We start from the raw sequence: 103,602 nt of genomic DNA on the forward strand, positions 1-103,602 counted from the left end.
CCTGCCTTGCGCTGGACGCGCAATGCCGAAAGCTTCTGCCCCAAGCTTGCAGCTTCCTCATTGCTCATCTGGGCATTTGCTGCAGTCAGCGGCGCGCCGAAGCTCGGATAGCCGTCCGGATAGTGGGAAAGGCTGCTTTGTGCCGGCTCCTCGCCCTTGGTCGGGGTCATGACGACGGCCGTGGGAGGCGCGCGCCGCGCCGCGGCGGCTGCCTTCTGCTCGGGCGTGTATGAGCATCCAGCAAGCATCATCGCTGCGGCCGCGGCAGCGAGTGCCGTGCGGGTTGCGAGTGCGATGCCTAAGATGCCGTTCGTCGTCATGCCAGATCTTCCAAATCCTGAAGCCTCAGCGACTGTTAAATTTGTCGCAGCAACAAAGCAATAGCACGAGTTCACTCGTGTTGAACTTGTTTTATCGATCCGGGACGATGTACAACTTGATTTGCAAGAGGATTGCTGCCGCCGGAGGAGACGCGTGACCGACAGCAAGCAGGAAAATGGCGGGAAGGCGAAAATCCCCGGTTTCGAACCGAATCTCGATCCTTACCTGTTGAAGGATCCAGAGGCGATGGCGGTGAACATTGCCCGCGCGCTGGAAAATCTCGGCAAGGCGGCCTCCGTCTGGCTTGCGCCGCGCAAGAGCGGGGAAACCAACGACCGGCTCGCCGCGCCGATGACCGACATGGTCAAGACGCTCTCCAAGGTCACCGAGTACTGGATGTCGGATCCGCGCCGGACTTTCGAGGCGCAAACACAGCTGATGAGCAGCTATTTCGGCGTCTGGATGCGCTCGATGCAACGCTTGCAGGGCGAGGCTGGCGAACCTGAGCCCGATCGCAAGGACAAGCGCTTTTCCGACGCCGACTGGCAGAAGAACCCCTTCTTCGATTTCCTGCGTCAGGTCTATTTCATCACCGCCGACTGGGCAGAGAAGATCGTCGCCCAGACAGAAGGACTCGACGAGCATACGAGGCATAAGGCGAGCTTCTACGTGAAGCAGATCACTGCTGCCCTTTCGCCGAGCAATTTTGTCGCCACCAATCCGCAGCTCTACCGCGAAACGATCGCGACCAACGGCGAAAACCTCGTGCGCGGCATGAAGATGCTCGCGGAGGACATTGCGGCCGGTCGCGGCGACCTGAAGCTGCGCCAAACCGACATGACAAAATTCGCCGTTGGTCGGGACATGGCGCTGACCCCGGGCAAAGTGATCGCGCAAAACGACATCTGCCAGATTATCCAGTATGATTCGTCCACGGATACGGTGCTGAAACGCCCTCTTCTCATCTGCCCGCCGTGGATCAACAAATTCTATATCCTCGACCTCAACCCGCAGAAATCCTTCATCAAATGGTGCGTCGACCAGGGCCATACGGTCTTCGTCATTTCATGGGTGAACCCTGATGCCCGCCATGCCGGGAAGGATTGGACGGCCTACGCCCGCGAGGGCATCGATTTCGCGCTTGAAACGATCGAGAAGGCCACCGATGAAAAGGATGTGAATAGCGTCGGCTATTGCGTGGGCGGAACGCTGCTTGCGGCAACACTGGCACTGCACGCCAAGGAGAAAAACAAGCGCATCAAGACGGCGACCCTGTTCACCACCCAGGTCGATTTCACCCATGCGGGCGACCTCAAGGTCTTTGTCGACGAGGAGCAGCTGGAAGCACTCGAGGCCCATATGCAGGCGACCGGATATCTCGACGGCTCGAAAATGGCGACCGCCTTCAACATGCTGCGCGCCTCCGAGCTGATCTGGCCCTATTTCGTCAACAACTACCTGAAGGGCGAAATGCCGATGCCCTTCGACCTGCTCTTCTGGAATGCCGACTCCACCCGCATGGCGGCCGCCAACCACGCCTTCTACCTGCGCAACTGCTATCTAAAGAATGCGCTCACTGCCGGCGAAATGATGCTTGGCGGCAAGACCGTATCGCTGAAGGACGTGAAGATCCCGGTCTACAATCTGGCGACCCGCGAAGACCATATCGCTCCTGCGAATTCCGTCTTCCTCGGCAGCCGGTTCTTCGGCGGAAAAGTCGATTTCGTGCTGGCCGGCTCCGGCCATATCGCCGGCGTCGTCAACCCGCCCGACAAAAAGAAATACCAGTTCTGGACCGGCGGTCCGCCAAAGGGCGATTACGACACCTGGCTCGCCAAGGCCGAGGAAAACCCCGGCTCCTGGTGGCCGCACTGGCACACCTGGATCGAAGCCAGGGATGCTGAACGCGTGCCCGCGCGCAAACCCGGCGGCACGGCGCTCAACGCCATCGAGGAAGCACCGGGCAGCTACGTCATGGAGCGCGCATGACAGCGCGCCTCGCAAGGCAAACGCCTTCATGAAAGGCGATGAGGCTCGTAGTCGACGGCCGCAGTTCCTTGGTGACCGCATCGCAAAAACCGGCAAGATAATCCCGTAAAGGAATTCGTTACCATACTGCGTCATGCTTCCAGGTAGTCGGCAAGTCGCATCGGGGCCTCATTTTGGCCCTCTTGCTTCATTACCGGCTCCGGCAAGGGCGTTCCGCGTAAACCGCCGGTAATGTGACGCGTTGGGAAACCGAGTAGTATGGCGTTTGCTGTTGAGACGCGTGAAGGCGTCAACCCTTTCGGCTGGGCTTTTTTTCGCTCAACCAGACCCCTCCGGCTCATTTCCGGAACTGCTGCAATTGGTATCGCGGTCGCTCTGTCCGCCTGGACGATCGCCTCTATCGCAGCCATGCACACCTCCGCAATGCCGCAACCGACCGCAGTTGCGACGATCGCCGATGTCGCGATCGCCCGGACGCCGGTTCCGCACGTTCCTGCGCATCAGGTGATCCGCATCAAAAAGTTCTCGCGCCTTCCGGGCCAGACAACGGTTTCCGACCGCATGGTTGGCGAACTCTCGCCGAAATCCTCCAAGGATATAGTCGCTCTCATGCAGCGTCGCGGGCTGTCGCTGCTTGCGATGCGCAACAACAGCGCGGCGATGGCTGCAGCGCTGAAGCAGCAGGCGCAGGTGCTTGCAAGCGCCGCACCTGTTTCGCCGGTCACCGCGCCTGCGGCACTTCCGGCACCTGATTATCCGCTCCAGACCGCCTTGGCCAAGCCGGTTGCACCGGCCTTGGGCCTCGCGCTTGCTGCAAGCTTTCCTTCTGCAAAGCCGATACCCACTGCCGCTCCTGTCGAACTCGCCTCCGCCGAAACGACAACGTCCGACGAGCCTTTCGGGCTCGTTCTGGCGCCTGGTACCGATATTCCGCTGCCGATGGCACGTCCCGGAAAGCCGAAGATCGACGCGCCCGAAGCCGGACCGGCTCTTGCCTATGCGCGAACGGAAGATGACGACGAGGAGATGCCGGCATTCGCCAAGCCGGCCCTGATGCCCAGCGCCCGCAATGGCGTGGCGATCTACGATATCGAGGCCAGCATCGTCTATTTGCCGAACGGCGAAAGGCTCGAAGCCCATTCCGGCCTCGGTGCCATGCGCGACAAGCCGCGCTTCGCCGACAAGAAGATGCGCGGTCCCACTCCGCCGCACACCTATGACCTCGCCATGCGCGAAGCACTTTTCCATGGCGTCGAGGCGATCCGCCTCCATCCCATCGGCGGCCCGCAGAAGATCCACGGTCGTGTCGGTCTGCTCGCCCATACCTACATGCTCGGCAAACGAGGCGATTCCAACGGATGCATCTCGTTCAAGGACTACCGGCGCTTCCTTGCCGCCTTCAAGCGCGGCGAAGTCAAACGTCTCGTGGTCGTGCCGCGCCTGAAAAACCCGCCCTCTCCACGTCCAAGTCTCGCATCGCTATTTTCGAAGCGAAGCTAAGCACCGCCTCGCGGGATGGCGATCGGTCCAGACGCCGCAGGGCCGGAAACTGGCACCGGACATAATCACGAATGCCGAAGGCATCGGCGGTTTGTTCACGACGAAGTCTCCAGCATCGCAGCTCGGTTCTTTGGTTCCGTTGTCTGAAGTCGTCTCCGCCGCCTCTTTCGCTCATTAGCTTGAAGCGTACCCGAGGCCCGACATCGTCTCGAGCCAAATCACGGTATGGTGGGTCATTGCCAAAGTGTGGCGGGAATCATCCGGTAGCTCTGCCAATTCCGACAGCCGATGAATACTGGTGAGGATCGCGATACGGCGCCGGTCGAGCGTCCGGCCCGACGCCTTTTCATAAGCCGCAGCGATCCTCTCCGTGAGATCCGGCGATATGAAGTTCGAGTAGATGAACTCCTGGTGGACCGGACCAAAGCCGGAATCAGCAAAATCGTAGATGCCATTGAGGCGGCCCCGCACAGGGTCGAAAGCCATGTTCCATCCATGGCCGTCGAAAAAGCCATAGGTCTGCCCATGGGGATCGGGCGCAAGCCGCTCGAATTCTGCGATGATAGCCTCGGCCACGCCGCGCAGTTCGGCCGGAAGGGCCGGCACGGCTTTGCCGCGAAGCGTTGCAGGGCTTTGCCATGCACCGATCGGCGCGGCGCCGGCATCCGCCATTTGCTCCTTATCGAGCCCGTGAAGTTCGATGTAAAACTGCCCCAATGCATCGCCAAGGCGCTGGCGCGAATCTTCCGGCAGCCTGTCATAATCGGCCGTGAGCAGATGTTCGCCCATCAGCTTCTCATGGAGAGAAAACAGGTGCTGACCTCACTCGAAAATGCGCAGCTCCGGGACGGCCATTGTGACCCTGGGTCGCACGACAGCAAGCAGTGCGGCCTCCCTCACAAGCGCCTTTTGTGCGACCTCATTGCGGGGAAACTTGAAGATCAGCCGGTCATCGACGTCAACGGCGATCGAATCCCAGCCTACCGGGGCGAGCTCGAAAGTCGATGTGGCCAAGTCCGGATACGCGCTGAGAATGATGTCCCGGAACTGATCTAACTTTTCCGTTGTCATGATGTCTTTCGTCGATCATCGAGCAGCGTGGCAAGATACGCAACTCGCAACACTGGCAACGCCGCCTCATAGTCACGGCCAAATGCACTCTTTAAGTCAGTTTCGCATCACCCATCGAACGCCGGCAGCGGCTGCTAGGCCTAGAACTGGCCATATCGCCCAGAATATCCCGTGCCACGATAAAAGGTTGATCGCGATCATGCCGAGCCCGGCGACGCCGAGGACGGCAATGGCCCGATCGACGCGGTTCTGATGCCGCACCCATATCATTGCCGTCAGGACAGCAAAGGCAAGAAGCGGCCATGCCGCCCAGAAGACGCCCCGCCAGGAGAAAAGATTGATGACGACCAGCACAGCGCTCAACAAGGCGATCAGACCAAACAACTTGCGAGCCTTTGCGCCAAGCGGCCAATTGGTCGTTGCCGGAGCGTCCGGGCGGTTCGCTGGAGCCTCCGGCTGCAGTGCGCTCTTTATGCCTTCGCCGATGCGCACGGCATAACTCGGCACGGGTTCCGTGACATTCTTCACCACCAGAGGCCCGAGAAAATCGAAACCGACGGCCACCTTGTTGCGGACCTGATCGTAGACGGTATTCGATATCACGATCCCGCCGGCGTTGGCAGACGCCTGCAGCCGAGCGGCAATATTGACGCCGTCACCATAGAGATCGTCGCCTTCGACGATCACATCGCCGAGGTTGATGCCGATCCGAAACAGCATGCGACCATCCGCCGGCCGCGTAGCGTTCATGCCCGCAAGCTCGTTCTGAACGTCGACTGCCGCACGAACCGCCTCGACGACGCTCGGAAAATCGGCGATCAATCCATCGCCCCAGGTATTGATCACCCGCCCTCCGTGCAACGCGATGAGCCGCGACATCGCATCGCGATACCGCTTCAGCATCGCCAGCGTGCCCTCCTCATCCGCACCCATCAGGCGCGTGTAGTCTTGCACGTCGGCGGAGAAGATGGTGGTCAGCTTGCGTCGCGTTTCGCTCATGATGTCTCGCCGCGTTTTGCTTGTGTCCAATCAGAAAAGCTAGGGCAAGTCCTCGATAAATCCGGTTCTGTAAGCATGGCGCCGGGAAGCGCCATATATTTCACTTCAACGCGGCAGTTTCCAGCGCGCCGTTCCAAGTTCAGCGCAAGACGCAAAACCCGGGTGAACCGACCGCGTGGCTGGAAAGGCATACCGATGGACAGTATCGAAGTGGTACAAATCTCTTGGCAGCAGTTGATCGCGATGGACGAACGCGGCATAGCTGCATTATGTACGATAAGGACAATCTCCGCTAAGGCCCTGCAATGGTGAATTATATCGAAGCCTCCTCCGCGCCGCCGAAGAATACCGGCGCCATCCGGCTCTATGGTCCCGAGGCCTTCGAGAGCATGCGCAAGGCGTGCCAGTTGACCGCCCGCTGCCTCGACGAACTCGCGGCGATCGTCAGGCCGGGGCTTGCGACCGACGCGATCGACCGGTTCGTCTTCGAATTCGGCATGGACAACGGCGCCCAGCCCGCGACGCTCAATTATCGCGGCTATACGAAATCCACCTGCACCTCGATCAACCACGTCGTCTGCCACGGCATTCCGGACGCAAAACCGCTTCGCGAAGGCGACATCGTCAATATCGACGTCACCTTCGTCCTCGATGGCTGGCACGGCGATTCCAGCCGCATGTATCCGGTCGGGCAGATCAAGCGTGCCGCCGAGCGTCTCCTCGAAGTCACGCATGAAGCGCTGATGCGCGGCATAGCCGCCGTCCGCCCCGGCGCGCGCACGGGCGCGATCGGCGAGGCGATACAGACCTACGCAGAAAACGAGCGCTGCTCGGTCGTCCGCGATTTCTGCGGCCATGGGGTTGGCCGCCTCTTCCACGATTCGCCAAACATCCTGCACTACGGTCGGGCCAACGAGGGTCCGGAGTTGCGTGAAGGCATGATCTTCACGATCGAGCCGATGATCAATCTCGGCCGTCCACATGTGAAGGTGCTTGCCGATGGCTGGACGGCGGTCACGCGCGACCGGTCGCTTTCGGCGCAATACGAACATACCGTCGGTGTCACGGCCGGCGGCTGCGAGATATTCACCCTTTCGCCCGGCGGCCTCGACCGTCCAGGCCTGCTGCCGCTTGGCAGTTGAAATGCAGTGCTTCCGCCAGAACCATGAATTGCCTGTCGACTCAGGGCAACCATTGGCCGGTTGACGAGCGCCAATCCCTTGCCGAACAGCCGGCTAAGCCCGCTGAAATCCGCAAACATACCGCGTGTCCGGCTCACTCCAAGGAAGAACTATCACGGCCATCGTGAGCGGCTGCGGCCTGCTTCCGCGACCTCGGCGGTGCCGCACTTGCCGTTGCGAGAACCTCGATTGCCGCGGTTCAGGCTGATCCCGTGGCGCGTCGCCGGCCAAAAACGCAGATCGCCGAAGCCGACTGTTTCCGACCGCGCTTCGGCCACGCCCGCCGCCAGGTCCTCTGGGCGATCAAATGCATTTCGCGACCAGCCTTAGCGCCAGGGACGTGATGTTCACAATCATGACCGCCCACGCCCGACCCTCGCGGTTTGCCGCCAAAAAGGACTGCGCAGGCGCGGCACCTATATTCCTGACCTGCATCGGAACACGATTAAGGTGAAGACGCTGTATCTCCGCCCCTGTCGTAAAATTCAGACTGCTTTGACGACTGCCCCTACCAAACCGCCCCTGCATCCACTAAATTTAAACTTCGCCTTACGGGCGGCCTTACCTTCAGCCGCGACAGCGGCCAGAGCCAATGGGAATGTTGATGGTCACGAACTTCGCAAAAAGTGTCGCATGAACAAGCCCCTGAGCCAGGACGAGACACCGTTAACCAGGCCCCGCAACGAGGCGCAACGACAATCCGCAGCCTTCGCAATCCAAGCGAACGTGGCGCTCGAGCACATCCTTCAGGCTCTACCGGAAGCCGTCTATACGACCGATGCATTGGGCCTGATAACCTTCTACAACGACGCGGCCGCCGAGCTGTGGGGAGTGAAGCCGGAGCTCGGGAAGAGCGAATTCTGCGGCTCCTGGAAGCTATATTGGCCGGACGGCACGCCCCTGCCACATGACGAATGTCCTATGGCCATGGCCCTGCGCGAAAGGCGCCCGGTGCGAGGGCTCGAAGCAGTTGCCGAGCGACCGGACGGCCGCCGGGTCCTGTTCCGGGCCTTTCCGACCCCGATCTTCGACGCCGAGGGCACGCTGGTCGGTGCGGTCAACATGCTCGTCGATCAATCGGACGCTGCTGTCGCCGACGAAGCCGTGCAGCGGGTCGCAGCTATAGTCGAATCATCCGATGATGCCATCCTGGCAAAGGATCTCAACGGTACGATCACCGACTGGAACCGCGGAGCCGAGCAGCTTTTCGGCTATACTGCCGAAGAAGCCATCGGCCGCTCGGTCACCATGCTCATACCAATGGATCGAGCCGATGAGGAGCCGAACATCCTCGCCCGGCTTCGACGGGGTGAGAAGATCGACCACTACGAGACCGTCCGCCGGCGCAAGGACGGGAGCCTTGTCGAGATATCCTTGTCGGTGTCGCCAATCCGAAATCGCGCTGGCCAGGTGATCGGGGCCTCCAAGATCGCGCGTGACATAACCGAGCGCAGGCGCGCGGAAGAGCAGCAGCACCTTCTCCTTCGAGAAATGGATCATCGCATCAAGAACCTCTTCGCGCTGGCCAGCAGCGTCGTGTCGCTGAGCGCGAAAAGGGCGACGACACCGGCTGAGCTCGCCACGGCAGTGTCTCAGAGGCTGGTAGCGCTCGCCCGGGCTCATGCCTTGACGGTGCCGCGGACGTCCCAGGCGTCGGACCGCATCGAGCAGGCGACCACTCTCCATACCCTGTTGCAGACGATCCTTGCGCCGTACGATCGCGGCGCAGACGCAAGCACACCCCATGCGGTCGTAAGCGGCCCCGACGCGACCATCTCCGGGGGCGCCCTCACGAGCTTTGCGCTGCTGCTGCACGAGTTTGCGACCAATGCCGCAAAATACGGGGCACTGTCGACCGACAAGGGCTGCGTCGAGATCGCGTGCGAAGAGGACGGTGACACCTTCATCCTCACCTGGACGGAGCGAGACGGCCCGCCCGTAATGCAGGGCGCTGACGGGGACGGCTTCGGCACGATTCTCGGTCGCGCCACGGTCCGTAGCCAGCTCGGCGGCGAAATCCATCGAGACTGGAAAGCGGGTGGCCTCGTCATTCGACTGTCGGTCGCGCGCGATCGGCTGCAAGCCTGACGCAGACCGCGTAGCGGTCCTATCCCTTGCCCTTCGCCAGAAAGCTCATCTGCAAAGATGTTGAGGCCCTCTGTACCGCTTGATCTTTCTCGGCCATGCCTCGAGACGGCAAAGCGTCTCGGCAGCCTCAAGGGCATGTGGCCAATCCAGAAGAAGGATGCTCAATAGCGCCACCATTCAGGTGTCTGTCAGCTTCGGGTCGCAATGAGCGCATGCTGCCTCGCAGGTAGCGTTCCGAGGCAGAGGCATTCGATGACGATAAAATTCTTCCCACGCTACCGGAAGGCGGCGCTAAGGCTCTTCGGCCTATTCCTGCTCACCGCGGGCGGTTATTTTCTTTATCTGCAAGCAACGGACAATTTCGCAACGGTCGTTGCCGGCGAAGTCTACCGTTCGTCGCAGCCGTCTGCCCAATCAATCACAGAGCTTGAAAAACAGTATGGCATCAGGACGATCCTCAATCTCAGGGGCAAAGCCGACAGCTCCAAATGGTACGCCGACGAGGTTGAGCAGGCGAAAGCATTGAACATCGTCCATATCAACTTCAAAATGTCTGCGGGACGGGAACTGAGCCCGCAACGGGCCAAGGAACTCATTGCCATCATGCGGGACGCGCCGAAACCGCTGCTCATTCATTGCCGCGCCGGTGCCGATCGCACCGGGCTTGCCTCAGCACTCTATCTGGCCGCCGTCGCCGGCAAGGACGAGGAGGCCGCCGAGGGCCAGTTGTCGCTTCTCTACGGGCACTTGCCCTTTTCGTTCAGCCGCGCTTTTGCGATGGATCGCACGTTCGAGAAAATGGAGCCCTTCGTTTTCGGCAATTCCTGACAGCAGCCGTAAAACAATCCGTGACATTGACCAGCTACCCGTGGATGAGCGACATTTTGCGCTGCAAAATATGATTCCAAATTCCAATTCCGGGGCTGCGCCATGTTTCAATACGATCTTGTTGTTGTGGGTAGCGGTCCGGCGGGACGCCGAGGCGCCATCCAGGCCGCGAAGCTCGGCAAGAAGGTCCTGGTCATCGAACAGGGCAAGCGTGTCGGCGGCGTTTCGGTTCATACGGGCACAATTCCTTCCAAGACGCTGCGGGAGACGGCCCTCAATCTCTCCGGCTGGCGCGAGCGCGGCTTCTACGGCCGTGCTTACCGCGTCAAGGAAGAGATCAGCGCCGAGGATCTGCGCCGCCGCCTCTTGATCACGCTCGACCACGAGGTCGAAGTGCTCGAGCATCAGTTCGCCCGCAACCGTGTCCAGCATATCCGCGGCAGGGCAAGCTTTGTCGATCCTTCGAGGCTGCAGGTGATCAAGGATGACGGGGAGACCATGCAGGTGAGCTGCGCCAGCGTCCTGCTTGCCGTCGGCACCAAGCCTTTCCGCCCGGACTACATTCCTTTCGACGGCAAGACCGTGATCGACAGCGACGAACTGCTCGATATCGAGGAACTGCCGCGTTCGATGGTCGTCATCGGCGCAGGCGTCATCGGCATCGAATATGCGACAATCTTCAGCGCCCTCGATACGGCCGTGACCCTGCTCGATCCCAAGTCGACCATGCTCGATTTCATCGACAAGGAGATCGTCGAGGATTTCACCTACCAGCTCCGCGACCGCAACATGAAATTGCTGCTCGGCCAGAAGGCGGACAAGGTAGAGACGCTGGACAACGGCAAAGTCGCGCTGACGCTCGACAACGGTCGCCACCTGACGACTGACATGGTGCTATTTGCCGCCGGACGCATGGGGGCGACGGATGCGCTCAACCTTGCTGCCGCCGGCCTCGACGCCGACAGCCGCGGTCGGCTGAAGGTCAATCCGGAAACCTTCCAGACTTCGGTGCCCAACATCTATGCCGCCGGCGACGTCGTCGGCTTTCCGAGCCTTGCCTCGACATCGATGGAGCAGGGCCGTATCGCCGCTCGCGTCGCAATCGGCGCCATCGCCAAGGAGCCCCCCAAATACTTCCCATACGGCATCTACGCCGTGCCCGAGATTTCGACCTGCGGCCTATCGGAAGAAGAGGTCAAGGAGCGCGGCATTCCATATGAATGCGGCATCGCCCGGTTCCGCGAGACCTCGCGCGGCCACATCATGGGCCTCGAAACCGGTCTCCTGAAGATGATCTTTTCACTGAAGACCCGCCGTCTGCTCGGCGTTCACATCGTCGGCGAAGGAGCGACCGAACTCGTGCATATCGGCCAGGCCGTGCTCAACCTCAAGGGCACCGTCGAATATTTCGTCGAGAATACCTTCAATTATCCGACGCTTGCTGAAGCCTACAAGATCGCCGGTCTCGACGCCTGGAACCGCATGGGCGACATAAAGTCGGAACTCTGATCCGCTCCGCCTCATTCGGCAATCGCTGCCCAGCACAGCGCTCGCATTGGCGCCAAAAGAAAAGGCCCTGCCGCCTGGCAGGGCCTTACATTCTCGACTTTGAAGAACCGATTACTCTGCGTCGCCTTCTGAGGCCTTTTTCTTCGCAGCGGCCTTCTTTTTGGGAGCAGCGGCCTCTTCGCCTTCGGAATCTTCAACCTTCGCGGCTGCCTTCTTCTTCGGCGCGGCCTTCTTGGTTTCCTTCAGCGAACCTTCGCCGTCTTCGTCGGCAAGCAGCTCTTCCTTGGTGACCTTCTTGTCCGTGACCTCGATCTCGGTCAGCAGGTGGTCGATGACCTTTTCCTCGAAGATCGGCGCGCGGATCGAAGCAGCAGCGCCCGGCTGGCTGCGGAAAAACTCGAGGATCTGCTTCTCCTGGCCCGGATACTGGCGCAGTTGCTCGTAGATCGCGCGCTGCATTTCGTCTTCGCTCACTTCGACGCCGGCCTTTTCGCCGATTTCGGAGAGGACAAGGCCGAGGCGGACGCGGCGTTCGGCGAGTGTCTTGTATTCTTCCTTGGCCTTCTCTTCGGTCGTGTCTTCGTCTTCGAACGTCTTGCCGGACTGGGCGAGATCGTTGTTCACCTGGCTCCAGATGCCGTTATACTCGGCTTCAACGAGCGACTTCGGGGTCTCGAACTTGTACATCTCGTCGAGCTGGTCGAGGATCTGGCGCTTGACCTTCTGGCGGGTCAGCGAGCCGTACTGCGACTCGATCTGGCCGCGGACAATTTCCTTCAGGCGATCGGCGGATTCGAGACCGAGCTTCTTTGCCAGCTCGTCATTGATTTCCACGTCGACCGGAGCAGCAACGTCTTTGACGACGACGTCGAAGGTGGCTTGCTTGCCGGCGAGATTCTTTGCCGGATAGTCGGCCGGGAAGGTCACGGTGATGGTCTTCTCATCGCCAGCCTTGACGCCGACCAGCTGGTCTTCGAAGCCCGGGATGAAGCGGCCGGAGCCGAGGACGAGTTCAGCACCCTGATCGGTGCCGCCTTCGAAGGCTTCCCCGTCGACCTTGCCAACATAATCCATCGTGACGCGGTCGTCATTGGCGGCCTTGCCCTTCTTGGTTTCGTAAGAACGGGCGCTTTCGGCAACCTTGAGAACCTGCTCGTTGACTTCTTCGTCAGAAATATCAACAACTTCGCGAGTGATCTTGATGCCCTCGACGGACTTCAGTTCGATCGGTGGCAAGACTTCGTAGGAGAGCGTGAACTCGAAGTCCTGCTCTGCGGCGAGGATCTTGTCAGCTTCGTCCTTGTCTTCCGTCATTGCAATTTCCGGCTGGGTAGCGGACTTCTCGCCACGGCTGGAAAGGATCTGGGTAGGCTGCTCGCGAACGATCTCGTTGACGAGATCGGCCATGATCGACTTGCCGTAGACCTTCTTAAGGTGGGCGACGGGAACCTTGCCGGGACGGAAGCCATTGATGCGCACCTTGTCCTTTACGTCGGCAAGGCGCTCGTTCATCTTGTTTTCCATGTCCTTGGCCGGGATAACGACCTTGATTTCGCGCTTCAGCCCTTCAGCGAGCGTTTCAATAACCTGCATGTCTTCCTACCTTCATTTCGTGGCGGCCGTGCCCAGACGCCGTTCGTTTCGATGAGCACGACGCCGGAAAAATTGCCGCGCGTGGCTTTTGTCAGATTCCAATGCATCCCACCCAAGGGGGGACGGCGCCATCCTGCCGGGTAATTGGGGCGACCAATCCGGTCATCCCACCTGCAAGCCAGCTTTGGTGCGGGTAGAGAGACTTGAACTCCCACGCCTTGCGGCACCAGAACCTAAATCTGGCGTGTCTACCAATTTCACCATACCCGCGTTCGCAAAACCGCAATGCACTTGCCTGCACATGAGGCCTTCCGGAGCGCGGCGTCTCTATATCACCCGATTTGGTGGAGGCAAAGGAAAAATGAAGGCCAAATGACAGCGATTTTTTGGGCTGCATGGGCCCTCTCCTGGCATTTCGTCAATGTCAGTAAAGTGGCTCCTCATAGGCGGGCTTGCCGTCTACGAGCAGGCTGCGGATCTGGGCCATGCCATCGCCTGAAACGCGCGCAGCAATCGAAACGTTCCCGTCCTGCCGGGCCTCCTCCAGCGGCTTGCCCTGGCCCTCCGGTACATAATAGCGTTCGATCCCGTATTCGACGCGGATCGTGTCGGGCGTGCGCACACCGTAGCTGTAAAATGGACGGCTCTTGAGCAGGACGCTTTCGGCCGCCTCAGGGAGCGGCTGGAACGACGATTCGCCAATTGCCCAAAAGCCGTCCGGCTGCTTTTTCAAGCGAACCCAGAGCGTCTGCTCGCCCGGTAGGTTGGGAAGTTCGCCGACCACTGTTTGTGCCGGAACCGAGGAGATCTCGTAATTCAGAACGACGTAGTCGCCACGCAGGAAATCACGTGGATCGACAGGTGTCGTCTTCAGCAGGACTTCGGTGCCGCTGCGCAGGATCGCCGCGCGGCTCTCGATTATGTATCCCAAAATGGCGGTCTGGAGGGCGGCAGCAATGACAGCGGCTATCAGATAACCCCTGCCCGATTGACGTCTTGAAGCCTGCACATTCATTCCGTCACCTCCGTCGCCCTTGCGCCGAACCGTCTCTCCAGGCGGATCACCACCCAGGCAACGACTGCCACCAGCAGACCGGACAGAAGAAAGAGGCTCGATGTTCCGAGGATCGAACCCACTGTGACGGAAGCAAGGTAAAAAACCTCAGCGGCAAAGGTGGCATAGGCAAGATAGCGCACGGCGCCGTTGTCCCGGCCCTGCAGCGCGATCGCCAGCACGGCCGTTGCGAGCGTTGCCATGCCGACCACAACAAGCGGCCAGCTTTCATCGTGCACCATGTTGAGCAGCAGCAAGCCGACTGCCGCCACCAGGAATGCATAAAAGGCCGGCGCAGCACCCGCAGTCCTTATGAATGCAAGGCCACGCAAGGGCGGCAGGCTGACGGCCACGAATACGGCCATGCCGCAAAGCACGAAGGCGAATGCCATCCGGATATCTTCATGCAAGGTGTAGAGCCAGGCAAGCCAGCCGACGGCAAGCAGATAGGCAAGGTGCCGTGCGCGATCGGCGCCGGTAAAACGCACCAGTGCGACGATGACCACGGCCATGACGGGCGGCGCCCAGGGATCGAAACCCACCCAACGCGCGCCGTGGTCCGTCAGATAGACAGCAAATGAAGCCCAGGACAGAAAGCCGGCGATCGCAGTCACCGCACTCGAGCGGAAGAGCGCGGCAGACACGGCCGCAACCGCGAACCAGAGATACATGACCGTCTGCTCGTCGCCCGACAGATGATACATCTGGCCGATCAGAGAGATCGCGCCACCGAAGCTCAGGGCACCGATGACGAGCAGGCCACTGGCAACCGCCGAAGCCCCTCGGGCAAACAGCAGTGCGGCGCCGAGATAAACAGCCCAGATAAGGGCAAGAATCGCGCCGACACGCACCAGCCGCGGGATCGCCTCCCAATTTGAGGCGACGAGCAAGAGGACAGCCGCGGCAAGCAGGATCGCGGCAAACACCATCAGCACATTGCCGAGACTGAAACTTGCCGGCCGGCTGTCGTATTCGACAAGCAGCAATTCCGCCATCGCTTCCGGCAGCAGACCCTTTTCCACCCAGAGCGAGAGATCCCGCTCCAACCGTCCCCGATACATCCCTGCCTCCGTGCCGATTCCAGCGGCTTTCCCCGTCAATCTTATAGACGGAGCAGCGTCTTTCGCAATCTCCCGGATCGATGCCTTTCAAGATACTTCACTGTGTGAACGTGGCACAGAATTAACCGAGCATTAACAGTGGCGAGCTACCATAGGAGCATTGCAGAGGAGCCATGCATCAAGCGCATGGCGACCATAATGATATTGCACTGCAAAATACTCATTAGTCATGTATCTTGACGGTCAAGAAGCACGGGCGTGGCCGCCCGGCCCGGTGTACCGGATGCCTGCGGATATGATGTCCGTAACAGATTCGGAGCAGCGCACTCCTCCTCCCAGCGCGCTCCGATAGACTGACGACACTCCTCCTCCCAGTTGTCAGTCACCAACATGACGCCCACCGGATCCTCCCCCGGTGGGCGTTTTGTTTGGTGGGCACTTGAGACGATGAGCAAAGCTGGTTTGCAGTGGCCGACAGTCATGAAACGCCTGCCCCGAAGGTTCGCAAGTGCGCCGCACTATTACCAACGACAGGGCGGTATCGGAGGACGGCAGTCCGGCCCTGATCCGGCTGCCATATCGGCGGCGATGAGGGCTGACGGCGATTTCAGCAATCGAGTCGAAAGTCCTGCACGCAAAAAACACTTCTGCCTATTCGTTGACCAAAAACGGTGAAATCGCAGGTAACGCCCTGCCACAGACTTGCGTCGAATGCATAGGTGGAATGAAATCTTGTCTCTGTTACTTCTTCGCGGTGCAACATATATTCCGGTCATCAGACGAAAGCCAGCGCTGATGGGCAGCAGCTGGCAGATGACAAGCCCTCGGAAAGGGGATTAAGATGAACCTGACACGCTCTTTCAACAACTGGCGCAAGTATCGTCAGACCGTTACTGAACTCGGCCGCATGACCAACCGCGAATTGCACGACCTCGGCATCGACCGCTCGGACATCCATCGCGTCGCTCGCGAGGCTACTGGCCGCTAATTCAAGGCGATCAGCGTTCCTCCCAAGCTGACCTCCTCCTCCAAAACGCCCATCGCCTTCGGCAATGGGCGTTTTCTTTTGTTGTGCACTTTCGCATGAGTTGCGGCTGAAAACACCTTCTTCCCGCCCGCTCAAAAAATGGCTTCTGCGTATTTATCGGGCATCACATTGCACAAACGCATAGCAGATGCCTTTTCTTTGCACTGCACAATACGACGGGGAACCACTATATGAATGTCAACCGCAGAGACGGCGATGGCGCCGCTCGCGAGGCAACGTTCTGAGGAAGATGACAATGAACCCGATCCGCATTGCTAAGAGCTGGATTAGCTACCGCCGCACGCTCAACGAGCTGGGCAACCTTTCGAACCAGACGCTCTCCGACATCGGTATCAGCCGCTACGAGATCCGCAATATCGCATCCCGCTCGTTCCGTTGATTTCGGACAGGCGTGATACACCAAAAACGGCGCCGCATTGGCGCCGTTTTCGTTTTCGGGCCCTCAGGGCTGCCTGAGCGAGACGGACAGCCTCGACGCTCATCATTGCGGAATGTCGGCGGGCGGTGGGAATTTCCCAAGCGCTAACTTTGCCACCATCTAATCACCCGCATCGCCCGCAGGGTCACCCACCGCGAGGGCTCGCCCTGCCCGTCGTCGACCTCGAACCACACCCGCCCTGAAAGACTCCAGTCAAGAGGCCAGGTGCCGTTCTCAAGGCGTCTCGACCGGATGTGGCAGATAGCTTCGCCAAGTCGCGGATCGGGATCTGCGCCGGTCAACATCGCAGAGAAGCGGAAATAGTCTAGTGCACGCAGGATGTCGTAGCGCCAACGGTTCGGGTGCAGAAAGCGCAAAAACCGCTCGTCTGCCGGCTCACGCGTGCCGAGACGGCAAAAGAGGTTTCGCTTCAGGAGATACTCTTCGCCCGACCTGCGAGCCTCTTGAGATTGAGGCGTACCTCCCGTGGCTTTCTCGTACTCAAGGAGGCCTTCCAGCACGTTGATGGTGCTGGCGAATGACGAGCGGACCGAACCGTTGATCCTCTCGCAGTTCCAGCCGCCGTCGGCGAGACGCTCGCCTACCAGCCTGTCGACAATGGACGAGACGTCAACCCCAAAATAGGCGCCATCGGCAACGGTCCGGCCATTAATGCACTCCTCGACTTCGCCCTCCCAGTATGGCTGGCCGCCCTCGTCCCAACGTGCGTTAGCGCCGATCAATTCGACAGTGCGTTTGGCCCGATCCGATGACGGATCGAGACCAAACTCCCGGAGCTGCGACAAGGAAAAGGTCGTGGCCGTCCACGGCTGACCGTGCTCCTTCCATTCGCGAGGATCAAAATCGGCCGGGACGAAGGAACCGCCTGCCCATTGCCCGTCCTCGTCCTGGCAGGAGAGTAGTCTGGCTCCCCAGCCCTCTGTCTCCACCTTGACCCGCTCCGCCGCCCACTCCGACTCCGGGGCGTCAATCAGGTCGCGCATCACCTGCCATCGGATCGATGGGTCGGAGTGGAGAAGCCAGTCGATCACCGAGCCGGAGTGTGTCATGTCGGGCGTGCCTATCAGCAGATCGGGGCGATGGCTCGCTTATAATCCAGTTCTCCTGGCCCGCGCCAGCCCGACGCCATGATGAGAGCCGTGCCAGACACTGCTCTTGGTCGATGACGGTTAGTTTGTCTCGTCGCCCTTGATGACCCTCCAATTGGGGCGGCCGAGATTGAAGGGCCAGGCATGGACGTCACGGTCGTTGAAATAGACGACTTCTTCCAGTTTCGGAAAATCGCTGTGCTTCAAGGTGACAGTGTCGATCCACGGCCTCATGTAGGCGTCTTTCCCTTCATAGCCCAGTTCGGCTACCCAGATGGGCTTGCCGTATCCCACGACCCGCCGATAGCCGTCCGTCAGCGCTTGGCGGAAGTCGCGCGGACCACCGTAAGCAAGCGTGTCGTAGGGCTCCAGGCCGAAGACGGAGAGACCGACGAGATCGACATAATTGTCACCCGGATAGTAAGCGTCGAGGCCGTCAAGTCCTTTCGGAGACCACATCACTTCCACCCCAGGTGCCTCAGCACGCACGATGTCCATCATACGCCGGTATGCGGTGACATAGTCGCGCGGGTTCCAGCCCGCCCAGGAGAACCGGCTGCTCTGGTCTTCCATTTCCTGCCCCCAGCGGACGATGACCGGGCTCTTGAGCTCGGTGATCATACGAGCGATCGCACGCATGTTGACGTCGTAGTCGCCGCGCAAGACCTTCTGGCGCAGCTCATCGGAACTCAGTCGCCAGTCAACGTCCCATGACCAGGGTTCGACGGAAATCAGCAGGTTGCGTCCCCTCGCCTGCGCATAGGCGTCCGCCGCCTTCAGCGTTTCGAGGTCGACGTCTTCCCACGGCAGGAACAGGTGCTCGGTCGAGACACCCTGCTGCGAGGTGAAATCGCCGTGCGGATCATAGGCCCCGAATTTGATGCCGTCCGCGTGCAGGACGGGGCGCTTGTCAACGATTGTCTGGCCCAGGGACGCTGGAACTCCAGCGGTTTCCTGCGCCAGGCTCGGCGTCAGGGGGGCAGCTGCGACGGACAGCAGCAGTGCGATCGCGGTAGCCGAGACTATTCTTTCCCTCAGCTTCTTCATGACTTTCTCCTTTTACCTTCGAGCCATCAGCTTCTGCCTGTAGGCATCAGCATTGGCACTGACGGTGTCTGCCGGCACGAGCTTCAGATATTCGTCTCCGGCGCGCGCCGAGGCGTGGCGGAAGATGTACCAATTGCCGTCGGGCTGGCGCTTCTGGTAAATGACCCTGCCGATCTTGCGGTGACCGAAGCAGGTGCTGACCCGGTTCGGGCCTTCTTCGTTCGTCCAGGTGGCGCGCATGCACATCTGCCCGAGATCGTCGACGGCCCACCGGCCCTCGGCCACCCATTGCTTGCCACCATCATTGGTCCAGGCGACGAAGCGGCGGCTTTCGTCCATGAAGCGGCCGCCACCGGCACCCCAGGTCCAGGTCTTGTTGCGATAGAGCTGATAGAGTTCGTAGGCGCTGAGCGGCACCGGCGCTTTCTTCGCTTCGGCCGCCGCTGCCGAACCCGGCAGGCAAAGTACCAGGCTGAGGACGACAGCCGACGCGCCATATGTTCTTGTTCCTATTCTCATTGCACCCTCCTTCACCCGAAACGCACCACCGACATGGCTTTGACTCTACGCGCTCGGCTCCACTCTCTTTGATCGTGCTGCAACCTGCTGCCCGAACCCATTCCACTTGAACCGGAATTTGACGATCCGCGTCTTGCCGCCGCCGAAACCAGCACCTGCGACTGCGAATTTTGCTTCCGTGAAACTGACGATTCTCTGGCCGTGCGACAGCGCTTCGAGACTGCTCAGGCCGTGCAGGCGGAGTTCGCCTCCGCCGGCGACAAGAAGCGTCAGCGCGCAGGCCGCCACGAGCCTTAGACCGCGTGAGCGGGGCATAAGCGGCGAGCCGCTCTCGCGTGCGTGGCGCGCAACGATCAACATGGTCAGCGCGGCATAGATCATGGCGTTGATGCCGGCGAAGATATAAAAGCCGCGGGCAGCGCCTTCGACAGGTGCCAGCACCATCGCGGCAAGGGAAATACCGGCCAGCAGCAGATAGGGAAGAAGAACCACCGGTGGCAGTGTCCTTTGCGCTTGCGTGCCCTTCGGCGTGATGCGGAAATCGACAAAGGAGCCGGAGACGTGATCGCGCAGCGCAGCCAGGCTTCCGGCAAGCGACCAGGGCCAGCGTAGAAGAACGAAGGCAATGCCTTCCCAGCCAAAGAGCTTGGCGTCATAAGGCCGGAAAGTTGCGCTGCGCCTCCAGAAGAGGGCAAGCGCAATCAGCAGCAGAGACAAAGGCGCGAAATGCAGCAGGAATTCCGGATAGGTGACGCCAACGAAGACGTGACCTGTCAACAACGCAAAGACCGGAAGGGCGAACATGAGCGCCATGAACGCCGAAAACAGCGGATACCAAACCTGCGAAAACAGGAACTGGAATTTCAGCTTCAGCGGCAGCTTCGGAACATAGATGCGCGAGTATTGTAGGAGGATCGTCACCAGGCTCCGCGACCACTGGAATTCCTGGACGACGAGATCGGCAAACGTCGCCGGGCCGTCACCGTGGGCGATCGCATCGAGCGCGTGCACGCCGCGCCATCCGCCGGCATTCATCATCAGCGTCGTCGAGTGATCTTCCGCAAGTTCCGGCCCTAGGCCGCCGATCTGGCGCAACGCTGCGGTGCGCACGGCATAATGCGAGCCGATGCAGAGCGGCGCCCAGCCGCTGTTGTAACCCGCCTGAAGCGAACCATGGAGGCTTGCCTCGGCATAGAGCCTGCCTCTTGCGGCCCAACTGTCGGTGGCATTCGCATCGCATATGCTGGGGGCCGAGACATAACCGACGCTCGGATCGGCGAAGGGTTTCATGACCTCCTGCAGATAGGTCGGATCCGGTACGTGGTCGGCATCGAACTGCGCCACGAAGTCATAGCGGTCATAACCGTAGCGATCGTAAAAATAAGCAAGGTTGCCTTCCTTGCAGCGCGTCCGGCGCGGCCACTTGGTCTGGTGATAGGCAGCGATGCCCTTGCGCGTCGAAATAAAGATGCCATGTCGGGCGCACCACCGCTTCGTCTCTTCGGCCGGATCCTCGTCGGCGAGCCAGATGTCGAACTCGACGCCTTTCTGATCCAGCATGGCAAGCAATGTCTTGCGCACCACCTCGAAAGGCTCGGACGGCGCCTTGGTGACCACCATGGCGATGCGGCCAGCGGGGACGGCAGCCGAAGGCTTCATCCGCTTGGCATTGACGAAGATGAAGATGAAATAGGCCGGGATCAGCGTGACCCAGGCTACGATCGCCGTCGTCATGATGAATGCCGGCGTTGAGATCACATGGGCGGGCTGCAGCCACCATGTCCAGAAATAGGCAAGCGCGGAAAGCCAGCAGGCGACGCCGAACCAGTAGAAAGCGCGGCCCCAGCCTGCAAAGACGGGCTCGAGCGCGTGCTGTCTGGCAGCAGGAGCCGCCGTCGCCCTTCTCTGTCTGGTCACGAATGGCGCCACGTTCATGCGCGTACCTCCAGACCGAAGGTCGGGCTCGCCGTGCGGATGATTGTATCGATATCGGAGAACTGCGGGGTGAAGCCGAGAACCGCCCGGGCCCGCGCGGTATCGGCAAAAAGCACGGGCGGGTCGCCTGCACGGCGCATATCGTAGTGAACGGGAACCTCGTGCCCGGTGATGCGATGGATGGCGCTCAGGATCTCGCCGACCGAGGTGCCATGGCCGGAGCCGAGATTGACTCGCAGCGTTTCGCCACCGCTTGCAAGGTAGTCGACGGCGGCAAGGTGGGCCTGCGCGAGATCGCTGACATGGATGTAATCGCGAACACAGGTGCCATCCTCGGTCTCGTAGTCATTGCCGAAGACCTCCAGGCACGGCAGACGGTGTGCAGCCGCAAGCAAGGCGCGCGGGATGAGATGCGTTTCAGGTTCATGGCGCTCGGCAAGATCGCCCTGCGGATCGGCACCTGCGGCATTGAAGTAACGCAGCGACACGAAACGAAGGCCATAGGCGGCGGCATAATCCTCCAGCGCCATTTCGAAGATGAGTTTCGTTCGTCCGTAGGGATTGACCGGCAACTGGACCATCTCCTCGCGGATCGGCAATGCCGCCGGAATGCCATAGGTCGCGCAGCTGCTCGAAAAGACGATGCGGTCGACGTGCTGGTCGAGGCATGCTTCCAAAAGCGCAAGGCTGCCGGAAACATTGTTGCGATAGTACTTGCGCGGATCGGTGACGGACTCGCCGACATAGGCATTCGCCGCGCAATGGATGACGCATATTGGCTGGAACCGGCCGAGGGCCTTTTTCAGGGAGCCGACATCGGCGATGTCGGCATCGACCAACGGCCCCCAGCGAACGGCATCCTGATGGCCGGTCGAGAGATTGTCATACGCGACCGGCGTGAACCCCGCCCCCGCTAGCGCCTTGCAGATGTGGCTGCCGATGTAGCCGGCGCCACCAGTGACGATGATGTAGGGAGACATCTCATACTGCCTCCGCTACCTTTGCCGCGGAAAGACGTGCCTCGAAATATTTGATCGTCTTTCCAAGGCCTATGTCCAGTGCGACACGCGGCTGCCAGCCGAGTTTTGCCTGTGCTCGCGAGATATCCGGCCGCCGCTGCTTCGGGTCATCTGTGACCCGGGGCAGATGAACGATGCGCGAGCGCGAGTTCGTCATCTCGCGGATCATCTCGGCGAGCTGGCGGACCGGGATTTCGGCCGGATTGCCGAGATTGATCGGCCCGGTGCATTTCTTGCCGGCGTTCGAGAAGCGAATGAACCCTTCGATCAGGTCGTCGACATAGCAGAAGGAACGGGTCTGCGAACCGTCGCCGTAAATGGTGATGTTCTTGTTCTGCAGTGCCTGGACGATGAAATTCGAGACCACGCGGCCGTCATCGGGACGCATGCGCGGCCCATAGGTGTTGAAAATCCGCCCGACCCGAATATCGACGCCGTAGGTTCGATGGTAGTCGAAAAACAGCGTCTCGGCACTGCGCTTGCCTTCGTCATAGCAGGCACGCGGACCGACCGGGTTGACATTGCCGCAATAGCTCTCCCGCTGCGGGCTGTGCTCGGGATCGCCATAGACCTCTGAGGTCGAGGACTGCACGATCGTCGCCCCGTTCCGCCGTGCCAGATCAAGCGCATTGACGGCGCCGAGCACATTGGTGAGCAAGGTACCAACCGGATCGCGCTGATAGTCCGGCGGAGATGCCGGAGACGCGAAGTTGAAAATCAGCGCCGCATCCACGTCAAACGGATTGCGAACATCGTGCTCGATGATCCGAAAACGTGAAAATGGCCGGAGATGGTGGACGTTGGATCGGCGGCCGGTCGAGAAATTGTCCAGACAGATGACTTCGTGGCCGCTCTTGAGAAGCCGCTCGCACAAGTGGGAGCCTAGGAATCCCGCGCCTCCGTTGACGAGCACTTTCTTCGGTGTCCGGCCCGATAGATCATCATAACCGGAACATATTTCGTTGGGAACGAAACTACGCATTACAAACCCCTTCCCAATAGGACCAAGAACACTGATCCGTAAATTTCAATAAATCTCCTTCAGCCTCCAGATATTCTCCGAAGCAACATAGATAGATACTTGGATATTCATAGTAGATTTACGTCCACCACGCTATTTCAAGTCTATCTGTGGTTGATGATATTAGGCTTTGATGTTCCGTCAACATGAAAAGCGTGGGCTATGTCGAATTGATTACTCTTATAGTACTGTTGATATAGGCAGGTTTAATCCTGCTTAACCATGTTGGATTTGGTTGCAGAATCGACAATGCAAGCTTTTCTCAACCAATACGTTCTAGACATGGGAGCGGAAGGCAGGCAAAAGGCTGCCTTGTTCAGGGGAACGAGCGATGCGGAACTTCGATTTCACCGGAATGCGAACGTCGGACGCTGTCCGCAGGACTGCGCTAGCTTTTGGGCTGATGCTCATCGCTGCAGGACCGATTTCATGCGCTGCCGTCGATGACGACCTGGCCGCTGCCTCCAATGCAAAGCCGGCAAAGGCCGTGGTTGCCAATGTGGCGCGCACCAGCAAGGTCTACAGCTATGCGGTAGCGAGCAACAAGGCCGCAGCGCCGGTGAGCGCCGGGTTCAAGGTCTATTATGGGTCTGCGCCCTGGATCTGCACGCCGAGCGGGTTCGGCCAGAAGTCGCGCTGCTTTGCGCGACCGGCCACCTGACGACCCTGAGGACTAGTTCCGCCACCTGCCCGATGTGTTGCCGGCTTCATTGTTGAAGAAGCGTGACGCGGCCTCAGTGCGGTTGCGGACATTCATCTTCTTATAGATGTTCCGGACATGAACCTTCACCGTGTTTTCGGAAAGGTGCAGCTCATCGGCGATGATCTTGTTCTGCGTACCCTTGCAGATGAGGTCCAGGATCTGGACTTCGCGGGTGGTGAGCGCGGAAAGGTCGCCTTGGCGAAGCCTCAGAGCGCCGGGACCAGCCGCAGTAGCCGACTTCGTTTCGTAGAGCGATTTGTCCGGCTGGGCAGCCGTGAGCCGGTTGAGCAGCGCCGACGGGAAATGCTCACCGCCCTTCATCAGAAGGTCGACCGCCGCCATGAACACGTCGAGGCGGAGATTGAGCGGCAGCACGCCATCGATGACCCGCGCTTCGACCAGCCGGTTTATATAGGGCTCCAGCATGTCGATCGCCTCGACGACGAGACCGATCGACGTCGACGGGTGGTTTTCCCGCACGACCTGGAGCGCTTCGTTCAGTTCAGGCCCTGCTATATGATAGAAGAGGACTAGCTTGGCATCGTTTGCGTCGTTTTCCAGCATGGCCTTTGAATAGCCCTTGCTGACCACTTCGCAGCCTGCGAATTTCTTCGCCAAAGCCTCTGCCAGGCATTCGGAGAACAAATCCGCATTTGCAATGACCAGTATTGTATCTCCGGCCGGGCCGAATTTTCGGCTTTCACCGGCATCCCCCGTCTTCGATGCCGTCATGAACATTTACGCCTCCCCATAGCGTTACACGTTACAGATGCTTTGGGCGATACTGTGAAAACACCCAAAGAGGTGTGCCCCTGAAAATTTCTGTCTAAGTTAGTTAGCCATTTCTTAATTATCGTAATATGAACAGATGCGAAAATAAATGGCCCAAATGGGTTAGTTTTGGTAGATTTAAAGTGATATTTCCTATTGTTCTGGTTGTATCGGTGCAAGTACAGCTAACTTCTGGGCTATATGTTTCAATATTTTTGCCTCAAAATGGTATTTGTGTGCCAATATAGAAGACCGACTATTTTTGGTATTTTACTGTGGCGGCAGCGAACTAAGAAGTTACTTATGAAAACTCTCTTGCCCCGAATCCGCCAAGCTGAACCTGCGCGATGCCAGCCAACGGCCTTGCAACATCAGTTTGCGAGGGGTGACTGGATGCCCGAAGTGTCTCGCTAGTTTATTTTCCATGATTACCTCCGGTAACTCCCAGTAACTCCTGATCCGCTAGCCCGAATTGGTATCTATCAACAAGATATTTTCTCGGCCACAGTCGCATGGTTGCCAAATGGCGACATGGGAGGCGTCGAATATCACCTAGTGCCTGCGGTATCGCGGCGCCTTAGCTGGGGTAACTCAAATAAACCAGTGCATAAAATCTGCAATGTTACAGTTGCGGATCAGAATACCTGCGCCTTTGTACCTAGTAACGCGCAGTTCAACGAGGGTTTGGTCTACAAACCGGAACATCAAATGCAGGTGACAAGGTAGTGCTTACATCTGCCGATCTGTAACAGTATCGGAGCAAGCGCGAGCAAAATCCCGTTGAGATGAAAGGGATTTCGAAAGCTGCTCCGAATTTTTTTGGAGAAATGCGAATGAGCTACAACTATCCGAATGGCGGCGACGAAACGAATGTCGGCGCACTCGCCGACGGCTTCGCCAATACTGCAATCAACGATACTGACGTAGACGACGGCTCCACAGGCTATGTCGGCGGCGTGGCAAACGGCGACAACCGCAACAACAGCGACAGCAGCGTCGATGTCGACGTGGACTCCAAGATCGATGTCGATGCCAACAACGGCGACAACCGCGACAACTCATATGACTGGAGCTACGACAGCAAGTCCTACAGCGACAACGACAACATCACCAACACCAAGACGACCACTATCACCGATACGGACGTCAAGACCGACTATGACTGGAGCTACGACAGCAAGTCCTACAGCGACGAAGACACCTTCACCAGCACCAAGACCGAGACCGACATCAAGACCATAACCGATACCGATATCAAAACGATCACGGACACGGATACGGATATCAAGACGATTACCGACACCAACAGCCACAATACGACGACAACCGACAGCTTCAACAAGACGGACACAGACTTCGCCGTTCTTGAAGACGTCAAGGATTTCGACAACCTCGGGATCGCCGGCGGCAACCTCAATATCGGTGACAACTTCTCGTTCACGCTTGATGTCGACAACATCCTCAACGGCTCGCTCGGTGCTGGCGGCAACGGCTTCAGCGCTGTCCAGGCAAATCATCTTGCCGATCAGGACAATGCCTGGAACATCAAGATGGATAACGAAGGGGCGCGCAATCATCTCGAAGCGGACGCCGGCAAGGCCTTTGGCTCGGAAGGCATCGACATCGGCGATTGCGGCTGGGAAGGCGGCGCAGGCGACGATGTCAACGGCACGAGCACGACCGACGCTTCGGCCATCATCGCCAACTCCGGCTTCCATCTGGAAGTCGTACAGGGCGCCAACCTGCTCAGCAACACCTTTGACAGCAGCGTCGTAGGCGGCAACCTTGCGGGCGACGACGCCGACTCTGGAGCCTGACGTCCAACCAGTGCGGAAACAAACTGCACCGGCATTGCGCCGGTGCAGTTTGACGGCTTGAGAAGCGGCTGAAAAGAATAGCTCGTCATCGATGAGTTTGCTGCCTTCCGGGCCGATCACCGTGTTGAACGGGAGGAGCCGTTATGCATGCAGAGAAGATTTCGGAAATCGTTGCCCATTTCATCGGCTTGTTCGGCGCGGCAACCGAAGAAGCGCGGATGCGAAGCAATTACCTCGACGGCGCCCGTCCGCGCGAAGCAGATCCTTCGCTTTCAGAAGACGAGGCTTCCAGCGCGGCCTTCGCTTCGAACCTTCAACTGAAGGATTACGACCCGGGCGTCGAATACCGCTCTGTTAGCTACGATATTAATTACGCAAATTCGCACTCTTTCGGCGGCGTATTCGAAGAGACCCTGAAGAAGCTGGCCGAGATTGCATCGCGCGATCTGAGCGCTCCACACTTCGGCGCCAATGTCTACCTTCCCGGCGAAAAGGAGGAAGAACTCGAAGTCTTCCAGGGACCGGGGTCGGTCATTGGCCATGTCGCCCAGGCGAACATGCTGATCGACGACGACCAGCTGAATATGACCGGTGAGCAGCCGGAGCTGCGCGACACGAGCTTCGTCACGCAGCGCCTCACCGAATACAGCGAGACGGCGGAGGTCTTTACGCCATTCTCTAACTATGACCGCGTCGACACGCAGGAGGGCCTGCGGGCGATTGCCGACGATATGCACGAGTACATCCAGGCAGCGCGCGCAAACGGCGCCACGACGATGGAAAGCGGCCAGCCGCAAATCTTCGTACTCACGGACAACCAGCTCGATGTCATTGGTACTTACACCTACGTGAATGGCCAGCTCGTCGAGGAAGCGCCGAAGATCGACGACTTCATGCCCGAGCGCGGCATTGCAAAGCCGCCCACTAAGCCTGAGAAAAGCGACGCACCCGTGGAACAGGACGGCGGCAGCGGCAACAGCCTCGATGTTGCCGCAGGCGCGAATGTGCTTGCAAACGTGGTGCAGGTCACCGAGACGGCGATCATCTGTCCGGTTACAGCCGTGATGGGCAACTACCATCAGATCGATGCGATCTCGCAGTTCTACGTCTACAGCGACCGCGACGAGATCGCTTCCGTCTTCGATCGTGACGACAGCGCGACATCCGTTGCCAACAACATTGCGATTTTCGAGCGCAGCACGTACGACGACGGAAACATCAAGACCACGGAGCCGGCGGCTGAGGCGATCTTTCCGACCGCATGGCGCGTCAGCGTGATCGAAGGCGATGTTTCCTTCGTTAACTGGGTCGAGCAGTATCACTTCATCAGCGACAACGACACGATGACCGTGACGACGACCGGTTCGCAGGCAACCGTTCTGACGGGCGGCAATGCCGCCGTCAATCTTGCCTCCTTCCTCGGAATAGGAATGCAGTACGACCTGATCATCGTCGGTGGCGACATTCTCGACATGAATGTCATTTCGCAGATCGCCCTTCTCTACGACAACGACTGGATACGCGCCGAGGATGATGCCCCGGGAGCCACGGTACAATCCGGCAGCAATCTGATCTGGAACCTCGCATCCATTCATAACGTCGGCGCAAACGACCGCTTCGAAGCGATGCCCGACCACATGATACAGACGCAAAAGGCAATCGAGGACCGCGATGCGGCGATGCCGTCGGGGCTATCGCACGACGGCAATTTCGAAGGTTATATCGGCCTTAACGTCCTCTACATCACCGGCAATCTCTACGATGTGAACATCATCAAGCAGGTGAGCATACTTGGCGATTCAGACGACGTGACGCAGGCCGTTTCGAACATTCTCGAGCACAACCAGAACGTCGATATCAAGATCGATACGGGCAGCAACGCGGTCGTCAACATCGCGCAGATTACCGATTACGACACCTTCGGCCAGACGACCTACCTTGCCGGCCAGCTCTATTCGGACGCCATCCTGATCCAGGGCGGCCTGGTGGACCACGACACATCGCAGCCACAGCCGAACAGCATTCGTCTCGCCAATGAAGTGATCGCATTCCTCGGGGAGGACGAGCCGCTTGGCGCATCCGAGGACGTCGTCATCAACGCAGGTCATGACCTTTCATGGACGCTGGCTCAACCGGCCGACGTAATGCAAACCGTCGTCGCCTAACCGGAGCCAGAGGGAGACGTTGCATGAATCACATTTCTAAACAGACGCTTGCCTCCAACAGCTCGCTCAGATTGGGCAGTACCGGCCGCGTCGACGAAATACTGACCGGCGCCTGCATGTCGGCGATCGATGAAGCCGTGGCGAGCCTGCGGAAGCTCACGGAGAACCCCACGGCGCCAGCACCGTCCATTGACGAGACGAAGGTCGAAAAGATCCCTGAGCCGATCGAAAATCCAGCCGAGGAGACGGTCCCGCTGATCCCGTTGCGCTCGCGAGCCGTCCCAGGTCCAGAGCGGTCTACGCAACAGGCCAAGGCCGCCGAAACCGTTGCCAAGACGGCGCCTGACACCCCCCTCGTGCCGCTCAAGACGCCGGGTGATCAGAGCGAGGCAAAGACCAATCCGGCAATTCCCTTCGGCAAGACGATCGACGGCAATCGTGGGCCAATCAAGGAGAACGAGCGCCATCAGCGCAACGACGGCGGCAACAACGGCAAGACGCCTGATTTCGGCGGTGGCGGCGGTGGCGGCGGTGGTGGGGCCAGCTTTCACAAGCGCAGCGAACCGGTGAACTTTGCCGTTAGCCTGGCAAGGGGTATCGCAGCTGTCCGGCGCAACATGGTCATCGTCATGGCCTTCACGATCGCCATCAACGTGTTGCTGCTTGCGATCCCTCTCTACCTGTTCCAGATTTCCGACCGCGTGCTGACAAGCCGTTCGATCGATACGCTGGTCATGTTGACGGTTGCCGTTCTGGGCGCGGTCATCCTGCAGGCCTTCATGGATTCGATCCGGCGCTTCATTCTGATGCGCACGGCCGTCGAGCTCGAAGTGCAACTCGGGGCGCCGATCCTGAGCGCCGCCGCTCGCGCATCGCTGCACGGCAACGGCAGGGACTATCAGACGCTACAGGATCTGCAGCAACTTCGCTCTTTCTTGACCTCGGGCACGCTCATCGCCTTTCTCGATGCGCCGCTGATGCCGCTCTTCGTCGTCGTGGTCTATTTGGTGCATCCACATCTCGGCCTCATCATCATGACCTGCTGCGCAGTGCTCTTCGTCATCGCCTACTTGAACCAGAAGTTCACGGCACGGCAGTTTGCGGAGGCAAACGGTTATCTCAGCCGCGCGAACTTCCACCTCGATTCCATGTCGCGCAACTCCCAGATCATCAATGCGCTTGCCATGATCCCCGAGGCAGTGAAGATGTGGGGTCGCGAGACCGCCGGCTCGCTGAAATCGCATGTCTCGGCGCAGGACCGGAATATCGTCTTTTCCGGGATTTCCAAGGCCTGCCGCATGATCACCCAGGTCGCGCTGCTCGGCTGGGGCGCGCATCTGTCGCTATCGGGCGAGATGACGGGCGGCATGGTCATTGCGGCCTCGATCGTTTCGGGCCGGGCGCTGGCGCCGATCGAAGGTGCAATCGAGGGCTGGCAGCAGTTCAACAAGTCGGCGTCTGCCTTCGCCAGGATCAAGCAACTGCTGGTCAACTCGCCGCTGAACTTTCCGCGGCTGCGGTTACCCAATCCGGAAGGCCGGCTGGATGTCGAGCGTATCCTCTTCGTACCGCCGCCGCAGAAGAAGGTGATCCTGAACGGCATCTCCTTCTCCTTGAAGAAGGGCGAGTCGCTGGCGATCATCGGCAATTCCGGCTCCGGCAAGACGACGCTCGGCAAGATGCTCGTCGGCTCGATCCTGCCGACCTCCGGCAACGTGCGCCTTGACCTCATGGATCTTCGCAACTGGGACCAACGGCAGTTCGGCGAAAGCATCGGCTATCTGCCACAGGACGTCCAGCTCTTTCCCGGTACGATCAAGGCCAATATATCGCGCATGCGCGACGACGTGGAAGACCAGCAGATCTTCGAGGCGGCCGTGCTTGCCGATGTACATGAGCTTATCGCGAGCTTTCCACAAGGCTACGAGACGACCGTTGCCGCCGATGGTGCTCCGCTTTCCGGCGGCCAGAAGCAGCGTATCGCGCTTGCCCGCGCCTTCTTCGGCGATCCGAGGTTCGTCGTTCTCGACGAGCCGAACTCCAATCTCGACGCCCAGGGCGAGGCAGCGCTTGCACGCGCCCTTATCCATGCGAAGAAGAAGGGCATCACGACGGTAACGATCACGCAGCGCCCCGCCCTGCTTCAATGCGTCGACAAGATCCTGCTTCTGAAGGAGGGTTCCGTGGCCATGTTCGGCGAGCGCATCGAAGTCCTGGAAGCGCTTTCCAAGAGCAACGGGCGGCAGGCGCCGCCTATCGAAGGCAACGACAATGGTGAGTAGGAAACCGCAACCGGCCGGCAATCCGATCGAATGGTACAGCGAGGTGCCTCGCTCCATTCGCTACCACAGCATCATCGGGCTCGGCGTCCTTTTCGCCTCCTTCGGCGGCTTCGGCTTCTGGGCGGCCACCGCACCGCTTGCCTCCGCAATCATCGCACAAGGCAGCTTCGTCGCAACCGGCAACAACAAGATCGTGCAGCATCTCGAAGGCGGCATCATCAAGGAAATGAGTGTCAGCGAAGGCGATGTCGTCAAGGAAGGCGACGTTCTGGTGACGCTCGACCCGACGGCTGCGCTCTCCAACGAGCGGATGCTGAAGCTGCGGCGCCTGCGCCTTGAAGCGGTTGTGGCTCGGCTGCGCGCCGAGGCCCAAGGAGCCCCTCAGTTCAAGATACCCGACATCGTCATGGCAGAGGCCAGCGATCCGGACGTCAATGCGATCATCCAGAGCCAGAACGTGGTCTTCCACAGCAAGCAGATCAAGCTGGAAGAACAGCTCAACCTCATCGAGAAAAATATCAAGTCGCTGGAATACCGCTTCAAGGGATACAACGGCCAGAAGGAGGCCTTCGAGCGCCAGCTCGCCCTTCTGACCGAAGAGCGCGATTCCAAGGCGCGTCTCGTCAAGGTCGGCTATATGCGCAAGACGGATCTTCTGGCGATCGAACGTGCCATGGCCGATGCGCTGGGCGATATATCGCGCCTGACCGGCGAGCTCAATGAAAGCGAGGCGGAAGTCGCCAAATTCCGTCAGGAAGCGGTGATCGCCGTCAACTCCAACAAGCAGGCCGCCCTCGACGCGCTGGAAACCGCCGAGTCCGAACTCGACAGCGTACGAGAGCAGGTTCGCGAAGCAGCAGGCGTCCTCGAGCGCACGGTCATCCGCTCGCCGGTAAACGGCACCGTCGTGCGCACCTATTATCACACCGCAGGCGGCGTCATCACCACCGGCAAACCGATCATGGAAATCCTGCCCGCGCATGTGCCCCTCATCATCGAAGCACAGGTGCTGCGCACGTCAATCGACCAGTTGCATGAGGGCCAGACGGCAGCCATCCGCCTGTCCGCGCTCAACCGGCGCACGACGCCGGTGCTGAACGGCAACGTCTTCTACGTTTCCGCGGACTCGATCGAGGAGAATGCCGGCCAGCAGGTGAAGGATGTCTATATCGTGCGTATCCAAATACCCGACGAAGAGATCAGCCGGGTTCACGGCTTCCATCCGGTGCCCGGCATGCCAGCCGACGTGCTGATCCAGACGTCCGAACGCACCTTCTTCGAATATCTGACGAAACCGATCACCGACAGCATGTCGCGTGCATTCAAGGAACGCTGATGCAAGCAGGCAGCAAAACAAGGAAAGCCTCCCACCGCGATATGAAATATCGTTTCAGTGGAGGATCGACGGAAGGGGGCTTTCATGGCGGCAATGTCTGACGTGCTGCTGCGGGTCGGCCGCCTGAACTATGTCTGGACCAACACGGAAAGCCTGCTGATCTACATCATTGCCCACCTTCTCAAGATCCAGAAGGACGCGGCAATCGTCGTGTTCCTGACGCTCAACACGACACGGGCGAGGATCGATCTGGTCGAGCGCCTCGCCAAGCTGCATTCCACGCCCGCAGCCGATCGCAAGACCGTTCTTCACGCCATGTCGCGCATGAAGAAGGAATCCAAGATGCGCAACAAGTATAACCACTGCATCTATTCCTTCGACGACAAGGGCCAGATCTCCAGCACACAACTGATGCGCTTCGTCGAGGATGACAAGGAAATCAGCTACGGCAAGGTCGAGCAACTCGATGAAAAGGAGATTGCGGCGCTGGAGAAATCGATTGCCGAGATCGTCTCGATCAGCCAATCGCTCTGGAGCTTCATCAACGCAAGCTCGCATGTTTCCGGCGAACTTTAGCTCCTGGTCCTAACCCCCGGCGGCTAATCATATTTGATAAAACCGTTTCATCCGAACGCCATATTTGAAGCCCTTCATTTGCCCTTAGAATGAAGCTCCCGAATGTGTTATGGGTATTGGGAGGGGACCATGCGCATTGACGTGATCGACACCGAGGCTGGCCTCGAGGCCGTCCGCGAAGATTGGGATCGGGTCTATGTGGACGATCCGCATGCGCAACACTTCCTGTCCTGGATATGGCTGAAGTCCTATCTTTCTCATCGCAAACGCTGGTTCATCCTTGCGCTGCGTGAACGCGAGGATCGTTCTCCCCACGTCGCCTTCTTTCCGCTGCGTCTCACCACCCAGCATGACAGGAAGACCGGCGTCTTTTTCGACGAAATCATCATGGCCGGCAATTTTTCGGCCGACTACACAGGTTTCATCGCGCAGCCGGACTATGAACAGCACGCGATCGCCGGATTTGCCGCCTATCTGAAACGGCAGAATTGGACGCATCTGAAGCTCGATTATTTCGCCGGCCCTGCGCAACGGCGCGAAGCACTGGTTCGCGCGCTTCAGGGACCGGAGGTGATGTTTCGCGACAGCTCTCCGCGAAATCCCGAGAACATAGACAACTGCATCTGCCCGGTCGTCGCGCTCTCACCGAGCTTTGACGACTATCTTGAACAGAAGATGAGCAGCCAGACGCGCCAGAAACTGCGGCGCTTCCTGCGCAAGGTCGAGAGCGACGACGACTATCGAATCACCATGGCAACGCCGCAAACCATCGAGCGCGACCTTGATATTCTCTTCCAGCTGTGGCGCACGAAGTGGATCGGACGGAAGGGCAAGGAACGCACCGAACGGCTGATCGGAGCGACGCGCCAGTTGCTGATGGATAGTTTCAAGGACGGCAATCTCGATGTCCCGGTGATGTGGTACGGCGAGCGGCCCCTCGGCGCACTGGCCAACATCATCGACCGGCAGAAGAAGTCGATCCTCTTTTACATCACCGGCCGCGACGAGACCTGGAAGACACCACCGCCAGGTCTCATCCTGCATGGCTACTGCATTCGCAGGGCGATAGCGGACGGGTACAAGACATACGACTTCCTGCGCGGCAACGAGCCCTATAAATACATGTTCGGGCCCGACGAACGCCAGATCAGTTGCACATTGTTCCGCACGCGCAGCGGCCGCAATCTCGGCGACGTGATCCATCCCCGCAGCATCCGTTTCGTCTACGAGCAGGCGCTGCAGATGTACCGCGACGGCGCCAAGGCTTTTGCCGAAGCCGCGTTCAGGCAGCTTCTCGAAACCGTCCCCAGCCATTTGGGCGCGCAATTCGGCTTGGCGAGCCTGATGTTCGAGAAGGGCAAGCTGCACGAGGCTGAAGCCGGCTTCACGGCGCTTATCGGCCGCCTCGACGACCCAAATCCGCTCTATCTGCGCCTTGGAGACACGCAACTTGCTCTCGGTAGCTACGAAGAGGCAGCGAGGACGTTCGGCCGCATCATCGAACGCTCTCCGTTCGACGCGCAGGCGCACTACAAGCAAGGCGTGGCACTGGTGGCGGCGGGCCGCCTGTCGGAAGCTGCGCGCGTCTTTGCCGTGGTCGAGCAATATAACTACGACAATCCAGTGCAGCGGAATTTCGCTGAAAAGGCGCGCGAGGCTCTGCGGCGGATCGTCAGCAAAGCCGAACAAGCCGCGGCCATGCCGGTTGCTGCGCCCAAGCGACAGAAGAACCAGGCCGGCACTGCTTCGGCAATAGTCGAGCGGGCAGCGACGGAACTGGTGCCGGCATGAAGCCATGCTTTTTTACCGATCGCCGCACCGATTGAGACTGGACCGCGCTACTCGACGCAACAGACGAGTTTATCGACCGACATCTCGTGGCATTTGCCACCTGCTTGCGCTTTTTTACGCCGGGAGTTCCCTGTTCGCGCCGGGCGTGATATCAGCCGCGCATGAACAAGACCTCTTCCTATTGCCCTATCCACGTCGTCGGCGGCGGCCTCGCCGGCTCGGAGGCCGCATGGCAGATTGCCAATGCCGGCGTGCCGGTCATCTTGCATGAAATGCGTGGGGTGCGCGGCACGGATGCGCATAAAACCGACGGCCTAGCAGAGCTCGTCTGCTCCAATTCCTTCCGCTCCGACGACGCCATAAGCAATGCCGTCGGCGTGATCCATGCTGAAATGCGCATGGCAGGCTCGCTGATCATGGCCTGCGCCGACAAGCATCAGGTTCCAGCGGGCGGGGCACTCGCCGTCGATCGCGAAGCCTTTTCCGACGCCGTGACGAAGGTGATCACCGACCATCCGCTCGTCAGCGTCGTTCGCGAGGAAGTGACCGGACTGCCGCCAAAGGAGTGGGATCAGGCGATCATCGCCACCGGACCGCTGACGGCACCGTCACTGGCTGCGGCAATCCAGGAGGAAACGGGTGCGGATGCGCTTGCCTTCTTCGATGCGATCGCACCGATCGTCTATCGCGATAGCATCGACATGGAAATCTGCTGGTATCAGTCCCGCTACGACAAGATCGGTCCCGGCGGTACCGGCAAGGACTATATCAACTGCCCGATGGACGAGGAGCAATATAATGCCTTCGTCGACGCGCTGACTGCTGGCGACACGGTCGGCTTCAAGGAATGGGAAGGAACGCCGTATTTCGACGGCTGCCTGCCGATCGAAGTGATGGCCGAGCGTGGCCGCGAGACGCTTCGCCACGGGCCGATGAAGCCGATGGGGCTGACCAATGCGCATAATCCATCGGTTAAAGCCTACGCCGTCGTGCAGCTTCGTCAGGACAATGCGCTCGGTACACTCTACAACATGGTCGGTTTCCAGACGAAACTGAAATACGGCGCGCAGGCGGAAATCTTCCGGATGATCCCCGGCCTGCAGAATGCCGAATTCGCCCGCCTCGGCGGACTGCATCGCAACACCTACATCAATTCGCCGACGCTGCTCGATTCGTCGCTGAGCTTGAAGTCGCGGCCGGGCCTGCGGTTTGCCGGCCAGATCACCGGCTGCGAAGGTTATGTCGAAAGCGCCAGCGTCGGGCTGCTGGCCGGACGTTTCGCCGCCGCCGAACGCAAGGGCGAAGCGGTTTTTCTGCCGCCGGCGACCACGGCTCTGGGTGCGCTGCTTGGCCATATCACCGGCGGCCATCTCGTTGCCGACGAGGAACCGGGCAAGCGCTCCTTCCAGCCGATGAACATCAATTTCGGCCTGTTTCCGGAGTTGCAGCCCGGCTCTATCGTCAAACCGGAGGGCGTCAAGCGCTTCCGCGGCAAGGACAAGACCATCTTGAAGCGGCAGCTGATCGCCAAGCGCGCGCTTGCCGATTGCGCCGAATGGCTTGGCAAGAGCGCGCCCTTTGCAGCGAGCGCCTGACTCTTACCGATTGTTGGCTGCCGGTCTTTCGGTCGGCGGCAGCGCAAGGTCTGCGTCGGCGACGTAATTGCCGAGCAGCCACAGCGAAACTTCGGCTGCCTCCCTGGCGGAGGCGAATTCGAAGGCACCATTATGATGCGGGTGGTCGAGAAAATCGATGGCCAGGCCCCTTCCCGTTTGCGAACTGACGACGCGTACCCTGCCCGGCTCCAGCACATGGCAGGAGAAGTGGCGGTGCATATTGCGCATGAAACCCGCCTTGTTGTCGTGCAGACGCACGAAAACCACTTGTCCATCGGCCGTCGCCTGAAGCTGGCGGATCGCCTCGTGCGGGAAGGCACGATTGAATTCCAGGATCGCAAGACCGGTATCGTGAAAGCCCTCCTCGTCCTTGTACTGCGCGGCCATGCGGGTCGCGACGAAGGCCAGGAAGACGACAAGGGCAAAAATGACGGACCAGACGATCATGCTCAACGCCGTTTTCTCCGATTTGAGGTAAGCGGTTGTCCCCTTATAGTGTCCGAGCCTTGCGCGAGTTTGAACAGCTTCATATTTTCTTGCGCATCAGCGCCAGCGTCATGACGAGTTGGCGGCGCCATTGCGGCTGTTGCAGCGATTGGTCAAACAGGGCAGCACCGGCGTTCTGCGCCTTCATCAGCATTGGCTCGGCAAGCGTCACAGGCAGGAAGGCTGGGAAAATGGCTGGCGGGAGCACGATCGCACGGGCCTTTGCGAGATGATCGCGGCCAAGGCCGACGAAGGCTTCGATAGCAGCGGAAATGCGCGCCTTGTCCTTGCCCGCCAGGAAGCTGTCGCGGTCGAGCCCGGTGGCGCTGAGAATTTCGAGCGGAATATAGAGCTGGCCGCGATGGCGGTGCAATGGCATCAGCAGCAGCATGCCGGCAATTGCCTGTGCGACGCCGGCATGGCCTGCGGCCTCCGCGGATTTCGCCGCCTCTTCCGGCGACAAGACCAGGCTTGCCAGCTGGATCAGCGCAGAGGCCGTCTCCCCGGCATAGCCTTCGAGTGAGGTGCGCGTTTCCATCGGATCGTCGTAGAGATCGAAGATGCGGGCATCGATCATATCGATGAGCGTCTGGCGCGGCAGGCGGTGGGCTTCGACCGCGCTCAGCAAGGATGCGGCAACAGGATTTGCCTCGGTCGAGCCATGGGCGCTGCCTTCCAGAAGATCGCGCCAGTATTGCATCCGCACCTCGCCGGGCAGCGGCTCGTGCACGAGATCGCGGATGCGGGCGAGTTCGGCATTGAAGGCGTAAAGGGCGGCGAGTGCGCCGCGCTTGTCCTGCGGAGACAGCAGGCAGGCGAGATAGCGATCGCGGTCGCTGTCACGCAACATCGCCAGGCATATCTCCTGGTTGCTCATCGGTTTGTCCGTCATTGTCAGACCGCAATCAGAGCCGCCGCGACGGCGCGGGATTCTGCGAGCATGATGTTGAAGGTGCGCACGGCAGCACCCGTGCTCATCGGGTCGGAAGAAATGCCGCGGGCCTTCAGAGCATCCTTCAGCTCCGGTGGCAAGCGGCGAAGCTCGGTGCCTGTCCCGACCAGCAGAACCTCGATGTCATCTGCCTCGTCCAGCACTCTCTTGAAGCTTGCGACGCAGAGCCCTTTCGACATGTCCATGTCCCACCCGTAGATACCGGACGGCAGACAAAGGATGGAGCCGCGATGAGACATATCGGCAAAGCGGAAGCCGCCGTTTCCGTATGTGTCGACGGGAGCACGGCCGGGAAAATGGGCTTCGCGGATTTCGATGCCTTTAGCCATGGCTTGCTGTGGCCTTTCCGGATTTTTCATCGGTGGCCCCATCCTCTTTCTCGTCGATGGTTTTCGGGCGAAGCCTGAAGAGGATCAGTACCGGCGCTGCAATATAAATGGAGGAGAAGGTGCCGACGGCAACGCCGAAAAGCATGACGAGCGCGAACGAGCGCATGTCCTCGCCGCCGAACAGGTAGAGCGCAGCCAGCGCAAGCAGCGTCGTTGCCGAGGTCAGGATGGTGCGCGACAGCGTCTGGTTGATCGAGGCGTCGATCAGGATCGGCAGCGGCATCCTCCTGAAGTGCTTCAGGTTTTCGCGCATGCGATCGTAAACGACCACGGTGTCGTTCAAAGAGTAGCCGACGATCACGAGCAATGCGGCGATGCTCGTCAGATTGAACTCGATCCCGGTGACGACGAAGGAACCGAGTGTCAGAATGACGTCGTGCAGCGTGGCGATGATGGCGCCGACGGCGAACTGCCACTCGAAGCGCAGCCAGATATAGACGAGGATCGCTCCAAGCGAAGCAAGAACGCCGAGCGAGGCCGTCTTCGTCAGCTCGCCCGAAACGGCGGGGCCGACGACTTCGACGCGACGGAAATCATATTGATCGGCAAGCTCGCTGCGCACGAGTGTGATTGCCGACTGCTCGGCATTTTCGCCGCCGCCCTGCGCTTCAATGCGGATGATGGCGTTTGTGGCATCGCGCAGGCGCCTGGCCTGGATATCGCCCAAGTTCAGTTGGCTCAGCCGCGTACGGATATCCTCAAGATCGGCCGGTCCCTGCTTCGACCTCACTTCGATGACGGAGCCGCCTGTGAAATCGATGCCGAGATTCATGCCGATGGTCACTACGGCCAGCATGGAAACGAGCGAAAGGGCAGCAAGCGCAGTGAAGCTGTAGCGGCGGATGCCCATGAAGCGGATGTTCGTGCCGTCGAAGAGATCGGTGTGGACGCTCTTCGGCAGATGCTTGAGGCGACGGTGGCGCACCCAGGCAACGACCAGCGGGCGCGTGAACACGAAAGCAGTGAACGCCGTCGTGAGAATGCCGATCGCAAGTGTAACCGCAAAGCCGCGTATGGCATCGCTTCCGAGATAGAAGAGAATAGCAGCGGCAATCAAGGTCGTGATATTGGCATCGACGACGGTCATGAACGCTCTGGAATAGGCTATGCCGATTGCCTGGTCGAGATGCGTTCCGCCCTTGACCTCTTCGCGGATACGTTCGTAGATCAGAACGGTGGCGTCGACCGCAATGCCGATCGTCAGCACGATGCCCGCAACACCCGGCAAGGTCAGCGGCGCGCCCGACAGGCTGAGAACGGCAAGGATCATCATGACGTTGACCACAAGCGCCGCCCCGGCAATCACGCCGAGGATGCCAAAGAAGGCCACCATCAGACCGATCACGAGAACGGCGCCGACAAACCCTGCCACGAGGCCCGAAAGGATGGATCCTGCGCCGAAACCGGGATCGATCGTCCGCTCCTCGACGATCGTCAGCGTTACGGGAAGCGCCCCGGAGCGCAAGATTGCAGCGAGGTCTTCCGTCTCCTCCTGCGAATAGTCGAGCGGTATCTCGCCCCTGTTGCCGGCGACCGGTTCGCGGATATCAGGCGCAGCAATGACCTGGTCGTCGAGCAGGATTGCGACGGACCGCCCCACGTTGTTCTGCGTCAGCTCGGCAAATCGCCTGAAACTCTCGGGATTGAAGCGAAAGGTCAGGATGGAACTGTCTTCGTCGTTGCCGGGCTCGACCTGGAAATCGCTCAGATCGGCCGACGACAGTATTTCCGTGCGCTCTACAAGATAGGCGTCCGGCGGATCGTCCTGTGAATAGACGATCCGCGAACGCGCCGGCACGGTGCCGCTCATCGCATCCTGCGGCGACATGCTGCTGTCGATCAGGTGGAAGGAGAGCCGGCCATCCTGGCTCAAAAGATCCTTGAACCGCTGCGGGTCGGCGAGACCCGGCACCTGGACGGACAATCGATCCGGGCCGCCGGTTTCGATGACGGGATCGATCCCGCCCACCTCGACGGCACGACGGCCAACGATATCGACCGACTGAGTGAGCGCCGCCGACAGGCTGCGGGCGATCGCCTTGCCGGTGATGTGCAGCGTCAGCTGGCCGTCATTGCCTTTCACGAGCGTGACGTCCGGATCCGGGGCGCCGGCTTCTGGAACTGTCAGCGGCCTTAAGACGCTGACGGCCCGCTCGATCTGGCTCGGATCGGTGATGCGGACCTGAATGGTCTGGCCATTGCCGGCGAGGCCTGTATAGCGAATTCCGGCTTCGCGCAGCCTGGCGCGCACGCTCGCAACGGTGTTTTCGAGCCGCTTCCTGACGATATCGGAGCGCTCCGCCTTCAGCACGATATGCGAGCCGCCCTGAAGATCGAGGCCGAGTGCTACCCGCTTCTGCGGCATCCAACCCGGCAGCGAGACGTCCGTGAAAAGATTTGGGGCGGCGCCGAGCGCCGCCACCAAGACAATGAGCCAGATCAGAACTGTTTTCCAACGGGAAAAATGGAGCATTTCAGTCTTCGACACCTCTGATCCGGCTGATCTGCCCGCCGGAATTACGCAGCGTCTGCCTTTACAGGCTCGCCTTTTACCCGAACGTCGGCGATACCGCTGCGAACCACGCGAACGCGCACGCCTTCTGCGATCTCGACTTCCAGTTCCTTGTCGTCGACGACCTTCGTCACCTTGCCCACCAGGCCACCGGCCGTGACGACCTGGTCGCCGCGGCGGATCGCGCTCAGGGTTTCTGCACGCTTCTTGGCCTGGGCGCGCTGCGGGCGGATCAGCAGGAAGTACCAGACGACCATCAGCGGCACGAACAGGATGATCATTTCGAAGCCGGAGCCGAAGGGCGACGCAGCGGCATCCGGTGCGGCCTGGGCAAATGCCGGGGTGATGAACATTGATAAGCTCCTCAACTACGGGCGGGCGTATATCCGCCTCTCTTTTTCGGGTGGCCGGACTATAGTTGCGGCAAGAATGAATGCAACAAAAACAGCCTGCGGGCGTACCGATTCCGCTGTCTCATAACCTTTCCGCTGTGGAAAGGCCATGCTACTGCGCGTCGAAAACCGATGCGCTTATGGCGCGGCAGGAAATTCAGGAGGACATGCAATGGCCGAAGAATTGAACAGCGTCATTTTGCAGGAACTGAGGCGGCTTGCCAATGCGATCGAGCGGCTGGCCGGTCCAGCGCCCGGCGTCAACGACTGGGACGCCGCCGACTGTTTCGTCTGGTCGCCTGCCCGCACTCATCTGCAGCCAGTCGCGCGCCCCAACCGTGTTGCCTTGAAGCTCATCCGCGGCGTCGATCATGTGCGTGACATCCTGCATGAAAACACGGTGCGCTTTGCCGAAGGATTTGCCGCCAACAACGTGCTGCTCTGGGGCGCGCGCGGCATGGGCAAGTCGTCGCTGGTCAAAGCCGTGCATGAGGACGTGCGGCGACAAAGCGGCGTTTCGCTGAAGCTTGTAGAAGTGCATCGCGAGGACATTGCGAGCCTTCCGACCCTGCTTGATATTCTGAAGGTAGTGCCGCATCGCGTCATCGTTTTCTGCGACGACCTTTCCTTCGACCATGACGATACCGCCTACAAGTCGCTGAAGGCAGCGCTTGACGGCGGCATAGAGGGCCGACCGGACAACGTGCTTTTCTACGCAACTTCCAACCGTCGCCACCTGCTGCCGCGGCATATGATGGAGAACGAGCAGTCGACCGCGATCAACCCATCCGAGGCCGTCGAAGAGAAGGTCTCGCTTTCCGACCGTTTCGGCCTCTGGCTCGGCTTCCACAAATGCAGCCAGGAAGACTATCTTACGATGATCGACGGCTATGCTGAGTATTTCAAGCTGACGCAAGATCGCGAGAAGATGCATGCGGAAGCGCTGGAATGGGCAACCACGCGCGGTGCGCGCTCCGGCCGTGTCGCATGGCAGTACATCCAGGATCTCGCAGGGCGCATGCGCGTTGCGCTCGTCCGCGACTGAGCCGAGCTACGGCTGCTGTAAAGCGACAAAAGCCCGGCGATCAGCCGGGCTTTTGCACGTCCTCGAAACGCTTTACCTACTCGAGGAAGGTGATCGGATTGACCGGCGAGGCGTCCTTGCGGACTTCGAAATGGACCTGCGGTTGCTTGACGCTGCCGCTCATGCCTGAAACGGCGACGGTCTGGCCGCGCTGGATCTTCTGGCCACGGGCCACGCTCAGCGTGTCGGCATTGCCGTAGACGGTCACCGTGCCGTCGTCGTGACGGATGAGGACGGTGTTGCCGAGTTCCTTCAAACCGTTACCTGCATAGATGACCACACCGTTTTCGGCGGCCTTGATCGGCGTGCCCTGCGGCACGGAGATGTCGATACCGTCGTTGCGGCTGCCGTTGACGTTCGCGCCGTAAGCGGCAATGACGGCACCGCGAACCGGCCAGCGATACTTGCCGATGCCGGTCGATTCCGGGGCTGCTGAGGCGACGTCGGACTTCTTCTCGACTTCGTCGACGGTCTGCGTGGCAACCGGCGCCTGGTAGGAGGCCGGCTGAGCGGACGCCGTTTCAACTGCGGCCGGAGCAGCAGGCTTCGCTTCGGCCTTGGCCGGAATGGACGCAGTCTTCGTCTGATCGGCAGAACTGGAACCTTTCGGGATCGTCAGCGTCTGGCCGATGCGGATCGAGCTTGCGGAAAGGTTGTTCGCAGCCTTGAGATCATCGATCTTCGTGCCGGTCGCCTTGGCGATCTTGGCGAGGGAATCGCCAGGCTTGACCGTGTAAGTGCCGCCGCCGGTATTCGGATCCTTTCCGGCACCGGCTGCAACCTTGCCCGTGGAAGCATCCGCGCCTGCCTGCGACTTGTCGCGAGCAGCGTTGGCGCCCGGCAACACCGCGAGGTTCTGGTCGGGGATCTTCGACGGCTGCGGGATTTTACCGGACTTGGAAAGGTCGGTGGCCTGCGCGGAAGCCTTGGCAGCATTCCTGCCGCCGTTGAAGGTCGGAATGAGGATCGTTTCGCCTGGCTTGATGGCAGCAGCCGACTTCATGTTGTTGACGCGCAGAATTTCCTTTTCGGGAACGCCGTAGCGGTTGGCGAGCGTCGCCAGATTTTCGCCCGGACGCACCAGGATGGAGGGCGCGTTGGCCGCGGACCATCCCGACACCTTCGGCGTCGTGCCTGTCGTCATCGGATCGGGCGCGGCCAGCTTCGGAGCAGCCGGCATCTGGCGGGAGGCCCGTGAGCCGGAAGGAGCTGCCGGGAACGGCTGGGCCATGGCGACCTGATTGTCGCGCGAGGGCGCCGGGGATGCGCCCGTCGGCGCGGCAAGTTCGGTGCGCTGGACAGAAACTGGAGCCGAGGCAAGGCGCGCGCTCGAGCTTGCCGTACCGTTCGTCGCCGGATAAGGCTGATTGAGTGCGTCATTGCCGCCATTGTAGGAGGGCTGCGCCATCCCGGACTGAAGATCGGCGCTCGGGACCGGATCACTCTGCGAACCACTCATGTTCCGCCTCGGTACAGAACCGGTCGTCATCTGATCCTGGCCGGTCCCGGCAAAGAGGCCGCCGAAGCGGGTCACATCCGAACTGCAGCCCGTTGCGGTGCTTGCCAGCAAGGCCATAAACAAGAGATTGCCGGCAGGCTTTCCGAACATTGGCGAAACGCTAAAACGCATGACTCGACCCACTCATAACTCAACCATTCGTGGGTATATTAAAGCGCGTTAGTGTTACCACCCGGTTAAAGCGCTGGAATCAGTGCGATTTTTTTGAGGAATTGATAACCATAGTTCTGCAGGTGAGAAATCACAGCCGTCGGACACACTGGAAATGCTCGCCAAATTGGCCTCAGAGCTGGAAAGCCAATCTCGGCACAATGGGCAAATAGGGTACGTCGAAAAGCTCTTCGCGCTCGAAGCGGCTGCCGGTCTTCGTCAGCCGGACCATGCGGCACTGGTCCTCGGAGATCATCAGCGGCGCGATCATGGAACCGCCGGAGACGAGCTGGTCGGCATAAAAGCGAGGCATGGTATTGAAAGCGGCCGTGACCAGGATGCGGTCGAAAGTCCCCTCGCCCTGCAGACCGTTGCTGCCATCGGCCTGCCGCACGACGATGCTGCGAAGGCCGAGCTGATCCATGCGGCGCTGCGCGTTGGCCGTCAGCGTCTTGTAGCGGTCGATCGTCAGCACGCGCTCGGCGATGCGGCCGATGACGGCTGCGGTGAAGCCGCTGCCGGTGCCCACTTCGAGCACACGCTGGCCCGGCTTGACCTTCAGAAGGTGCAGAATGCGGACGGCAAGATCAACGCCTTCCAGGAACGAGCCGCACTCGATCGGGATCGTCCGGGTGGAATAGGCGTCGTCGGAAAATTGCGGCGGCACGAAAAGCGAGCGCGGCGTCTGCTCGACGGCAGTCAAAAGATCGATGTCTGAGATGCCCTCCGCCCGCAGCCTGAGGACGACCGCTGCAAACCCTTCCTTCTCGACCAGCCGTGCCGTCAAAACGTCCTACTCCGTGCCTGAAAGCGCCCGCGCCACGCGGTCCTTCACGGAATAATCGGTCAGATCCAGTTTCAAAGGTGTTACCGAGATCTTATTATGCTTCAGTGCGTGAATATCCGTGCCCTCTGCAAAGGCGCCGGCACGCTCGCCGAACTTCAGCCAATAATAGGGCAAGCCGCGACCGTCGGAGCGTGCATCGACCTGCAGGTTGAAGGCAAGTTTGCCCTGGGCCGTGACTTCGGCACCCTGCACATCTTGCGGTCGGCAGTTCGGGAAGTTGAGGTTGAGGAAGGTGCCTTCCGGCAGGCCGACCGTCATCAGCCTGTCGAGCAGCGCCGGCGCATGGGCCTCGGCGACCTCCCACGGCACGATGCGCGCGCCATCGGAATAGCTGTAGGCCTGGCTCAGCGCAAAGGAGCGCACCCCCTGCATCGTGCCTTCGATTGCCCCGGCAATGGTGCCGGAATAGGTGACATCGTCGGCGACGTTCGACCCTGAATTGACGCCCGACAGCACCAGGTCGGGCTTGATATCCATCACCTGCTTGATGCCCATGATGACGCAGTCGGTCGGCGTGCCGCGGAGCGCGAAATGCTTGTCGGCCACCTGACGCAGACGGAGCGGCTCGGAAAGGCTCAACGAATGAGCCAGGCCACTCTGATCCGTTTCCGGCGCGACGATCCAGACGTCGTCGGAAAGGGTGCGCGCAATCCGCTCAAGTGCCGCAAGGCCCTCGGCATGGATGCCGTCGTCATTGGTGAGCAGAATGCGCATCGTTTCAGGCCGCCCGTTCGATCTTCGTCAAGCCGCCCATATAGGGCAGCAGCGCCGCGGGGATAGTTACCGATCCATCCTCGTTCAGGTAGTTTTCGAGCACTGCGATCAGGCAGCGGCCGACGGCGGTTCCGGAGCCGTTCAGCGTGTGAACGAACTTCGTGCTCTTGTCATCCTTGCCGCGATAGCGCGCATTCATGCGCCGCGCCTGGAAATCGCCGCAGACCGAGCAGGACGAGATTTCCCGATAGGTGTTCTGCCCTGGCAGCCATACCTCGATATCGTAGGTCTTGCGCGCCCCGAAGCCCATGTCGCCGGTGCACAGCGTCATCGTGCGGAAATGCAGGCCGAGCCGCTTCAGTACCTCTTCGGCGCAGGCCGTCATGCGTTCATGCTCGGCCATCGAGCTCTCCGCATCGGTGATAGACACCAGTTCGCACTTCCAGAACTGGTGCTGGCGCAGCATGCCGCGCGTATCGCGCCCTGCCGAACCTGCCTCCGAACGGAAGGATGGGGTGAGCGCGGTAAAGCGCATCGGCAGCTTTTCCTGCTCGAGAATTTCACCCGCGACGAGATTGGTCAGCGTTACTTCAGCCGTCGGGATCAGCCAGCGGCCATCCGTCGTCCTGAAGAGGTCTTCCGCAAACTTGGGAAGCTGTGCGGTGCCGTACACGGCCTCGTCGCGTACCATCAGTGGCGAGCTGACCTCGCTATAGCCATGTTCCGTCGTGTGGAGGTCGATCATGAACTGGCCGAGTGCCCGCTCGAGCCTTGCAAGCGGTCCCGTCAGCACCGTGAAGCGCGAACCGGAAAGCTTGGCGGCCCGTTCGAAATCCATGTAGCCGAGGGCTTCGCCGATTTCGAAATGTTCCTTCGGCGTGTGGTTCCAGCGCGGCTTTTCACCGACCGTGCGAGCGATGACGTTGTCATGCTCGTCGTTGCCGACCGGTACGTCGTCGAGCGGCACGTTCGCAACGCGCGCCAGCGCGTCGTTGAGCTCGGCGGTCAGCTGGCGGTCTTCTTCTTCGGCCGCCGGCAGCAAGACCTTCATATCGGCCACTTCGGCCTTCAGCTTTTCGGCAAGCTCGCTGTTCTTCTGCGCCATCGCCGCACCGATCTCCTTGGAGGCGGCGTTTCGGCGGGACTGCAGGTCCTGCACCTTCTGTACGGCAGAGCGGCGCTTCTCATCGAGAGCTATGAGGCTTCGGGCCAAGGGCTCTGCACCGCGCTTGGCCAGTGCTTCATCGAGCGCCTCGGGATTCTCACGGATCCATTTGATATCGAGCATTGTCGTTCCGGGTCGTTACGAAGGACATGACCCGGCCAAAGCCTGACCGGGCCTCGACCGGATGTTCTGCATGCGTTCAGGAAGGAATTTCGGAGAACCGCTCAGACGCTGTCCGTCTTGGCAACGTCCGCAGACCCGTCCGCCCCTTCGACCGCCTGCCGGGAACGCTGGCGCTCCACGAGTCGCGCAGCGTAGATGGCAATCTCGTAGAGAAGGATCGTCGGCAGTGCAAGGCCGATCTGGGACATCGGATCGGGCGGCGTCAGCACGGCGGCGACGACGAAGGCGAGCACGATCGCAAACTTGCGCTTCTCGGCAAGCCATTGCGAGGTGAGCAGGCCGACGCGCGCAAGCAGCGTCGTGACGACCGGAAGCTGGAACACCAGACCGAAGGAGAAGACGAGCGTCATGATGAGGCTCAGATATTCCGAAACCTTCGGCAGCAGCGAGATCGCGACATCGCCCTCTCCCGGCGCCTGCTGCATGGTCAGGAAGAACCACATCACCATCGGCGTGAAGAAGAAATAGACGAGAGCGCCTCCAAGCAGAAACAGGACCGGCGATGCGATCAGGAACGGCAGGAAGGCCGCACGCTCGTTCTTGTAGAGGCCGGGGGCGACAAACTTGTAGATTTGCGCGGCAATGATCGGGAAGGCGATCACAAGACCGCCGAACATTGCGACCTTCACCTGCGTGAAGAAGAACTCCTGCGGAGCCGTATAGATGAGCTGCGCCTTCGTTACATCGAGGCCGGCCCAGTTGACTGCCCATTTGTAAGGATAGACCAGGGCGTTGAAGAGATGCTTGGCAAAGATGAAACAGACGATGAAGGCGACGAAGAAGGCGCCGATCGCCCAGATCAGCCGCGTGCGCAGCTCCATCAGGTGCTCGATCAACGGCTGCGGCTTGTCTTCAATATCACCGCTCATGCCTCGTCCTTCTTTTTCGTCGCCGTCTTCTTCGCAGCCGCTGCAGTCTTCCTCGCCTGAACAGGCTTTGCCGAAACAGCCTTTGTTGCTGCGGCGGGATCTGTCGCGACGGCGGGCTTTGCAGCAGCCGCACGCTTCGGCTTTGCAGCGATGGCGGCCTCGGCTTCAGCCGCAGGCAGCGCCTTTTCGGCGGCAGCGCGCGGCTTGCGCGAGGCCTTGGGCTTTTCGGCGACCACCTCTGCCGGCGCAGCTTGCGGAGCCGGCGCGACGACAGGTGGCGTTTCGGGCAGGCTCATCGACGGCGCCGGAACGCCAACCGGCGGCGCTTCGGTCTTGTTTTCGACCGACGTTGCCTTCTGCAAGTCGGCCTTGATGTCGTTGCCCATCTGGCGAAGCGGGTTCATCGCCTCGCGCAGGCTGTTTGCCGGATTGAGCCGCTGCGCATCGCTGATCGTCTGGCGCACGTCATCAAGATCCGCCTCCCGCAGCGCCTCGTCGAACTGGGCGCGGAATTCGCCGGCGACCTTGCGGGCACGCTGCGTCATCTTGCCGAAAGCGCGCAGCATCGGCGGCAGATCCTTCGGACCGACGACGACGATCAACACGACCGCGATGACAAGCAACTCGGTCCAGCCAATATCGAACATTCAAGGCTCCTGGAGGGGAAGCGGGGCAAAGCCACCCGTTCCCGGACTTGTTACTTCGGTTCGTCGGCCTTGTGATCGACGGTCTTCGCCGTGTCAGGCGCTTCTTCGTCGTTGATGCCCTTCTTGAAGCTCTTGATGCCCTTGGCAACGTCGCCCATGAGCTCCGGAATCTTACCGCGGCCGAACAGCAACAGCACGATGACCAGAACGATCAACCAGTGCCACATGCTAAAAGAACCCATTACGCATACTCCCTGTTGCGATCTTTCTTCGATGTAAGAGTTTCCGACATCGTTTCCAATATCGAAAATCCCCTTGAGTTGACGCTTAATGTCACGGGTTCGCCCATAATGACAAGTCGTCCGGGTATCGAATTATGGTGATCTCTATTGTTTTCGTCGTCGGTGTCAAAACAAAGACCGGATGACACTAATCTTCCAAGGCGCCGCCGGGCGCCAGAAGGCCCAATTCCTCGAGGTCCATCTGCGTGATCGGATCCTCGTCCTCGGTCAGTTCGTCGCTCATCAAGGGCGACGGGATGTTGAAATTCGCAGGGATGCGGCCGGAAAGAAGACCGGCACCCTTCAGCTCCTCCAACCCGGGCAGGTCGCGCAGTTCCTCGAGGCCGAAATGATCGAGGAAATCGCGGGTCGTGCCGAGCGTCACGGGCCGACCGGGCGTGCGGCGGCGGCCGCGAAAGCGCACCCAGCCTGCTTCCATGAGCACGTCCAGCGTGCCGCGTGAGGTTTGCACGCCGCGGATATCTTCGATCTCGGCGCGGGTGACCGGCTGGTGATAGGCGATGATCGCCAGCACCTCGAGGGCGGCACGCGACAGCTTCTTGACCTCGTTCTCGTCACGGCGGATGACGAATGAGAGATCGGCCGCTGTGCGAAAGGCCCAGGCATCGTCCACCTGGACGAGGTTGACGCCGCGCGGCGCATACTGCTCCTTGAGACGGAGCATGAGGGCGCGGACGTTGAAATTCCTCGGCAGACGATCGGCGATGAAGGCTTCGGAAACCGGCTGGGAGGAAGCAAAGACCAGGGCCTCGGCGATGCGCTCGGCCTCCATCTGCGCCTGGAAATTCTCGTGGAAAGCGCCCTCGCCTTCGCCGCGGCCGATATCGTCTCTGGAATCCATCAAGCGGGCCTCTCCTGCTCGACGACCTGCAGGGTCGCATGCTTGGGTCCCCGGCGCAGATAGAGAGGCTCGAAGGCGGCGTCCTGACGGATCTCCAGCTTGCCCTCGCGTACGAGTTCTAGCGAGGCGGCAAAGGCACTGGCGATTGCCGTGACGCGTTCTTCCGGCGATGCCATATAACGAAGCAGGTAATGCTCCAGCGCCGTCCAGCCGCCGAACTCCCCAATCATGCGCGTCAGCAGTTCGCGGGCATCGGTCAGGGACCAGACGGTGCGGCGCGCGATCGTGACCTGGGTCACGGCCTGGCGCTGGCGGAGCGACGCATAGGCCGTAAGCAGATCGTAAAGGCTTGCCTCGTAAGCGGATTTTTGCCGGTCCGGAATATGCTCGGGCGCGCCGCGGGCAAAGATGTCACGACCGAGACGGTTGCGGTTGACGAGCCCGCTTGCAGCCTCACGCATGGCTTCGAGGCGTTTCAGGCGGAATGCAAGCGTTGCGGCCATCTCCTCGCCGGAGGGGCCGTCGTCCTTGACCTGCTGCGGGATCAGCAGGCGGGACTTGAGATAGGCGAGCCACGCCGCCATCACGAGATAATCGGCGGCAAGTTCGATGCGGATGCGGCGGGCGGTTTCGATGAACTGCAGATACTGCTCGGCAAGCGCCAGCACCGAAATGCGCGAAAGATCGACCTTCTGGTTGCGGGCGAGATAGAGAAGGAGATCGAGCGGGCCTTCGAAGCCGGCAACGTCGATCACCAGTGCCGGCTCATGGCTCGCGCGTTCGGCGCCATTGTCCTGCCAAAGCTTGTCCATTGGCGTATTCGGCCTCTGTGTCCACTCTGTGCCTTTGACCGTGTTCACCTCTGCCTCTCTTCCATCGCTCAGACGGTTGCGAACATTCCGTCGAATTCGGCGCGGATCGCCGCCTCGTCGGACTGGTCGACTGTTGGGAAGCCCGCCAGCAAGGCATTTGCCCGCTCAAGCGAGGCACCCGCCAATACCGGCGTGTTTGCCACGACCTGCTGCATCTCGTCCATATGGCCGTTGCAATGCAGCACGATATCGCATCCGCCTGCAATGATATTTTCAGCCCGCTTGCCGATTGTCCCGGCCAAGGCGTTCATCGAGGTATCGTCGGAAAGCAACAGGCCCTTGAAGCCGATGCGCTTTCGGATCACGCCCTCGATCACCTTGCTCGAGGTCGTCGCCGGATTGTCCGGATCGATCGCTGCGAAGACGACGTGGCAGGTCATTGCCGCAAGCTCGTCCTTCATGGCGATGAAGGGCTTGAAGTCGTGCGCTTCCAGTTCATCGCGCGAGACCGTGACGACCGGCAGTTCGTGATGGGAATCGGCAAACCCACGGCCGTGGCCCGGCATATGCTTCATCACCGGCAGAACCCCGCCGGCCTTCAGCCCCTCGGCCGCGGAGCGTCCCATATCGGCCACGGTGTCGGGATCATCACCATAGGCGCGGTTGCCGATGACGCTGCTACTTCCCTCCACAGGCACGTCGAGAACAGGCAGGCAATCGACATTGATACCGAATTTGAGAAGATCGAAGGCATGCAACCGCGACATCAGCCATGCGGCGCGCAGTCCCTGCTCGCGATCGCGCCGGTAGAGATCCCCGAGCGCCTGGCCGGAGGGATAGTGCTGCAGGATCGGCGGGCGGATGCGCTGCACGCGGCCCCCTTCCTGATCAATCAGCACCGGCGCGTGCCAGCCGACGCTTTCGCGCATTTCCGCAACGAGATCGGCGATTTGCTGCGGCTCGCAGATATTGCGGCCAAAGAGGATAAAGCCGAAGGGCCGTTCAGCCTTGTAGAAGGCCTTTTCTTCAGGGGTGAGTGACAGGCCGCTACAGCCCAGGATCATCGCTTTTGATTCGGTCATATCCGAATCATAGAGGCCTGACGGGGAATTGCGAGTAAGGTCAAGCGCCATTCACAGGAAAGCAGGACATACAAAAAAGCGGCGGGACATGCCCGCCGCTTGAAATCAAGTGATCACAGGTTCACTTCGAAATCAGGCAGCTGCCGCCGGCTGAGCGATATTGCTGGCAAAGGGCTGCGGCCTCGTCCTTGGAGCCGGCCGGGATCCGGACGCGGTAGAACGTGCCCTTGCCGGCGATTTCGGCCTTTCGGATTTCAAAGCTGCGGCCGCCGAGAACGCTTGCAAACTTCTTCGACAGGCTCGCATAGGATTTCTTAGCCTCTGCTTCGGACGGCAGCGACGCGATCTGCATGCCGTATCCGCCAGCCGGTGAGGCCTGCTGCGGCTTTGCAGCGGCAGGCTCGACCGATGCGACCTCAGCCGGCTTGGCTTGCTGCTCGGCCGGGCGGACGTTGCCCTTCTCCGTCACGGTGCCGACGACAGTGACCGGTTGCTCTGCCGGACGGGCCGTCGGTACCGGCGCCGTGTCGGCAGGTTTTTCAGCGGCGGGCGGTGTCTGAACCGGGTGGACGGGCTGTTCGACCTTCGCAGTGGCGGGATCTGCAGCGGCAATCTTCGCGGTGGCCGGATCTGCAGCGGCAATCTTTTCCAGGGTGGACGTGGATGGTTGCTGAGCGGCGGGCAGCGGCGCGACGGTGGTCGTTTCGACAGGCGTCGCGCCGATATCGGCGGAGGCAACCTCCTTGCTCGCCGGGAAGCTTGCCGCCGAACCGCCAGATGCCGCAACAGCGGCAGGCGGCTGAACGGAAGGCTCTTCAACCGGTGCGGCGGGCTCCTCGCGGGCAACCAGCGTTCCGTCCGGCTTGACGATCATCGTGCGGACCTTGCGCGGTGCAACGGCCGGCGGACGATCGCCATTGGGGCCCTCCTCGGCCGCAGCATCCCTTTCCCCCACATCCTCGCTCGGAAGCAGCCGCGGATCCTGCGTATCGCCGACCGGCGTACTTGCCGGATTGTCGGCGATGGGTCCGTCGTTGTCTTCCGGCAGAACTTCGGGCGTCAGGGTACGCTGAACGACATCAACGGGCTCTTCGTCGGATGAAACGAGTGCCTTCTGCTTCGGCGCCTCGGTCGCACCGGCAACGCGATCATAGACCGCCTTGTCCTGGTTCGGCACGGTCTTGCCACCCGGATTTTCCGGGACGATCTTGACCGGTTCCTTGTCGGCCACGATCACGCGCGGTTCGCCGCCAGCAATGCCGAGACCGCCGTCGGTAACGACCGAATAGACGCCGTAGGCGCCGCCTGCGAAGACGACGATCAGAGCGGCGGCCGCAAGCAGCCGTTTCATGGAACGGGCGCGGCCCATGTCCTCGGCCTCAGCCGCCGATTGGATACGGACCTCGGCTGGCGCTTCGGCGCGATGAACGGGTTCACGAACGCTGCGGCGAAAATCCTCCTCAAGCGCACGCTCGAAATCGTCAGGTCCGCCGGCCGACTGCGGCCGAGCCGCCACCGGCGCTGCTGCAACAACGGCAGCGGCTGCTGCGGGAGCCCAAGCGGGTGCCGCTGCCGGAGCCCAAGCAGGTGCTGCAACAGCCGGCTCCTTTTGGACCGACGTTTCGAAGAGGCTTGCGATTTCCGCGTCGACGTCGAAATCGAAGTCGTTTGCCGGCGCAACCGGGGCCGGCTGCTCGACGGGCGGCAGCGACGGCACATGCATGTCCTCGACAGCCTCGGGATGATGATCTGCCTCGGCAATCATCGAGGCATCGAAGGGCAGATCTTCTTCGCCATCGGCTGCAGCGGACTTGCTCTCCACGGCTGCGGCATGGGGCGGGGCTTCGTAAGGCGAAGCGGCGGCAAACTGCCCGACTGGCCGGGCGACAACCACGGCAGGCGGCGCTGCGGCGACGACAGGGGCAGGTTCCTGGGTCTTTGCAGGCTCGGCAAAATCCAGATCGGCGAGTTCGAGTTCGATGCCTTCGAGATCGAGTTCGAAATCGTGGCCGGCAAACGGATCTTCGCTGTCAGCATCCTCGATAGCAGTTGCGGCCACGGCGGGTGGTTCGGCAGCGGCAGGAGCAACGTCCACCGGGACGGCGGCAGGAGCAACGTCAACCGGGACGGCGGCAGGAGCAACGTCAACCGGGACGGCGACAGGTGCAACGGCCACCGGAGCGGCGACAGGTGCAGCAGCAGCGGACGCGACGACCAGAGGCTCCCACTGTTCGAAAGGCGCCGCCTTCGGCTCCACGGGCGCAGAGGCCAGACGCTCAGGAACCGGATAACGGGAGACGTCGGCGAGCAGATCATCGAACTCGAAGGCGATCGGCTGGTTTTCGAAAGGCGCTTCAGTCAGCGCGGCGTCCGCCTGTACGACGCCTTCCGTTGCGGCAGCAACCAGATCGAAGGGTTCAGCTTCAACCCGCGGCTCCATCAAAACCGGCGCCTCGACCGGCGAGAGCATTTCCTGGGCTGGCAATTCGTCCATGACCACCTCGTCATGGCGATCGAGTTCGGCCGGAAAGCCTTGCGGAGCTGTCGCTTCGAATTCCTCGGCCGGATCAAAGGCAACCGGCTCCATTGCCGGTTCGGGCCGGATAACCGGCTGAACCTGCCCAAATGGCTCGAGCTGCTGTTCGGGAACGGCGAGCGCGTCGACAGGTGCGGCGGCTTTTGCGGGCGATTCAACAAGCTCGTCGCGACGAGCGGCATGGAAGTTTGCAAGCGGAAGCTTGATGCTGGCAGCTGACCATTGCGGCGCCCTGGCAGGGGTTGAAGCCTGCGGAATCTGAACCGTGGGACCGCCGATCGAAAGCTCAAGCTCCTCGATCAGATCACGGGCGCCACCGGAAACCGGTTCGGACACTTGGGGCGCGGCCCAATCGGCGGCGGAAAGCATCTCGGCCCCATGCCAGCCGGGCGAAGTGGCAGCCGGCGGATCGACAGGATCCGGCTCGACGATGGCATCGGATGCGGAATAGTCATATTCCTCGGCGGCAGGTTCGGCCGGACGATCGAGGCCTGCAAGCGGCCGCGGAGCGTCGAAACGCTCGAATTCGCGGAGAAGCTCGTCCTCGAGATTGAGGGCCGGCTCCTGCCGGGGCACCTCAGGAACCGTATTGGCGGCCACACGCGGCTCGAAGCCTACGATACGCGCAAGCTCAGCCAGCGGATCGCCCTCGTCAAAAAGCTCCGTCTTCTTTCGCGTATCATACGCCAGTTGTTTGTCAGCCATACTCATCCCACCCGTAAACCCACGCGGTCAAATGCCAGCGCAATGTGGGGAAATGGTGACGTTATCGCATTTCATCCGGTGCGGCAGTGCCTGTAATGGCAAGTCCCGACTTCAAAACCGAAGCGACAGCATACACCAGCCCAAGTCTGGCAATACTCGATTCTCGGTTCTTATCGTTAACAAATCGTAATTCCGTTTGATCTTTACCTTTATTCCAGTGCGCGTGGAAGAAACTTGCCAGATCATACAGGTAAAACGCGATGCGATGGGGCTCCTGCGACTGTGCCGCCGATTCGACGATGCGCGGGAATTCTGCAGCCTTCGCAACCAGCTGCAATTCCGTGGGATCAGAGACGCCTAGGACCGCTCCCGCAAGGTCTGCGGGCGATACGTCAAGGTCCGGAAACGCCTCCCTCGCCTGGCGGAAAACCGACATGCAGCGGGCATGCGCATACTGCACGTAAAAGACCGGATTGTCTTTCGAATGCTCCGTTACCTTGGCGAAATCGAAGTCGAGCGGCTCGGAATTCTTGCGGTAGAGCATCATGAAGCGAACCGAATCACGGCCGACTTCCTCGACCACGTCGCGCAGCGTCACGAAGTCGCCCGAGCGCTTCGACATCTTCACCGGCTCGCCGTTGCGGAAGAGCTTGACGAGCTGGCAAAGCAGAACGGTGAGCTTCGATTTGCCTTCGGAAACGGCGCGGGCCACGGCCTCCAGGCGCTTCACGTATCCACCGTGGTCGGCGCCGAGCACATAGATCATTTCGTCGAAGCCGCGATCGAACTTGTTCTTGAAATAGGCGACGTCCGCGGCGAAATAGGTGTAGGAGCCATCCGACTTGATAAGCGGGCGATCCATGTCGTCGCCGACTTCCGTCGAGCGGAAGAGCGTCTGCTCGCGGTCTTCCCAGTCTTCCGGCACCTGCCCCTTCGGCGGCGGCAGCGCGCCCTTGTAGACAAAGCCCTTGAAGGTCAGGTCATTGATCGCGGTGCGGATCGCGGCAGCGCCGGCATCATGCAGCTTCCGCTCGGAAAAGAAGACGTCGTGATGCACGTTGAGGGCTGCGAGATCCTCGCGGATCATCGTCATCATCGCGTCGATCGTACGATCCTTGACGATCGGCATCCACTGCTCTTCCGGCATGTTGTGCAGCCGCACGCCATAATCGCCAGCAAGCGATTTTCCGACCGGGATCAGGTAATCGCCGGGATAAAGGCCGGGGGGGATATCGCCGATGCTTTCGCCGAGCGCTTCGCGGTAGCGCAGGAAGACCGAGCGCGCCAGCACGTCAATCTGAGAGCCGGCATCGTTGATGTAGTATTCCTTCTCGACGGCATAGCCTGCGAAGGCAAGCAGATTGGCCAGCGCGTCTCCGACCACGGCGCCGCGGCAATGGCCGACATGCATCGGGCCGGTCGGATTTGCCGAGACATATTCGACATTCACCTTCTTGCCGGCGCCAAGCTTCGAGCGGCCGTAATCGGTTCCGGCCTCGATGATCGAAGCAAGCAAGCGCTGCCAGTAGCCGATGGAAAGCCTGATGTTGATGAAGCCGGGGCCAGCGACGGAGACGTCGGCGACGTCGGCATCTTCTATCAACTTGGCGATGATGATTTCGGCGAGCGCGCGCGGATTGGTCCCCAGCGGCTTTGCCAGCACCATGGCGGCATTGGTCGCGACATCGCCGTGGCTTGCATCACGAGGCGGTTCGACGGCGATGCGCCCGAAATCGAGCTCGGATCGCTTTTCCTTGACGATATCAATCCGTTCAAGGGCGTTCTTAATCCTGGCTTCGAAGTCGGTAAAAAGGTTCATCGCACTCTTCCATGCATAGGCTCTGCCGCAACTCCTGCCGCGGCGCCCGCTGCCTATCGCAAATCCGGAGTGCGGTCAAACAATCGCCTGTGGGCGCTGATTGCATAGGTGTCGGTCATCCCCGCCAGGTAATCGCCGACGTGGCGGGCTTTCGGCGCATCGGCAAGGCCTGTAATATGATCAACCCAGTAATGGCTCTGCATCTCCTTCGGATTGGCCATGTAGGCGGCAAAAAGATCGGTGACGATCTTTGCGGCGCCTGCGCGGATCCGCATGATGTCGGGATGGCGGTAGATGCGCTTGAAGAGCATCTGCTTGATCTGCTTGTCGGTCTGCGACATCGCCTCCGAAAAGGTTGCGATCAACTTGCCGGCCTCGCGTACATCCTTGACGCTTTTCGGTTTCACCTCACTCAGGCGCTTTTGTGCGACGGCAATCACATCCTCGACCATGCGCGTAATCTGCCGGCGCATGATCTCATGCGTGAAACGGCTCTTCTCAAGATGGGGGTAGCGCTCGCGGACCTCGTCCATCAGCCCGGCGAGGAACGGAATTTCCTCCAGCATCTCGAACGTCAAGTAGCCCGAGCGAAGACCGTCGTCTATGTCATGGGTGTTATAGGCTATGTCGTCGGCGATCGCTGCCACCTGCGCTTCGAGGCTGGCGAAAGTCGCAAGTTCGAGGTCGTGGATTTCGCAGTAGTCGAGGATCGGCTGCGGCACGGGTCCCCGCGTGCCCTGCCCGTCCTTTTTCAGCAGCGGCCCATTGTGCTTCACGAGGCCCTCTAGGCTCTCCCAGGTCAGGTTGATGCCGTCGAATTCGGCATAGCGCCGTTCCAGCTTGGTGACGATGCGGAGCGACTGGGCGTTATGGTCGAAGCCGCCATAGGGCAGGAGCACCTCGTGCAGCGCGTCCTCCCCGGTATGGCCGAAAGGCGTGTGGCCAAAGTCGTGGACGAGCGCCACGCCCTCCGCCAGATCCTCGTCAAGCTTGAGAGCGCGCGCCAGCGCACGGGCGATCTGGGCGACCTCGATCGTGTGCGTCAGGCGCGTGCGATAATGATCGCCGTCCTGCGCGATGAAGACCTGCGTCTTGTGCTTCAGACGGCGAAACGCCGTCGTATGGACAATGCGGTCGCGATCGCGCTGAAATTCCGAACGCGTCGGGCTGGTGCTTTCGACATAGAGCCTTCCGCGCGTCGTCCATGGATCTGCCGCATAGGTTGCCCGCTCGCCATTTCCGAAACCCAACGCCTGCCTGTCGATCTTCATTTTTCACCGTCATTCAACACCGCGCAACACCACGCCCATTGACGCCGCATCGCGCTCTTCATACCTATAGCCAATATAAACGGCAAAGAGGCCCTTTCTTAACTGCTTTGCCGAATAATGCGTTTTGGCAACGCGTGTGGTAAATTCTTTTGATATCAGCCGTTTGACGTTTCATCGGCCGGTATCAATTCTCTCCGGATCTTGACCCCGGCAGGAGGAAACATGACGGATACAAGTGTAACCCTTTCCGACGCGGCGGCAAAACGAATCGCGGCGATCGTCGGTGCAGAGTCCGGCAAGAACGCGCTGCGCGTTTCCGTCGAAGGCGGCGGCTGCTCGGGTTTTTCATATAAATTCGATCTTACCGGCGATGCCCGGGACGATGACATCGTCATCGAGAAGAACAACGCCAAGGTACTGATCGATAGCCTGTCGCTGGTCTATATGGCAGGCTCGGAAATCGACTTCGTCGACAACCTTCTCGGTCAATCCTTCCAGATCAAGAACCCGAATGCAGTTGCAAGCTGCGGCTGCGGCACCAGCTTCTCGATCTAAGCTTGCCTGTATATCCACATCGAACCGGCCGAAGTATCCCTTCCGGCTGGTTTATCGTCTTGTCCGCAAGCGGGACGGCACGATAAAAGATCAGGCACGAAGCGCAAGAGGAACACCCTATGAAGATCGCGACCTGGAACATCAACGGCGTCAAGGCGCGCATCGACAACCTCACGCAGTGGCTCAAGGATTCCGATCCGGACATCGTCTGCCTGCAGGAGATCAAGACGATCGACGAGGCGTTTCCGCGGCTCGAGATCGAGGCGATGGGCTATCACGTCGAAACGCATGGCCAGAAAGGGTTCAATGGTGTTGCGATCCTTTCCAAGACCTCACCGGACGAAGTGAGCCGCGGGCTGCCGGGCGACCCTCTCGACGAGCAGGCCCGTTTTCTGGAAGCCGTATTCTCGATCGCGGGCAACCGTGCCCTTCGCGTCTGCTGCCTCTATCTGCCGAACGGCAATCCCGTCGACACTGAAAAATATCCCTACAAGCTCGCCTGGATGGAGCGACTGCGCCAGTTTGCGGTCTCGCGCCTTTCCTATGAGGACATCTTCATCCTCGCCGGTGACTACAACGTGATCCCCGAGCCGCACGATTGCTTCGATCCGAAGGTCTGGGAAGGCGATGCGCTCTTTTTGCCGCAAACGCGAGAGGCCTTCCGCAGGCTCGAAAATCTCGGGCTTACCGATGCCGTCCGCACCTCGACGGACGCCGTTCAGCTCTACTCCTTCTGGGATTACCAGGCCGGCGCCTGGCAGAAGAACAACGGCATCCGGATCGACCACCTGATGCTTTCGCCGGAGGCCGCCGATCACATGACGTCGGTGGCGATCGAAAAGCATGTACGGGCCTGGGAAAAGCCGTCCGACCACGTTCCAGTGGTCGGTTATTTCGACTTCGCAGCTTAAGGTTCGAGAATTAATCGCTGCCGGTCGCGATCTTGTGGGAGAGCGAAACAGCCGTGCGGCGATCACCTTCGGTCGCGACCGAGAAGGCCTGCTCCTGCAGCGATTCCATCCAGCTGCAATCCTTCGGCTTGCAGCGATCGAGCGCCGCAGTCATCAGTGCCAGGCCGCGCGCCGACTGGCCCTCCTGGAAGAGGATATTGCCGAAGACCGACATGGCGCCGGGGTGACCGCTCTTGCGGGCCTGGTTCAGCCACTTCTTCGCCTGTTGCGGACTGCGCGTGCCGCCGTCGCCCGACAGCATCATCTGCGCGAGCTGGAACTGCGCTTCAGCGACGCCGAAGGTCGAAGCTACCTGGAAATAGAGCTGGCGGGCCTGGCTGAGATCGGTCCGCACCGGGCTGCCCGGAATGCCATGCTTGTAATAGTTGGCGAGCGACAAAAGTGCGTTGATGAAGAAGCCGGTATCCTCGGAGCCGGGCTCCACGCCCTGCTGCGCGATTTCGCTGTAAATCTTGAAGGCTTCGAAATCGTCCTGGGCGACGCCGTCGCCGTCGGCATACATATTGGCAAGCGCCCAGCGCGAACCGGTATGGCCCTTTTCGGCAGCGTATTTATAGGCTTCGATGGCCTCTTCCTTCTGGCCGCTCTTATAGGCCTTGAAGCCGAACTTGAAGAGATCGAAGGGACCGGATTCCTTTGTGACGCCTGCATTGATATCGAATGCCTTGGCCGGGGAGGTAATCGCCGCCGAAAGCGCGATAGACAGCCCCATAACGGCAGATCTGAAAAGTCTGAACTCGGATGTCAGCATTTCACTCGGTTTCTTTCGCTTCCATCGCAGACCGCCACGGCAGCAGAGACAGCTGCCTGGCTTCCCGGCGTATTCCTCCAGGCGAGCGATCCCGCGGCGGGCTCAATGGCCCCTTTGCCCGCGTCGCATCCAGCCTTCGGCCCTTCTTCAAGAGCCTGAATTTTTTGCGCATCACCACAGACCACCCGAGTTCCGGCCTGGTCCGCCTGCAATGCCTGCGGCGTCATTCCTGCGGAACGAACAAGCGTTCTTCCGCCATTCGAATATTCGTAAACACCAAATGTGACCAAACCGGTGCCGGCGTGATCGCGGTGCCTGCGTGCGGCGACAATGGACGCCGTATCATCGGGAAAATGACAGCTCGAATGCGTGACTTCTAAGTGAATATTTTGGGCGGAATCGCCTTGCGGGAAAAGCTGAATCGCACAAGAAACGGCATCAAAGCCGGCGCTCATACGCTCTCTCCCCGTCGCGGAAAAAACTCGACCCATCTTGCTTCTTAAACGTACCCTACGCCTGCCATTCCCTCGCCCGCAAATATCGCTGCGCTCTGTTTGTGGCGGGAAATGGACAAATTCGCCCCGCCGCTATGATATGTGAACTGTCGTAAAAATGTGTTGCTGAATCGTCACAAAATGAGATGTCTTGGAGCAAGGTTAATACGGCGGGCGCAAAGAAAAGACCGGGGTTCTTAAATTGACCCCTTAAAAATTGGAGACCAACTTCGGAGGTTTTTCTATGTCCAAGCACAGCACCGCTTTCAAGCAGTCCGTTGTTGCATTCTAGGTGGCGATGAGAGCTACGCGAGCGCTGGTGCTGCCTATGGGATTGATCATGGCACGGTGCGCAAAATTGTTCTCCAGCCGTGGTGTGCAGGCGGTGCGGGTCTTGCGCAGAAGATCGATTATTACACAACCGACCTCACGCTATTGGTACTTCGACGGATGTGGGAGGATTGACTGTCGCACCGTCAGGCAGCAGCGCTGTTCGAGATCCCCTTCGGATTGGGCGAGGCGCCACAAGGCTGGTGCGATTGATGCCCTTTCCCCGCGCAACAGAGGAAGATCGCCATCAATGCCACAGCCGCCTCCCGTCAGCGTCCAAAGCCTGCAATCCGGTATCACCGACAACATTCGCATCATAAATTCAAAGGGCTGAGCCCTGTAAAGTTGCCGGGCCTTTCTACGCTTTGATGCAGATCAGAATTTTACTTTGAGCGATGTCGAGAGCGCCGTCACCAGATCGTTATCGAACTCGTATGTCGCCTCATCACCCACACCAACTCCGTCAATCGTCGTCGGAGACGAATCCCCGCTCGTCAGGATGCCCAGCACACCACCAAGGCGGAACTCGACGTTCTGGTTCGGTGAATAGGAAACGCCGGCGCCAAGCAACCAACTGTCGGTCTGCGAACCGAATTCCTGAGATGTGCCGCGGTCCCAAGTGACACTGACGGCGCCGCTCCACTGTTCATTGAACTTGTGACCGACACCGCCGGTGATCGTCCAGCCGTCTCGATACCCCAGATCGAGCGAGGTGATTTCGACGCCGCTATTGTAGAACGGAATACGCTGCAACTGGCTCCAATCCGTCCACTTGACCGAACCAAAAGCTAGCCAATCCGGTGCGATACCGGACTGGACCTTCAACTCCAGCGCATCAGGCATCGCCGTGGAGCCAGTAACAGGAATAACGGTTCCTGCTCCACCAATGACAGGGTCGAGAATTGCTGGGATATTCGTAAGATCCACAGTCCCGCTAACGCTGTCCAACTTGACTTCGCTGTAGTACATCAGGCTCGCACGAAACGCATATTCGGGAATCTCGTAGGCCACGCCGCCGCGCCATCCCCAGCCGTCACCCTCCAGATCCAGACGTCCGACACCGCTGCCACTGGCCAGACCGCCGGTCAAAGCGGTGATGACTTCGGGGGCGACAACGAGACGCTCCTTGAAGCCATCCATTTCGAGATAATTAGTGCCCCCAATAATGCGGAACTGCCCCGGTCCCACGTCAAACCTGTAAGAGCAGGTTAGAGCATAATTGTCGCTGTTGACCTTCGTTTCGATGTTGTCGTTCGCACCTGCCCAGTTGGCACCTGGATTGGCATGAGCGCCGTAAGGTTGCGAATAATCGGCCATACAGTCTGCGGCATCGCCGATTGCAACTTTGGCGCCGATGCGAGGTGACCAATAACTCTCACTGTCGTCAGCCGACGTAGAATGTCCGGGGATAGCGTTCAGATCCCCGTTCAACGGGTTGATATCGTCTACGTTCTTCAGTTTACGCTGCGGCATCACGAAAGTGGCCGTGGATTCGACTGCGAAGCGCGAAGGATCAAAAAGAAGATCGATATTATACCCGCCGCGCTCCAGGCCCCCTGCAAACGACGGCGAGGCGATGGACGAAAGGACGGCGAGCGATGCTACGCCCCTGAAAACCATACGAGATGCCAACTGTGTCTCCCCCACTTAAGCACTCCAACGGCGGCAGAGTGCAGGTGATCGCCATAAAAGGCAACTTGCGCCTTCTTGCAGCCACAATGCGGGAGAGTTGTTAAATTGACGTAAGAAATTGACGGACACGTCAATAGTTTTTCTTCATAAAATTTTATCCTAATACCCTAATCATTTATGGGTATTTTTGGACGGTCATTCCACACATCGTGCCATCTGTATCAATCTGACAACAGTCGTGGTTTTCGCCCCAAGAGGGCATTTCATTTCATAAATTCGCAAAACAGTATGAATGCAGACTGCAATATCCCGCCGGTACGATCGAATCATTCCAACGGGCGCCTTAAGGCGTCCGACCTGGCCGGACGCCTTAAGGTATTACGCGATCAAGAGCGGCTCAGGCCTCGCTGACGCGTGACAGCGCTACCTTGAGGCTTGCGATCTGGCTCTGGAATTCGGCCAGCCGCTCGCGCTCGGCTTCCACCACGTCCGGATTGGCATTGGCAACGAACTTCTCGTTCGAAAGCTTGCCGTTGATGCGCGCGATCTCTCCTTCGGTCTTGTTGATTGCCTTTTCCAAGCGAGCTCTTTCAACCGAAAGGTCGATCAGGGTGCCGAGCGGAAGGCAGACGGTCGCTTCGGAAACGACAATCTGCGCCGCCCCCTTGGGGGCGCTATCGGCAAGCGAAATCGCTTCGACACGAGCAAGGCGCTTGATCGCCGCCTCATGGCGCGCTAGCCGTTCGCGCGTCAGATTGTTGGCCTTGACGACCACGAGCGGCGCAGTCGCCGACGGCGGGACGTTCATTTCGGCGCGAACCGAGCGGATTCCGGAGACGAGGTCGATCAGCCAGTTGATCTCGTCGGCCGCAGCATTGTCAGCATAGGACGGCGCCGGCCATTCGGCATGGCAGATCAGCGTGCGCTCGACACCCTCGCCTGCGGTATGCGCCCAAAGCTCCTCGGTCATGAACGGCATGAACGGATGCAGCAGCTTGTAGATCTCTTCGAGAACATAGGCGCTGCAGGCCTGAGCCTCCTTCTTCGCGCCCTCGTCTTCCCCGCTGAAGACCGGCTTCAGCAGTTCCAGATACCAATCGCAGACCTGATTCCAGACGAACCGGTAAAGCACCCCGGCCGCATCATTGAAGCGATAGGATTCGATTGCTTCTGTTACATCACGTTCCGTACGGGCAAGCTCCGTCAGGATCCAACGGTTGATCGTCAGCCCCGTCGCCTCCGGAACGAAGTTCGGATCGCTTTTGACGCCGTTCATTTCGGCAAAGCGGGTGGCGTTCCAAAGCTTGGTGCCGAAATTCCGGTAACCAGCGATACGGGCCGGATCGAGCTTAACATCGCGACCCTGTGCAGCCATGATCGCCAGCGTGAAGCGCAATGCGTCGGCGCCGTATTCGTCCATCAACTCGAGAGGATCGATGACGTTGCCCTTCGACTTCGACATCTTCTGGCCGTTCTTGTCGCGGACGAGCGCGTGGATATAGATGGTGTGGAAGGGCTCGACCGGATTGCCGTCCTCGTCCTTCATGAAGTGCAGGCCCATCTGCATCATACGAACGACCCAAAACGGTATGATGTCGAAGCCTGTAACAAGGACGTTCGTCGGGTAGTATCGCGCCAGTTCTGGCGTCTGCTTCGGCCAGCCGAGAGTGGAGAAAGGCCAGAGCGCTGAGGAGAACCAGGTGTCGAGAACGTCCTCGTCGCGCGTCAGGATTTCGCCCGGCTTGAAATTTTCCAGGAGATCCTCGACATAGGCCTTCATCGGGCCTTCGTGAGAGAGGTAATGCTGGATCGCAGCCTGCAGCGCCTCTTCCTCGGTTTTCTCCACGAAGACCTGACCGTCCGGACCGTACCAGGCCGGGATCTGATGGCCCCACCAGAGCTGGCGGGAAATGCACCAGGGCTGGATGTTCTCCATCCACTGGAAGTAAGTGTTCTCCCAGTTCTTCGGAACAAATTTGGTGCGGCCTTCACGCACCGATGCGATGGCGGGCTTTGCAAGTGTCTTGTTGTCCACCCACCATTGTTCGGTCAAACGCGGCTCGATCGGCACGCCGCCGCGGTCGCCGTGCGGGACCGTATGTATGTGCGGCTCGATCTTGTCGAGCAAGCCCGCTTCCTCGAATATCTCGACGATGATCTTGCGTGCGGTGAAGCGATCCTGGCCTTCCAGCCGGTCCCAGGCCCCATGCAAGGCGGCCGGATGGTCGAGACCTTCCAGAAAGTCTTCGTTGTCCTTGATGGTAACCGAAGCATCTGTATTGAGCACGTTGATGGCGCGCAGGCCCGTGCGCCTGGCAACGTCGAAGTCGTTGAAGTCGTGTGCAGGGGTGACTTTGACGGCGCCGGTGCCGGCCGTCGGATCGGCGTAGTTGTCGGCAACGATCGGGATCTTGCGGCCGACGATCGGTAGAATGACGTGTTTGCCGATGATCGATTTGTAGCGCTCGTCGTCGGGATTCACCGCGACGCCAGTATCGCCGAGCATGGTCTCGGGCCGCGTGGTCGCAACGACCAGGTAGTCGCGCGTTTCGAATTCCGTGGGCTTCCCCTCCTCGTCAAAGGCAACGGGATGCTGATAGGTGACGCCGTCTTCGAGCGGATAGCGCAAATGCCAGAGATTGCCTTTGACCTCAACCTGCTCGACTTCCATGTCGGAGATCGCCGTCAGAAGCTTCGGGTCCCAGTTGACGAGGCGTTTGTCCTTGTAGATCAGACCCTCTTTGTAGAGCGTAACGAAAACCTCGAGGACAGCCTCCGAGAGGCCGTCATCCATCGTGAACCGTTCGCGCGACCAATCGCAGGAAGCACCTAGGCGCTTCAGCTGGTTGAAGATCAGGCCGCCCGATTCTGCCTTCCACTCCCAGACCTTCTCAATGAACGCGTCGCGGCCCATCTCGCGGCGGCCGGGCAGCTGCTGTTCCATCAGCTTGCGCTCGACAACCATCTGTGTGGCGATGCCAGCATGGTCCATGCCCGGCTGCCAGAGCACGTCCTTGCCGCGCATGCGCTCAAAGCGGATCATGATGTCCTGCAGCGTGTTGTTCAGCGCATGACCCATGTGCAGCGATCCGGTCACGTTCGGCGGCGGGATGACGATCGTGAAGGTCTCGGCGCCGGGCTTCTTGTTGGCGCCCGCGCGAAACGCATCGGCGTCATCCCATTTCGCAGCGATCTTCGGTTCGACTGCAGCGGAATCATAGGTCTTGTCGAGCATTTTATGACCAAACTTCGGGGTTTTAGGATGGGGGTTGTAAATAGGATGGCCGACGGCAAGTCAATATAAAAGCCGCCCCGGAGACCGGAGCGGCTTGTTCGACAAAAGCGGTCCCGGTCAGCGGCGCGGGCCGCGCGCCACGCGCTCGATTTCTTCGCGCACCAGCCGTTCGACAAGCGTCGGCAGGTTGTCGTCCAGCCACTCGCGCAGCATCGGGCGCAGCATGTCCTCGGCAATCTCGTCCAGCGAGCGGCGCTCGGCGCCATCGATCGCAAGCGCAAGCTCATCGAACGAACGTGCAACCTGCAGGCCGGCGCTCTGCGAAATCAGCGTCTTGGTTTCTTCCGCGCCGTTCAGGAGACGGTCTTCTTCAGCTTCGGCCGCCGGCGCGACGGCAGCCTGCGGCGCCGGTTCTGCAAGGGCTGGCTGCGGCACATCAACTCGTTGTGCCTGCTCAACGGCCGGTGCTGGCATTGCGGCTGGCGGCGGAGCACTAAAAGATGCTGGAACGGCTTCGACCGGATGGCGGGCTTCCTGCTCGAAGTGTCCGGCAGGTTCCGGCTGACGAAAGACCGGTGCTTCGTGCTGCGGCTGCGGTGCCGAACGCTCCGACGCGGCACGAACGCGTGCAGCCACATCGGCAAGCGACATCGCCCGCGCCGGCGCTTCCGCTTCGCGGCTGCCTGCCGAATTCGCCGCAACGAAACGCGGGTCAGACAGCATCATAGGCTCGGGGAACTCGACGTCAGCATAAGTTTCGTCCACCGTCAGATGAATGTTGGAATCGCTCTTTTCGTCATCGGCGCCGTAGACAGGCGGCAGGGATGACGAGATCGCCCTGCCCGCGCCCGGCTCATTGCTCTCGATGATCTGGCGGATCGACGCCAGAATCTCTTCCATGGACGGTTCACGCACTACGCCTGGCTGAGCCATATTTATCCCCGTTATCCCTGCAACAACGATCGGATTGCGTGGAGTGGGCATCCGAATCACCCAGACCTTAGAATACCCCAGACATGAAAAAAATCAGCGAAAATCAAATGAATGGGCCCGTGCACAGTTTTGTTGCTGCAGTCTAGGCCGTCACCGCTGACGCTTTTGCGACAGGCCTAAAACAAAACGGGCGCCCCGAGGCGCCCCATTTCGCAAGATCCTGAAGCTACGATCAGAAGACGAACTCTCGAACCTTGGCAAAGCCCGGCAACGGCTTGACCGAAGCATTGAAGAACACATTTTCCGAAACCGCGCCGTTTTCGCTGAAGAACACCTTAGCGCGGGCGGCGTTGCCGTAACCCTGGACGGTGACAAGACGGCCGCCCTCGGCGAGCTGGTCGAGAAGGGCAGCGGGGACCTCCTCGACGGAGCCATTGACGAAGATCAGATCGTAAGGCGCACTGGCGCTGTTGCCCTGCTCCAGCGCGCCTGTGACGACGGAAACGTTGGCGTAGCTGGAAAGATTCTTCTTTGCTTCGGCTGCAAGCGCTTCGTCGCATTCAAGGGCAACGACCGAACCGGCAAGCATGGCCAGAAGAGCCGACGTGTAGCCCGTCCCGCAGCCGACCTCGAGGACCGCATCGTCCGTAGTAATGGCAGCGAGTTGCAGCAGCTTTGCCAGCGGTGAAGCTTCCATCAGGAAGCGCGCCGGCTTGCCCTCCGATGCCGGTGAGATTTCGACATCGTTGTCGATATAGGCCAGAGCCTTGGACTTCTCCGGTACGAAGGCCTCGCGCGGCACCGTCAGGAAGGCTGTCAGCACGGAATGCGACGTGACGTCCGTCGTACGGATCTGGTTGTCGACCATCTTTGCGCGTGCTGCTTCGAAATCCATCATATCCTCTCGCCCGTTGAACGCGGCATTGTCACCCGTCCTCTTAATCTCCGCGGCTCGCGCTTTCAAGGCACAGTAAGCAACTGCGGGAAGAATCCTCCCGCTTGAGCCGCTGTCGTTGGGCGCGGCCGGGACTGCGACTGCTGTTTGGAACAAAGAGGCGGGTGTGATATTCTTACAACCGGAGGAAAATGGAGGAGATGCAGTCCATGTCTGCCCTTTTCGAGTATCTCACGCTGTTCGACTTCTTCATCATCGCAGCACTCATCGCCATATTCTGCTGCGGCCTGCTGGATAGCGAAACGACACGATAGCGCCCAGAGCGAAGTGGATGCGCGCCCGTCCAACTTATGCGTATATCAGCGCACAAGCCTCGCTCATCGACCTCGACAGCGCTTCAAACTTGACGGCCTGCCATCTCCGGTAATCTTCGATCAGGCGGGCGGAAATCCAGAATCCCTCGCTATATTGCGATCCATCCCAGCCGATGTCGCCGAGAGCTCTCGCACGGTTCAGCACCCGCACGATTTGCGTGCGCGAAACGTGGTAGCGGCTTGCAAGATCTCCCGGCCTCAGTTCACCGATATAGCAGCGCTCCGAAAGCGCATTGGCCGAGGGAAAACGGGCCACCAGGTCATGGATCACATTGCTGCCGAGATTGGTAAAGGTGAAGGTCTTCACGCTTTCCGGCGGATCGTTCCAGCGCGAATCGGCGATGAGTGCGCGAGCAGCGGGCGGCTGGGAATAATAAAGCAGCCGTGGGTCGGCCCGGGAAAGAGCAAGCCGCTCACCCCCGTCCAACCTGTCCAGCGATGCCATGTGGCTGTCGAACCAGTTGCGGATAAGATGCTCGGCCGCTTCGGAAAGCGCCAGCGGCCGCAGTCTCTTGTCGTGGCTCTCGCGTTCGGTGAAAAGCTTGTACTGGCGCATCTGCGCTATATAGGAAGCGATCGTATTCCTGCTCGCGAATCTGTGAAGCGGCGTGAACTCGGTAAGACGCGTCACCGTCAGATCCTCGCGGCTCGCATCCGTCCGACGCTCGAAATAGAAGGCGAGCGCCGCCTGGGCGACGAGCCAACGGCGCAGATCGGACGTATAGCGCACCGCGCGCGGCGCCTCATGATAGATGCCAATGAGGCGGCTGGCCGCCTCCGTCAGCGACATGGCAAACAGCGGTGATGCCAGAAGCTCCCGAACGCTATAGCCGGCCGGAATGCGCGCGTCTTGTCGAATTTCCTGTTCAATGGCCGGCATATCGGATCACAGCGGGACTGATAAGAGCAATTCGGCCCGACCGCAGCGCCAGGCTTTTGCCTTGGAGATTTACTCCTGGAGAGGTTCGCTCATTCTCCAAAATTATATTTATCTGTCAAATAATTGCTTGGTATGCGCCGGATGCGTCCGCCCACTAGCTCCGTTCGGGCTAATCCGATTGCGAAGTTTCCATCGAGTCCAATCCACTATATCTATCTATAACAATTAACGAATAGATCGAGTGACAATGAGACGCACGATAAACATGCTTTGCGCATCTGCAGTTCTGTTCCTGGCTGGCTTCGCGCCGACAGAGGCTGCAATGAAGGTCGTAAAGCAAAAACCGACCGTTTCATCACTGGCTCCAGGCGAAGCCGTTCTCTACGATGACAAACGGTGCCCAGCCGGCATGATCGCAAGGTACGCCAGAGCCAAAAATCGGGATGAAATTAGACGCGGCCAATGCGTCCACCACTGAACCCTACCAGTCGCTCGCGGCAAAAGGTTGCCAAGCTGCCAAGACACTTTCGGGCATTTTATAGCTGCAAAGTACCAAAGGATTGAGAAGTTTGGAGGCCTCGCCCGGAGATGCGCAATTCAGCGTTTTCAAATACTTGCCGGAGCGAACTGCCACACCTGTCCAAAATAAAAATCAAGAGATATCAAAGGCAGCTGCCACACTCTGCCACACCTAACCGGCCTCTATTTCAAAGATCGCCCCATTGTCGTCGCCGCACGATCCGCTAGAGAACGCGGGCTGTTCCGATCGTATGCAGGCCGACCTGATGGGCCAGCCGGCCGCGCTACGGCGACGGCGCTGAGATGAAACGCCGGCAGCAGTTCCTCCAGGGCATCGTGTTCGCCTGGCCGCAGCTGGCGGCCGCGTGATAGAACCGGGTGTAGCAACTTGTGGAGACCTCGCGTCTGTTCCGGTTCTGTGAGGATCTGTTCTCGCGGATCAGGGGTACTGCGCGATGACAGAAAGTGCCGTTTGAAGACGCCGCATATTCAGCTTGGGAAGCTTCGTAAACGTTAAATGATTTCAACGCCGCGTTCCACTAGATTAGGGCTCCGGCGGGTAACGTCGGGGCCTTTCCTGTAACGGCAGATGGGAGTCTGAGAAATCATAGACTTGCGAAAACGTGGGACAATTCCCCAGTCCAGGAAACTATTATGCTTTCGTTTTGAATGTCTCACAGTTCTTACTGCGCAGTCATTAGGTTTTTCGAAACAGTGTCCAGCGGTTTAGGGCCGGAAAGGAGCCGCTCGCGGCGCGACTCACGACATGAGCCGGGGCGGAATTGTAAGCACCTCACGATAGTTGTATGCCTTCCTGTACATCTCCTAGGGCAACCGCATGGCTCTCAATTCCGACTACCCCCCAAACCTGAAGCTCAAACTAGGTCCATGGAAAATCGCCAAGGCGATATTGCTCATTGTCGTGGCGGGTATTCCTTTGGGCCTTATCGCTCACGGCGACATTGTTTCACGTCGAGCCTCTCCAGAGTTTGCCGGCTTCGGCCTTTTGGTGCTGGCCCTGATAACGGCTTTTATACTGTTCAAGTCTTTTAAGCTCGATCTCAGCAAACCAGTTATGTTCATGAACCAGCGAGGCATAAACTATCAGCCCGTCTCCAATCTTATCCCGTGGGAAGCTGTCGAAAAGATCGAAGTTCACACGGCTTATCGAACGGAGTCGCTGCATGTAATCCTGAAAAAAGAAACTGATGCCGTCCTGTTGTCTGAGCTCTCACGCTGGAACAATCGCTTCGGCCCGAGAACTATCGTCGTACCTTTGAATGGGTTCGACGGGTTTTCTCCTCAACAGGTAAAATCGATCGTGTACAGATATTTCCGGGAGTCTGGCGGGAACGGCACCTTGAAATAATGATGGGTTTTTTATCAGCAGCTCGGGAAGCTTGGAAACCTTGGATTTAAATCAACAAAGCGTTTCACTAACAATGAGCGCCGGTTAACGTAGCGTAGGGTAGCGCATCTGACTTAACCGACGAACTTACAGGGAATCACGAATGTTGGAAATTCATGATGGCGTTACCGATGCCATTGCTAACGCCCAAGTTATCTATTCGGGCCAGATTGCGTTGTCACCGCGACAGCGCAGCTTCCGCGTGACAACCGATGACCCGGCAATGGTGTTCGAAGTGTATTTTGGGTCCTCCTCCTCTAAAGAATCGGCGGCCTCAGAAGCCGTCGCTCTGAACACATTTGATCTTCAGCCAGTCGCCAAGTCGGCCGGAGCGATATTTACTCTCCCGGTCTTTGGCAATGATACCCTCGGGGCCGTGGTCGCAGGCAGCAATAAATAATCGGTCTCCGTCGGCCTCGATCTCTTCAGAGAGCCGGATGACATCGTCCCTGCTCTCGATCAACCCTTCGAGCAGATGCCGGCGCGCGGTGAATTCCAATTTCCTCAGATCGCGAACGTCGAAATAGAGCAGATCGAACGCCATGAAGATCGCTTCATCTGAGGTCCGCTTGCCGCCGCGACCGCCGAGCGATTGCTGCAGCAGGCCGAAATCCGACCGGCCTTGCTCATCGAGAACGACCGCCTCACCGTCAAGGATCGCCGTTGCAACGCCGAGTTTCTTCGCCGCTTTTGCAATCGCCGGGAACCGATCCGTCCAGTCATGGCCGCCCCTGGTGATGATGCGAACGCCTTTCGGCTCGATGTGCACAGCAAGGCGATAGCCGTCCCATTTGATTTCGAAGGCCCACTCCGGCCCCTTTGGCGGCCTTGGCTTCAGCAGCGCCAGGCACGGCTCGACGCGTTCGGGCATGGGATCGAGGGGAAGATTGGGCTGCGCTGGATCTCGAGGCTTGCGGGGCCGGGATCGAACCGGCGCGTCGGATTCGCTGAGAAGCGGTTTTGATTTTGGTGGCTTCGTCATCGATCCGGCTTGACCCTACGCTACGCGTGCGCCATTTCATATGTAGCTCGGGCGGGAGCTTTCCATAATCATTTCGACATGCGGCGGTCGATCCTTGCGAGGATTAAGCATGCGCCGCTTTCAGCCGATCCGGAATTGGACACCCGGATATATCAACACCTGCCCCTACCACATCGACATCATGGTGAAGTGCGCAGCCTGCGGAGAGACGCGAGAGTTTCAGCGCGACAATCTACCCATGGCAATGCGGCATGCGCTCATCACTGAGATCGAAGAGCGGCTGAAATGCTCGGCTTGCGGCGCGAAATCCGGCAAGCTGCTGTTTGGAAGCTATATCGGCGATGACAGAAGCTGAGGACTTCCATCTCGAAGATCTTGGCAGGCAGAACATCATGCCTCACCACGGCTGGGAACCGACGGCGCGAGAGGCTTCGAGAAAGGTCGAAGAGCACGAGCAGATTAGAGCGCTGCATCGACGGTAGAGAATTTACTCTTCATCCTGCGTTCAGGATCGATCTTCGAAAAAATGCACGTTGGCCTGCGTCAGGTTGAGCATCACTAATCTGAGGTGCACATATTTTACAATGTCAGATTGTCGCTCAATTTGTCTCTCCAATAGCAGCGGCTGTACGTCGGTATTATTGTCCACGCTTCACCAAATTAAATAAAGACAAAACAAATATTGCTATAATTATTATACCGAGCAAATTCGCTATGTAATAATACTGGAAATTTTGATCCCGGCCAAAAAGCAAATCAAGTAAATAGCACCTCGCCCTCGTGCACGACTGATTGAGATCAGGAGTCAAATAATCGAAGATGATTATTACCAGGGGAGATACTGCACACAATGCGATAAGATTTTCTCGTTTTTGGTCAGACGAGACGAATAGTGGGCGGGATCCTACGGTTGCACGGCTAAACGCAAGTTTCAGAAGCATATAGTATATAGTTGCCGCCAGGCACTGCGCAGCAAAAAGGCGCAAAGGATGCGTGGGGGCAATTGTATAAAATGCGAGCGACGATACAACTGCACCAATAAATATAGCTGCGAAAAAATTTAATATAGTGTGATTTACGCGTACAACCAGGCCACGTATGTAAAATAATAACGATAATAGCGTAATTATAACGGTTCCAAACCCAATGTTATAAAATCCGAACTCCGGCATTGAATTCTATTCCACCTCCAGGACAAGTCATGTCGTGCTGAAGGAGATCCTATATAGAACTGAAAGTGCTCCCAGAACGCAGCAACAACAGTTCGACCGCTTAACCACTTATACGGGTAAGTTTAACTCCGTCAAGGTAGGTTTTGCCTGTCCTGGAGAAGGCGGGGAAGCTGCGGTTTGGCAGACGATAAGACAACGTGGAGTTTTGGCCGAGGCTTTTTCCAAGTTACTCCGACCAAGGAGAATGTCCCCTGCGCCGCGGTAATCAGCCGTTGATCGACGCGGAATAATGATAGGCCGCGCCGATCTCCGATAATATCCGCAAATTGTCGTAGATTTTCGAAAATTTGCGCCGCTATATTTCGAACACGCTGGAACGGCCAGTTCATCGACACAGACGAAGTTTCAAAACGCGGCTACTGGGAGCCGAGGGAGGGAAATGTGTGCAATCTCTACCGGATGCTGAGCAACCAGGAGGCAATCCGCGCGATAACCCGAGCGATGATCGACAGCACCGGCAATCTGGAGCCGATCGTTGAAATGTGGCCCGACAGAATGGCGCCGATCGTCCGCAACACACCGGGCGGCCGGGAGCTGGCAAATGTGCGATGGGGCCTGCCGAGTTCGTCACAGGCGCTGTTTCAGGCGGCCACCAAGCGAGCGGACTCTCTGCGCAAGAAAGGCAAGGACGTCGATTTCCAGGAGCTTCTGAAAATGGAGCCGGACGGCGGAACAACCAATGTCCGCAACGTCGAAAGCAGACATTGGAAGCGCTGGCACGGCGTCGAGTTTCGTTGCGTCGTTCCCTTTACGGCCTTCGCCGAGCCGGACCCGGCCGGCAAGCCCGAAGGTGGCAGAACGCCAAATGCGTGGTTTGCGGCCAACCCCGATTGTCCGCTGATGTTCTTCGCTGGATTTTGGGTGCCGCAATGGCAGAGCGTCCGCAAGATCAAGGAAGGCCTGGTGACGGCTGATCTCTACGGCTTCCTGACTACCGAGCCGAATTCGATCGTCGCGCCGATCCACGAGAAGGCCATGCCGGTCATCCTGTCGAATGAGCATGAAATCGAGACCTGGCTGACGGCTCCATGGGAAGAGGCGCGTGCGCTGCAGCGTCCGCTGCCGAATGACAAGCTCGTACGCTTGCCTGTCGAGCTGGAAGTCGCGTGATGTACGACAACGAGGGACACACATTGGCCTCCCAAAGATCACGCAAACGAAATCCTCAAACACCACATCTTGTAATTTGGGCAATGGTGTTGCTGTCAGCTTATACAGCTACGGCTGGTCAGAGCTTGCCACCTATGCCAGCTTCTCAAGACGAATTTGCACTATACGTGCGCTCACTAATGGAAAAGACCGGAGGCGACCGGTCCTTGATGGCTCAAGACCTCACGCGCGCTGGGTTTAGTTGTAATCCAATAACGAAAGCTTTCAGTTGCGTTCGCCTCGGATGCAAGAAAAGGCTCCTTGGACGAGGTTCTCTTCTTCAGTGGTATGTTGGAATGAAGCCGGACGCCGAGCGAGGGCTAACGTACGCACCTTCCTTCATTCACTATCGATGGCTCCTGAAATGCGTGCCCGATCCAAAAGTGGCTGAACAGCGATTTCTACGTGGAGAAGGGGTCGAATGAATTCGCTGTATAAAAGGACTGGGATCAGAAGCTGCGGGCAATGGAATGAGGGGGCTTGCTGGTTTTGGTCGGAAGATGACCGCCCCTATGATGAGAGGCTTTGCTCTTCCAGATACAGCGAGTATGCCTATGGCAACACGCAATACGAAAGGACTGGGACATGTCCCATTTGGAAAAACTGAAGAGCAATCGGTACATTTTCCAATTTTACGTCGGCAAGGCTGAAGTACGAGCCGCAAAGGCGACGGAGGATCGAGACTTCGAGCTGGCCGATCTTCTCGGCAGCCTCAGCAGCATTATCCGCGAGGAAATTCAGGAGCTCGACGAAGAAATTGCTGATTGGGAGTATGAAGAGGCGAACTAGGAACATTCAGCAGACCTGGTATGTTCGGCGGAATGGATCGTGCGATAGCCAACGCCACTAGGTCCTTCGGAATTTGGTCCCTGCGAATGCGGGGAAGAGAGAAATCCTGAGAGCTTCGCTCCGAGACCCGTGATGGTCGAAACGGCTCCCGAAAGGGGCCGTTTCCCTTTCAAGGTTTGATCGGCTTCTTTCTGGTAGCGCTGTAGACGCTTGCCGGTTGCTTGTTTTGCACCAGGTGCTTGAACTTAACCTCTCCGAACGTATCAGGTGCTTTCTCCTTACACAGAAGGGCCGACGTGACGATCATGTGAAGCCCGTACGGCAGGCCCTTCACCTTGTCGAGGGTGAAGATGATGGCGTAAAGGGACGCGACATTCGAGTCAGCACTCCGGCAGAACCGACCGAACCTCTCTCAAGTAGCGTTCGATGGGTGCAAGCTCCTCAATGCCCGGCATGTTTCTCACGGCCTCGTCCGGCCTGCACCACGGGTAAGGCAGGCTGGTGACCCAGATCATAACCCTATCGAGTTGATTTGCCGGAAGGATTTGCATCTCATCGATGGTGATAACTAGCCTTTCGACCAGGCACCGCGCATCGGACGAGAAATACCAGTCATAGCGGCCGCTCCCAACCCGGATCGCGCCGTTGTTCTTGGCCGACATGCAGACGAACCAATGACTGGGAAAGTGACGTCGATTAGCCTCCGTTGGCCGCGCCAGGCAGAAGGTGTAGACATTCTCGAAGTCATTCGCGAAGCGACGACTCAGTATCTCTTCGATTGCGGCCAGTCCGTTGGCAGAACTTGGAAAGGAAATGGCCTCTGTCTTTACGACCATTTCTAGCTGAGCCTTTTCAGCAAAGGCGCGGCGCATCAGGAACGGACGGTTTCCGTCCTTAGCATAAAAATATGTGCTGACGGTTTCGTAGGGACTCGGCATGGGTCTCTCCCTGCTTCAAAGCTAGGCTCATTACCTGCTTCGCGCCAGTGTGATCCCCTTTTCGCGCAGATGATCAACAAGCACTGCTCTCAGGCCGCTTTCCGCCAGAGACTGACCGATACTGGGCGTTGGCGGACCATATACTGGCACATCGAATGACGAAACATCTTTCAGAACGCTTGATGAGCAAAGTCGCTCAACTAATCAGAATTGACTAAGAACATCGCTCAATTAGTAATTGATTGGACTTAGCGCCTGCTATATCGTGCTCCATCTTGTCGAAAACCATGCGTCCTATTCCGACTGTACACTGCAGTCGGAAGGGATGATCTTTGGCTGTTTGGGGGAAGTTCTCAGACGGCATGCATATCAGGTGTTGAGGCCGATAGCCGAACATCAACGAGGGAGATTCCAACATCCTTTAGCTTCCGCCGCAAGGCGGGGACGAGGATTGTTGTCCGATTGGCGACCAACGCCAGAGGGAAGCCAGCATATCACCAAAAAAGAACGCTCTGGCACATCCTTAAATGAGCGAACACCAATCAAGGAGCATGTACCATGTCGAAACTTGTACCTCCCGTTCTCACGGCCGTGGCAGTCCTACTCAGTGGGCTTCAGCCGACGTTTGCTGCCAGCAGCAACTCGCGAGATGTAACTACAACCATGGGTGAAAGCGGCAATCCGCCGCCGAACGACAATGCGGGAACCAGCAACGGCACCAAGGAAACCTCAACAAACAAGGGTAATCCGGACAACACCAACTGCAATGACTGCGGTTCGAGTGGGCCAGGCAACAATTAGGGGTTAACCGGATAACACCAAGTCACATTGAAATGGCGGCTCGCAACAGCATTGTTTGACTGACGAGCCGCTCATCGCGGAAATGCGCCAACGGACTGTGTCGATTCCTATGACGACGAACATTCCCGCGTCAGCATGAATTACATGAGCGGTAAGATCGCGACGGTAGCATCGTCTGAAGAGGTCATAGCGAGCTTGGCAGCCCGCTCCTAGTTGTTCGCTTCACTCCGCCATGTCGTACACCGGCGACGAGCCAAGGGCGGGAATGCGCCAACACCAGTCATTGTGCACCATTGTCTCTCCGGCCAAATGAGGCCGCAAACGGATAGTCAGCTTTCAAGTTGGACGGGCTTGAAAGCAGACCAGCGCGTTTGGTGTGGTAAAGTTAGCTTCGCGCCTCGGAGTGCCTTGCGTCCGAAACCAACCATTCAGCCACGATCAGCCCGTGAGGCGCGCACGAAACAACGTGGAGCCGTCCGTCAGGCGCGACCTAGAGATATCCCGCAATCCAGCCTCGGTCATCCACGCACGATACTGACCTTCAGTGTACGATTCGCCGTGGCGATAGAGGTTCAAGAAGGTGAGATTCAGAAAGACACCCTCAGGCGGGCCAAGGCGGTCGTCATCGACAACACCCCACCCCGCAATTGCGATCTCGCCTCCGGGTGTGAGGCAACGCGCCGCGTTCAGGATCGAACTGCGCGCCTGGTCCGGCGGAAGGACCTGGACGACGGCCTTCAGGATCGCCAGATCGTGCCGACCGTTCGATGGCGCGACAGTTATGTCCCCCTCTTCGACAACCACGTCGTTGGCACCGTATTCTGACAGGATATCTGGCGCGACCGCTGCGACCGTTGGGAGTTCCATCAGCGTCGCCGCAATCTGGGGCCGCCGCTCGCGAAGGCCAACGAGAATGGTCCCGGGCCCCCCACCGATGTCGATCACCGAACCGATCGCCGAGAGGTCTATCTCCTGGGCCAGATGTCGGCCGAAAATCACCCCACCCGGTGCGAGCATGCGGCTGAACGCCGCCGCGGCCTCAGGCCCCGCTTCGGAAAAGTCGTGCAGCGCAGCCGGCCGGTTCTGTCGCAGCGACTCTGCGGTTAGCAGGTCGGCTCCCCAGAGCTCGCGCAGGAGCGCATGATCGCCGCCGCGATAGGTCGGCTTGGACGCGTCGAGGAAGGCGGACGCTTCGGCTCCGTTGCGAAATTGGCCATCCTTGACTTCGAGGAGACCGATGCTGGCGAGCGCGTAGAGGAGCCGCGACAGACGGTCGGGCTCGACTTTGAGCACGGCCCCAAGGCTGTCAGCAGTCACCGCGCTGCCACCAAGTTGGGTGAAGATGCCAAGGTCTAGCCCGGCGCGAAGCGCCAAGGCGGGGGGCACCGCTGCGATCAGGTTGTCGATCCGATCAGAATCCACCATGTCACGTCCCCTTCCGCGATCCAGGACCGACTTCGAAGCAGCTCCATAAAATTAGAACCTCCGTTCTCCGGAAAGTGAAGACAAAATCATTGTTTCGAGCGACCGACACGATGACGTAACAGATAATCTTAGCAAAGCTGAACGAACGTCGGCTTCTGAGAATGTCTATCGCCGCCTCGAACGGCCGACAAGGCGCGAAGCCGACACTATATTTAGCTGAGTGATTGGCCGCTTTGGGCCGACTGTGGAAGCTTTGCCTTGGCCGGATTGCGCCAAGAGCGGTCACCCGATCAGATTGCAACGAAAAGTGGCAACTTCTAAGTGATCTAACTGATGGTCATAAGGGAAGCTGATGAAGCGTCGGTTCACCACCCTCAAAAGTGTCTTGTTCATGCTTGCGACGACGGTACTCCTTGTCGTGTTCGTTAAGGCGGGTTTCAACTACAGCGGAGTTTGCACCGAGGGTATCGCCGCTTGGCGATGGCACCGTGTTGAACCGAATGAGCTCCAAATCGTTCTTCGCGAAAGAGGCGGCATCAACGAAAGCATCCGCACGGAATATTCCTTCCCCAATCGCTGGGAGGTGCCAGGCGATGAATATCAACCAGCTACCTTCTTGGACAAAATTCGAGGTCGAGCCTCCCTGCTGGTGAAGTATCATCAGCCTTGGCTTGATAATGGGAATTATTTGATTACTGGCGGCTATTTCTACACCCCCAACTGCATCAGTGCATGGAGACCGCCGGAATAGATGCAATCGGCGTTGCTCAACGGTGTGTCAACGACCGCTTAGGGCCGAAAGTCGCCTTTGGTGGCATCTGCTATAAGACCGCTTTTTGGGAAATCGTCTTTCACGAACACCGCGCACTTCTCGCTATCTTCCGAGAATAATCGCGCCAATCCTCCGGATGGCATCCGCGAACGTGACCCCCATCGCCATACCGCCGATGCCGATAACGGCGAGCGCGCCGATACCCATTAGCTTCCACCGTTTGACGTCGTCAGTCACCGGCCGCATCTCCGAAATATCCTCCTGAACGGCCGCCACAGTGCCCTCGACCTTGCCCACTCGGTCTACCAGCATATCCATGCGCTGATACATGGTGGCGCGGCTACTGTCCGACTTGATCTCCGATTGGCGAAAGGCGTCACGCAGGTTGCGAATTTCGGCAAGCACTTCCCCGATCTGCTGATGCATCCGGGGATCAAATTCTGTTGGCGACATTCGCTATCCCCCTGCGATAGGTTTTGTAAGCTGACACCGAGCGATAGCAGGTTCCGTATCCGTCGCGCAGACCGAGCACGTAGTCTGCGACCTGGCGGTCAGTGGCGGTGTCGGGATCGATCGCTTGCGGCGGCTCCGGGCACACCAGCTGCGCTTCCGGATCGTCCTGGGTCTCGTATCGGATCGAGGCCTCCGGCACCTTTACGATGTTCTGCGTTCCACTGGCGCGCTGCGCTGAAGAACCCGGCTGGCATCGGCAAGACCCTTCCGGTCCATGAAGGCGATCCGCAGCAGGGCTATTACCGCGTCCGCTACGGCAAGGATAAGCCGTTCGAACCTGTAGCGATCTGGAAGGACGAAGGGGGGCGCCTGGCTCGCATATCGCTCCGGCCGCGAGGCTCAGGCCGAAGACATCTGGACCTCCTGCTGCCGTCACCCGGTTTCCTACGAGGCATATAACGAGGCGCTCGCTGGCAAGGGCTGGCCTGATGACGACAAGGTAGTTGCTGCCCAGGTGAAGCCGCCAGAGCCGACGATCGGTGATAATTCGGAAACGGTCGACGAGGCGGAAACGCTCAAGGATCAGATCGCCGCAGCCCTCGCCGGTGTGGAGGCTTACGACAAGATCTCCAACGACAAGACCGCGGCTAAGGCTCTCTCGCTCCGCAATCGCCTGAGCCCCACGCCAATCACTGATTGCGACGATGGCCGCAAAGTTCAACATGGAGCCGAAGGCTTTCGAGGCCACGGTCCGCTCCACCGTCATGCCGCGAACCATACGAACGAGCAGTTCGCGGCGCTGATGATGGTCGCCAAAGAATACGACCTGAACCCGTTGCTAAAGGAAATCTATGCTTTCCCGGCTAAGGGCGGTGGCATCGTCCCGATCGTCTCGATCGACGGGTGGGTGAACCTCGTCAACTCCCATCCGGCCTGCGACGGCTTCGAATTTGAGTTCGAGCATGCCGAAGACGGCACGCTCATTTCCTGCACTTGCCGCATGTATCGCAAGGATCGCGGTCGGCCTGTTTCCGTCACCGAATACCTGAACGAGTGCATCCGCTCGACAGATCCTTGGAAGATGAAGCACCGCATGCTTCGTCACAAGGCGATGATCCAGGCAGCGCGCTATGCCTTCGGCTTCTCCGGAATCTATGACGAGGACGAAGGCTCCAAGATTGCCGAGATCAAGGACATCACCCCTCCGAAGCCACCAGTTCCACCAGCGCCGCCGGAAGAGAAGGTCCTGGATTGTGACATCATCGAAGCCGATGCCGTTATCGAGAACGAAAGGCCAGCCGGCGCGATCGATCCTCGCGAAGACGCGAACGGTGCTGACTTCGATCCGACAGAGTTCTTCCAGGCGCTCGAAGCCGAGATGGCGGAGGCAAACACAGTCGAAGACGTTGAGGAGGTCTGGACCGCCCGCGATCCGATGGCCGTGTTCGATGGCGATGACGTCAATCAGGGCATTGCCAAGGCGATCAAGAACCGGCGCCTGAAGGAAATCGGAGGTGCGGCATGAAGGGTGATTTCCCCGCACTCCGCATGATCATCGAAGGCGGCCGGCTTGCTCCGGCTGGCCAGTTCGACCAGGAGCGCTTGAACAGCTACCGCCGCGGCACTGTCGTCTTCGTCCACTTCACCGAAGAGAAGGACCGCGTCCTGGTCCGCAAGTGGTGGGCTATCCTCGGCCTTGTCGTGAAGCAGTGCGACACGCCCTGGAAGACAAAGGAAGAAGCCAGCGAGGCGATCAAGCTCGCGCTCGGCATCGTCAACCTGTCGAAGACCGTCGGCGGCCAGTTCATGCAGTATCCGAAATCGCTGAAAGAGCTCGACGATCCCGAGATGGCCGAAGCGCTCGAAAACATGACCGAGCTGCTGAGCCGCATGACCGGCGTCGATGTCGCCACGCTGAAAAAGGAAACCGCTCATATCGTCGAGGATCCGCACGATCCGGAGACCCGCGAAGTAATCGAACACGAAACGCCCGAATCCGATGCGCATTCCCCCGCGTCGGACGAAGCAGACGCCCCGCCCCCTGCGTCTGCCGAGGGATCAGAGCAGCCCACCTCTGATCCCTCCTCCCATACCGATGTTCCCCCCGCCGGGGCATCGGAACCGGCCGGCGATCCTAACCCTTCCTCGGGATCGCCGGCCATTGATGATCCAGAGCGCGATATCCTGATCCGGTACGCCCGCGATGTTCTGCCGATGGCTGCCGATCGCGATGCGACAGGCGCGGCCCTTGCTGCAGTCGAGAAGGAATATGCCGCCGGCGAGTTCAAGACGCTGTCGCCAGCAGGGCTGGAGAAGGCCAAGGCGATTTCCCGGTCGATGCGGGCGATCTTTCAACAATGAAACCAAGCTTGGAGGCGCGTTGTCTCACTTCGCTGAGGTGCTGGATTGCACGGTCGACGATCTGAAAGAGCCGGCCAATGGCTCGACGTGAGTTCAGCCGAAACCAGAAGGAAGAGATCATCGAGCGCGCCAGGAACGCCGAAGGCAAGGTCGCCTGCGAGCGTTGCGGCTTGATCCTGAAGAAAGGGACTTGGGAAATCGATCACATCATCCCGGAGGCCTTGCGCCCCGAAGTCGACAAGAAGGCGAAGATCACGATCGCCGAAGGTCAGTTGCTCGGAAAAGATTGCTGCCACCGCGGCGAGGAAGGCAAGACCAACAAGGATGTCTCCCAGATCGCCAAGGCGAAACGCCAGTACAACGGCGCCAATGGGCTGAAGAGGCCGAAGCAGCCGATCAAGTCGCCGGGCTTCCCCAAGGCTGAGAAGGCCTCGAAGCGCAGCTCGGAGCAGCCTCTGCCGCCTCGGGCGCTCTACAAACCGGCTGAGGAGACGAGCCGATGAAGCTCGGTATCCGACAACTCGAACTCCTCCGATCGGTTGGCACCACGGCCGCCCTTGTTGTTCCTTGCGCCATCAGCCGGCGCTTGTGCGAACTCGGGCTTATGAAAGCCGAACGCCCGGACGGAAGTTTCTCCCATGTTACACCCTCTGGCTTGCGGGCGCTTGCCGATGCCGCGGAAGAAGGGAGCATCGATCTTTTCGTTATGCCTGTGGATAAGCCTTGTGGAGATCGGGGGTAACATGAACACGACCGTTGACCTCAGTCGCAACGTCCCCCGCCTTGGATTGAACAGGTCCGAAGTCGCTATGGCGATCGGGGTGAGCGCGAACACGGTCGATCTCATGGTCGAGGAAGGTTATCTTCCGAAGCCGCGGAAATGGCATACTCGCAAAGTCTGGCTCGTCTCTGATATAGTCACCGCGATGGCTTCGTGGCCCGAAGATGGCATTCCGAGGCAAAGGGAGGACGCCGACGACAGCGACGACTGGCGGGCGTCTGCATGACAGACGTGGCAAATATCGATCTGCCTTACGTTGAAAAGAACAAGAGCCGCCACGGTACGCTGCGCTATTATCTGCGCATCGACGGCGCCCGCATCTGCCGGCTGCCAGACGATATCAACTCCGAAGAGTTCGCAACCGCCTATTGGAAGGCTCGTAAAGCCGCCCAGCCGATCGTGGAGCACGGCGGAGAGCCGAAGCCTGTATCGCTCATCGTGAAGCCGAACACCTTCAGGTGGCTCTGCATGGAGTATATGCGCAGCAATGCGTTCACAGCTCTTGATCAGACGACGCAGACGAGACGGCGGAATATCCTGGAGGGGATGTGGCAGGAGCCTTTGAGCGAGAAGGATGATCGACCTTTCGCTGACATCCCTCTGCCGAAGATGACGGTCGGGCACGTTGAAGTGCTTCGCGACCGGAAGAAGGAGGTGCCGTTCGCCGCGGATGAGCGCCTAAAGGTTCTCCGCCAGGTCTTCGAAACCAAGAAGGATGGCAAGCAGATCACGCCGAACATCGCGCGCCTGGTCGATCCTTTCCGAGCACATACGGACGGACATGAGACGGCGAAGCCGGAAGACGTAGCCCGCTTCATCGAGCACCACGGAATCGGTTCAAAGGCGGCGCTCTATATCGCTATCCAGATGTACACCGGCTTGCGTGTATCGGATCTCGCCGTCCTCGGGCCGCAACATCGGCGCCGGGATGCATTCAAGCTCCGGCTCTTCAAGAATCGCAACCGGACACCCGTGGACATCGAAATCGCCATTCACCCTATCCTCGAAGGCGTCCTGGCAACACACAAGATCACGGCGCTGACGTATCTCGTCACCGAATTCGGCAAGCCGTTCAGCGTCAAAGGTCTTGGTAATCGGATTTCGGATTGGTGGAGACAGGCAGGAATGCCGCATCTAACATCGCATTCCGTGCGCAAAGGGCTTGCCACGGATGTCGCCCATAACGAAGCGACGGATAACATGCTTGAAGCGATGTTCGGGTGGAAGGACGCTAAGACGTCGAAAATTTATACCCGGGATGCGAACCGGGCCCGTCTCGCGAGACAGGCAGTAGCGAAGATAAATTGGGACGGAATCGGCACGAAATTGCTGCCGCCGGCTGATGGGACGAGCGGCTAAACCGGGAACGGATTGCCACACCTAGCTTTGGTGTGGCGGAACGGTTCAAGTCCAAATTGCCACACCTGAAAAATATTCAGGTAAAATCAATTACTTACGACCAAGGTGAAGGAAGTATGGAGGCCTCGCCCGGAATTGAACCGGGGTACAAGGATTTGCAGTCCTCTGCGTCACCACTCCGCCACGAGGCCTCACCTCTGACCGACATTGAAAATATCGTGTGGTGGCGCGGATTTAGAATGATCCTAACGGAAGTGCAAGAGGCTTCATTCTGAATACGATCTTTTTTCATTCTGAATAGCCGTTTGTGAAGCTTTCCGAAGAAAACCCCGCATTGTGACTGCGGGGTCCTTTCGTAGTCCGTAGCCTGATTTTACTGACAGTTGCCGGCGGCATTTTTGATTTGGCCCGGAGCGCAGTCAGAAGATTCTTGCTTGCCCTGGGAGTCCTTGTCTTTATCGGAGGCACTCGTCCCAGAGGGTGAAGTGCCAGACTGGGTAGCGGTACCTGAAGTGTCGCCGGTCTGGCCAGAACCACTAGTTCCACCAGTACCGCCAGTCCCGCCCGAGCCGCCGCTGGCCTGAGCCATGGCCGAAGTTGCAAGACCGATCGAAAGCGCAAAGACCGTGATGAATTTCAGAAGCATTGGATGATCCTCCATTTTGGCTTCGGTTCTGATCCACCGAACCTTGGCGAGAGGAACAGGTTCCTACCAATTGTCTCACTCGGTCTGATAAATCTCCGCATTGTCATCGGGATGCCGCAGCCCCTTGTATGACGACTCCCACGGCCTGCCGTCATTCGACGATATTTGACCTCTGTAACCGGCGGGCAGTTCATGCAGGCACAGCAGAGGAATCATCCAGCCGGAGCCTAGTGCCTGGGCCGAACACGCCCTCGGTCAGTTCCTTTGTCCGGAACCGCACTAATACCTTTGGGCTAGTTTACCGGCAGATCGTCTCGCCCATCTTATAAGGGCCGCGCACCCCTATGAGCGGTATTCGTCACGTTTACTTTGCCTCGCCGATCGACAGCGGGGCTTTTTTTTAGATCGGCTCACCAACGCCGCGTAAGTTCCCGCTCAATGCGAAGATCTTCGCAGATTCAGGACGTCGGCGACAGTTGATGCCGTGCCAGGGCGCTATGATAGGAACATTTGCCTGTCCTGGATGTTAGGAAAGTGGGCCGCGTGGCCACAGCCCTCCTGTGACGTGCAATGATCGTTGCACCGCTACGCGGCCCGCCATCTCACAAACGCGGCGCGATTTGCAGCTACCTCCCATGAATGGTCGCGCCTGACCGGCGGAAGGCAACAGCAAAGGTGACGTCATCGCCATGCCGCTGATGCCGATGACGGCAAGCGCGGGCGCATTTCTGAAATGTCTTCCTGAACAGCCGCGACAGTTCCGCTGCCATGCCGACCCGGTCGACCGGCATATCCATGCGCTGTTTGCGAGCGGGGCGACCGAGGCAAGGCAAGTGTCAGGCGGTATAGAGATCGATGTTCTGTTCGGATTCGTACCTGGACGCCTAATAGCCCCTTTGGGTGATTGATCGTCTCAAATGCCTTTCATAAGTTTTTGCGCATCTGCATATCAGGGGGAGGGAAAAATGACATCGATCGCTCAGTTTGGCAGCGCTGTCTACGTCCATCGAATGTATTTTATTGACGAAATCACAAGTCTCGACGAGGTGGTCGACTACCTGGAGAATTGGCCGGAAGAACGACGAGGCCTGGCATACGAGACGCTGCTGAAAGCATGCCATGAAGCTGCCGCCGGTAGATTTCCGGTCGGTGCCGTGCGGGAGAATTTTCGACGCTTCGTCAAGAAGGCCGATATGCTGGCTGAAAATCAGGAGAGTTCTGTATTCGCAAACGAATCGCCTCAACCGATGACGACAAATACCATCACAGCCCGCCCGTAACCCGGGGCGGGTTTCAATTTGCTGCATAAAGTGGGGCGTTACCCACGCGCTCGCCCTGATGACGCTCTGAGCGCATTGGCCTTGCGATTACCGCTGCGGAAGCATTTCCTGTCCGATAGCCAAACAATCGGGCGCGCTCTGCGTTTATCACCTGATCGCACATTCCGGCATCCCTCGGCGTGGCGCTGGTCACGGCAAATGTCTGGCTGGGACTTCTGGAATGGCTGATCCACGCGATCATCGAGGAGGCGAAGGCAAGGGGCAAGACGACGTCCGCGCAGGACCAAGCCTTGCACGTCGCCTGCAAAGCCTTGTGACTCGCCTACCTCGTCCTGTCCGCAACACCGCTGCATGGTTGGCCTACCTCGTTCTGGTGGCGATGACCTTCGCGATCTTCTCTATCCCGGCATGGTGGCCGAGATTATCGGGAGAATAGAATGCGACGTCATGTGAATAAAGCACGGCGCGAAGTAGTCAGTCATCATCCAACCCAGTCCACAACGCCGATTGGTAGACTGGACCATTCGTCAGGTCATCGCTTTCGGCAACCGGGGCGAACCGGCGGCGGTAGCGCTTTATATCCTCGTAGAGTTCACGCGCGCTGCGACAGCGGAGGAGATTGGCATGGATACGCACCTCTCCTGCATCCCGCAACTCAATGGCAATAATCTTTGTCTCTTTTAGACGGCCGAGTTCGTAGTATTTGATCTTCGAGATAGACGACCAAGGAATGCTCATCGCGGCACTATGAGAGGTCGTCGTCCCTCGTGGCGGCGCAACATAAACACCTTCGCGATCCACGGTCAGCATGATTGTGCTGAAATTAATCCGCGAAAGCAGCTTGAAGCCCGCGGCCAAGGCGATGGCGAAAAGCGCCGCGGCGGAGATCATCCGGCCACCCGGGCTGGACCAAGGACCATTCGGAGCGACGGCTTCAAGGCCTCTTAGGGCCAGATATGCAGCGATGGCGCCAGCGCCAAATAGGGCGAGATAGTGCGGACCTTTAGCCATCGTAATTTCGAGGCGAGGAAAATCGATGTCTGTAGCACTCATAGCGGCCTGTCCAGCGAACTGTCCTCGGTAACTGATACCCAACGAGTGAACGACCGACGCCCACTGAACCCCGCCGATCACATCGACAAGTTTGGCAGGTTCCGAAAGAAGGTTACACCATCGGACGACATCGCGCCGTGTGAGAACTGCTCCAAGTAGCATCACTGCCCTTGAGTGGATGCTCAACGTCATGAATGCGCTTATACGTTCTTCACACGATCTTTCTTGGCTGCTCAATCAGCCTTCGGACGTGTTCCGTCTGTGCCACCAGACGGAGAACCGGCGGCGCCATCTGCGCGCGAACGGCAGGTCGTGCGAGAGAACGATGAAGCCGAGCGGTATCATCCAGAAGCCGAGAACAGGCAGAAATCCCAAGATACCGCAGAAGATCAGCAGGACGCCTGTGAACACGCGCGCAATCCGCGAGCGCGGCAGAGGGATGTGCAGGGAACCGAGAACGAGTTTTCCCGTTGTATGATCGATGCCGAAGCGCTTTTGTCGCGCGTTTCTGCTATTGTCTTTCCCGCCAGTCATGCACAGGAGATGGGAACAAACGCCGCAAATGCAAGCAGATGTCATTTTTTTGAAAAAACTGCTTGGCAAATCGAACAAGCATTTGTATTAGCCCACTCACGCCGCGCCAAGCGGTGATCCCTGGTAGCTCAGCGGTAGAGCATTCGACTGTTAATCGACAGGTCGCCGGTTCGAATCCGGCCCGGGGAGCCAGATTTCATCAGTATGTACTGATCAACTGAATGAGCCGGTTCATCGTGAACCGGCTCTTCTTCTTTGGCCGCAGGCTGCTCTGAGACACGATATTCCGATCACTCCGCAGGACGCGGTGTCGCCGGATGGTGTCCGGACGAAGGCGGCGGATGCTTCCACCAGCGGGCCGAACCGTTGACCAGCCGGAAGTAGAGGCCGTACGGCATCAGCCGGAGGAGTTTCAACAGATAGATGAAGCGCTTCGGAAAACTGACTTCGAAGCGACTGGATTTGAGGCCTGCCGCGATCTGGTCGGCCGCGTCCTCAGGCGACACGAGCGGCGGCATCGGAAAGCTGTTCTCGCGCGCCGCCGCAACATCGGCAAAGCCGGGGCAGATGATCTGGATGCGAATGCCCATCTTGTCGAGATCGAATTTCAGGCTTTCGGCCATATTGATCAGCGCCGCCTCGGTGGCGCCATAGGCCGCGCTCGTGGGTAGGCCGCCATAGCCGGCGGCGGAAGAGACAATGGCGATCTGCCCCTGCCCCTTGGCCCTCATGTGCCGGATGGCAGGCAGGAGGCAATTGACAACTCCGCAGAGATTGACGGCGAAGCTCTTTTCGAAATCCGCGCGGTTCAATTGCTCGGCATGCACGGGCTGGTATATGCCTGTGTTGAAGATCGCAAGGGCGAGCGCGCCGTGCTCGTATTCGATCGAGGCGAGCACATGCTCCATATCCTCGGGATCGGTCACGTCGCCATCGAGAACGACGATACTGCCGGAAAGGCCGCTTGCTTCGGCTTGAAGTTCGGCCAGTTGTTCATGATTGCGGGCGGTGACGGCGACTTTGTATCCGTCGCCTGCCAGTTTAAGAGCCAATGCCCGCCCCAGGCCCGAATTCGCGCCGGAAATCCAGGCGATGCCGTGTTCGGGACGGGCGATGAAATCACGCATGATAGACTTCCTCCAGACTGCCGATTCAGCACAAACCAGGTCCGGAAGTTCCTCGCTCCTCCCGGATTCATGCCTCTATCATGCTATTGTGGCTCATTTCAGCCGGTGGGGCGTCAATGATCCCGGCAAAGAGATTGGTGTGCTTTAGGCGGGTGCAGCGCGGACGCAAATTGCAAGACACGCGGGATTTTTGAAAGCAGAAGTCTAATTTTATCGTCGCAGGCAAGGCCATGGAATAGCATTTCTTGCCAACCTAGCCTTGTGAAGGGAAAAGACCGTTTCTAAACTACCAGTTCCACAGAGGCAGATTCCATGACCTTCCACCCATCCGTCATCGAGGCGATCGGCAACACTCCGCTCATCAAGCTCAAAGGCGCATCCGACGCGACCGGCTGCACCATCCTCGGCAAGGCGGAGTTCCTGAACCCCGGCCAGTCGGTGAAGGACCGCGCCGCGCTCTACATCATCCGCGATGCCGAGAAAAAGGGCCTGCTGAGGCCTGGCGGCGCAATTGTCGAGGGCACCGCCGGCAATACCGGCATCGGGCTGGCGGTCGTGGCCAACGCGCTCGGCTACCGCACCGTGATCGTCATCCCGGAAACGCAAAGCCAGGAGAAGAAGGACGCGCTGAAGCTGCTCGGCGCCGAACTCGTCGAAGTGCCTGCCGTGCCCTACAAGAACCCCAACAACTATGTGAAGGTTTCCGGCCGCCTGGCAGAGCAGCTGGCGAAGTCCGATCCGAACGGCGCCATCTGGGCGAACCAGTTCGACAATGTCGCAAACCGTCAGGCGCATATCGAGACCACGGCCGCGGAAATCTGGAAAGATACCGACGGCAAGATCGACGGTTTCGTCAGCGCCGTCGGGTCGGGAGGCACGCTTGCGGGCGTTGCGGCCGGCCTCAGGGCGTTCCGCAAGGACGTCAAGATCGCCATCGCCGATCCTGAGGGAGCAGCACTTTACGAGTTCTACAAGAACGGTGAATTGAAATCCTCCGGCTCCTCGATCACCGAAGGCATCGGCCAGGGCCGCATCACGGCCAATCTCGAAGGTTTCACACCGGATTTCGCCTATCAGATTTCCGACGCCGAAGCGCTGCCCTATGTCTTCGATCTCGTCGAACACGAGGGCCTCTGCCTCGGCGGTTCGACTGGAATCAATATTGCCGGTGCGGTCCGTCTTGCGAAAGATCTTGGACCGGGTCACACCGTGGTGACAATCCTTTGCGACTATGGCAACCGCTACCAGTCAAAGCTTTTCAACCCCGACTTCCTGACCTCAAAGGGCCTGCCCGTCCCCACGTGGCTGACCACGTCGCAGGACATAAAGATACCCTACGAGCCAGCAGCGTGAGAACCCATGCCAGTCAATGCCCTCTATCGTGACGATTTCTATCTATCGACATGCGAGGCGGTGGTCACCGCCATCCACGAAGGCGGGGGCATCGAGCTGGATCAGACCTGCTTTTATGCAGCCTCGGGCGGCCAGCCGGGTGATACGGGCTTCCTCGAGCGCGCCGACGGTTCGAAGATCGAACTTGGTCCGACGAAGCACGGGGCGACCAAGGATATCGTCATCCACGTCCCGTCTGCCGGCCAGCCGCAGCCGGTGATCGGCGAGAGGCTCGTCCTGCATGTCGACTGGCCGCGCCGCTACCGGCTGATGCGCATGCACACAGCCTGCCACCTGCTTTCGGTCGTCTGTTCGTATCCGATCACGGGTGCCGCTGTTGGCGAAGACGAGAGCCGCGTCGATTTCGACATGAGCGAGACGATCGACAAGGACGAGGTGACGGCGAAGATGATGGAACTCGTCGCCCAGAACTATCCCGTCTATGTCCAATGGATTACCGACGAGGAGCTGGCTGCGAGCCCCAGCATCGTGAAATCGAAGAACGTGCGCCCGCCGGTGGGACTTGGCCGTGTCAGCCTCGTTTGCATCGGCGAAAACTCGGCGATTGACAGCCAGCCCTGCGGCGGCACACATGTCTCCGAAACGCAGGAAGTCGGTCAGGTACACATTGCCAAGATTGAAAAGAAGGGTAAGGAGAACCGCCGCTTCCGCATCCGCTTCGGCGTGCCCGGCAACGAAGCCTAAGTCCATCAGGGAGAGATCAGAATGAGCGAAGAGAAGAGCCGTTTCGTCGTCTCGGCCGATTGGCTGCAGGGCGAGCTCGGAAAGCCGGACCTGCGCGTGGTGGATGCCTCCTTCTATCTCCCGGCCCAAAATCGCGACGCGGACGCCGAATATGCAAGTGGCCATATTCCCGGCGCGATCCGCTTCGACCAGGACAAGATCGCGGATCATTCCACCGGGCTGCCGCATACCGTCCCCTCGCCGGATTATTTCGCCGAGGAAGCCGGCAGGCTCGGCATCAGCGAGACCGACCGTATCGTCGTTTATGATGGTATCGGCATGTTCGCCTCGCCGCGTGTCTGGTGGCTATTCCGTGTCATGGGGGCGAAAGACGTCTTCGTTCTCGACGGCGGACTCGACGGCTGGAAGGCGGAGGGCCGTCCGCTCAACACGGATGTCCCGAGCTTTGAGCCGACAACTTTCAAGACGAACTATGATGCAAACCGTATCGTTTCCCTCGAAACCATGCGCGACATCGTTTCCAGCGGCGCCATGCAGATTGCCGATGCACGCAGTGCCGGACGTTTCGCCGCCACCGAGCCGGAGCCGCGGGCCGGCATGCGCTGCGGCCATATGCCCGGCGCCCGCAGCCTGCCCTCCGGCGTTTTTGCCAATCGAGGCCGTTTGAAATCGCTGCCGGAGTTGAAGCAGACCATCGAGGATGCCGGAATCGATCTTTCGAAACCTGTCGTCACCTCCTGCGGCTCGGGGATCACTGCCGCGATCATCACGCTGGCGCTCGAATCGATCGACCATACCGACAACAAGCTCTATGACGGCTCGTGGAGCGAGTGGGGCAGCCGCGACGATACCCCGGTCGTAACCGGCCCGCCCGACCCGATCAAGGCCTGATAAGCACCATGGCGAAGTCCCCCTCCTCGCTCACGGCGCATATCACCCGGCTGGAAATGACGGCGCCGCCGAAGGCAAGCCTTCCAGTGCCGGTCAACATACAGACGGCGATCATGCGTGCGCCGGGCATTCCGCTGCCGTTCTACCGCTATCTCTACCGTCAGGTCGGCGCCCGATGGCAATGGGTGGACCGGCTGCGGATGAGCGACGAGGCGCTGGTGGAAACCCTGCACGACAAGCGCAACAATATCAGCGTGCTCTATGTCAACGGCGCGCCTGCCGGCTTCTACGAGTATTTCTGCGAGGACGAGGATACGATCGAACTTTGCCATTTCGGCCTGATCGAGCATGCGCTCGGCCTCGGCATCGGCAAGTGGTTCCTGCTGCAGGCGCTCTACGCGATCTGGACGCTGAACCCAACGCGCGTTACGACAACGACCAACAACCTCGACCATCCGCGCGCCCTACAGCTCTATCAGATGTTCGGCTTCTCTCCAGTCTCAACCGGCACCGGCATCGTCCGGCCTCTCAGCGACAAGGAACTGCTGGAGATTGCCAGGAAGAGCTGAGCCGGCAGGAAACGGGTGGTTTGACCGGCTATAAAGGCGCATTCATGGCAATCACGAAGGAGATTGCCATGTCAGCCATCCGTTTTTCCGCCATACCGACTGCCGATGCAGAACACCTTTGGAACGGCGGCCGCGATGCCTATGACAATCTGCCGGAAACGATGGTTTCCGATGGACCGGGACATCCCTGTCGTCATTGCCTGAAAAATATCGATGCCGGCGACTTGCTTCTTGTTTTCGCTTACCGCCCGTTCCCGGAATTGCAGCCTTATGCAGAGACTGGCCCGATCTTCCTGCACAAGAAGCGGTGCGAGCGTTATGAAGCGCGGGACGAGCTGCCGCCGGTGCTGAAGACGGGTCGGGACTTTATCGTGCGCGGCTATGGCGAGAACAACCGTATTGTCTACGGCACTGGTGCCGTCACCGCGATCGCCGATATTCCGGGCTATGCCAAGGAACTGCTGAATCGCCCGGAGATCGCCTACGTGCATGTGCGCTCGGCGCGCAACAACTGCTTCCAGTGCCGGATCGACAGGTAAAAGGCGCCGGCCCGAAGCGAGACCGGCGCCTTTATCTAACGCAGCGTGATGGGACCTACGCTACGTTCAATAGGCTTTCCGCGGCGTAGGCTTCATAGCCCAGTGCATCGGCGACCGGCTTGTTGGTGATGCGGCCTCTGTGGACATTGAGACCGTTGCGCAGATGTTTGTCCTCGGCGATGGCGCGCAGGCCGCGGTCGGCGAGCGCCAGACCATGGACCAGTGTTGCGTTATTGAGCGCGTGCGCGGAAGTGACGGGAACCGCGCCCGGCATGTTGGCGACGCAGTAGTGCACGACGCCCTCGACTTCGTAGGTCGGATCGGAATGCGTCGTCGCATGCGAGGTTTCGAAGCAGCCGCCCTGGTCGATCGCGACATCGACGATGACTGAGCCCTTCTTCATGCCGGAGAGCATTTCGCGGGTGACGAGCTTCGGTGCGGCCGCACCAGGAATTAGCACGGCGCCGATGACCAGATCGGCAGTGAAGACCTCTTCCTCCAGTGCCTGGATGCTGGAATAACGCGTGTGAATGCGCCCGCCGAACATGTCGTCGAGCTGGCGCAGGCGCGGCAGCGACTTGTCGAGGATACTGACATCGGCGCCCAGGCCGGCTGCCATCTTGGCCGCATGCAGGCCAACAACGCCGCCGCCGATGATTGCCACTCTTGCCGGCAACACGCCGGGAACCCCGCCAAGCAGGATGCCAAGGCCACCGTTGGCCTTCTGAAGCGCAGTGGCCCCCGCCTGGATCGACAGGCGTCCCGCGACTTCTGACATCGGGGCGAGCAGCGGCAGGCCGCCGCGCTCATCGGTAACGGTTTCATAGGCAATCGCGGTGACGCCGGAAGCGAGCAGGCCCTTGGTCTGCTCGGGATCGGGCGCGAGGTGGAGGTAGGTATAGAGAAGCTGGCCGTCGCGAAGCTGCGCCCATTCCGAGGGCTGCGGCTCCTTGACCTTCACGACCATGTCGCATTTCTCGAAGATATCCTTGGCCGAGGCGGCGATCTTGGCGCCAGCGGAAATGTAAGAGGCATCATCAGCACCGATGCCGGCGCCCGCCTTTGTCTCGACCCATACCTCATGGCCATGGGCGACATACTCACGAACCGAAGCAGGTGTCAGGCCGACACGATATTCATGGTTCTTGATTTCCTTCGGGCAACCGACACGCATTCAGCGTTCCTCTCAATTTATGTCCGCTTGGGCGGAGCGTTATCGACGACCTGAATCCAAACACCGTACGCGCGAAATGTCCTTGCAAAGAGTATTTGCAAAAGAGCAATTTTTCGAGGATTATTGCGAAAAATCTTGTTATTTCGAAGGTTCTTCGAATGTCCGAACTTGATACCATCGATCGTGCGATTCTAAAGGCGCTTCAGGCGAACGCCCGCATCACCAATGCCGATCTTGCAAACAAGGTTGGCCTCTCGGCTTCCGCCTGTTCCAGGCGCCTTGACATTCTTGAGAAGAGCGGCGTCATCGGCGGCTATCACGCGCGCCTCTCGCACAAGGCGCTGGACTACAAGATGATCGCCATCGTGCACATCTCGCTCTCCGGCCAGTTCGCGAAAACCCTTGCGGAATTCGAGGCGGCGGTGAAGCGCTGCCCGAACGTGCTCGTCTGCTACCTGATGTCGGGCGAATACGACTACATTCTGCGCGTTGCCGCACGTGACCTCGAAGACTATGAGCACATACACCGCGATTGGCTCTCCGCCCTGCCCCACGTCGTCAAGATCAATTCCAGCTTCGCGCTCCGGGAGATCATCGACAGGCCGAATGTCGGGCTTTGAGGCCTTGCAAAGCTAAATGAATCCTGACCTAGGTTCAGTCATATGCGGGTTTCTCCGCCCTACGGCAAGTCATGAGATCCAAGACCCAAGGCTACATTTTCGTCCTTCTGGCGATCACCATCTTTTCCGTGCAGGACGGCATCTCGAAGCATCTGGCGAGCACCTATCCGCCGGTTTTCGTGACGATGATCCGCTATTGGGCGTTTGCAGTTTTCACGATCCTGATCTCGTCGAGAATGCGCGGCGGCCTGAAGGCGACCGTACGCACGAACCGGCCCTTGCTTCAGGTCACCCGCGGCGTGCTGCTTGCCGCACAGGTCGTGCTGGCGATCACCTGTTTCGCGATCATCGGACTTGCGCGCACCCAGGCGATCTTTGCCGGCACTCCGATCCTGATCGCCCTGCTTTCCATGCCGCTGCTCGGTGAGCGCGTCGGATGGCGCCGCTGGACGGCAATCTGCGCCGGGCTCGCCGGCGTTCTTCTGATCTTGAAGCCGCAAACCGGCTTTTTTGATCCGAAGCTGCTGCTCGCGGTGTTGGGCTGCTTCCTCTTCGCCTTCTACGTCATCGCCACCCGGCTCGTAAGCCGGGACGATGCTTCGATGACCAGCTTCTTCTATACCGGCGTCGCGGGCGGCATAACTATAACACTGATCGGTCCCTTCTACTGGACTCCGATGTCGGAAAGCGACTGGGGGTGGATGGCGCTTCTCTGCCTAACCGGCATCTCAAGCCACTATTTCCTGATCCGCGCCTATGACATGCTCGATGCCGCTGCCGTTCAGCCGCTTACCTATCTGCAGCTCGTCTACGCCTCGATCATCGGCGTCGTCATCTTTGAGGAAGACCTGAGCCTCAACACGATCGCCGGTTCGGTGATCGTCGTGGCTGCCGGCATTTTCACCATCTGGCGTGAGCACGTCGTGGCGCGCAGCGGCGCTCTGCGGAGATAGAATCAATCTCGTAATTTAGCCGTTTCTTTCAAAGGATTTTCAATATTCTCGCGATACGGTCCTCTAAGTATTCCGTTGAGGGCTCCAAAATGCATAATCTGAATATCATTTCTCGCAAGGCCGAACGCAAGTATTGCCGCATTTTCGGCAAGGTACGTTATCTCAATAACGAAGTAGACGCCCGCATCCTCAATCTTTCGACAACCGGTGCCGCGGTGGAAATTAGAACGCCGCTTTATGCCGCATCGGGCAGCCGCGTACAAATCCTGGCGGAAGATCTTGGAACGCTGCACGGCATAATCCGTTGGAGCCACAATGGGCGCCTCGGTATCCAGTTCGACCCGAACTCCAATGCCAGGGCTCAGGTCGCATCCTACTTTCGTTTCTTCCACAAGGATGTGAAGCCGGTGTTAACGCGATAACGTCCAATGCAGGACTGTCATTTTCCGGATGCACTGCTGTGCAAATCGTCCTAGGCTCGAAGCCTGTTGAGCCATGCGTTTTTGCGAGGAGTGTTCCATGTCTTGCCGTTTTGATCTGCACCCGATTACCCGACGGTCATTGCTCGGCGGCATTGCCGCAAGTTCGGCACTTGTTCTGCTCCACCCCTTCACGGCGCGCGCGGCCGCCAACCAAGCGCATCTGCGGCTCATGGAGACCACCGATATCCACGTCAACGTTTTCCCCTACGACTACTATGCCGACAAGCCGAACGACACGATGGGTCTGGCGCGCACCGCGACCATTATCGATAGCATCCGCGCCGAAGCGGCAAACTCGCTGCTGATCGACAATGGCGACCTGCTGCAGGGCAATCCGATGGGCGATTACATGGCCTATCAGCATGGCATGAAGAATGGCGACGTCCATCCGGTCATCAAGGCGATGAACAGGCTCGGCTACACTGTCGGCACGCTTGGAAACCACGAGTTCAACTACGGCCTCGATTTCATGTTCAAGGTGCTTGGCGGCGCGAATTTTCCGTTCGTCTGCGCCAACCTGACGAAAGGCCAGCTTTCCTCCGACCCGAAGAAGGACGATCTCTATTTCAAGCCCTACGTGATCGTCGAAAAGCAGATCAAGGACGGCTCAGGCAACGAGAGCCAGGTCAAGATCGGCTTCATCGGCTTTGTGCCGCCGCAGATCATGCTTTGGGACATCAAGAATCTCGAAGGCAGGGCGCAGACCCGCGACATCGTCGAGGCCGCCAAGGCATGGGTTCCGGCCATGAAGGAGGAAGGTGCCGATATCGTCATTGCCCTTTCTCACTCCGGCATTGACGGCTCTGCCCCCTCCGAGAAGATGGAGAATGCCTCGCTGCATCTTGCCGCCGTGGACGGCATCGATGCAATCTTCACTGGTCATCAGCACCTTGTCTTCCCCGGCCCCAAGAGTTGGGATGGGATTGCCAACGCCGATCCGGTGAAAGGCACGCTGCACGGCAAGCCGACGGTCATGGCTGGTTTCTGGGGGTCGCATCTCGGCCTCATCGACCTGCTTCTGGAAAAGGACGGCAAGAGCTGGACGATCGTCGATTTCACCGCCGAGGCTCGGCCGATCTATCACCGCGACGACAGCAAGAAGGTCGTCGCCGATGTCGGCGACAAGAAGGAGGTGATCGAAGCTGCAAAGGCCGAGCATGAGGCGACGCTCGCCTATGTCCGCACCCCGGTCGGCAAGACTTCGGCACCGCTTTATTCCTACTTCGCCCTCGTTGCTGACGATCCCTCTGTACAGATCGTCAGCCAGGCGCAGACCTGGTACATCAAGCAGATGCTTGCTGATACGGAATTCAAGGATCTGCCCGTCCTTTCGGCCGCTGCTCCTTTCAAGGCAGGCGGCCGAGGCGGCGCGGATTACTATACCGACGTTCCGGCGGGCGATGTCGCCATCAAAAATGTCGCCGACCTCTACCTCTATCCGAACACCGTGCAGGCAGTGGTCATCACCGGCAACCAGGTCAAGAACTGGCTGGAGATGTCGGCCGGCATGTTCAACGAGGTGAAGCCCGGGACAGTCGATGCGGAGTTGCTCAACGGGGATTTCCCGTCCTACAACTTCGATGTCATCGACGGCGTGACCTACCAGATCGACCTCTCGCAGCCGCGCAAATACGACAATGACGGCAAGACGATCAATGAAAGTTCGAACCGCATCCAGAATCTGCAGTTCGACGGCAAGCCGATCGACCTCGACCAGAAGTTCGTCGTAGTCACCAACAACTACCGTGCGGGCGGCGGCGGCAAGTTCCCGGAGATCGCAGCCGACAAGGTCGTGTTCCAGGCTCCGGACACCAACCGCGACGTCATCGTCCGCTTCATTCATGAACAGCGCACGATCAATCCGTCGGCCGACAGTAACTGGACCTTCAAGCCGCTGCCGGGCACCAGCGCTGTCTTCCAGAGCGGGCCGAAGGCCAAGCAATTCCTGGCCGACGTCAAGAGCGTCAAGCTGGAGGATGCCGGCGAGGGCGCGGAGGGATTTGCAAAGTTCAGACTTCTTCTCTAGCCGATCTGAAAGCCGATCGAGGCGAAGACGCCCCGTCTATTCCGCTGCGAGCGGCATTTCCGGTCCGCGAATTTCGTTCAGCGCCGCTGTGAAATCGGCGTGGTTGGGGCACTGGGAAAGCCTGGTGCGGAACGCATCGATCATCCATGCCGCAGCTGGGCCTGGCGGATTGGCGAGGCGGCGCATGGCAAAGATCGGATACTCGCCTTGCTCATAGGCCTCAAGGTTGAGATGAACGAGTGCGCCGCTCATCAGGTCGTCACGGATTATCGATGCAGGCAGACCGCCCCAGCCGAGACCCCCGCGGATCAAAGCATGCTTCGTCGCGATGTCGCTGACACGCCAGGTCTTGTAGGAGAGCACGTTGAAATCGCGACCCTTCGTCAGTCCGGAGGCGTCGGTGACGACGAGCTGTACTTCCTCGCGAACATCGCCAAGCGTCAACGGTCGATCTATCTGCGCCAACGGATGATTGCGCGAGGCCACCGGCATCATGAAGGAATGGCCGATCTTTTCCATCAGCATCGAGTCGTCCTGCTTCAGGACGGCTCCGCCGATGCCGATCGTCGCCTTTCCGCTCAGGACGGCCTCCATGACCATGCCAAGCTCGCCGACCGTCAAATTGAGCGCTACGGACGGATAGTGCTCACGGAATTCCCGCAGCACGTCCACCGTTGCTGGAGACGGCACCATGACGCTGATCGCCACAGAGACCTCCGCTTCCAATCCTTCCTTGAGTCCCTTGACGCGGGCGCGCATCACCTGCAGATCGGTCAGCAGGCGGCGCGCATCTTCGAGCATAACCTTACCCGCATCAGTGAGCCTTGGCTGGCGAGCGCCGGAACGTTCAAAAAGCGGCATCTCGAGTTGTGCCTCGAGGTTCGCGATCGTGTAGCTAATCACCGACTGCGCGCGGTTTAGCACGCGCGAGGCAGCAGAGAAGCTGCCAGTCTCTGCCACTGTAAGGAACACCTGCAACTGATCCAATGTCGGGTTGGGAAGCATTTTCCATCCAATCCATCGATAATTTTGATCGACATTATCCCAGTTTTTTCGATAGCCTGCCAGACCTATTTTTCCTCTGAACGCGGCTCGAATCTCCCAAGCGAGCCCGCAGCACCCCAATTCGAGAGGAATTCAATTATGTCGTCCATCCTGCTCCTGACATCCAGCCCGCGCGCTGAATCGCTTTCGACTACCATTGCCATCGATCTCGCCGGCAAGCTTCAGGCCCAGAAGCCGGGCAGCAGCATCGTCCGCCGCGACCTCGCCGCCAATCCTCTGCCGCATATCGACGACTTGTTTACCGCCGCAATCCGCAAGCCTGCCGAAGACCGCACGGCGCAGGAAGCCGAAGCAGTGAAGACCTCCGACGCGCTCATCGACGAACTGCTCGCCGCCGACACCATCGTCATCGGCACGGGTCTCATCAACTTCAATATATATTCGTCGCTGAAAACCTGGATCGACAACGTCGCCCGCGCCGGTCGCACCTTCAAGTACACCGAAAGCGGCCCGGTGGGGCTTGCATCCGGTAAGAAGGTCTATGTCGTGCTCGCCTCCGGCGGCGTCTACTCGCAGGGTCCTGCCGCCGGCATGAACCATGCCGTCCCGTATCTGAAGTCGGTTCTGGGCTTCCTCGGCATCACCGACATCGAAACCGTCTATGTCGAGGGCCTCGCCTTCGGTCCGGAAGCTGCGGAAAAGGCGATCGACGCCGCCAGGGCCCGCGCCGAAGAGATCGCGCTCGCCGCCTAATCACTTAACATCGCCCCCAGAAGCGGCCGGCTTTGTCCGGCCGTTTTTTTGCTTCCGTTGAGATTTGTCCGCTCCGATCGATTGTCTCTTGCGGAGTAGGGAATTGTTTCGTTTCGTATAGGTCTGAGAATATCGACTTGCGGCAGAGCGGAGAGCTCTTGAAGTTAAGTTCGGCCGAAGGCAACGAGCCTGGCGATCACGCGGTACTCCTTAAAGCCGACCGATAGGTGAAATCATCATTTCCTTCCTGGCCGCCCTTTGCGGACGTCCCGTTTACTAGTTTCAATGGGAGTGTGAGGCGGGGGCTGACCGGGCCTGTCCGGCTCCCGAGGCGACAGAAAGTAGATGGCGACCTGCGAAAATCAACAAGACCGCTGCGCTTGTGACAAATTTCGTCATGGCTCGCTCCTCAGGTCAGCGGGTTGAGCGAGCGGTTCATCGCCACCATGTGGGCATGGGTCGGGTTCGATCCAAGCGTCCCCATCTTGTCGGGCAATTGGTCGCGCTTCTTGGGCGCTTCGCCCTTCACCGCAGCGCCGAGTGCCTTGCGCATGGTAGCGGCGTCGTAGTCACAACAGTAAGCCGGTGTTGAGGGCTGCTGCCGCCACGATTCCGCCAGCGCCCCGGCGTCAACCGGGTCAAAGCCCACTTCGTTGACGATGCCCATGACCACCTGCTTGGCTGCGGCGTCGTCTCCGGCAACTGCCACGGCCAATCGACCGGCAGCGCCTTCTGGCTTACCGAGTTTCGCCAAGGTTTCGGCGAGAATATTGTTGAATGCCTTGATGACAGGGCGGCCGATCTGCTTTGACACCCAAACGCTCTCAACCTCACCTGCATCAAGGTCAGCGATTCGAGGGTCACGCATCCCCGGATAATAGTTGCTGGTATCAACGACAGGGACACTCTCAGCCACATCCTTGAAAAGGTCTTTTGGCAGCTTCTCAAGGGCAGGGAGAGGAATGGACATGATGACCAAATCCGCGCCGGAGATGGCCCCTCGCGTGTCCGCTGCCGTGGCCCCCACCTCGTCCGCGAAAGGCCGCACATCGTCGACGCCCTTGGAGTTGGCAACCCTGATCTCATGCCCGGCAGATGAGAGTTTTCGGGCAAGCGTGCCGCCGATGCTACCAATGCCGATGATGCCGATTTTCATGCAGATGCTCCTGTTGTTCTGCTCCTCAAGTTAATAGATACTGAGGTATCGACAAGAACGAACGGAAAAGTGGGTAACCCACCAATAGGTAAGCATGGCGAAGGACCGGCATTGGAATTGCGGCGACCCGCAACAGCATCTTGTGTGGGCAGAAGCGACCACCGATGCCCTCCGGGTGCTGGAGGGCAAATGGAAGATTGTCATTATCTGCCAGTTGTTCGGTGCGAAGGAGCCGCTGCGATTCTCAGAGCTTGAGAGGCGTGTGGAGGGCGTCAATCAGAAAATGCTCATCCAGCAACTGAAGGAGCTGGAGAAGGATGGGATAATCACGCGAACAGTCTATCCGCAGGTGCCTCCGAGGGTGGAATACGCGCTCACGGACTTGGGTAAGGCACTTGGGCCAGCCATGGCAGAATTGATCGATTGGACCTACCTGCGTCGGGAAACGCTCGACGTCTCGGGTTCAGCAAAACAGTCCTTGTCAGCGACTTCTTGATGTCCGCTTGTAGCGCGAAGCAGCCTCCTGGCCAAAGCGGTCATTCCTAAGCCTTGTGTGTGGATGTCAACCATTCTTCCAGCATGCGCCTGATAGCCTGCTCTGGTTCATCGGTGCGGGTAAATGCCCACCAGGTATGAGCGCCCTGCCAGAGCGCCGCCATTTGCCATCCGAGTCGTTCAGCCGCATGTTGGTCGCTGGAAAGACGACGCCCTAAAGCGCAAGCGAGTGTGTGGCCCCATCTAGCGCCCCTGGCGCGGAGGTTAGGATTGCGCAGGTCCTCCCTCAATAACAGCAGGCCATCAGCTGCGTTGCGCTCAGCATCCTCGGGCGGCATGAGGCGCATGAGCAGGTTTATGGCCCCTTGAGGTGTCAGCGCCTCTTCGGCATCGGCCGCTTCCGTTTCAGCCTGTAGCCGATCCCAGGCTCGTAGCAGGACTGCCTCGACGAGACCCAGTCGGTTACCAAAGCGCTGGACCATGGTCGCGGGGGAAAGTCCGCAGGCCCTGGCGGCCAGCGCAAAACTTAGGCCGTCCGGCCCGGTCTCGAGAATGAGGCCAAACAGGCCGTCAAGTATCTGCTCGTCAGAGACTGTCTTGTATCTGGGCATGTCCATATATAAACATATGTTCGTTTATCTTGCAAGGAGGTCAATGATGTCAAAAATTATGGGATATATCGCAGCGAGCCTAGACGGGCTCATAGTCTCAGGCGAAGGTTCGCTCGACTGGCTCTACAAATATGATGACATGGACCTGGGAGAGCACGACTACCGCCTCTTTCTTAAACGCATCCGTACCGTGGTCATGGGCCGGGGCACCTATGACTTCCTTGCAAACGAGCAATCGCCCTGGGCCTACGGAGATCAGCGGGTGATTGTCATCACCTCGCAGCCACTTCACAATCCTAAGGGACCGCTCGAAATTCGCAGCGATGTTGATGCATTGATCTCGGAACTACGCGCGCTCGATGACGGTCACGTGTGGATGCTAGGAGGCGGGCAATTGCTGATGGCATTCATGGAACGTGGCGCAATAGACGAGATCGAAATCTATGTCATTCCAGAGATAATAGGCGCTGGGTTGCCGCTCTTTCCACTTACTGGTTTCCGAACAAGCCCGACGCTGATCAGTGCGACGGCGCTCGACAAGGGCTGTGTTCGGCTTCATTACCGACTGTGATGCAGATAGATCGCGATCACCGCTGTTGACCTTTCCGGCCAAGATCGTATTGCGCTATCGGTCCAAAACGGCCGTCAGTCAGTGAGCTGTGGTGACAGGGGCGAATATTCGGATCAGAAAATCTCGCAGGATTGGCGTGACCTGTTCTCGCGGGAGGCGGTGCCCGCACTCAAGTGTGTGGAGGGTTGCTGACGCCCCGGTTTCAGCAAGGGCTTCCGAAAATCGTTCAGCTTGATCAACCGATGCACGGTCATCGTATCTGCCGTGTAGAAGCAGGGTTTCTGCTTTGATTTTGCGCGAATGGTGTATTGGAGACCGATCTAAGAAGCTTGCACTTGAAAGGCCCGCCTCCTTATGGATTGCCTGTTGCAAGCCTCGCGAACCGCTTTCGTAAGCTTTTCTGAGATCGTAGACGCCCCCCGTCAGGATGACGGCGCGGAGATCGGTCACCTGAGCGGCGACCATGGCTGAAGCAACCGCCCCCCGACTGTTTCCATAGAGAACAATGTTTGCGGGATCGACCGACGGCTGCTCCTTGAGAAAGTCCAAGGCAGCCACAATCGCTCGCTGGGTAGCTGGCCCACAAAAATCGGCGGGACCGTCAGATGCACCAAAACCGGGCTGCGAGATTGCGGCCGCCGTCACACCAAGGCGCGAAGAGAAACGAACCAGCGACCCGTCATCGACAGCCTCTTTCCCACCTAAGAAGAGCCCACCCTGATTGCCATGCACGAACAGTATCGCTCCTGCACGTGCATCTGAACCCCTGGCCTGGAATAGTTCGACTGCAGCGCCATCGCCCCGATCGATGATGTGTTGCGTCAACACCGACTTTGCATCCCCAGCTGAAATCCGATGGCCGAGGATATGAAGCCATGACATCCTGTCAATGACAGCTTCTCTAACCCGGCATTTGGGCAAGCTCATTTCTGATCTTCGTTGGCCTGATCGTTCACGCGGGGATTACGCCTCTTCTTCGCAGTCTTTTGGCTCTGTTGCGCTTGGAGCTGCTGCACGCATGCATCGGATCAGGGTCTGGAGGGCCTCGCTTTAAGACGCGCTCGGGGCCAGCAGTTATTATCGGCTTCATCCAGCCTGTCGTTCGCCAGTAATCACGCCGACGCCTGGGATGCTCATAAACGGTGTGCAGATGGCCTCGTCGCGGACTGCTCTTCGGACAGGCCAGTCAAGCCAGGAGCATCTTTCATGATGCAGATTGCCACTGCGTGTAAGCGACACGTCCAAACAGCATGAAACACCGCCAACGCCCTTCATCTCGGCTACCCCGAGATAGTAATGAGAGCTCGCCCCTTTTGAAGACTGCCCGCCTACACATGCTCTTGGCGCAAGGCGGCAT

The 103,602-nt window shown here is 59.2% G+C and carries 95 protein-coding genes, 3 tRNA genes and 3 pseudogenes (1 of these 101 running past the window's edge); 47 read left to right on the top strand and 54 right to left on the bottom strand.

What is annotated here, in order from left to right; genetic code table 11:
- On the bottom strand, positions 1–320 hold the 5' portion of the coding sequence (locus tag EV130_RS27135; protein ID WP_074061135.1) for a hypothetical protein. The gene continues 97 nt to the left of window position 1, outside the view; only the first 320 of its 417 coding nucleotides appear in the window; its start codon is at positions 318–320; its stop codon lies beyond the left edge, outside the window.
- A 154-nt stretch (positions 321–474) separates the two neighbouring features.
- Between EV130_RS27135 and phaC the strand changes: the two genes are divergently transcribed.
- Complete coding sequence (gene phaC, locus EV130_RS27140; protein WP_074061134.1) at positions 475–2,310, top strand: class I poly(R)-hydroxyalkanoic acid synthase; 1,836 nt, start codon at positions 475–477, stop codon at positions 2,308–2,310.
- 258 nt (positions 2,311–2,568) lie between these two features.
- Positions 2,569–3,810 carry a DUF2778 domain-containing protein gene (locus tag EV130_RS27145; RefSeq protein ID WP_132662255.1) on the top strand — a complete coding sequence of 414 codons (1,242 nt, stop codon included), beginning with the start codon at positions 2,569–2,571 and terminating at the stop codon, positions 3,808–3,810.
- A gap of 174 nt (positions 3,811–3,984) precedes the next feature.
- Here the strand turns inward: EV130_RS27145 and EV130_RS27150 are convergent.
- Both EV130_RS27150 and EV130_RS27155 read right to left on the bottom strand, forming a co-directional pair.
- A pseudogene (locus EV130_RS27150) lies at positions 3,985–4,881 on the bottom strand (phosphotransferase family protein).
- A gap of 96 nt (positions 4,882–4,977) precedes the next feature.
- Entirely contained in the window at positions 4,978–5,880 is a 903-nt protein-coding gene (locus tag EV130_RS27155; RefSeq protein ID WP_132552609.1) for an adenylate/guanylate cyclase domain-containing protein, read from the bottom strand.
- A 305-nt stretch (positions 5,881–6,185) separates the two neighbouring features.
- Between EV130_RS27155 and map the strand changes: the two genes are divergently transcribed.
- The 4 genes from map (at position 6,186) to sthA (ending at position 11,486) form a co-directional block, all read left to right on the top strand.
- Positions 6,186–7,022 (top strand): type I methionyl aminopeptidase, encoded by an 837-nt coding sequence (map, locus tag EV130_RS27160; RefSeq protein ID WP_074061130.1) that lies wholly within the window; start codon positions 6,186–6,188, stop codon positions 7,020–7,022.
- Between the two features lie 672 nt (positions 7,023–7,694).
- Positions 7,695–9,149 carry a PAS domain S-box protein gene (locus EV130_RS27165; protein WP_132662257.1) on the top strand — a complete coding sequence of 485 codons (1,455 nt, stop codon included), beginning with the start codon at positions 7,695–7,697 and terminating at the stop codon, positions 9,147–9,149.
- A 252-nt stretch (positions 9,150–9,401) separates the two neighbouring features.
- The gene (locus EV130_RS27170) at positions 9,402–9,977 is read left to right on the top strand and encodes a dual specificity protein phosphatase family protein (RefSeq protein WP_074061129.1); all 576 of its coding nucleotides are present in this window, start codon (positions 9,402–9,404) and stop codon (positions 9,975–9,977) included.
- Between the two features lie 102 nt (positions 9,978–10,079).
- Positions 10,080–11,486 carry a Si-specific NAD(P)(+) transhydrogenase gene (gene sthA, locus EV130_RS27175; RefSeq protein ID WP_074061128.1) on the top strand — a complete coding sequence of 469 codons (1,407 nt, stop codon included), beginning with the start codon at positions 10,080–10,082 and terminating at the stop codon, positions 11,484–11,486.
- A 111-nt stretch (positions 11,487–11,597) separates the two neighbouring features.
- Here sthA and tig read toward each other — a convergent pair whose 3' ends face one another.
- The 4 genes from tig to EV130_RS27195 form a co-directional block, all read right to left on the bottom strand.
- Positions 11,598–13,079, bottom strand: coding sequence for a trigger factor (gene tig, locus EV130_RS27180; RefSeq protein WP_074061127.1), 1,482 nt, complete (start codon positions 13,077–13,079; stop codon positions 11,598–11,600).
- Between the two features lie 185 nt (positions 13,080–13,264).
- Positions 13,265–13,349: transfer RNA gene (locus EV130_RS27185), tRNA-Leu, on the bottom strand.
- Positions 13,350–13,503: 154 nt separating this feature from the next.
- Positions 13,504–14,094, bottom strand: coding sequence for a GDYXXLXY domain-containing protein (locus EV130_RS27190; protein WP_074061126.1), 591 nt, complete (start codon positions 14,092–14,094; stop codon positions 13,504–13,506).
- Complete coding sequence (locus EV130_RS27195) at positions 14,091–15,194, bottom strand: DUF2157 domain-containing protein (protein ID WP_132552611.1); 1,104 nt, start codon at positions 15,192–15,194, stop codon at positions 14,091–14,093. Before EV130_RS27195 ends, EV130_RS27190 begins: the two co-directional genes overlap by 4 nt.
- Positions 15,195–16,035: 841 nt before the next feature.
- Between EV130_RS27195 and EV130_RS27205 the strand changes: the two genes are divergently transcribed.
- Complete coding sequence (locus EV130_RS27205; RefSeq protein ID WP_074061124.1) at positions 16,036–16,182, top strand: DUF1127 domain-containing protein; 147 nt, start codon at positions 16,036–16,038, stop codon at positions 16,180–16,182.
- 295 nt (positions 16,183–16,477) lie between these two features.
- The gene (locus EV130_RS27210; protein WP_074061123.1) at positions 16,478–16,621 is read left to right on the top strand and encodes a DUF1127 domain-containing protein; all 144 of its coding nucleotides are present in this window, start codon (positions 16,478–16,480) and stop codon (positions 16,619–16,621) included.
- A gap of 143 nt (positions 16,622–16,764) precedes the next feature.
- Here the strand turns inward: EV130_RS27210 and EV130_RS27215 are convergent, their stop codons facing one another.
- The 6 genes from EV130_RS27215 to EV130_RS27240 all read right to left on the bottom strand — a co-directional run bounded on the left by EV130_RS27215 (position 16,765) and on the right by EV130_RS27240 (position 23,271).
- Entirely contained in the window at positions 16,765–17,730 is a 966-nt protein-coding gene (locus EV130_RS27215; protein WP_132552612.1) for a squalene cyclase, read from the bottom strand.
- A 120-nt stretch (positions 17,731–17,850) separates the two neighbouring features.
- Complete coding sequence (locus EV130_RS27220) at positions 17,851–18,816, bottom strand: glycoside hydrolase family 26 protein (protein WP_074061121.1); 966 nt, start codon at positions 18,814–18,816, stop codon at positions 17,851–17,853.
- A 12-nt stretch (positions 18,817–18,828) separates the two neighbouring features.
- The gene (locus tag EV130_RS27225; protein WP_132662261.1) at positions 18,829–19,335 is read right to left on the bottom strand and encodes a DUF995 domain-containing protein; all 507 of its coding nucleotides are present in this window, start codon (positions 19,333–19,335) and stop codon (positions 18,829–18,831) included.
- 45 nt (positions 19,336–19,380) lie between these two features.
- Positions 19,381–21,270, bottom strand: coding sequence for a glycosyltransferase family 2 protein (locus EV130_RS27230; protein ID WP_132662263.1), 1,890 nt, complete (start codon positions 21,268–21,270; stop codon positions 19,381–19,383).
- The gene (galE, locus tag EV130_RS27235) at positions 21,267–22,250 is read right to left on the bottom strand and encodes a UDP-glucose 4-epimerase GalE (RefSeq protein ID WP_074061118.1); all 984 of its coding nucleotides are present in this window, start codon (positions 22,248–22,250) and stop codon (positions 21,267–21,269) included. Before galE ends, EV130_RS27230 begins: the two co-directional genes overlap by 4 nt.
- Position 22,251: 1 nt before the next feature.
- Positions 22,252–23,271, bottom strand: coding sequence for a UDP-glucuronic acid decarboxylase family protein (locus EV130_RS27240; protein WP_132552614.1), 1,020 nt, complete (start codon positions 23,269–23,271; stop codon positions 22,252–22,254).
- A gap of 370 nt (positions 23,272–23,641) precedes the next feature.
- Between EV130_RS27240 and EV130_RS27245 the strand changes: the two genes are divergently transcribed.
- The gene (locus tag EV130_RS27245; RefSeq protein ID WP_132662265.1) at positions 23,642–23,971 is read left to right on the top strand and encodes a hypothetical protein; all 330 of its coding nucleotides are present in this window, start codon (positions 23,642–23,644) and stop codon (positions 23,969–23,971) included.
- Positions 23,972–23,983: 12 nt separating this feature from the next.
- On the opposite strand, the gene EV130_RS27250 is transcribed toward EV130_RS27245, so the two are convergent.
- Positions 23,984–24,751 carry a helix-turn-helix transcriptional regulator gene (locus EV130_RS27250; RefSeq protein ID WP_074061116.1) on the bottom strand — a complete coding sequence of 256 codons (768 nt, stop codon included), beginning with the start codon at positions 24,749–24,751 and terminating at the stop codon, positions 23,984–23,986.
- A gap of 866 nt (positions 24,752–25,617) precedes the next feature.
- On the opposite strand from EV130_RS27250, the gene EV130_RS27255 reads away from it, so the two are divergent.
- From EV130_RS27255 to trmFO, 7 genes are all read left to right on the top strand, one after another.
- Complete coding sequence (locus tag EV130_RS27255; RefSeq protein ID WP_132662267.1) at positions 25,618–26,601, top strand: fibrinogen-binding protein; 984 nt, start codon at positions 25,618–25,620, stop codon at positions 26,599–26,601.
- 143 nt (positions 26,602–26,744) lie between these two features.
- The gene (locus EV130_RS27260) at positions 26,745–28,766 is read left to right on the top strand and encodes a hypothetical protein (RefSeq protein WP_132662269.1); all 2,022 of its coding nucleotides are present in this window, start codon (positions 26,745–26,747) and stop codon (positions 28,764–28,766) included.
- A gap of 23 nt (positions 28,767–28,789) precedes the next feature.
- Positions 28,790–31,048 (top strand): type I secretion system permease/ATPase, encoded by a 2,259-nt coding sequence (locus EV130_RS27265; protein WP_132662271.1) that lies wholly within the window; start codon positions 28,790–28,792, stop codon positions 31,046–31,048.
- On the top strand, positions 31,038–32,384 hold the full coding sequence (locus tag EV130_RS27270; RefSeq protein ID WP_074061112.1) for an HlyD family type I secretion periplasmic adaptor subunit: 1,347 nt from the start codon (positions 31,038–31,040) through the stop codon (positions 32,382–32,384). Before EV130_RS27265 ends, EV130_RS27270 begins: the two co-directional genes overlap by 11 nt.
- 84 nt (positions 32,385–32,468) lie before the next feature.
- Positions 32,469–32,960: a hypothetical protein gene (locus EV130_RS27275; protein WP_074061111.1), complete on the top strand. Its 492-nt coding sequence runs from the start codon at positions 32,469–32,471 to the stop codon at positions 32,958–32,960.
- Between the two features lie 129 nt (positions 32,961–33,089).
- Entirely contained in the window at positions 33,090–34,751 is a 1,662-nt protein-coding gene (locus tag EV130_RS27280) for a GNAT family N-acetyltransferase (RefSeq protein ID WP_081377052.1), read from the top strand.
- A 161-nt stretch (positions 34,752–34,912) separates the two neighbouring features.
- A complete protein-coding gene (trmFO, locus tag EV130_RS27285; protein WP_132662273.1) occupies positions 34,913–36,346 on the top strand; it encodes a methylenetetrahydrofolate--tRNA-(uracil(54)-C(5))-methyltransferase (FADH(2)-oxidizing) TrmFO in 1,434 nt (477 codons plus the stop codon).
- 3 nt (positions 36,347–36,349) lie between these two features.
- Here the strand turns inward: trmFO and EV130_RS27290 are convergent, their stop codons facing one another.
- The 5 genes from EV130_RS27290 to yajC all read right to left on the bottom strand — a co-directional run bounded on the left by EV130_RS27290 (position 36,350) and on the right by yajC (position 41,059).
- Entirely contained in the window at positions 36,350–36,820 is a 471-nt protein-coding gene (locus EV130_RS27290) for a hypothetical protein (RefSeq protein ID WP_132552619.1), read from the bottom strand.
- A gap of 73 nt (positions 36,821–36,893) precedes the next feature.
- On the bottom strand, positions 36,894–37,730 hold the full coding sequence (locus EV130_RS27295) for a phytoene/squalene synthase family protein (protein WP_420493371.1): 837 nt from the start codon (positions 37,728–37,730) through the stop codon (positions 36,894–36,896).
- Positions 37,731–37,747: 17 nt separating this feature from the next.
- Positions 37,748–38,134: an Mth938-like domain-containing protein gene (locus tag EV130_RS27300; RefSeq protein WP_074061107.1), complete on the bottom strand. Its 387-nt coding sequence runs from the start codon at positions 38,132–38,134 to the stop codon at positions 37,748–37,750.
- A complete protein-coding gene (gene secDF, locus EV130_RS27305; protein WP_132662275.1) occupies positions 38,127–40,667 on the bottom strand; it encodes a protein translocase subunit SecDF in 2,541 nt (846 codons plus the stop codon). Before secDF ends, EV130_RS27300 begins: the two co-directional genes overlap by 8 nt.
- Positions 40,668–40,711: 44 nt before the next feature.
- Positions 40,712–41,059, bottom strand: coding sequence for a preprotein translocase subunit YajC (gene yajC, locus EV130_RS27310; protein ID WP_022715367.1), 348 nt, complete (start codon positions 41,057–41,059; stop codon positions 40,712–40,714).
- Positions 41,060–41,270: 211 nt separating this feature from the next.
- On the opposite strand from yajC, the gene EV130_RS27315 reads away from it, so the two are divergent.
- A complete protein-coding gene (locus EV130_RS27315) occupies positions 41,271–42,143 on the top strand; it encodes an ATP-binding protein (protein ID WP_074061105.1) in 873 nt (290 codons plus the stop codon).
- 76 nt (positions 42,144–42,219) lie between these two features.
- Here the strand turns inward: EV130_RS27315 and EV130_RS27320 are convergent, their stop codons facing one another.
- From EV130_RS27320 to EV130_RS27380, 13 genes are all read right to left on the bottom strand, one after another.
- Positions 42,220–43,812: a M23 family metallopeptidase gene (locus tag EV130_RS27320; protein ID WP_132662277.1), complete on the bottom strand. Its 1,593-nt coding sequence runs from the start codon at positions 43,810–43,812 to the stop codon at positions 42,220–42,222.
- Between the two features lie 172 nt (positions 43,813–43,984).
- Positions 43,985–44,638 (bottom strand): protein-L-isoaspartate(D-aspartate) O-methyltransferase, encoded by a 654-nt coding sequence (locus tag EV130_RS27325; RefSeq protein WP_074061103.1) that lies wholly within the window; start codon positions 44,636–44,638, stop codon positions 43,985–43,987.
- 6 nt (positions 44,639–44,644) lie between these two features.
- Complete coding sequence (surE, locus tag EV130_RS27330) at positions 44,645–45,412, bottom strand: 5'/3'-nucleotidase SurE (RefSeq protein ID WP_074061102.1); 768 nt, start codon at positions 45,410–45,412, stop codon at positions 44,645–44,647.
- 4 nt (positions 45,413–45,416) lie between these two features.
- Entirely contained in the window at positions 45,417–46,700 is a 1,284-nt protein-coding gene (gene serS / locus EV130_RS27335; RefSeq protein WP_132662279.1) for a serine--tRNA ligase, read from the bottom strand.
- 101 nt (positions 46,701–46,801) lie between these two features.
- Positions 46,802–47,629 (bottom strand): twin-arginine translocase subunit TatC, encoded by an 828-nt coding sequence (gene tatC, locus EV130_RS27340; RefSeq protein WP_074061100.1) that lies wholly within the window; start codon positions 47,627–47,629, stop codon positions 46,802–46,804.
- Positions 47,626–48,276: a Sec-independent protein translocase protein TatB gene (gene tatB / locus EV130_RS27345; protein WP_132662281.1), complete on the bottom strand. Its 651-nt coding sequence runs from the start codon at positions 48,274–48,276 to the stop codon at positions 47,626–47,628. The genes tatC and tatB overlap by 4 nt, the downstream gene beginning before the upstream one ends.
- Positions 48,277–48,326: 50 nt before the next feature.
- Positions 48,327–48,518, bottom strand: a complete 192-nt coding sequence (locus EV130_RS27350) for a twin-arginine translocase TatA/TatE family subunit (protein ID WP_022715359.1) — start codon at positions 48,516–48,518, stop codon at positions 48,327–48,329.
- A 187-nt stretch (positions 48,519–48,705) separates the two neighbouring features.
- A complete protein-coding gene (scpB, locus tag EV130_RS27355; protein ID WP_132662283.1) occupies positions 48,706–49,419 on the bottom strand; it encodes an SMC-Scp complex subunit ScpB in 714 nt (237 codons plus the stop codon).
- Positions 49,419–50,279 (bottom strand): segregation and condensation protein A, encoded by an 861-nt coding sequence (locus EV130_RS27360; RefSeq protein WP_074061097.1) that lies wholly within the window; start codon positions 50,277–50,279, stop codon positions 49,419–49,421. Before EV130_RS27360 ends, scpB begins: the two co-directional genes overlap by 1 nt.
- Before the next feature lie 20 nt (positions 50,280–50,299).
- Positions 50,300–51,313: a beta-N-acetylhexosaminidase gene (gene nagZ / locus EV130_RS27365; RefSeq protein ID WP_132662285.1), complete on the bottom strand. Its 1,014-nt coding sequence runs from the start codon at positions 51,311–51,313 to the stop codon at positions 50,300–50,302.
- A gap of 121 nt (positions 51,314–51,434) precedes the next feature.
- Positions 51,435–54,554 carry an SPOR domain-containing protein gene (locus EV130_RS27370; RefSeq protein ID WP_132662287.1) on the bottom strand — a complete coding sequence of 1,040 codons (3,120 nt, stop codon included), beginning with the start codon at positions 54,552–54,554 and terminating at the stop codon, positions 51,435–51,437.
- A gap of 61 nt (positions 54,555–54,615) precedes the next feature.
- On the bottom strand, positions 54,616–56,373 hold the full coding sequence (gene argS, locus EV130_RS27375) for an arginine--tRNA ligase (RefSeq protein ID WP_132662289.1): 1,758 nt from the start codon (positions 56,371–56,373) through the stop codon (positions 54,616–54,618).
- A 53-nt stretch (positions 56,374–56,426) separates the two neighbouring features.
- Entirely contained in the window at positions 56,427–57,644 is a 1,218-nt protein-coding gene (locus EV130_RS27380; protein WP_132662291.1) for a deoxyguanosinetriphosphate triphosphohydrolase, read from the bottom strand.
- Positions 57,645–57,866: 222 nt separating this feature from the next.
- On the opposite strand from EV130_RS27380, the gene erpA reads away from it, so the two are divergent.
- A complete protein-coding gene (gene erpA / locus EV130_RS27385) occupies positions 57,867–58,199 on the top strand; it encodes an iron-sulfur cluster insertion protein ErpA (protein WP_074061092.1) in 333 nt (110 codons plus the stop codon).
- A 119-nt stretch (positions 58,200–58,318) separates the two neighbouring features.
- A complete protein-coding gene (gene xth / locus EV130_RS27390; protein ID WP_132662293.1) occupies positions 58,319–59,110 on the top strand; it encodes an exodeoxyribonuclease III in 792 nt (263 codons plus the stop codon).
- A gap of 10 nt (positions 59,111–59,120) precedes the next feature.
- Here xth and exoR read toward each other — a convergent pair whose 3' ends face one another.
- The 7 genes from exoR to EV130_RS27425 form a co-directional block, all read right to left on the bottom strand.
- Positions 59,121–59,921: an exopolysaccharide production regulator ExoR gene (exoR, locus tag EV130_RS27395; protein WP_074061090.1), complete on the bottom strand. Its 801-nt coding sequence runs from the start codon at positions 59,919–59,921 to the stop codon at positions 59,121–59,123.
- Positions 59,915–60,376 carry a hypothetical protein gene (locus EV130_RS32965; protein ID WP_207900912.1) on the bottom strand — a complete coding sequence of 154 codons (462 nt, stop codon included), beginning with the start codon at positions 60,374–60,376 and terminating at the stop codon, positions 59,915–59,917. The genes exoR and EV130_RS32965 overlap by 7 nt, the downstream gene beginning before the upstream one ends.
- 744 nt (positions 60,377–61,120) lie before the next feature.
- Positions 61,121–62,377, bottom strand: coding sequence for an OmpP1/FadL family transporter (locus tag EV130_RS27405; protein WP_074061088.1), 1,257 nt, complete (start codon positions 62,375–62,377; stop codon positions 61,121–61,123).
- A gap of 397 nt (positions 62,378–62,774) precedes the next feature.
- On the bottom strand, positions 62,775–65,612 hold the full coding sequence (locus tag EV130_RS27410; protein WP_132662295.1) for a valine--tRNA ligase: 2,838 nt from the start codon (positions 65,610–65,612) through the stop codon (positions 62,775–62,777).
- A 117-nt stretch (positions 65,613–65,729) separates the two neighbouring features.
- The gene (locus EV130_RS27415) at positions 65,730–66,545 is read right to left on the bottom strand and encodes a PopZ family protein (RefSeq protein ID WP_132662297.1); all 816 of its coding nucleotides are present in this window, start codon (positions 66,543–66,545) and stop codon (positions 65,730–65,732) included.
- A gap of 232 nt (positions 66,546–66,777) precedes the next feature.
- Positions 66,778–67,443, bottom strand: coding sequence for a protein-L-isoaspartate O-methyltransferase family protein (locus EV130_RS27420; protein ID WP_196776315.1), 666 nt, complete (start codon positions 67,441–67,443; stop codon positions 66,778–66,780).
- 345 nt (positions 67,444–67,788) lie between these two features.
- Positions 67,789–68,694, bottom strand: coding sequence for a hypothetical protein (locus EV130_RS27425; RefSeq protein ID WP_132662299.1), 906 nt, complete (start codon positions 68,692–68,694; stop codon positions 67,789–67,791).
- Positions 68,695–68,959: 265 nt separating this feature from the next.
- Between EV130_RS27425 and EV130_RS34050 the strand changes: the two genes are divergently transcribed.
- The 3 genes and pseudogenes from EV130_RS34050 to EV130_RS27440 all read left to right on the top strand — a co-directional run bounded on the left by EV130_RS34050 (position 68,960) and on the right by EV130_RS27440 (position 70,582).
- Positions 68,960–69,172, top strand: coding sequence for a DUF6719 family protein (locus EV130_RS34050; protein WP_081377049.1), 213 nt, complete (start codon positions 68,960–68,962; stop codon positions 69,170–69,172).
- Between the two features lie 259 nt (positions 69,173–69,431).
- Positions 69,432–69,582 (top strand): annotated as a pseudogene (locus EV130_RS34290) (integrase); the annotation flags it as partial.
- A gap of 469 nt (positions 69,583–70,051) precedes the next feature.
- Positions 70,052–70,582, top strand: a complete 531-nt coding sequence (locus EV130_RS27440) for a hypothetical protein (RefSeq protein ID WP_132662301.1) — start codon at positions 70,052–70,054, stop codon at positions 70,580–70,582.
- A gap of 316 nt (positions 70,583–70,898) precedes the next feature.
- Here the strand turns inward: EV130_RS27440 and EV130_RS27445 are convergent.
- A pseudogene (locus EV130_RS27445) lies at positions 70,899–71,603 on the bottom strand (ATP-dependent DNA ligase); the annotation flags it as partial.
- Positions 71,604–71,712: 109 nt separating this feature from the next.
- Between EV130_RS27445 and EV130_RS27450 the strand changes: the two are divergent.
- The 3 genes from EV130_RS27450 to EV130_RS27460 all read left to right on the top strand — a co-directional run bounded on the left by EV130_RS27450 (position 71,713) and on the right by EV130_RS27460 (position 74,773).
- Positions 71,713–71,958, top strand: a complete 246-nt coding sequence (locus tag EV130_RS27450) for a hypothetical protein (protein ID WP_132662305.1) — start codon at positions 71,713–71,715, stop codon at positions 71,956–71,958.
- Between the two features lie 1,258 nt (positions 71,959–73,216).
- Positions 73,217–73,945, top strand: a complete 729-nt coding sequence (locus tag EV130_RS27455) for an SOS response-associated peptidase family protein (protein WP_245520128.1) — start codon at positions 73,217–73,219, stop codon at positions 73,943–73,945.
- A gap of 633 nt (positions 73,946–74,578) precedes the next feature.
- On the top strand, positions 74,579–74,773 hold the full coding sequence (locus tag EV130_RS27460; RefSeq protein ID WP_132662307.1) for a hypothetical protein: 195 nt from the start codon (positions 74,579–74,581) through the stop codon (positions 74,771–74,773).
- Positions 74,774–75,153: 380 nt separating this feature from the next.
- On the opposite strand, the gene EV130_RS27465 is transcribed toward EV130_RS27460, so the two are convergent.
- Positions 75,154–75,711: a hypothetical protein gene (locus tag EV130_RS27465; protein WP_132662309.1), complete on the bottom strand. Its 558-nt coding sequence runs from the start codon at positions 75,709–75,711 to the stop codon at positions 75,154–75,156.
- Between the two features lie 558 nt (positions 75,712–76,269).
- On the opposite strand from EV130_RS27465, the gene EV130_RS27470 reads away from it, so the two are divergent.
- A complete protein-coding gene (locus EV130_RS27470) occupies positions 76,270–76,512 on the top strand; it encodes a hypothetical protein (RefSeq protein ID WP_132662311.1) in 243 nt (80 codons plus the stop codon).
- 438 nt (positions 76,513–76,950) lie between these two features.
- Here EV130_RS27470 and EV130_RS27475 read toward each other — a convergent pair whose 3' ends face one another.
- The gene (locus EV130_RS27475) at positions 76,951–77,937 is read right to left on the bottom strand and encodes a methyltransferase (protein WP_132662313.1); all 987 of its coding nucleotides are present in this window, start codon (positions 77,935–77,937) and stop codon (positions 76,951–76,953) included.
- A 352-nt stretch (positions 77,938–78,289) separates the two neighbouring features.
- Between EV130_RS27475 and EV130_RS27480 the strand changes: the two genes are divergently transcribed.
- A complete protein-coding gene (locus EV130_RS27480) occupies positions 78,290–78,688 on the top strand; it encodes a hypothetical protein (protein WP_132662315.1) in 399 nt (132 codons plus the stop codon).
- Between the two features lie 123 nt (positions 78,689–78,811).
- Here EV130_RS27480 and EV130_RS27485 read toward each other — a convergent pair whose 3' ends face one another.
- The gene (locus EV130_RS27485; protein WP_132662317.1) at positions 78,812–79,162 is read right to left on the bottom strand and encodes a DUF1515 family protein; all 351 of its coding nucleotides are present in this window, start codon (positions 79,160–79,162) and stop codon (positions 78,812–78,814) included.
- Positions 79,143–79,361 (bottom strand): hypothetical protein, encoded by a 219-nt coding sequence (locus EV130_RS33555; RefSeq protein ID WP_245520129.1) that lies wholly within the window; start codon positions 79,359–79,361, stop codon positions 79,143–79,145. Before EV130_RS33555 ends, EV130_RS27485 begins: the two co-directional genes overlap by 20 nt.
- A 315-nt stretch (positions 79,362–79,676) precedes the next feature.
- Between EV130_RS33555 and EV130_RS27495 the strand changes: the two genes are divergently transcribed.
- The 5 genes from EV130_RS27495 (at position 79,677) to EV130_RS27515 (ending at position 83,663) form a co-directional block, all read left to right on the top strand.
- Positions 79,677–80,687, top strand: a complete 1,011-nt coding sequence (locus EV130_RS27495) for a RecT family recombinase (protein ID WP_245520130.1) — start codon at positions 79,677–79,679, stop codon at positions 80,685–80,687.
- Positions 80,684–81,523, top strand: a complete 840-nt coding sequence (locus tag EV130_RS27500; protein ID WP_132662321.1) for a RodZ family helix-turn-helix domain-containing protein — start codon at positions 80,684–80,686, stop codon at positions 81,521–81,523. Before EV130_RS27495 ends, EV130_RS27500 begins: the two co-directional genes overlap by 4 nt.
- 77 nt (positions 81,524–81,600) lie before the next feature.
- Positions 81,601–82,026, top strand: a complete 426-nt coding sequence (locus EV130_RS27505; RefSeq protein ID WP_132662323.1) for an HNH endonuclease — start codon at positions 81,601–81,603, stop codon at positions 82,024–82,026.
- 240 nt (positions 82,027–82,266) lie between these two features.
- Complete coding sequence (locus tag EV130_RS27510) at positions 82,267–82,530, top strand: helix-turn-helix transcriptional regulator (protein ID WP_132662325.1); 264 nt, start codon at positions 82,267–82,269, stop codon at positions 82,528–82,530.
- The gene (locus tag EV130_RS27515; RefSeq protein ID WP_132662327.1) at positions 82,527–83,663 is read left to right on the top strand and encodes a tyrosine-type recombinase/integrase; all 1,137 of its coding nucleotides are present in this window, start codon (positions 82,527–82,529) and stop codon (positions 83,661–83,663) included. Before EV130_RS27510 ends, EV130_RS27515 begins: the two co-directional genes overlap by 4 nt.
- A 117-nt stretch (positions 83,664–83,780) precedes the next feature.
- Here EV130_RS27515 and EV130_RS27520 read toward each other — a convergent pair.
- Positions 83,781–83,854, bottom strand: a tRNA-Cys gene (locus tag EV130_RS27520).
- A 182-nt stretch (positions 83,855–84,036) separates the two neighbouring features.
- Positions 84,037–84,309, bottom strand: a complete 273-nt coding sequence (locus EV130_RS27525) for a hypothetical protein (protein WP_074061060.1) — start codon at positions 84,307–84,309, stop codon at positions 84,037–84,039.
- A 965-nt stretch (positions 84,310–85,274) separates the two neighbouring features.
- Between EV130_RS27525 and EV130_RS27530 the strand changes: the two genes are divergently transcribed.
- The gene (locus EV130_RS27530) at positions 85,275–85,589 is read left to right on the top strand and encodes a DUF982 domain-containing protein (RefSeq protein ID WP_132662329.1); all 315 of its coding nucleotides are present in this window, start codon (positions 85,275–85,277) and stop codon (positions 85,587–85,589) included.
- A gap of 179 nt (positions 85,590–85,768) precedes the next feature.
- Positions 85,769–85,906 (top strand): hypothetical protein, encoded by a 138-nt coding sequence (locus tag EV130_RS32735; protein WP_165918581.1) that lies wholly within the window; start codon positions 85,769–85,771, stop codon positions 85,904–85,906.
- Positions 85,907–86,063: 157 nt separating this feature from the next.
- Here EV130_RS32735 and EV130_RS27535 read toward each other — a convergent pair whose 3' ends face one another.
- Positions 86,064–86,642, bottom strand: coding sequence for a hypothetical protein (locus EV130_RS27535; protein ID WP_132552631.1), 579 nt, complete (start codon positions 86,640–86,642; stop codon positions 86,064–86,066).
- 237 nt (positions 86,643–86,879) lie between these two features.
- Positions 86,880–87,176 carry a hypothetical protein gene (locus tag EV130_RS33560; protein WP_074061056.1) on the bottom strand — a complete coding sequence of 99 codons (297 nt, stop codon included), beginning with the start codon at positions 87,174–87,176 and terminating at the stop codon, positions 86,880–86,882.
- 117 nt (positions 87,177–87,293) lie between these two features.
- Here EV130_RS33560 and EV130_RS27545 point away from each other — a divergent pair.
- Positions 87,294–87,368: transfer RNA gene (locus tag EV130_RS27545), tRNA-Asn, on the top strand.
- Between the two features lie 98 nt (positions 87,369–87,466).
- On the opposite strand, the gene EV130_RS27550 is transcribed toward EV130_RS27545, so the two are convergent.
- Positions 87,467–88,303, bottom strand: coding sequence for an SDR family NAD(P)-dependent oxidoreductase (locus EV130_RS27550; RefSeq protein ID WP_074061055.1), 837 nt, complete (start codon positions 88,301–88,303; stop codon positions 87,467–87,469).
- Between the two features lie 312 nt (positions 88,304–88,615).
- Between EV130_RS27550 and EV130_RS27555 the strand changes: the two genes are divergently transcribed.
- The 5 genes from EV130_RS27555 (at position 88,616) to EV130_RS27575 (ending at position 92,399) form a co-directional block, all read left to right on the top strand.
- Positions 88,616–89,656, top strand: a complete 1,041-nt coding sequence (locus tag EV130_RS27555) for a cysteine synthase A (protein ID WP_132662331.1) — start codon at positions 88,616–88,618, stop codon at positions 89,654–89,656.
- 6 nt (positions 89,657–89,662) lie between these two features.
- The gene (locus EV130_RS27560; protein ID WP_074061053.1) at positions 89,663–90,400 is read left to right on the top strand and encodes an alanyl-tRNA editing protein; all 738 of its coding nucleotides are present in this window, start codon (positions 89,663–89,665) and stop codon (positions 90,398–90,400) included.
- 21 nt (positions 90,401–90,421) lie between these two features.
- Positions 90,422–91,291, top strand: a complete 870-nt coding sequence (gene sseA, locus EV130_RS27565; protein WP_132662333.1) for a 3-mercaptopyruvate sulfurtransferase — start codon at positions 90,422–90,424, stop codon at positions 91,289–91,291.
- An 8-nt stretch (positions 91,292–91,299) separates the two neighbouring features.
- Positions 91,300–91,860 carry a GNAT family N-acetyltransferase gene (locus EV130_RS27570; RefSeq protein ID WP_074061051.1) on the top strand — a complete coding sequence of 187 codons (561 nt, stop codon included), beginning with the start codon at positions 91,300–91,302 and terminating at the stop codon, positions 91,858–91,860.
- A gap of 68 nt (positions 91,861–91,928) precedes the next feature.
- The gene (locus EV130_RS27575) at positions 91,929–92,399 is read left to right on the top strand and encodes a DUF1203 domain-containing protein (RefSeq protein WP_132662335.1); all 471 of its coding nucleotides are present in this window, start codon (positions 91,929–91,931) and stop codon (positions 92,397–92,399) included.
- 55 nt (positions 92,400–92,454) lie between these two features.
- Here the strand turns inward: EV130_RS27575 and ald are convergent, their stop codons facing one another.
- Positions 92,455–93,573 carry an alanine dehydrogenase gene (ald, locus tag EV130_RS27580; protein WP_074061050.1) on the bottom strand — a complete coding sequence of 373 codons (1,119 nt, stop codon included), beginning with the start codon at positions 93,571–93,573 and terminating at the stop codon, positions 92,455–92,457.
- Between the two features lie 158 nt (positions 93,574–93,731).
- On the opposite strand from ald, the gene EV130_RS27585 reads away from it, so the two are divergent.
- The 4 genes from EV130_RS27585 to EV130_RS27600 all read left to right on the top strand — a co-directional run bounded on the left by EV130_RS27585 (position 93,732) and on the right by EV130_RS27600 (position 97,654).
- On the top strand, positions 93,732–94,193 hold the full coding sequence (locus EV130_RS27585) for an Lrp/AsnC family transcriptional regulator (protein WP_132662337.1): 462 nt from the start codon (positions 93,732–93,734) through the stop codon (positions 94,191–94,193).
- A gap of 71 nt (positions 94,194–94,264) precedes the next feature.
- Positions 94,265–95,146: a DMT family transporter gene (locus tag EV130_RS27590; RefSeq protein WP_074061049.1), complete on the top strand. Its 882-nt coding sequence runs from the start codon at positions 94,265–94,267 to the stop codon at positions 95,144–95,146.
- 89 nt (positions 95,147–95,235) lie between these two features.
- A complete protein-coding gene (locus EV130_RS27595) occupies positions 95,236–95,568 on the top strand; it encodes a PilZ domain-containing protein (protein WP_132552634.1) in 333 nt (110 codons plus the stop codon).
- 97 nt (positions 95,569–95,665) lie between these two features.
- Entirely contained in the window at positions 95,666–97,654 is a 1,989-nt protein-coding gene (locus tag EV130_RS27600; RefSeq protein WP_132662339.1) for a bifunctional 2',3'-cyclic-nucleotide 2'-phosphodiesterase/3'-nucleotidase, read from the top strand.
- A gap of 36 nt (positions 97,655–97,690) precedes the next feature.
- Here the strand turns inward: EV130_RS27600 and EV130_RS27605 are convergent, their stop codons facing one another.
- Positions 97,691–98,659, bottom strand: coding sequence for a LysR family transcriptional regulator (locus EV130_RS27605; RefSeq protein WP_074061046.1), 969 nt, complete (start codon positions 98,657–98,659; stop codon positions 97,691–97,693).
- 138 nt (positions 98,660–98,797) lie between these two features.
- On the opposite strand from EV130_RS27605, the gene EV130_RS27610 reads away from it, so the two are divergent.
- Entirely contained in the window at positions 98,798–99,412 is a 615-nt protein-coding gene (locus EV130_RS27610) for an FMN-dependent NADH-azoreductase (RefSeq protein WP_132552636.1), read from the top strand.
- Positions 99,413–99,821: 409 nt separating this feature from the next.
- Here the strand turns inward: EV130_RS27610 and EV130_RS27615 are convergent, their stop codons facing one another.
- Entirely contained in the window at positions 99,822–100,568 is a 747-nt protein-coding gene (locus EV130_RS27615) for an NADPH-dependent F420 reductase (protein WP_132662341.1), read from the bottom strand.
- A 94-nt stretch (positions 100,569–100,662) separates the two neighbouring features.
- On the opposite strand from EV130_RS27615, the gene EV130_RS27620 reads away from it, so the two are divergent.
- Entirely contained in the window at positions 100,663–101,064 is a 402-nt protein-coding gene (locus EV130_RS27620; protein ID WP_132552637.1) for a winged helix-turn-helix transcriptional regulator, read from the top strand.
- Positions 101,065–101,110: 46 nt separating this feature from the next.
- On the opposite strand, the gene EV130_RS27625 is transcribed toward EV130_RS27620, so the two are convergent.
- Positions 101,111–101,674 (bottom strand): TetR/AcrR family transcriptional regulator, encoded by a 564-nt coding sequence (locus tag EV130_RS27625; protein ID WP_132662351.1) that lies wholly within the window; start codon positions 101,672–101,674, stop codon positions 101,111–101,113.
- Positions 101,675–101,720: 46 nt separating this feature from the next.
- On the opposite strand from EV130_RS27625, the gene EV130_RS27630 reads away from it, so the two are divergent.
- Complete coding sequence (locus EV130_RS27630) at positions 101,721–102,245, top strand: dihydrofolate reductase family protein (RefSeq protein ID WP_074061042.1); 525 nt, start codon at positions 101,721–101,723, stop codon at positions 102,243–102,245.
- 78 nt (positions 102,246–102,323) lie between these two features.
- Here the strand turns inward: EV130_RS27630 and EV130_RS27635 are convergent, their stop codons facing one another.
- Positions 102,324–103,127: an alpha/beta hydrolase family protein gene (locus EV130_RS27635; RefSeq protein ID WP_132552650.1), complete on the bottom strand. Its 804-nt coding sequence runs from the start codon at positions 103,125–103,127 to the stop codon at positions 102,324–102,326.
- Positions 103,128–103,602 lie beyond the last annotated feature (475 nt).

Source organism: Rhizobium azibense, from assembly GCF_004342325.1.
GTDB classification, from domain to species: Bacteria; Pseudomonadota; Alphaproteobacteria; order Rhizobiales; family Rhizobiaceae; genus Rhizobium; species Rhizobium etli_B.

Bases quoted from the DNA above. Each gene is read 5' to 3' on its own strand.
- EV130_RS27145 (WP_132662255.1), top strand. From the start codon at position 2,569: ATGGCGTTTGCTGTTGAGACGCGTGAAGGCGTCAACCCTTTCGGCTGG.
- EV130_RS27155 (WP_132552609.1), bottom strand. From the start codon at position 5,880: ATGAGCGAAACGCGACGCAAGCTGACCACCATCTTCTCCGCCGACGTG.
- map (WP_074061130.1), top strand. From the start codon at position 6,186: ATGGTGAATTATATCGAAGCCTCCTCCGCGCCGCCGAAGAATACCGGC.
- EV130_RS27165 (WP_132662257.1), top strand. From the start codon at position 7,695: ATGAACAAGCCCCTGAGCCAGGACGAGACACCGTTAACCAGGCCCCGC.
- EV130_RS27170 (WP_074061129.1), top strand. From the start codon at position 9,402: ATGACGATAAAATTCTTCCCACGCTACCGGAAGGCGGCGCTAAGGCTC.
- sthA (WP_074061128.1), top strand. From the start codon at position 10,080: ATGTTTCAATACGATCTTGTTGTTGTGGGTAGCGGTCCGGCGGGACGC.
- tig (WP_074061127.1), bottom strand. From the start codon at position 13,079: ATGCAGGTTATTGAAACGCTCGCTGAAGGGCTGAAGCGCGAAATCAAG.
- EV130_RS27190 (WP_074061126.1), bottom strand. From the start codon at position 14,094: ATGAATGTGCAGGCTTCAAGACGTCAATCGGGCAGGGGTTATCTGATA.
- EV130_RS27195 (WP_132552611.1), bottom strand. From the start codon at position 15,194: ATGTATCGGGGACGGTTGGAGCGGGATCTCTCGCTCTGGGTGGAAAAG.
- EV130_RS27205 (WP_074061124.1), top strand. From the start codon at position 16,036: ATGAACCTGACACGCTCTTTCAACAACTGGCGCAAGTATCGTCAGACC.
- EV130_RS27210 (WP_074061123.1), top strand. From the start codon at position 16,478: ATGAACCCGATCCGCATTGCTAAGAGCTGGATTAGCTACCGCCGCACG.
- EV130_RS27215 (WP_132552612.1), bottom strand. From the start codon at position 17,730: ATGACACACTCCGGCTCGGTGATCGACTGGCTTCTCCACTCCGACCCA.
- EV130_RS27220 (WP_074061121.1), bottom strand. From the start codon at position 18,816: ATGAAGAAGCTGAGGGAAAGAATAGTCTCGGCTACCGCGATCGCACTG.
- EV130_RS27225 (WP_132662261.1), bottom strand. From the start codon at position 19,335: ATGAGAATAGGAACAAGAACATATGGCGCGTCGGCTGTCGTCCTCAGC.
- EV130_RS27230 (WP_132662263.1), bottom strand. From the start codon at position 21,270: ATGAACGTGGCGCCATTCGTGACCAGACAGAGAAGGGCGACGGCGGCT.
- galE (WP_074061118.1), bottom strand. From the start codon at position 22,250: ATGTCTCCCTACATCATCGTCACTGGTGGCGCCGGCTACATCGGCAGC.
- EV130_RS27240 (WP_132552614.1), bottom strand. From the start codon at position 23,271: ATGCGTAGTTTCGTTCCCAACGAAATATGTTCCGGTTATGATGATCTA.
- EV130_RS27245 (WP_132662265.1), top strand. From the start codon at position 23,642: ATGCGGAACTTCGATTTCACCGGAATGCGAACGTCGGACGCTGTCCGC.
- EV130_RS27250 (WP_074061116.1), bottom strand. From the start codon at position 24,751: ATGTTCATGACGGCATCGAAGACGGGGGATGCCGGTGAAAGCCGAAAA.
- EV130_RS27255 (WP_132662267.1), top strand. From the start codon at position 25,618: ATGAGCTACAACTATCCGAATGGCGGCGACGAAACGAATGTCGGCGCA.
- EV130_RS27260 (WP_132662269.1), top strand. From the start codon at position 26,745: ATGCATGCAGAGAAGATTTCGGAAATCGTTGCCCATTTCATCGGCTTG.
- EV130_RS27265 (WP_132662271.1), top strand. From the start codon at position 28,790: ATGAATCACATTTCTAAACAGACGCTTGCCTCCAACAGCTCGCTCAGA.
- EV130_RS27270 (WP_074061112.1), top strand. From the start codon at position 31,038: ATGGTGAGTAGGAAACCGCAACCGGCCGGCAATCCGATCGAATGGTAC.
- EV130_RS27275 (WP_074061111.1), top strand. From the start codon at position 32,469: ATGGCGGCAATGTCTGACGTGCTGCTGCGGGTCGGCCGCCTGAACTAT.
- EV130_RS27280 (WP_081377052.1), top strand. From the start codon at position 33,090: ATGCGCATTGACGTGATCGACACCGAGGCTGGCCTCGAGGCCGTCCGC.
- trmFO (WP_132662273.1), top strand. From the start codon at position 34,913: ATGAACAAGACCTCTTCCTATTGCCCTATCCACGTCGTCGGCGGCGGC.
- EV130_RS27295 (WP_420493371.1), bottom strand. From the start codon at position 37,730: ATGAGCAACCAGGAGATATGCCTGGCGATGTTGCGTGACAGCGACCGC.
- EV130_RS27300 (WP_074061107.1), bottom strand. From the start codon at position 38,134: ATGGCTAAAGGCATCGAAATCCGCGAAGCCCATTTTCCCGGCCGTGCT.
- secDF (WP_132662275.1), bottom strand. From the start codon at position 40,667: ATGCTCCATTTTTCCCGTTGGAAAACAGTTCTGATCTGGCTCATTGTC.
- yajC (WP_022715367.1), bottom strand. From the start codon at position 41,059: ATGTTCATCACCCCGGCATTTGCCCAGGCCGCACCGGATGCCGCTGCG.
- EV130_RS27315 (WP_074061105.1), top strand. From the start codon at position 41,271: ATGGCCGAAGAATTGAACAGCGTCATTTTGCAGGAACTGAGGCGGCTT.
- EV130_RS27320 (WP_132662277.1), bottom strand. From the start codon at position 43,812: ATGCGTTTTAGCGTTTCGCCAATGTTCGGAAAGCCTGCCGGCAATCTC.
- surE (WP_074061102.1), bottom strand. From the start codon at position 45,412: ATGCGCATTCTGCTCACCAATGACGACGGCATCCATGCCGAGGGCCTT.
- serS (WP_132662279.1), bottom strand. From the start codon at position 46,700: ATGCTCGATATCAAATGGATCCGTGAGAATCCCGAGGCGCTCGATGAA.
- tatC (WP_074061100.1), bottom strand. From the start codon at position 47,629: ATGAGCGGTGATATTGAAGACAAGCCGCAGCCGTTGATCGAGCACCTG.
- tatB (WP_132662281.1), bottom strand. From the start codon at position 48,276: ATGTTCGATATTGGCTGGACCGAGTTGCTTGTCATCGCGGTCGTGTTG.
- EV130_RS27350 (WP_022715359.1), bottom strand. From the start codon at position 48,518: ATGGGTTCTTTTAGCATGTGGCACTGGTTGATCGTTCTGGTCATCGTG.
- scpB (WP_132662283.1), bottom strand. From the start codon at position 49,419: ATGGATTCCAGAGACGATATCGGCCGCGGCGAAGGCGAGGGCGCTTTC.
- nagZ (WP_132662285.1), bottom strand. From the start codon at position 51,313: ATGACCGAATCAAAAGCGATGATCCTGGGCTGTAGCGGCCTGTCACTC.
- EV130_RS27370 (WP_132662287.1), bottom strand. From the start codon at position 54,554: ATGGCTGACAAACAACTGGCGTATGATACGCGAAAGAAGACGGAGCTT.
- argS (WP_132662289.1), bottom strand. From the start codon at position 56,373: ATGAACCTTTTTACCGACTTCGAAGCCAGGATTAAGAACGCCCTTGAA.
- EV130_RS27380 (WP_132662291.1), bottom strand. From the start codon at position 57,644: ATGAAGATCGACAGGCAGGCGTTGGGTTTCGGAAATGGCGAGCGGGCA.
- erpA (WP_074061092.1), top strand. From the start codon at position 57,867: ATGACGGATACAAGTGTAACCCTTTCCGACGCGGCGGCAAAACGAATC.
- xth (WP_132662293.1), top strand. From the start codon at position 58,319: ATGAAGATCGCGACCTGGAACATCAACGGCGTCAAGGCGCGCATCGAC.
- exoR (WP_074061090.1), bottom strand. From the start codon at position 59,921: ATGCTGACATCCGAGTTCAGACTTTTCAGATCTGCCGTTATGGGGCTG.
- EV130_RS32965 (WP_207900912.1), bottom strand. From the start codon at position 60,376: ATGAGCGCCGGCTTTGATGCCGTTTCTTGTGCGATTCAGCTTTTCCCG.
- EV130_RS27410 (WP_132662295.1), bottom strand. From the start codon at position 65,612: ATGCTCGACAAGACCTATGATTCCGCTGCAGTCGAACCGAAGATCGCT.
- EV130_RS27415 (WP_132662297.1), bottom strand. From the start codon at position 66,545: ATGGCTCAGCCAGGCGTAGTGCGTGAACCGTCCATGGAAGAGATTCTG.
- EV130_RS27420 (WP_196776315.1), bottom strand. From the start codon at position 67,443: ATGATGGATTTCGAAGCAGCACGCGCAAAGATGGTCGACAACCAGATC.
- EV130_RS27425 (WP_132662299.1), bottom strand. From the start codon at position 68,694: ATGCCGGCCATTGAACAGGAAATTCGACAAGACGCGCGCATTCCGGCC.
- EV130_RS34050 (WP_081377049.1), top strand. From the start codon at position 68,960: ATGCTTTGCGCATCTGCAGTTCTGTTCCTGGCTGGCTTCGCGCCGACA.
- EV130_RS27440 (WP_132662301.1), top strand. From the start codon at position 70,052: ATGGCTCTCAATTCCGACTACCCCCCAAACCTGAAGCTCAAACTAGGT.
- EV130_RS27450 (WP_132662305.1), top strand. From the start codon at position 71,713: ATGCGCCGCTTTCAGCCGATCCGGAATTGGACACCCGGATATATCAAC.
- EV130_RS27465 (WP_132662309.1), bottom strand. From the start codon at position 75,711: ATGCCGAGTCCCTACGAAACCGTCAGCACATATTTTTATGCTAAGGAC.
- EV130_RS27470 (WP_132662311.1), top strand. From the start codon at position 76,270: ATGTCGAAACTTGTACCTCCCGTTCTCACGGCCGTGGCAGTCCTACTC.
- EV130_RS27475 (WP_132662313.1), bottom strand. From the start codon at position 77,937: ATGGTGGATTCTGATCGGATCGACAACCTGATCGCAGCGGTGCCCCCC.
- EV130_RS27480 (WP_132662315.1), top strand. From the start codon at position 78,290: ATGAAGCGTCGGTTCACCACCCTCAAAAGTGTCTTGTTCATGCTTGCG.
- EV130_RS27485 (WP_132662317.1), bottom strand. From the start codon at position 79,162: ATGTCGCCAACAGAATTTGATCCCCGGATGCATCAGCAGATCGGGGAA.
- EV130_RS27500 (WP_132662321.1), top strand. From the start codon at position 80,684: ATGAAGGGTGATTTCCCCGCACTCCGCATGATCATCGAAGGCGGCCGG.
- EV130_RS27505 (WP_132662323.1), top strand. From the start codon at position 81,601: ATGGCTCGACGTGAGTTCAGCCGAAACCAGAAGGAAGAGATCATCGAG.
- EV130_RS27510 (WP_132662325.1), top strand. From the start codon at position 82,267: ATGAACACGACCGTTGACCTCAGTCGCAACGTCCCCCGCCTTGGATTG.
- EV130_RS27515 (WP_132662327.1), top strand. From the start codon at position 82,527: ATGACAGACGTGGCAAATATCGATCTGCCTTACGTTGAAAAGAACAAG.
- EV130_RS27525 (WP_074061060.1), bottom strand. From the start codon at position 84,309: ATGCTTCTGAAATTCATCACGGTCTTTGCGCTTTCGATCGGTCTTGCA.
- EV130_RS27530 (WP_132662329.1), top strand. From the start codon at position 85,275: ATGACATCGATCGCTCAGTTTGGCAGCGCTGTCTACGTCCATCGAATG.
- EV130_RS27535 (WP_132552631.1), bottom strand. From the start codon at position 86,642: ATGAGTGCTACAGACATCGATTTTCCTCGCCTCGAAATTACGATGGCT.
- EV130_RS33560 (WP_074061056.1), bottom strand. From the start codon at position 87,176: ATGACTGGCGGGAAAGACAATAGCAGAAACGCGCGACAAAAGCGCTTC.
- EV130_RS27550 (WP_074061055.1), bottom strand. From the start codon at position 88,303: ATGCGTGATTTCATCGCCCGTCCCGAACACGGCATCGCCTGGATTTCC.
- EV130_RS27555 (WP_132662331.1), top strand. From the start codon at position 88,616: ATGACCTTCCACCCATCCGTCATCGAGGCGATCGGCAACACTCCGCTC.
- EV130_RS27560 (WP_074061053.1), top strand. From the start codon at position 89,663: ATGCCAGTCAATGCCCTCTATCGTGACGATTTCTATCTATCGACATGC.
- sseA (WP_132662333.1), top strand. From the start codon at position 90,422: ATGAGCGAAGAGAAGAGCCGTTTCGTCGTCTCGGCCGATTGGCTGCAG.
- EV130_RS27570 (WP_074061051.1), top strand. From the start codon at position 91,300: ATGGCGAAGTCCCCCTCCTCGCTCACGGCGCATATCACCCGGCTGGAA.
- EV130_RS27575 (WP_132662335.1), top strand. From the start codon at position 91,929: ATGTCAGCCATCCGTTTTTCCGCCATACCGACTGCCGATGCAGAACAC.
- ald (WP_074061050.1), bottom strand. From the start codon at position 93,573: ATGCGTGTCGGTTGCCCGAAGGAAATCAAGAACCATGAATATCGTGTC.
- EV130_RS27585 (WP_132662337.1), top strand. From the start codon at position 93,732: ATGTCCGAACTTGATACCATCGATCGTGCGATTCTAAAGGCGCTTCAG.
- EV130_RS27590 (WP_074061049.1), top strand. From the start codon at position 94,265: ATGAGATCCAAGACCCAAGGCTACATTTTCGTCCTTCTGGCGATCACC.
- EV130_RS27595 (WP_132552634.1), top strand. From the start codon at position 95,236: ATGCATAATCTGAATATCATTTCTCGCAAGGCCGAACGCAAGTATTGC.
- EV130_RS27600 (WP_132662339.1), top strand. From the start codon at position 95,666: ATGTCTTGCCGTTTTGATCTGCACCCGATTACCCGACGGTCATTGCTC.
- EV130_RS27605 (WP_074061046.1), bottom strand. From the start codon at position 98,659: ATGCTTCCCAACCCGACATTGGATCAGTTGCAGGTGTTCCTTACAGTG.
- EV130_RS27610 (WP_132552636.1), top strand. From the start codon at position 98,798: ATGTCGTCCATCCTGCTCCTGACATCCAGCCCGCGCGCTGAATCGCTT.
- EV130_RS27615 (WP_132662341.1), bottom strand. From the start codon at position 100,568: ATGAAAATCGGCATCATCGGCATTGGTAGCATCGGCGGCACGCTTGCC.
- EV130_RS27620 (WP_132552637.1), top strand. From the start codon at position 100,663: ATGGCGAAGGACCGGCATTGGAATTGCGGCGACCCGCAACAGCATCTT.
- EV130_RS27625 (WP_132662351.1), bottom strand. From the start codon at position 101,674: ATGCCCAGATACAAGACAGTCTCTGACGAGCAGATACTTGACGGCCTG.
- EV130_RS27630 (WP_074061042.1), top strand. From the start codon at position 101,721: ATGTCAAAAATTATGGGATATATCGCAGCGAGCCTAGACGGGCTCATA.
- EV130_RS27635 (WP_132552650.1), bottom strand. From the start codon at position 103,127: ATGTCATGGCTTCATATCCTCGGCCATCGGATTTCAGCTGGGGATGCA.